The organism is Hydrococcus rivularis NIES-593 (assembly GCF_001904635.1).
GTDB lineage: Bacteria > Cyanobacteriota > Cyanobacteriia > Cyanobacteriales > Microcystaceae > Hydrococcus > Hydrococcus rivularis.
Genome location: NZ_MRCB01000002.1, coordinates 1 through 115,343 on the forward strand (window position 1 = coordinate 1; position 115,343 = coordinate 115,343).

The 115,343-nt window shown below is 45.2% G+C and carries 103 protein-coding genes, 1 tRNA gene and 3 pseudogenes (1 of these 107 running past the window's edge); 55 read left to right on the forward strand and 52 right to left on the reverse strand.

All coding sequences use genetic code 11. The features are described from left to right. The gene (locus tag NIES593_RS02340) at positions 1 to 264 is read right to left on the reverse strand and encodes a hypothetical protein (RefSeq protein WP_073598063.1); all 264 of its coding nucleotides are present in this window, start codon (positions 262 to 264) and stop codon (positions 1 to 3) included. 22 nt (positions 265 to 286) lie between these two features. Further along, a complete protein-coding gene (locus NIES593_RS02345; RefSeq protein ID WP_073598064.1) occupies positions 287 to 769 on the reverse strand; it encodes a PepSY domain-containing protein in 483 nt (160 codons plus the stop codon). A gap of 396 nt (positions 770 to 1,165) precedes the next feature. Here NIES593_RS02345 and NIES593_RS02350 point away from each other — a divergent pair, with 396 nt between their 5' ends. Then, complete coding sequence (locus tag NIES593_RS02350; RefSeq protein WP_073598065.1) at positions 1,166 to 1,534, forward strand: EamA family transporter; 369 nt, start codon at positions 1,166 to 1,168, stop codon at positions 1,532 to 1,534. Between the two features lie 9 nt (positions 1,535 to 1,543). On the opposite strand, the gene NIES593_RS02355 is transcribed toward NIES593_RS02350, so the two are convergent. From NIES593_RS02355 to petM, 4 genes are all read right to left on the reverse strand, one after another. Continuing rightward, positions 1,544 to 3,301, reverse strand: coding sequence for a DUF6798 domain-containing protein (locus tag NIES593_RS02355; RefSeq protein ID WP_073598066.1), 1,758 nt, complete (start codon positions 3,299 to 3,301; stop codon positions 1,544 to 1,546). A 60-nt stretch (positions 3,302 to 3,361) separates the two neighbouring features. After that, positions 3,362 to 4,285, reverse strand: a complete 924-nt coding sequence (gene thyD, locus NIES593_RS02360; protein ID WP_073598067.1) for a thylakoid membrane protein ThyD — start codon at positions 4,283 to 4,285, stop codon at positions 3,362 to 3,364. Positions 4,286 to 4,485: 200 nt separating this feature from the next. Next, a complete protein-coding gene (psb28, locus tag NIES593_RS02365) occupies positions 4,486 to 4,878 on the reverse strand; it encodes a photosystem II reaction center protein Psb28 (protein ID WP_073598068.1) in 393 nt (130 codons plus the stop codon). A gap of 98 nt (positions 4,879 to 4,976) precedes the next feature. Beyond that, entirely contained in the window at positions 4,977 to 5,090 is a 114-nt protein-coding gene (gene petM / locus NIES593_RS02370) for a cytochrome b6-f complex subunit PetM (RefSeq protein WP_015144379.1), read from the reverse strand. 151 nt (positions 5,091 to 5,241) lie between these two features. Here petM and pdxA point away from each other — a divergent pair, with 151 nt between their 5' ends. Both pdxA and NIES593_RS02380 read left to right on the forward strand, forming a co-directional pair. Further along, complete coding sequence (gene pdxA / locus NIES593_RS02375) at positions 5,242 to 6,327, forward strand: 4-hydroxythreonine-4-phosphate dehydrogenase PdxA (protein WP_073598069.1); 1,086 nt, start codon at positions 5,242 to 5,244, stop codon at positions 6,325 to 6,327. Between the two features lie 315 nt (positions 6,328 to 6,642). Further along, complete coding sequence (locus NIES593_RS02380; protein WP_015144377.1) at positions 6,643 to 6,954, forward strand: RNA recognition motif domain-containing protein; 312 nt, start codon at positions 6,643 to 6,645, stop codon at positions 6,952 to 6,954. Between the two features lie 166 nt (positions 6,955 to 7,120). Here NIES593_RS02380 and tadA read toward each other — a convergent pair whose 3' ends face one another. From tadA to NIES593_RS02395, 3 genes are all read right to left on the reverse strand, one after another. Then, entirely contained in the window at positions 7,121 to 7,621 is a 501-nt protein-coding gene (tadA, locus tag NIES593_RS02385; protein ID WP_073598334.1) for a tRNA adenosine(34) deaminase TadA, read from the reverse strand. A 10-nt stretch (positions 7,622 to 7,631) separates the two neighbouring features. Further along, complete coding sequence (grxC, locus tag NIES593_RS02390) at positions 7,632 to 7,946, reverse strand: glutaredoxin 3 (protein ID WP_073598070.1); 315 nt, start codon at positions 7,944 to 7,946, stop codon at positions 7,632 to 7,634. A 78-nt stretch (positions 7,947 to 8,024) separates the two neighbouring features. Next, the gene (locus tag NIES593_RS02395; RefSeq protein WP_073598071.1) at positions 8,025 to 10,037 is read right to left on the reverse strand and encodes an amylo-alpha-1,6-glucosidase; all 2,013 of its coding nucleotides are present in this window, start codon (positions 10,035 to 10,037) and stop codon (positions 8,025 to 8,027) included. A 54-nt stretch (positions 10,038 to 10,091) separates the two neighbouring features. Here NIES593_RS02395 and NIES593_RS25070 point away from each other — a divergent pair, with 54 nt between their 5' ends. Beyond that, positions 10,092 to 10,217, forward strand: a complete 126-nt coding sequence (locus NIES593_RS25070) for a hypothetical protein (RefSeq protein ID WP_281250696.1) — start codon at positions 10,092 to 10,094, stop codon at positions 10,215 to 10,217. A gap of 330 nt (positions 10,218 to 10,547) precedes the next feature. Further along, positions 10,548 to 12,059 (forward strand): phytoene desaturase family protein, encoded by a 1,512-nt coding sequence (locus NIES593_RS02400; RefSeq protein WP_281250699.1) that lies wholly within the window; start codon positions 10,548 to 10,550, stop codon positions 12,057 to 12,059. Between the two features lie 6 nt (positions 12,060 to 12,065). Here NIES593_RS02400 and NIES593_RS02405 read toward each other — a convergent pair whose 3' ends face one another. From NIES593_RS02405 to NIES593_RS02440, 8 genes are all read right to left on the reverse strand, one after another. After that, the gene (locus tag NIES593_RS02405) at positions 12,066 to 13,943 is read right to left on the reverse strand and encodes a serine/threonine-protein kinase (protein WP_073598073.1); all 1,878 of its coding nucleotides are present in this window, start codon (positions 13,941 to 13,943) and stop codon (positions 12,066 to 12,068) included. A 114-nt stretch (positions 13,944 to 14,057) separates the two neighbouring features. After that, positions 14,058 to 15,185, reverse strand: a complete 1,128-nt coding sequence (locus NIES593_RS02410; RefSeq protein WP_073598074.1) for a class I SAM-dependent methyltransferase — start codon at positions 15,183 to 15,185, stop codon at positions 14,058 to 14,060. Positions 15,186 to 15,322: 137 nt separating this feature from the next. Next, on the reverse strand, positions 15,323 to 17,167 hold the full coding sequence (gene thrS, locus NIES593_RS02415; protein ID WP_073598075.1) for a threonine--tRNA ligase: 1,845 nt from the start codon (positions 17,165 to 17,167) through the stop codon (positions 15,323 to 15,325). A 93-nt stretch (positions 17,168 to 17,260) separates the two neighbouring features. After that, positions 17,261 to 20,320: a plasmid replication protein, CyRepA1 family gene (locus NIES593_RS02420; RefSeq protein WP_073598076.1), complete on the reverse strand. Its 3,060-nt coding sequence runs from the start codon at positions 20,318 to 20,320 to the stop codon at positions 17,261 to 17,263. Between the two features lie 164 nt (positions 20,321 to 20,484). Continuing rightward, positions 20,485 to 21,819 carry a GTPase family protein gene (locus tag NIES593_RS02425; protein WP_073598077.1) on the reverse strand — a complete coding sequence of 445 codons (1,335 nt, stop codon included), beginning with the start codon at positions 21,817 to 21,819 and terminating at the stop codon, positions 20,485 to 20,487. Positions 21,820 to 21,969: 150 nt separating this feature from the next. After that, entirely contained in the window at positions 21,970 to 23,031 is a 1,062-nt protein-coding gene (locus NIES593_RS02430; protein WP_073598078.1) for a 3-deoxy-7-phosphoheptulonate synthase, read from the reverse strand. A 215-nt stretch (positions 23,032 to 23,246) separates the two neighbouring features. Continuing rightward, entirely contained in the window at positions 23,247 to 23,972 is a 726-nt protein-coding gene (locus NIES593_RS02435) for a WecB/TagA/CpsF family glycosyltransferase (RefSeq protein WP_073598079.1), read from the reverse strand. A 378-nt stretch (positions 23,973 to 24,350) separates the two neighbouring features. Next, positions 24,351 to 24,578, reverse strand: coding sequence for a hypothetical protein (locus NIES593_RS02440; RefSeq protein ID WP_073598080.1), 228 nt, complete (start codon positions 24,576 to 24,578; stop codon positions 24,351 to 24,353). 123 nt (positions 24,579 to 24,701) lie between these two features. Here NIES593_RS02440 and NIES593_RS02445 point away from each other — a divergent pair, with 123 nt between their 5' ends. From NIES593_RS02445 to NIES593_RS02460, 4 genes are all read left to right on the forward strand, one after another. After that, the gene (locus tag NIES593_RS02445) at positions 24,702 to 25,391 is read left to right on the forward strand and encodes a hypothetical protein (protein WP_073598081.1); all 690 of its coding nucleotides are present in this window, start codon (positions 24,702 to 24,704) and stop codon (positions 25,389 to 25,391) included. Between the two features lie 29 nt (positions 25,392 to 25,420). Then, positions 25,421 to 26,551, forward strand: a complete 1,131-nt coding sequence (locus tag NIES593_RS02450) for a DUF1822 family protein (RefSeq protein WP_073598082.1) — start codon at positions 25,421 to 25,423, stop codon at positions 26,549 to 26,551. 18 nt (positions 26,552 to 26,569) lie between these two features. Next, the gene (locus tag NIES593_RS02455; protein WP_073598083.1) at positions 26,570 to 27,070 is read left to right on the forward strand and encodes a hypothetical protein; all 501 of its coding nucleotides are present in this window, start codon (positions 26,570 to 26,572) and stop codon (positions 27,068 to 27,070) included. A gap of 105 nt (positions 27,071 to 27,175) precedes the next feature. Further along, positions 27,176 to 29,167, forward strand: coding sequence for an ABC transporter substrate-binding protein (locus tag NIES593_RS02460; protein ID WP_073598084.1), 1,992 nt, complete (start codon positions 27,176 to 27,178; stop codon positions 29,165 to 29,167). A gap of 6 nt (positions 29,168 to 29,173) precedes the next feature. Here the strand turns inward: NIES593_RS02460 and NIES593_RS02465 are convergent, their stop codons facing one another. Both NIES593_RS02465 and NIES593_RS02470 read right to left on the reverse strand, forming a co-directional pair. Next, on the reverse strand, positions 29,174 to 30,577 hold the full coding sequence (locus NIES593_RS02465; RefSeq protein ID WP_073598085.1) for an anthranilate synthase component I: 1,404 nt from the start codon (positions 30,575 to 30,577) through the stop codon (positions 29,174 to 29,176). A 74-nt stretch (positions 30,578 to 30,651) separates the two neighbouring features. Continuing rightward, positions 30,652 to 31,527: an energy-coupling factor transporter transmembrane component T family protein gene (locus NIES593_RS02470; RefSeq protein ID WP_073598086.1), complete on the reverse strand. Its 876-nt coding sequence runs from the start codon at positions 31,525 to 31,527 to the stop codon at positions 30,652 to 30,654. A 298-nt stretch (positions 31,528 to 31,825) separates the two neighbouring features. On the opposite strand from NIES593_RS02470, the gene NIES593_RS02475 reads away from it, so the two are divergent. From NIES593_RS02475 to NIES593_RS02490, 4 genes are read left to right on the forward strand one after another with little or no spacing between them, the layout of a single operon-like run. After that, positions 31,826 to 32,581, forward strand: coding sequence for a WecB/TagA/CpsF family glycosyltransferase (locus NIES593_RS02475; protein WP_073598087.1), 756 nt, complete (start codon positions 31,826 to 31,828; stop codon positions 32,579 to 32,581). A gap of 53 nt (positions 32,582 to 32,634) precedes the next feature. Continuing rightward, positions 32,635 to 33,537, forward strand: a complete 903-nt coding sequence (locus NIES593_RS02480; RefSeq protein WP_083602300.1) for an XrtA system polysaccharide deacetylase — start codon at positions 32,635 to 32,637, stop codon at positions 33,535 to 33,537. A 29-nt stretch (positions 33,538 to 33,566) separates the two neighbouring features. Continuing rightward, the gene (locus tag NIES593_RS02485; RefSeq protein ID WP_073598088.1) at positions 33,567 to 34,685 is read left to right on the forward strand and encodes a radical SAM protein; all 1,119 of its coding nucleotides are present in this window, start codon (positions 33,567 to 33,569) and stop codon (positions 34,683 to 34,685) included. A gap of 20 nt (positions 34,686 to 34,705) precedes the next feature. Further along, positions 34,706 to 35,338, forward strand: coding sequence for a class I SAM-dependent methyltransferase (locus NIES593_RS02490; RefSeq protein WP_175561015.1), 633 nt, complete (start codon positions 34,706 to 34,708; stop codon positions 35,336 to 35,338). A 62-nt stretch (positions 35,339 to 35,400) separates the two neighbouring features. Here NIES593_RS02490 and hpnH read toward each other — a convergent pair whose 3' ends face one another. After that, a complete protein-coding gene (gene hpnH, locus NIES593_RS02495) occupies positions 35,401 to 36,417 on the reverse strand; it encodes an adenosyl-hopene transferase HpnH (protein ID WP_073598090.1) in 1,017 nt (338 codons plus the stop codon). Positions 36,418 to 36,571: 154 nt separating this feature from the next. Here hpnH and NIES593_RS02500 point away from each other — a divergent pair. After that, a pseudogene (locus NIES593_RS02500) lies at positions 36,572 to 36,859 on the forward strand (response regulator); the annotation flags it as partial. 12 nt (positions 36,860 to 36,871) lie between these two features. On the opposite strand, the gene NIES593_RS02505 reads toward NIES593_RS02500, so the two are convergent. Both NIES593_RS02505 and NIES593_RS02510 read right to left on the reverse strand, forming a co-directional pair. Beyond that, the gene (locus NIES593_RS02505; RefSeq protein ID WP_073598091.1) at positions 36,872 to 37,264 is read right to left on the reverse strand and encodes a type II toxin-antitoxin system death-on-curing family toxin; all 393 of its coding nucleotides are present in this window, start codon (positions 37,262 to 37,264) and stop codon (positions 36,872 to 36,874) included. Positions 37,265 to 37,268: 4 nt separating this feature from the next. Then, complete coding sequence (locus tag NIES593_RS02510; protein WP_073598092.1) at positions 37,269 to 37,490, reverse strand: AbrB/MazE/SpoVT family DNA-binding domain-containing protein; 222 nt, start codon at positions 37,488 to 37,490, stop codon at positions 37,269 to 37,271. A gap of 256 nt (positions 37,491 to 37,746) precedes the next feature. On the opposite strand from NIES593_RS02510, the gene NIES593_RS02515 reads away from it, so the two are divergent. Next, entirely contained in the window at positions 37,747 to 37,998 is a 252-nt protein-coding gene (locus tag NIES593_RS02515; RefSeq protein ID WP_073598093.1) for a hypothetical protein, read from the forward strand. A gap of 52 nt (positions 37,999 to 38,050) precedes the next feature. On the opposite strand, the gene purM is transcribed toward NIES593_RS02515, so the two are convergent. Next, positions 38,051 to 39,079: a phosphoribosylformylglycinamidine cyclo-ligase gene (gene purM / locus NIES593_RS02520; RefSeq protein WP_073598094.1), complete on the reverse strand. Its 1,029-nt coding sequence runs from the start codon at positions 39,077 to 39,079 to the stop codon at positions 38,051 to 38,053. Between the two features lie 975 nt (positions 39,080 to 40,054). Between purM and NIES593_RS25425 the strand changes: the two are divergent. From NIES593_RS25425 to NIES593_RS02535, 3 genes and pseudogenes are all read left to right on the forward strand, one after another. Further along, positions 40,055 to 40,336 (forward strand): annotated as a pseudogene (locus NIES593_RS25425) (septal ring lytic transglycosylase RlpA family protein); the annotation flags it as partial. Positions 40,337 to 40,430: 94 nt separating this feature from the next. Then, the gene (locus NIES593_RS02530; protein WP_073598095.1) at positions 40,431 to 41,978 is read left to right on the forward strand and encodes a bifunctional pantoate--beta-alanine ligase/(d)CMP kinase; all 1,548 of its coding nucleotides are present in this window, start codon (positions 40,431 to 40,433) and stop codon (positions 41,976 to 41,978) included. 82 nt (positions 41,979 to 42,060) lie between these two features. Next, entirely contained in the window at positions 42,061 to 42,954 is an 894-nt protein-coding gene (locus tag NIES593_RS02535) for a tetratricopeptide repeat protein (RefSeq protein ID WP_083602304.1), read from the forward strand. Positions 42,955 to 43,039: 85 nt separating this feature from the next. Here the strand turns inward: NIES593_RS02535 and NIES593_RS02540 are convergent, their stop codons facing one another. Beyond that, on the reverse strand, positions 43,040 to 43,444 hold the full coding sequence (locus tag NIES593_RS02540; RefSeq protein ID WP_073598097.1) for a response regulator: 405 nt from the start codon (positions 43,442 to 43,444) through the stop codon (positions 43,040 to 43,042). Between the two features lie 86 nt (positions 43,445 to 43,530). On the opposite strand from NIES593_RS02540, the gene NIES593_RS02545 reads away from it, so the two are divergent. Continuing rightward, positions 43,531 to 46,014: a DNA gyrase/topoisomerase IV subunit A gene (locus NIES593_RS02545; protein WP_073598098.1), complete on the forward strand. Its 2,484-nt coding sequence runs from the start codon at positions 43,531 to 43,533 to the stop codon at positions 46,012 to 46,014. Between the two features lie 37 nt (positions 46,015 to 46,051). Here NIES593_RS02545 and clpB read toward each other — a convergent pair whose 3' ends face one another. Then, positions 46,052 to 48,709 (reverse strand): ATP-dependent chaperone ClpB, encoded by a 2,658-nt coding sequence (gene clpB, locus NIES593_RS02550; protein ID WP_073598099.1) that lies wholly within the window; start codon positions 48,707 to 48,709, stop codon positions 46,052 to 46,054. Between the two features lie 377 nt (positions 48,710 to 49,086). Here clpB and NIES593_RS02555 point away from each other — a divergent pair, with 377 nt between their 5' ends. The 3 genes and pseudogenes from NIES593_RS02555 to NIES593_RS02565 all read left to right on the forward strand — a co-directional run. Further along, positions 49,087 to 50,508: a cation:proton antiporter gene (locus NIES593_RS02555; RefSeq protein ID WP_073598100.1), complete on the forward strand. Its 1,422-nt coding sequence runs from the start codon at positions 49,087 to 49,089 to the stop codon at positions 50,506 to 50,508. Positions 50,509 to 50,677: 169 nt separating this feature from the next. Beyond that, the gene (locus NIES593_RS02560) at positions 50,678 to 52,489 is read left to right on the forward strand and encodes an N-acetylmuramoyl-L-alanine amidase (protein ID WP_073598101.1); all 1,812 of its coding nucleotides are present in this window, start codon (positions 50,678 to 50,680) and stop codon (positions 52,487 to 52,489) included. A 65-nt stretch (positions 52,490 to 52,554) separates the two neighbouring features. Next, a pseudogene (locus NIES593_RS02565) lies at positions 52,555 to 52,806 on the forward strand (tyrosine-type recombinase/integrase); the annotation flags it as partial. Positions 52,807 to 53,026: 220 nt separating this feature from the next. On the opposite strand, the gene NIES593_RS02570 reads toward NIES593_RS02565, so the two are convergent. From NIES593_RS02570 to shc, 3 genes are all read right to left on the reverse strand, one after another. After that, positions 53,027 to 53,836, reverse strand: coding sequence for an SDR family oxidoreductase (locus NIES593_RS02570; RefSeq protein WP_073598102.1), 810 nt, complete (start codon positions 53,834 to 53,836; stop codon positions 53,027 to 53,029). Between the two features lie 155 nt (positions 53,837 to 53,991). After that, positions 53,992 to 54,288 carry a DUF3288 family protein gene (locus tag NIES593_RS02575; RefSeq protein ID WP_073598103.1) on the reverse strand — a complete coding sequence of 99 codons (297 nt, stop codon included), beginning with the start codon at positions 54,286 to 54,288 and terminating at the stop codon, positions 53,992 to 53,994. A 129-nt stretch (positions 54,289 to 54,417) separates the two neighbouring features. Beyond that, a complete protein-coding gene (gene shc / locus NIES593_RS02580; protein WP_073598104.1) occupies positions 54,418 to 56,358 on the reverse strand; it encodes a squalene--hopene cyclase in 1,941 nt (646 codons plus the stop codon). 134 nt (positions 56,359 to 56,492) lie between these two features. On the opposite strand from shc, the gene NIES593_RS02585 reads away from it, so the two are divergent. The 4 genes from NIES593_RS02585 (at position 56,493) to NIES593_RS02600 (ending at position 62,683) form a co-directional block, all read left to right on the forward strand. After that, positions 56,493 to 58,073: a glycosyltransferase family 39 protein gene (locus tag NIES593_RS02585; protein ID WP_083602306.1), complete on the forward strand. Its 1,581-nt coding sequence runs from the start codon at positions 56,493 to 56,495 to the stop codon at positions 58,071 to 58,073. A 34-nt stretch (positions 58,074 to 58,107) separates the two neighbouring features. Beyond that, positions 58,108 to 59,295, forward strand: coding sequence for a glycosyltransferase (locus NIES593_RS02590; protein WP_073598105.1), 1,188 nt, complete (start codon positions 58,108 to 58,110; stop codon positions 59,293 to 59,295). 129 nt (positions 59,296 to 59,424) lie between these two features. Continuing rightward, positions 59,425 to 60,363 carry a glycosyltransferase family 2 protein gene (locus tag NIES593_RS02595; protein WP_073598106.1) on the forward strand — a complete coding sequence of 313 codons (939 nt, stop codon included), beginning with the start codon at positions 59,425 to 59,427 and terminating at the stop codon, positions 60,361 to 60,363. A gap of 205 nt (positions 60,364 to 60,568) precedes the next feature. Further along, positions 60,569 to 62,683: a hypothetical protein gene (locus NIES593_RS02600; protein ID WP_073598107.1), complete on the forward strand. Its 2,115-nt coding sequence runs from the start codon at positions 60,569 to 60,571 to the stop codon at positions 62,681 to 62,683. Between the two features lie 88 nt (positions 62,684 to 62,771). On the opposite strand, the gene NIES593_RS02605 is transcribed toward NIES593_RS02600, so the two are convergent. Next, positions 62,772 to 63,170, reverse strand: coding sequence for a 4a-hydroxytetrahydrobiopterin dehydratase (locus NIES593_RS02605; RefSeq protein WP_073598108.1), 399 nt, complete (start codon positions 63,168 to 63,170; stop codon positions 62,772 to 62,774). A 245-nt stretch (positions 63,171 to 63,415) separates the two neighbouring features. On the opposite strand from NIES593_RS02605, the gene NIES593_RS02610 reads away from it, so the two are divergent. The 8 genes from NIES593_RS02610 (at position 63,416) to NIES593_RS02645 (ending at position 71,958) form a co-directional block, all read left to right on the forward strand. Continuing rightward, positions 63,416 to 64,867 (forward strand): PP2C family protein-serine/threonine phosphatase, encoded by a 1,452-nt coding sequence (locus NIES593_RS02610; protein WP_073598109.1) that lies wholly within the window; start codon positions 63,416 to 63,418, stop codon positions 64,865 to 64,867. 25 nt (positions 64,868 to 64,892) lie between these two features. Next, a complete protein-coding gene (locus NIES593_RS02615; RefSeq protein WP_083602308.1) occupies positions 64,893 to 65,135 on the forward strand; it encodes a hypothetical protein in 243 nt (80 codons plus the stop codon). A 31-nt stretch (positions 65,136 to 65,166) separates the two neighbouring features. Next, positions 65,167 to 66,552 (forward strand): argininosuccinate lyase, encoded by a 1,386-nt coding sequence (argH, locus tag NIES593_RS02620; protein WP_073598110.1) that lies wholly within the window; start codon positions 65,167 to 65,169, stop codon positions 66,550 to 66,552. Between the two features lie 117 nt (positions 66,553 to 66,669). Beyond that, positions 66,670 to 67,125, forward strand: coding sequence for an NUDIX domain-containing protein (locus tag NIES593_RS02625; protein ID WP_015144289.1), 456 nt, complete (start codon positions 66,670 to 66,672; stop codon positions 67,123 to 67,125). Positions 67,126 to 67,498: 373 nt separating this feature from the next. Further along, positions 67,499 to 69,253 carry a hypothetical protein gene (locus NIES593_RS02630; RefSeq protein WP_083602310.1) on the forward strand — a complete coding sequence of 585 codons (1,755 nt, stop codon included), beginning with the start codon at positions 67,499 to 67,501 and terminating at the stop codon, positions 69,251 to 69,253. A gap of 397 nt (positions 69,254 to 69,650) precedes the next feature. Beyond that, on the forward strand, positions 69,651 to 70,526 hold the full coding sequence (locus NIES593_RS02635; RefSeq protein ID WP_083602312.1) for an alpha/beta hydrolase: 876 nt from the start codon (positions 69,651 to 69,653) through the stop codon (positions 70,524 to 70,526). A 135-nt stretch (positions 70,527 to 70,661) separates the two neighbouring features. Further along, complete coding sequence (locus NIES593_RS02640; protein WP_073598111.1) at positions 70,662 to 71,339, forward strand: HEAT repeat domain-containing protein; 678 nt, start codon at positions 70,662 to 70,664, stop codon at positions 71,337 to 71,339. An 88-nt stretch (positions 71,340 to 71,427) separates the two neighbouring features. After that, positions 71,428 to 71,958: a phycobiliprotein lyase gene (locus NIES593_RS02645; protein ID WP_073598112.1), complete on the forward strand. Its 531-nt coding sequence runs from the start codon at positions 71,428 to 71,430 to the stop codon at positions 71,956 to 71,958. 21 nt (positions 71,959 to 71,979) lie between these two features. Here NIES593_RS02645 and NIES593_RS02650 read toward each other — a convergent pair whose 3' ends face one another. After that, positions 71,980 to 73,602, reverse strand: coding sequence for a serine/threonine-protein kinase (locus NIES593_RS02650; protein ID WP_073598113.1), 1,623 nt, complete (start codon positions 73,600 to 73,602; stop codon positions 71,980 to 71,982). A gap of 425 nt (positions 73,603 to 74,027) precedes the next feature. Between NIES593_RS02650 and def the strand changes: the two genes are divergently transcribed. Both def and NIES593_RS02660 read left to right on the forward strand, forming a co-directional pair. Further along, positions 74,028 to 74,594 carry a peptide deformylase gene (gene def / locus NIES593_RS02655; protein ID WP_073598114.1) on the forward strand — a complete coding sequence of 189 codons (567 nt, stop codon included), beginning with the start codon at positions 74,028 to 74,030 and terminating at the stop codon, positions 74,592 to 74,594. An 11-nt stretch (positions 74,595 to 74,605) separates the two neighbouring features. Further along, a complete protein-coding gene (locus NIES593_RS02660; RefSeq protein WP_073598115.1) occupies positions 74,606 to 74,803 on the forward strand; it encodes a hypothetical protein in 198 nt (65 codons plus the stop codon). A 143-nt stretch (positions 74,804 to 74,946) separates the two neighbouring features. On the opposite strand, the gene pruA is transcribed toward NIES593_RS02660, so the two are convergent. Beyond that, on the reverse strand, positions 74,947 to 77,925 hold the full coding sequence (gene pruA, locus NIES593_RS02665; RefSeq protein ID WP_073598116.1) for an L-glutamate gamma-semialdehyde dehydrogenase: 2,979 nt from the start codon (positions 77,923 to 77,925) through the stop codon (positions 74,947 to 74,949). A 295-nt stretch (positions 77,926 to 78,220) separates the two neighbouring features. Here pruA and NIES593_RS25080 point away from each other — a divergent pair, with 295 nt between their 5' ends. After that, the gene (locus NIES593_RS25080) at positions 78,221 to 78,352 is read left to right on the forward strand and encodes a hypothetical protein (RefSeq protein WP_281250698.1); all 132 of its coding nucleotides are present in this window, start codon (positions 78,221 to 78,223) and stop codon (positions 78,350 to 78,352) included. A 216-nt stretch (positions 78,353 to 78,568) separates the two neighbouring features. Here the strand turns inward: NIES593_RS25080 and argF are convergent, their stop codons facing one another. Continuing rightward, positions 78,569 to 79,495, reverse strand: a complete 927-nt coding sequence (gene argF / locus NIES593_RS02670; protein ID WP_073598117.1) for an ornithine carbamoyltransferase — start codon at positions 79,493 to 79,495, stop codon at positions 78,569 to 78,571. A gap of 321 nt (positions 79,496 to 79,816) precedes the next feature. Here argF and NIES593_RS02675 point away from each other — a divergent pair, with 321 nt between their 5' ends. Next, positions 79,817 to 80,938 carry a site-2 protease family protein gene (locus NIES593_RS02675; RefSeq protein ID WP_073598118.1) on the forward strand — a complete coding sequence of 374 codons (1,122 nt, stop codon included), beginning with the start codon at positions 79,817 to 79,819 and terminating at the stop codon, positions 80,936 to 80,938. 51 nt (positions 80,939 to 80,989) lie between these two features. On the opposite strand, the gene NIES593_RS02680 is transcribed toward NIES593_RS02675, so the two are convergent. Further along, positions 80,990 to 81,769 (reverse strand): MBL fold metallo-hydrolase, encoded by a 780-nt coding sequence (locus NIES593_RS02680; RefSeq protein ID WP_073598119.1) that lies wholly within the window; start codon positions 81,767 to 81,769, stop codon positions 80,990 to 80,992. A gap of 170 nt (positions 81,770 to 81,939) precedes the next feature. Between NIES593_RS02680 and NIES593_RS02685 the strand changes: the two genes are divergently transcribed. Together NIES593_RS02685 and NIES593_RS02690 are read left to right on the forward strand one after the other, a co-directional pair. Further along, positions 81,940 to 82,149: a hypothetical protein gene (locus tag NIES593_RS02685; RefSeq protein ID WP_073598120.1), complete on the forward strand. Its 210-nt coding sequence runs from the start codon at positions 81,940 to 81,942 to the stop codon at positions 82,147 to 82,149. Between the two features lie 47 nt (positions 82,150 to 82,196). Beyond that, positions 82,197 to 83,150, forward strand: coding sequence for an NAD(P)-dependent alcohol dehydrogenase (locus tag NIES593_RS02690; protein ID WP_073598340.1), 954 nt, complete (start codon positions 82,197 to 82,199; stop codon positions 83,148 to 83,150). Positions 83,151 to 83,158: 8 nt separating this feature from the next. On the opposite strand, the gene NIES593_RS02695 is transcribed toward NIES593_RS02690, so the two are convergent. After that, a complete protein-coding gene (locus NIES593_RS02695; RefSeq protein WP_073598121.1) occupies positions 83,159 to 83,824 on the reverse strand; it encodes a DUF4335 domain-containing protein in 666 nt (221 codons plus the stop codon). Continuing rightward, a complete protein-coding gene (locus NIES593_RS02700; protein ID WP_175561016.1) occupies positions 83,821 to 84,450 on the reverse strand; it encodes a DUF3038 domain-containing protein in 630 nt (209 codons plus the stop codon). The genes NIES593_RS02695 and NIES593_RS02700 overlap by 4 nt, the downstream gene beginning before the upstream one ends. A 67-nt stretch (positions 84,451 to 84,517) precedes the next feature. Here NIES593_RS02700 and NIES593_RS02705 point away from each other — a divergent pair, with 67 nt between their 5' ends. The 3 genes from NIES593_RS02705 to NIES593_RS02715 all read left to right on the forward strand — a co-directional run bounded on the left by NIES593_RS02705 (position 84,518) and on the right by NIES593_RS02715 (position 86,502). Next, the gene (locus NIES593_RS02705) at positions 84,518 to 85,036 is read left to right on the forward strand and encodes an adenine phosphoribosyltransferase (RefSeq protein WP_015144273.1); all 519 of its coding nucleotides are present in this window, start codon (positions 84,518 to 84,520) and stop codon (positions 85,034 to 85,036) included. Between the two features lie 85 nt (positions 85,037 to 85,121). Continuing rightward, positions 85,122 to 86,180 carry an ABC transporter permease gene (locus tag NIES593_RS02710; RefSeq protein WP_073598123.1) on the forward strand — a complete coding sequence of 353 codons (1,059 nt, stop codon included), beginning with the start codon at positions 85,122 to 85,124 and terminating at the stop codon, positions 86,178 to 86,180. 28 nt (positions 86,181 to 86,208) lie between these two features. Further along, the gene (locus tag NIES593_RS02715) at positions 86,209 to 86,502 is read left to right on the forward strand and encodes a hypothetical protein (RefSeq protein WP_073598124.1); all 294 of its coding nucleotides are present in this window, start codon (positions 86,209 to 86,211) and stop codon (positions 86,500 to 86,502) included. Positions 86,503 to 86,634: 132 nt separating this feature from the next. On the opposite strand, the gene NIES593_RS02720 is transcribed toward NIES593_RS02715, so the two are convergent. From NIES593_RS02720 to NIES593_RS02750, 7 genes are all read right to left on the reverse strand, one after another. Next, entirely contained in the window at positions 86,635 to 88,059 is a 1,425-nt protein-coding gene (locus tag NIES593_RS02720; protein WP_073598125.1) for a Ni/Fe hydrogenase subunit alpha, read from the reverse strand. Between the two features lie 67 nt (positions 88,060 to 88,126). After that, the gene (locus NIES593_RS02725; protein ID WP_073598126.1) at positions 88,127 to 88,675 is read right to left on the reverse strand and encodes an NADH-quinone oxidoreductase subunit B family protein; all 549 of its coding nucleotides are present in this window, start codon (positions 88,673 to 88,675) and stop codon (positions 88,127 to 88,129) included. A 49-nt stretch (positions 88,676 to 88,724) separates the two neighbouring features. Then, positions 88,725 to 89,441: a bidirectional hydrogenase complex protein HoxU gene (gene hoxU / locus NIES593_RS02730; protein WP_073598127.1), complete on the reverse strand. Its 717-nt coding sequence runs from the start codon at positions 89,439 to 89,441 to the stop codon at positions 88,725 to 88,727. Positions 89,442 to 89,578: 137 nt separating this feature from the next. Beyond that, positions 89,579 to 91,198, reverse strand: a complete 1,620-nt coding sequence (gene nuoF / locus NIES593_RS02735; RefSeq protein ID WP_073598128.1) for an NADH-quinone oxidoreductase subunit NuoF — start codon at positions 91,196 to 91,198, stop codon at positions 89,579 to 89,581. Between the two features lie 48 nt (positions 91,199 to 91,246). After that, on the reverse strand, positions 91,247 to 91,795 hold the full coding sequence (hoxE, locus tag NIES593_RS02740) for a bidirectional hydrogenase complex protein HoxE (RefSeq protein ID WP_175561017.1): 549 nt from the start codon (positions 91,793 to 91,795) through the stop codon (positions 91,247 to 91,249). Between the two features lie 237 nt (positions 91,796 to 92,032). Next, a complete protein-coding gene (locus NIES593_RS02745) occupies positions 92,033 to 92,686 on the reverse strand; it encodes a phosphoenolpyruvate carboxykinase (ATP) (RefSeq protein ID WP_217651792.1) in 654 nt (217 codons plus the stop codon). Between the two features lie 802 nt (positions 92,687 to 93,488). Next, complete coding sequence (locus NIES593_RS02750) at positions 93,489 to 93,944, reverse strand: DUF2996 domain-containing protein (protein ID WP_073598130.1); 456 nt, start codon at positions 93,942 to 93,944, stop codon at positions 93,489 to 93,491. Positions 93,945 to 94,142: 198 nt separating this feature from the next. On the opposite strand from NIES593_RS02750, the gene NIES593_RS02755 reads away from it, so the two are divergent. Together NIES593_RS02755 and NIES593_RS02760 are read left to right on the forward strand one after the other, a co-directional pair. Then, positions 94,143 to 95,336, forward strand: coding sequence for a Coenzyme F420 hydrogenase/dehydrogenase, beta subunit C-terminal domain (locus tag NIES593_RS02755; RefSeq protein WP_073598131.1), 1,194 nt, complete (start codon positions 94,143 to 94,145; stop codon positions 95,334 to 95,336). Between the two features lie 55 nt (positions 95,337 to 95,391). Then, entirely contained in the window at positions 95,392 to 95,979 is a 588-nt protein-coding gene (locus NIES593_RS02760) for a ParA family protein (protein ID WP_015144258.1), read from the forward strand. 123 nt (positions 95,980 to 96,102) lie between these two features. Here the strand turns inward: NIES593_RS02760 and cbiB are convergent, their stop codons facing one another. From cbiB to NIES593_RS02775, 3 genes are read right to left on the reverse strand one after another with little or no spacing between them, the layout of a single operon-like run. Next, on the reverse strand, positions 96,103 to 97,083 hold the full coding sequence (cbiB, locus tag NIES593_RS02765) for an adenosylcobinamide-phosphate synthase CbiB (RefSeq protein WP_073598132.1): 981 nt from the start codon (positions 97,081 to 97,083) through the stop codon (positions 96,103 to 96,105). Between the two features lie 16 nt (positions 97,084 to 97,099). Next, complete coding sequence (locus tag NIES593_RS02770) at positions 97,100 to 97,498, reverse strand: GFA family protein (protein WP_073598133.1); 399 nt, start codon at positions 97,496 to 97,498, stop codon at positions 97,100 to 97,102. A gap of 14 nt (positions 97,499 to 97,512) precedes the next feature. Further along, positions 97,513 to 97,956: an Rrf2 family transcriptional regulator gene (locus NIES593_RS02775; protein ID WP_073598342.1), complete on the reverse strand. Its 444-nt coding sequence runs from the start codon at positions 97,954 to 97,956 to the stop codon at positions 97,513 to 97,515. A 322-nt stretch (positions 97,957 to 98,278) separates the two neighbouring features. Between NIES593_RS02775 and NIES593_RS02780 the strand changes: the two genes are divergently transcribed. Continuing rightward, positions 98,279 to 98,659, forward strand: a complete 381-nt coding sequence (locus NIES593_RS02780; RefSeq protein ID WP_073598134.1) for an AbrB family transcriptional regulator — start codon at positions 98,279 to 98,281, stop codon at positions 98,657 to 98,659. Between the two features lie 157 nt (positions 98,660 to 98,816). Here the strand turns inward: NIES593_RS02780 and NIES593_RS02785 are convergent, their stop codons facing one another. Then, the gene (locus tag NIES593_RS02785; RefSeq protein ID WP_073598135.1) at positions 98,817 to 100,154 is read right to left on the reverse strand and encodes an ArnT family glycosyltransferase; all 1,338 of its coding nucleotides are present in this window, start codon (positions 100,152 to 100,154) and stop codon (positions 98,817 to 98,819) included. 612 nt (positions 100,155 to 100,766) lie between these two features. On the opposite strand from NIES593_RS02785, the gene NIES593_RS02790 reads away from it, so the two are divergent. The 3 genes from NIES593_RS02790 to NIES593_RS02795 all read left to right on the forward strand — a co-directional run bounded on the left by NIES593_RS02790 (position 100,767) and on the right by NIES593_RS02795 (position 104,612). Then, positions 100,767 to 102,698, forward strand: a complete 1,932-nt coding sequence (locus tag NIES593_RS02790) for a cation:proton antiporter (protein WP_073598136.1) — start codon at positions 100,767 to 100,769, stop codon at positions 102,696 to 102,698. Between the two features lie 97 nt (positions 102,699 to 102,795). Then, complete coding sequence (locus tag NIES593_RS25085) at positions 102,796 to 102,918, forward strand: hypothetical protein (RefSeq protein WP_015144251.1); 123 nt, start codon at positions 102,796 to 102,798, stop codon at positions 102,916 to 102,918. Positions 102,919 to 102,971: 53 nt separating this feature from the next. Next, a complete protein-coding gene (locus NIES593_RS02795; RefSeq protein ID WP_073598137.1) occupies positions 102,972 to 104,612 on the forward strand; it encodes an MBL fold metallo-hydrolase in 1,641 nt (546 codons plus the stop codon). Positions 104,613 to 104,667: 55 nt separating this feature from the next. Here the strand turns inward: NIES593_RS02795 and NIES593_RS02800 are convergent, their stop codons facing one another. Both NIES593_RS02800 and NIES593_RS02805 read right to left on the reverse strand, forming a co-directional pair. Next, positions 104,668 to 104,976: a DUF6679 family protein gene (locus NIES593_RS02800; protein ID WP_015144249.1), complete on the reverse strand. Its 309-nt coding sequence runs from the start codon at positions 104,974 to 104,976 to the stop codon at positions 104,668 to 104,670. Between the two features lie 300 nt (positions 104,977 to 105,276). After that, positions 105,277 to 106,197, reverse strand: coding sequence for an alpha/beta fold hydrolase (locus NIES593_RS02805; RefSeq protein ID WP_073598138.1), 921 nt, complete (start codon positions 106,195 to 106,197; stop codon positions 105,277 to 105,279). Between the two features lie 159 nt (positions 106,198 to 106,356). On the opposite strand from NIES593_RS02805, the gene NIES593_RS02810 reads away from it, so the two are divergent. The 6 genes from NIES593_RS02810 (at position 106,357) to NIES593_RS02835 (ending at position 110,539) form a co-directional block, all read left to right on the forward strand. Beyond that, the gene (locus NIES593_RS02810; RefSeq protein WP_073598139.1) at positions 106,357 to 106,881 is read left to right on the forward strand and encodes a GNAT family N-acetyltransferase; all 525 of its coding nucleotides are present in this window, start codon (positions 106,357 to 106,359) and stop codon (positions 106,879 to 106,881) included. Positions 106,882 to 106,941: 60 nt separating this feature from the next. Then, positions 106,942 to 107,015: transfer RNA gene (locus NIES593_RS02815), tRNA-Pro, on the forward strand. A 335-nt stretch (positions 107,016 to 107,350) separates the two neighbouring features. Beyond that, entirely contained in the window at positions 107,351 to 108,160 is an 810-nt protein-coding gene (locus tag NIES593_RS02820) for a Tic22 family protein (RefSeq protein ID WP_073598140.1), read from the forward strand. A 1-nt stretch (position 108,161) separates the two neighbouring features. Then, positions 108,162 to 109,064: a peptide chain release factor N(5)-glutamine methyltransferase gene (prmC, locus tag NIES593_RS02825; RefSeq protein WP_073598141.1), complete on the forward strand. Its 903-nt coding sequence runs from the start codon at positions 108,162 to 108,164 to the stop codon at positions 109,062 to 109,064. Positions 109,065 to 109,092: 28 nt separating this feature from the next. Beyond that, positions 109,093 to 109,695, forward strand: coding sequence for an L-threonylcarbamoyladenylate synthase (locus NIES593_RS02830; protein ID WP_073598142.1), 603 nt, complete (start codon positions 109,093 to 109,095; stop codon positions 109,693 to 109,695). A 13-nt stretch (positions 109,696 to 109,708) separates the two neighbouring features. Further along, entirely contained in the window at positions 109,709 to 110,539 is an 831-nt protein-coding gene (locus tag NIES593_RS02835) for a sensor histidine kinase (RefSeq protein WP_073598143.1), read from the forward strand. Here NIES593_RS02835 and NIES593_RS02840 read toward each other — a convergent pair. From NIES593_RS02840 to fusA, 4 genes are all read right to left on the reverse strand, one after another. Next, entirely contained in the window at positions 110,487 to 110,957 is a 471-nt protein-coding gene (locus tag NIES593_RS02840; RefSeq protein WP_073598144.1) for a GNAT family N-acetyltransferase, read from the reverse strand. The genes NIES593_RS02835 and NIES593_RS02840 overlap by 53 nt on opposite strands. A gap of 542 nt (positions 110,958 to 111,499) precedes the next feature. After that, the gene (gene rpsJ / locus NIES593_RS02845) at positions 111,500 to 111,817 is read right to left on the reverse strand and encodes a 30S ribosomal protein S10 (RefSeq protein ID WP_015144241.1); all 318 of its coding nucleotides are present in this window, start codon (positions 111,815 to 111,817) and stop codon (positions 111,500 to 111,502) included. Between the two features lie 152 nt (positions 111,818 to 111,969). Then, entirely contained in the window at positions 111,970 to 113,199 is a 1,230-nt protein-coding gene (tuf, locus tag NIES593_RS02850) for an elongation factor Tu (RefSeq protein WP_015144240.1), read from the reverse strand. A 99-nt stretch (positions 113,200 to 113,298) separates the two neighbouring features. Next, positions 113,299 to 115,343, reverse strand: partial view of an elongation factor G gene (gene fusA, locus NIES593_RS02855; protein WP_073598145.1) — the 3' portion only. Its footprint extends 31 nt past the window's final position; only the last 2,045 of its 2,076 coding nucleotides appear in the window; its start codon lies off the right edge, out of view; its stop codon occupies positions 113,299 to 113,301.

The window sequence follows — 115,343 nt, forward strand, 5'->3', positions numbered from 1 at the left end:
TTAACTCCGTTCAAAACCAGGCTTAGAGCGTGTTGCCAATTTTCGGACGAGTCTATTGTCTCCAGTTAAAAGAACCAATGAAACAGGATTGACTTGTTGGTAGCAGTTCATCGCATTAGCTACTGCATATTGTTCTTTTTCTCCCGTTCCTGTATCGCCTAACGCCAGAAAATTTAATAAAGACTGTTGCGATCGCCCTTGGTGCTTACCTTTGGGCAATCGCGTAGCAGTGAGGCAAATTGCTAAAAAGATGGTCTTTAGCAATTCCCATCGAGTTTAGAAAGCGTTACCTTCCAGGATCGTCATTAGTTTTGCGATCGGTATCGGGAACCTGAATGCTACTGCGGGGACGATTGGTTTCATCTTCCTCGTTTTCTTGATTTGCTTGCTCGGTATAAAGGACTTTGCCATTGCCTGCATCGACCATAACTTCTGTTTGATCGATGACTACCTGATAAACTAGATTGCCATCTTCATCTTCTAGTTCGACTTTACTAGCCGTACCGCCTTGAGCAGTTTCTGCCGCCTGTTTAGCTTGCTGGGCAGTAATTTTAGCTAAAGATTGGAGTCGAGCAGCTTCCTGCTTTTCTTCTGCATCGTCTTCTTGGGATTCTTCCTGTTCGTTCTGCTCACCTTCCTCTCTAGCTTGTGAAGTTTGAACGTTATTAGTATCTTGAGATTCTGAGGCGATCGCCAGTCCACTCAATCCTAAAGTACCTAAAGTACTTACTAAAGTCGCCGTCAAAGCTATTTTTACTAGAGTTTTCATCACTATTAAGATCTTCTATCTGGGTTTGCGTTTCCAATTTAGAAAGCAAAGGTCAAGAACTTTACAAGATTTTGAAAAAAACATTCAAATTAGCCCAGCCATAATATTGATACTCAGTGCGAGAATAATTGTATTGAAAAAAAGGTTAACACTTCATGTCTTCCTTGTTTATTTGCGATCGCTGCGGAATCTCCTATTTGTTTTTCTCTTTTTAACCATAAATCCCAAGGATTGCGTAACCATAATGCGTAGTGCTATAGACGACTAATCGAGCCAACTTAGCTTGACAGAGGCAAGATCTGAGTTAGACGAATCGCGATCGCTAAAATTTTTACTGTTAATTCAAAAGTTGCTGTAAATTAGTAATCCGAGGCACTCCTATGAGGACTTGGCATAGTGACCCTAAAAGAATTTGCTCTATTACTGGTTTCTATTCTGACTAGCGTCGCCGGACAATTTTTCTTAAAAGCAGGAGCGTTAAAGTTAGGAAAAGTGAATGCTGGCAATGCCGTTAGTCATATTCTCAGCATTGTATTTACGCCAGAGTTAATCGTTGGTTTATTCTGCTACGGATTGGGCGCGATCGCATATATTCTCTTGCTAACTCGCGTTAATCTCAGCGTTGCCGGCCCCTCGGTCGCCCTAATTTACGTTTTCTCAGTCGTACTCGGCTACTTTATTTACAAAGAAGCCATTCCGATTAGTCGGATCGTCGGGTTGGGATTTATTACCTGCGGCGTTATTCTGGTCGTTTGGCAACGCTAGGCGATTTCCCTACCCCGTTTGTCGTTTGTTTAAATTCAATACCTTAAAGGCTTGATTTTCAAACGCAGTGGGGAATTGAGAAGCTTTTTCATTGGAGATGACCCAATAATCTAGCTTATAGCGAGATTTGAGTTTTGCGACATCTTCATCGCGGAGGTTTTTGTATAAGTCATCGAGCTTTTTCATCGACTTGTTTAAATTTAGCCCCTTTTCGGTAATATCAAAACCCACTGCTTTAAGGCGTTCTACCCAAGGCGTAACAAAGGTTCTATCCCAAAGTATTGCCGAACCGTCTTTCCAATTCATATAAACGGGACGTTTTGACTGCCCTCGGAATTGCTGCCAACCCAATCCAAACTCCACTAGGAATACAGAATCAGTAGAGGTATTCTTTTGCGCCCAATTAGCAATTTCCTCAATAGTTGCGGAAGGGCGGTAGATAATTGCTGATGCTAAACTTTGACCCTTGCCCCATCTCTCCTGTAAGCTCGTTATGCCGACAAAGACAACCCAAAGGGATAGCAGTAGGGCGATGCGGCTAGAACTTCCTCGACCGAGAATATAGTACCAAACGGGATGAATTGCGATCGCGATTAGTGCTACAGCTAAGATAAACGGTCCGACAATTGGATACCAAATGAGAAAGCTTGCGCTCAGCATAATTATCCAAAAGGCTCGTCGCGTCGTTCCTTTTGTGGTTTCCAGTTTGACGGCAAAAGCGCTAACCAAGGCAATGGCAGCGATTCCGTACCACAACGTTATCGCCCTCCCAGGATGCATGACGAGCATCGAAGGCGATTTAGTGACGTAGGCAGCGATAAAAGCATAAATCAGCCACAAAAAGCTAACGCCTGCCCAAATATTACAGAGTTTCGATAATTGTCTCAAGCGATCGCGTTTTTGATAAAGGAAGGCAAGTACTAAAGCTGCGATCGCGCCATACTTCCCAAATTCAATCTTATTCCAGGTCAATGGAAAAAGATGGTGGGGAAAACGAACCTTACTAACTAAATACCACAAATCTTTATCTGCCGCTTCTCGACCGAAGGCAGAGAGGGTAAGAAGAATTCCCGGAGATGCTAATAAAAGAAAGAGCAAAAAGCCCAATAGCCATTTTTTCCAGTTCCGCAGATAATTAAAATCCAATAAAAAGGCAGCTCCTAGATAAGATAGGGCATAGGCTCCATACATACTATTGCAATTAAAGCCAAGTGCCGTCCATAAAGCGACCAGCCAGGGATTTTGTTGATAAAAAGCGGCAAAAGCTAATAAGAAAAAAGGAATCGACAAACCCGTTTGCTCGAAGTAATTAATGACTAGCGCATTGCCACCTAAAGTCGGTCCTTCTAACCCTAACGCCATCAATGCCATCGCCCCAACAACTGCTATTTTGGACTGAGGAGCAAAGGTTTTAGCTGCGTAGCCTGCTGCAAAGATTACCAGCAATCTCTCTAAGACAAAAAGACTCAAAAGTAAGGGTTCTAGAGGAAAAATTCGATTGCCTAACGCGACGAGATACCAAACCGCCGAAGCGTAATAAGGTAAAGTTTGTCCAAAAGGATCGTTTGGATAGAGAGAGGGATCGTTAATATAATGAACTAGCGGAATTTGAAGGGCTTGGTTTTCGGTATAAACGCTGTAACCCGTAACTAGAATCGAGACGAGCGAGAAGATTAATCCATAAATAGATACATCGAAAGCGAATGGAAATTCATATTTAAATTTCAAGAAGCGATCGCTTTTTGCCCAATTCTGTAGATTACTCATCTTTAAACATTTAAAGATTTTCTAGCTTTATTTTGGTTGATTTAAGTCGCGATCGCTACTCTACATCTGGGAAATAATATCTACTAAAGCGGATTTTAGGGTTGGATATCGGTACTGAAAACCAATTGCCTCAGTTGCTTTGGGCAAAACTTGTTGACCTTCTAAAACGACTTTTGACCCTTCTCCGAGTAAAAGTTCTAGGGCAAAATCGGGCACGGGCAACCAAGAAGGACGATGAATCACTTCTCCTAAAGTCTGACTCAACTGACTCATGCGAACGGGATTGGGGGCGGTTGCATTAAATGTCCCTTCTATTTCCGGGCGTTTGAGAGCTTCTGAAATTAAATTAACCAGATCGTCTCGATGAATCCAAGAAAACCACTGACGACCGCTTCCTATTGGACCTCCCGCAAACAGTTTAAAGGGAGGAATCATTCTGGCTAAAGCTCCCCCATTGCCCAATACGATCCCAAACCGCAAAATAACCAAGCGAACACCTGCTTCTTTAACCTTGCTAGCTTCTGCCTCCCACGCTTGACAGACTTGAGCAAGAAAATCATTTCCCGGCGGGCTATGTTCATCAAAGGTTGCGGTTTCGCTCGTGCCATAATAGCCAATGGCGGAAGCATTTACCAGTACCTTTGGTTTTGGCTCGGCTTGAGCGATTGCCTCGACAATTTTTCGAGTTCCCAGTTGACGGCTTTCGAGAATTGCTTTTTTGTGTTCTGGAGACCAACGTTCTGAAATCGGTTCTCCTGCTAGATTGACGACGGCATCGCAGCCAGCTACTTTTTGTTGCCAATCTCCCGATTGTATGGGAGTATAAGCGGCAATTTCTAGATTAGGGAAAGCTGACGCGGGAAAAACTCGTCGAGCACGTTCTGGATTGCGAGTAAAGACTAGGATTTGATGACCTTCTGCGTTCAGTTTTTCAACTAAGCGAGTGCCGACAAATCCGGTTGCTCCTGTAATTACTATTTTCATAGTTATTAGTCATTGGATGAAAGGATTTTCGATTTTGGCGAAGCCGCCGCACGCTCCCGGAAACGCTTCAAAGAGAACGGCGGATTTTGGATTGATGACAGTTAATTGATGACAGTTAGTAGTTAGTGGTTAGTAGTGATTGGTTTCTAATTCCGAGTTCTGAGTTCCGACTTTTCCCTGTCTTCCTGTCTCCTTGTCACCTAATCCTCTGTCCCCTGTCCTGTGCCTTTCTCTTGATATCCCATTCCGTTGGCTTCGGCATAGCGGTGTAGGAAGCGCATAAGTCTTTCCCAATGATCTTCTCGATAAATTTCCAGCTTGCATTCTACTCGGATCAAATCGTCACCATCATCGCCGCCATAGATAATTTTCAGCGAAGCAGGCTCGATACTGATTTCTCCTTCCGAGTCAATTAACCGTAAATCTCCATAGGTTTTTTGGGTAAAACTTTGGAATTTCTCTAGTGCTTTTAGTGTCTTAAAAGTCATCAAAACGCTTCGCACGCCCGTATCTTTGTTTTGACGCAAACTAACGTTTTCTAACTCTTCAGAAAGACCGACGAAAAATTCTATAGACGGATTAGAAGAAGACATTGATATTTATAAAGGAATTTTCTCAAAAAAATTGCTATTAAAAATTTTGCGCTTGAAGCTTGCGAACGAATGTTCTTCAAGCTTCATCTTGGCTAGGGTTATTCTGGCTCGCCGCCTTGGATTTTCAGGAGAAGAAAGCCCCAGGCTACCCCGACTAGCGTTAGAACAATTAATAGTATTGCTCCGTTAAAAAGCATACTTTCAGCACTCATGTTTATCTCTCCTTTTTATTTAGCTAAAGTTGCTTCTAAGAAGATAGTTATCTTGAAGCTAAACGGACTTTAAGCCGACTTTAAGTCATTATAGGTATTGTAAGGCATCGCTCTTCTTCCGACTAACTAGAAATTAACCGATTCTTAAAAGATGTCCGCCAAAGCGAATAGAAATATACACCTACTTCCCCATTTAGCCATTACGATAGGCGATCCAGCAGGGATTGGACCAGAAGTTGTCTTGAAAGCCTTAGCCGATTCATCAATTCGGGAAACTTGCCGGATTACCGTCGTTGGCAGCCGATCGCTCCTGCAACAAACTTATCAGAAATTGCAACAAATCTTTACATCAAAAGAAAAAACTTTAGCCAATCCTGACGAATTCCCCATTCTAGATATACCGATCGATCGCGCGATCGCAACGCAAATTACTGTGGGAACAGGTAATGCAGCTAGCGGAGCAATGAGTTTCGCCTACCTCGAAGAAGCGATCGCCCGTACTAGAAAAGGAGAATTTCAAGGGATCGTCACTGCCCCGATTGCCAAATCTTGCTGGAAAGCGGCAGGACATCATTACCCCGGACAGACGGAAGTTTTAGCGCAAAAAGCCGGGGTGGAGAAATTTGGGATGTTATTCGTCGCGCGATCGCCTCATACAAGTTGGATATTGCGAACCCTGCTCGCAACCACCCACATTCCCTTAAATCAAGTTTCAACTGCCCTAACTCCCGAACTAATGTCTTTAAAACTCGATTTATTAATCGATTCTCTCAAAAAAGATTTTGGCATCGATGCGCCCCAAATTGTTATTGCCGGGTTAAATCCTCATAGCGGCGAACAAGGACAACTGGGAACCGAAGAACGAGACTGGTTAATTCCTTGGCTGGAAAAAGAACGAGAAAATCGCCCTCAAGTCGAGTTAATTGGACCTATTCCTCCCGATACGATGTGGGTTAAACCCGGTCAAGCTTGGTACGGCAACGATCCTAATGTAGATGCCGCCGATGCCTATCTTGCTCTGTATCACGATCAAGGTTTGATTCCAGTCAAATTAATGGCATTCGACAGGGCGATTAATACCACGATTGGATTGCCTTTCATTCGCACTTCTCCCGACCACGGCACGGCGTTTGATATTGCCGGAAAGGGAATCGCTAACGCAAGTAGCATGAAAGAGGCGATTAAGTTGGCGGCGCAGTTGACAAAAATTAAATTTTCTCGAAACGCGATCGCGTAATTTTTCTAAGGAGAGATAATGGTTGACTAAATAATTAATTTGCTTTTGGATTAAAAAATCATTAACCAGAAAAGAGATCATCAATTTTTGTTCCAGCTCGATAAGATTGCTAAGTTGACCGTACCGGGCATTTCAGCAATAACCCATTAAATTTATTCCAGAAAAAAATTGTGATAGAATATGATTATTGATTGAGAATTAGCATTCGGTAGAAGAGTTTGTTGTTTGTGTTAACAGGGTTTTCCGGTTTAGTCTCGGCAGGATTCTCTCCGAAATCTCAATACTTACACGCTATTTAAGTCTAGGAGACAATCCATGTCGATTTATGTAGGTAACTTGTCCTATGAAGTTACAGAAGCCGAACTGAATTCTGTATTTGCAGAATACGGTTCTGTCAAACGAGTTCATCTCCCCACCGATCGCGAAACGGGTCGGATGCGCGGCTTTGCTTTCGTAGAAATGGAAACCACAGCCCAAGAAGCAGCAGCTATTGAAGCTCTCGACGGAGCTGAGTGGTACGGTCGCGAACTCAAAGTCAATCAAGCCAAACCTCGCGAAAACCGCGATACCAGAGGCTCATTTGGCGGTGGCGGTCGGAGAAATAGTAATTACTCAAAGCGATTTTAAGCTGAAAAGCTGAACCTTCTGTAGACATCGCTGACTGTTTAATAAACATAGGGGTGGAGATATTTGTTATCTTCACCCTTTTAACGTTGAGACAATTTACAGCAATTTTCAAGTGGTATCAAACCCGCGTTCGAGCAGGAATGAAAAGCAAGCAAAGCGATCGACCCTAACTTTTCTTGCCCCTTTTCTGGGCAAACCAAGATTGCAGCTGCTCTCGACAAGCTGATTCCATGATTCCCGCCAGGACGGGCAATCGATGATTGGAGGCAGGGCTATCGGGAAGATTGGCAACGGTACGAATGCAACCCGTTTTTGGATCGTCTGCTCCATAAACTAGCAAACCAATCCGCGCTTGAATAATCGCCCCCGCACACATGGGACAGGGTTCTAGGGTGACGTAGAGAGTACAATCATTGAGATGCCAGGTTTGTAAGGCTTGACTAGCAGAGCGAAGGACGAGAATTTCTGCATGGGCGGTGGGATCTTTGTCTCTTTCTTTGCGATTGGAGGCTTCGGCAACGAGATTGCCAGCGCGATCGACAATGACGGCGCCGACGGGAACATCTCCCGCCTTTCCCGCTTCCTGGGCTAATTCTATGGCACGACTCATCCAATGCCTATGAGTTAGATAAGCAATTGGATCGATTTGCGTTAGAAATGGCTCAATTGTCAAGGATTTAACTGACAGGTTGGGCTAAGAGAGAATCTAATTGACCTTGCCCATCGAGACTATAGAGATCGTCGCACCCACCAATATGGCGATCGTTGATAAAAATCTGGGGAACGGTTCGCCTTCCGTTAGCGCGTTGCGCCATCGCGTTTCTGGCTGCTTCGTCGCCGTCGATTTTATATTCAATGAAATTAACGCCTTTCCACCACAGGAGTAACTTGGCACGAATGCAGTAAGGACAGGTTTGCCAGGTGTAAATCTCGACGTTAGCTTTAACCCGTTCTGGATGGCGACCTAAAAGGGAATTGAGAAGATCGAGCATTTTTCTCGCTGTATGATTTTAGTTTCATGATTAGAGAAACTACTCTCATTTTAAATATTGTCGGCGCAGCCCGTCCCCCTACTCACGAATAACCGATTCCGTTGCCAGCCAAGCCCTTAATACTTCTGCAACCGACCACGCTTGAGCTATACAACCTTTAGGCGCAAAGGGTGCATTGCCGTCAAAAATTTCGCTAATACTGCCTACGCCTGCCTCTAGAATATGATTTGCCATCGGTTCTAAAATTCTACGTGCTGCTAGGGGATCGTTAAAAACGCGCAGATGAGCCATAACATAAGCACCCAACAACCATCCCCAAACCGTTCCCTGATGGTAAGCACCGTCTCGTTGTATGCGATCGCCCTTATAGTAACCTTGATACTGAGGGTTGTCAGGTGTAAGGCTGCGCAAGCCGTAGGGCGTTAGCAAAAGGCGATCGCAGATTTCGACTATTTTTCGCTGTTGAATGGGGGTTAACGGACTTTCTGGCAGCGATACGGCGAAAATTTGATTGGGACGCAGGGAGGCATCGTTGCCTTCTGGCGTATCGAGAACGTCGAAACAATAGCCTAAATCCTCATTCCAAAACCGTTGGAAGCCAATCAGCGTTGCCTGCGCCATGTTGTCGTATTCCTGGTAAGGCTGTCCTAGTTGCTGGGCAAATTTAGACAGGGTTCTCAAGGCATTGTACCAAAGCGCGTTAATTTCTACGGGTTTGCCAATGCGAGGGGTAACTACCCAATCTTCCACTTTCGCATCCATCCAAGTCAGTTGTACTCCCGGCGTGCCTGCATAGAGAAGTCCGTCATGAGCATCTAAGTGAATGTTGTATCGCGTTCCTCGACGATGCCAATCGATAATTTCTGCTAATTTGGGAAAGATTTCTTGTAGTAATCCTTCATCTCCCTTCGCTTCATAGTAGCTGCGAATAGCTTCAAAATACCAAAGAGTAGCATCAACCGTATTGTAATCCCCATCGCTCAGGGGTTTGTTATCGTCTGGAAAGTGATTGGGTAGCATTCCCTGACTGATATATTGGGCGAAGGTGCGAATTATGGAACGGGCAATTTCCGATCGCCCTGTGGAGAGGGTAAGTCCTGGTAAGCTAATCATGGTATCCCTTCCCCAGTCGGTAAACCAATGATAACCTGCAATAATCGTCTTCCCATCGGGATTATCGGGTAAGGGGCGATTGACGATAAATCGATCTGCATCCAGTACCAGTTGCTTCACCCACTCAGGTGCATGTTTAGCTGCCGTCGGGTGACTCACTTGCCAAGTTTCTAACAATCTTTGCTCGTAGGCGCGACGAACTTCTAATTGAGCGATTCCATCCAAATCTGGGTTACTTTCTGTAGTGGCGACAACGGTTAAAGATTGGCCCGGTTCGAGGGCAGTGTCATAGGTGGCTATTTTAACTGCATAGAGGTTATCGTCGAAGTGGTCTAATCCGCGATCGCGTTCTCTCTCTAATTCAAATCCGTAGTACCATTCATTGACTGGGGAAACAGTAACGCGATCGGCAAGTATATAGTAAGGAACGGCATTGGGAAATGCATTTACTCGTACCCCCCGCGCGATCGATTCCAAGTGCATGCGCCAGTTTCCCGCCCTAGTTCTGCTGTGATAGTCGCGATAATTCACCAAGACTTTGAGCGAAAGGCTGAGGGGTTGCGCGGCTTCATACACCCTATAGTAAATATAAGTTGTATTCGAGCCGGGTTGCATCCAAATTCGTTTTTCTAATAACACATCTTCTATCCGATAGCGCCATAGCGGAATAGTTCCTTCTAAAGAGAAGCTGTCAAGATAGCGATACCCCTGCGGATCGACTGTTTCGTTAATCCAATTATTCGTAAACAGGGGATAAATCAAGCCATTATAGTAAGCCGTGTCGTCAATTTTCGACACTAATAAAGTGCGTTCCAAGGGAGGTTTTAAGGCAGCGACGAGTATGCCATGATAGCCTCTGGTAAGCCAATTGGCGAGAGTTCCCGACGCATAACCGCCAATTCCATTGGTCACTAACCATTCTCGCGTCTGTAGGGCGTTTAGATCGCTACAGATTTCTCGTCCAAAATCAATCCTCATAGCTTTTTTTGAATGCTTCTTTGAGCGTTCGATCCGACTGGCAAGCGCTTACCTATGCGATTGTTCTGGAGTATTAGGAACAGTAGCGATCGCAGTCGGAATATTCGCTATTTGTCGCGATCGCACTGCCAGGATTTGTTGTTCGATGGCAGACTAATCGCGATCGCTTTGAGCGTTTAAATCAATTCCACGTAATTATAGAACAAGGCAGACTTTCACCAGAAGCCCTTAATAACAAAGGTTATATCAATTCTGTCAATAATCAATTGCAGTTTTTGCTAAACAGTAATACAGTAATTAGGTTAGAAAACCAATAACTATTTAAGGTTTTTGTGAATCTGGATTGGCGGTTATAGAATTTATAGCCGTCATTTTTCTATGATAAATAGCTGTAGTAGCGCGTCTACTTTAAAATAGTGCCAATATGAAGAGTGTCTCGCGTGCCAACCAGATGCTCGCGCTAACGCACAAATTTAATATTGACAATGCTTACGGGAGTCAATTCGGCAGATAACACCAACATTAAGCAAGCGATCGCTTGACAAAATCATGAGTTTAGATGTCATTGTTATCGGGAGTGGAATTGGCGGATTAACAGCTGGCGCATTGTTAGCAAGATATGGCAAAAAAGTATTAATTTGTGAAAGTCATACCATTGCTGGCGGTGCCGCGCATAGTTTTTCTCGTCGTGGTTTTCATTTCGATTCAGGACCTTCTTTTTATTGTGGTTTGGGCAATAAATTTCCGAGTCTCAATCCTCTCAAACAAGTCTTAGACGTATTAGGAGAATCTTTAGAAGTCATTCCCTACGATCCCCTCGGACATTATCATTTTCCTGAAGGAACTTTTCCAGTTTATAGCAATCTGCAAAAATATCGCCAAGAGGTCGCTCAAGTTACCCCTCAAGGCGCACAAGAATTAGAAAGATTTGAGCAACGTCTATTATCTCTTTACGATTGTCTAAAAGATATTCCCACGATTGCTTTGCGAGCCGATTGGCAATTAATTCCTATTTTAATCTCGCGTTGTTTTCCTGCTTTATTAAAGTTATTACCTCAAATAAATATCATTAATTCTTCTGTGGGAGACGTTATGGATCGAGAAGTTAGCGATCCTTGGGTACGCAGATTAATTGACTTGGAATGTTTTCTGCTATCGGGATTAAAAGCGCATGGTACGATCGCGCCCGAAGTGGCTTTTATGTTAGGCGAAAGGACTCGCGTTGGCGTTGAATATCCGGTTGGCGGCAGCGGAGCAATTGTTGATGCCCTAATCAGAGGTTTTCAGCGGTGGGGAGGAGAGTTATGGGTAGGAACTCATGTCGAACAAATTTTAGTAAAATCTGGCAAAGTTATTGGAGTTAAATTACGTAAAGGAGAAATTATTAAAGCGCCAATCGTGATTTCTAATGCGACGATTTGGGATACTTATGGAAAACTATTAAAGCCAGAAGATTTACCCAGAACGTATCGAGAAGAAGCTCTAAAAACTCCAGCGATCGAGAGTTTTATGCACCTTCATTTAGGAATTAAAGCTGATGGTTTGGAAGAATTGACGGGACATCATGTCGTCGTTCATGACAGCAAACAAGATATTGCAAAACCAGGAAATACTTGTATGATTTCCATTCCTTCAGTATGGGATTGCAATCTTGCTCCAGAGGGATATCATGTCGTTCATGCTTATACCTTAGAAGCTTATGAAGGGTGGCAAAAAGATGAAAAATATGAAGATAAAAAACGAGAAAAAGCACAATTTTTATATTGTGCTTTAGAAAAAGTAATTCCAGATATTCGTCAACGAATTACTTTAGAATTGATTGGAACTCCCTTAACGCATTCTCATTTTCTTCGTCGTTTTCAAGGAACTTATGGTGCTGCGATCGCAGCAGGAAAAGGCATGTTTCCTGGCTGCCATACGCCGATTTCTGGTTTATATCGCGTCGGGGACAGCACTATGCCAGGAATTGGCGTTCCTGCCGTCGCTGCATCGGGGATTTTATGTGCAAATACCTTAAAATAAGTTCGTTTACCAAAGGTTTTTTTTGGACGATGATGGCGATCGCGATGAAGACGATGGCGATCGCTTCGGACTTCCTCCCCATAAAGATCTTCTTGAGGATGCACGGCGCACAGACGATTGCACCCGTCGCGAAGAAGGTCGGTTAGATTTCAAGGTTCTGGATGGTTTGGCCCTGCCGTAGGAGGAAACCTGTCGATTGAGGCTATTCTGTGTTGTTTTTCGAGGTAAGGTTGACGAGCGAGACGAATTTTTCCTGGCTTTAGGCTGTGCTTGTTGTTGTGCTTCCCGAACTTGTTGCTCGATTTTGGTTTGAATTTCTGCTATCTTGACATTAGCATGGGATAATTGCGTCTTTACCTTGCCAGCAACGACAGGATCGAAAGGAATAGCCTTTAGATGCTCTCGTACTCTATCCCATTGAGCTTTTGCTTGTCGGTACTGGGCAAGCGTTTTAGCAGCTTCTGTAGTTTTTGTAGCTTCAGTTATGAGCGTTTCTGCTTGCTGAAGTTTTTGTTGGGCTTTCCGTCCCCTTACGACTCTGACATTGATTTGCTCGAAGCGAGTTTGATAGTCTTTTAAAGTCTGTCGAGCTTGTAAAGAGACTTCGGCATCGTTGGGAATAGTTTTTAATTGGGTCAGGGTTTGCTTGAAGCGATCGCGTGCATTTTGCAATTCTTCCACGCTTTGCGCTCGACTGGCTTGAGAAATTGCCTCTTGTCCTCGTTCGACTTGTTCTTGATAAACCGTCTGATATCGTGCATCTGCCGAACAATTATCTAACTTCTTACATAAACCTGGGATGAAAGGAGAGCCAAAACCGATCGCTATGCTGCCCAGAAGCATACTAGCAGCCACTACTCCACCTGCTTTGATGAGTTTGCCACTTTTACTGGGGGTCTTATCTTCGCGAAAGATTTTATCTTGAGGCGGCGGACTGAGGTCTTGTTTTGGTGCTGCTCCAGAAACGAAAAGCGCACTCGGTCGAACAAACGACGACATAATAATGGGCGTGGATTTGCTCTCAGGTGCGGAGGCGGACAAAGCGGCGAGAACTTCTTTTGCTGATTGATAGCGCTCTTTAGGCTTTTCTGCCAGCATACGGCTGAAAATTTGCCTTAAACCGTCGCTAATTTCTACATAATTCTGCCACTGCCATTCCATTGTATGACTGTCAAATAGCTCGGTTGGCGCTCTTCCGGTCAATAAAACTAGAGCCGTGACAGCTAGCGAATAAAGATCGCTACTGGGATAGCACTGCCCCATCCGAATCTGTTCTGGAGGCGAGTAACCCCGTTTTCCTACTAAAGAAACTGCGCCTAACGGGGCATTGTGGCTAATCTGGCTGTAGTACCCATGAGTGACCGCTTCTTTGACAATGCCGAGATCGATGAGGATTGGCTTGCCACGCTGTCTGGAAAACATGATATTATCCGGTGCAACATCCCGATGAATGACATGGCAGCCATGAAGATAATCCAGCACCGGCAGCAGATCTTTGAGTAATCGAAGGACTTCAGCTTCACCAAAAACTTGACCTCGCTCTAAGCGTTGGTTGAGAAGTTCCCAGTAGGTTTTTCCATCAATATATTCCTGAATGATGCAGAATCGTTCTCGATCTTCAAACCAGTTGAGAAATTGAGGAATCTGGGGATGATCCAGTTTTTGTAAGACTCTTGCTTCTCTTTTAAAGAGTTCGAGAGCTTTTCGGAACGTCTTTTCTTGCTGTGTAATTGGAAAAAATTCTTTTAGGACGCACAAAGCGCCCAAACACCGTCGGTCGGAGACGAGATAAGTTCGACCGAATCCACCTCGTCCCAGGAGGGTTTCTATGCGGTAGCGATCGCCTATAAAAGTACCAGGAGATATCTCTAATAAGGCTGTCATATTCAATCGATCGATGATGGCTACAGATGGATTGGTGAATGGGAGACGGGAAACTAGGAGACTTCTGAGACAAGGAAAAGATTTACTTCCGAGTTCCGACTTCTAATAACTGATTTATAGCGTTCGTGCTATTGAAATGCAAGCCATGAGATCGGCATTGGTTTTAATCGCTTGGGCGTTAATATGAGTTATAGTTGCGCGATACCCTCTCTCTTGCAGTGCTTGAATCAGATGCGATCGCTTGGGAAGATCTAATTTTCCCCTTCGTCCGATCTCTGTGAGGGTATAAAAATAAGGAGGAAAATCTGTTTCTGCTTCCATCGTTGCCAGCAATTCTAAGCGTTTCGACCATTCTAACCGTTGGGCAAGAGATTGCATTCGCCTCAACTGTTCTCGGTGATGGAGTTGTCCTAACCACATGGGACCGCTGAGGATTAAAAGGGAGCCATCTCTTTGACAACAGGTTTTCCCTAACTTTCGCCAAGAAACCACTTGATAATCGCCGCATTGGTGGCAGTAGCCAAGAAAGCCATAGTTTTCAGGAGTTAAACAAGGTTTAGCGAGCAAACGCAGCATAACTCGATAGGTTTGACCCGTAAAAAGCGAAAAAATCGGCTCAATTCCCAGTTTTATACTGGCTGCTGCCTGTTGTGCGCTGCCGATGAGTAGCCTGAGGACTTGTTCTTGAGAGGCAGGATGACAGCGAGTGTATGCACCATAGATGCTGAGGCTATTTTCTGGCTGGTGTCCCGTCGCCGTGCGTCCGTCGGTACTGGTGAGATAAAGCAGTCCGCCGATTTTGGTTGCCCATAAAGCGGTATGAAGATAGGGAGCAGCCGAACCAAAACAGTCTACATCGACCAAATCGTAATAATCTCGTCGATTGTAGCAATCGAAAAAGATGCGATTGGCATCGGTGTGGGTTATTTGACATTGACCCGACGCGATCGCATCTTTTAAATTATTCTCTAATACCGGTCTTATTTCTGGATTGCTGTCATTTGCCCAAATCCAATCCGCACCGCTTTCTAACCAGTAGCGCAAAGTCCGCACCCCGCATCCGGTCATTGCATCTATCACTCGCAGGATTCCCCGATCGGATTTATAGATTGCCGCCGCTAAAACGCCTAAATCCCGCACGACTTGACTAGCAGAACGATAAAATGCATTGCCAACTTGAAATTTAGCTTTACCTTCGGTATAGAAAGTGGCACTGACAGAATCAGGAGTCGAATCTGACATTGAAGGTATTGGTTATTAGTTAGCGGTTAGTCGTTAGTCTTTAGGAAAAAATTGCTACTAGCTAGTAGATAGAAAATAAGTTCTCCGTCTAAGATGCTAAAATCCGTTTTAAACGGCAAGATAAGCATTAAATCGATTTAGAAATTAGCGCGATCGCGAATGGCTGCCATTAACTTGTCAATAACGGTCGCGACTGCTAGTTCCCCTAATTCTCCAGAGGCGCGAGTGCGAATATTCAAGGTATTGGATTCTACCTCTTTTGCCCCTACCACTGCCATAACAGGAATTTTTTGCTTCTCGGCATTGCGAATCATTTTTGCCAAGCGTTCGCCGCTGGTATCGGCTTCGGCGCGAATGCCTTGCGATCGCATTTGTGCTGCCACTTGTTTGGCATAATCCAATTGCAGGTCGCTGACGGGTAAAATTCGCACTTGTTCGGGAGCAAGCCACAAAGGAAAATCTCCCGCATATTGTTCGATCAAAATACCGATCAAACGCTCTAGCGAACCAAAGGGAGCGCGGTGAATCATCACAGGACGCTTGCGAGTTCCATCTTCAGCCACGTACTCTAACTCGAATCGTTCTGGCAGGTTGTAATCCACCTGTACCGTTCCCAGTTGCCACTCGCGCTCTAGGGCATCGCGAACGATAAAATCGAGTTTGGGACCATAAAAAGCCGCTTCCCCGATGCCTTCAAAGTGCTCCATCCCCAGAGTTTCGACGGCGTGACGGATCGCCTTTTCTGCTTTATTCCAAGCTTCGTCGGAACCGATATACTTATCGCTATCAGGATCGCGAAAACTCAGTCGCGCTTTAAAGTTCTTGTCGAGTTTGAGCGTTTTAATAACTGACAAGATCAAATCCACTACGTTGAGGAATTCACTCTCTAGTTGCTCTGGAGTGACAAATAGGTGGGCATCATCTTGAGTAAAGCCGCGTACCCGCGTCAGTCCTCCCAATTCTCCCGATTGCTCGTAGCGATAAACAGTACCGAATTCTGCCAAGCGCATCGGCAATTCTCGATAGGAACGCAACTCGCTCTTGTAAATCTGGATATGGAAAGGACAGTTCATCGCTTTGAGTACAAAACCTTGTTCGTGCGCCGCGGCTTCCTCGTTCTCTGCCATCATGGGAAACAGGTCTTCTTTGTATTTCTGCCAGTGTCCGGAGGTTTTGAATAATTCCACTCTGCCAATATGGGGGGTGACTACAGGCAAATAACCGCGTTTAATCTGTTCTTGCTTGAGGAAATCTTCCAGAAGGCTCCTCAATACGGTGCCTTTGGGAGTCCACAAGGGCAACCCCGGTCCTACGAGGTCGGAAAAGACAAATAAGCCTAATTCTTTACCCAGTTTGCGGTGATCGCGCTTAAGGGCTTCTTCTTTGCGTCGTTTGTATTCTTCGAGTTGTTCTGGGGTTTCCCATGCCGTTCCATAGATGCGCTGCAATTGCGCTTTGGTAGCATCTCCGCGCCAATAAGCCCCAGCGACATGTTCGAGTTCGATCGCTTTGGGGTTAATTTGTCCCGTACTTTCGAGATGGGGCCCCGCACAAAGATCCCACCATTGGTCGCCGAGATGGTAAATAGTAATCGGTTCTTGAATGCTTTCGAGAATTTCTAACTTGTAAGGTTCGTTAATTTCTTTGATGCGGCGTTCCGCTTCCTCGCGAGTCACTTCTTCTCGAATGACTGGTAGGTTACGATTGACGATTTTAATCATTTCCTTCTCGATCGCTTTGAGATCCTTTTCAGAAAAAGGTTCTGCGAGATCGAAGTCGTAATAAAATCCTGTTTCCGTCCAAGGTCCGATAGTCACCTGTGCTTTGGGAAATAGCTTCTGCACCGCCATTGCCATGATGTGAGAAGTGGTGTGCCGAATTTTTTTGAGATGTTCCGATTCGCTGGTGCGAGGAAGCCGAATGGGTTTTTGCTGTTCCTCTGAAGCAGCCGATTCGGCGATAGGCTTCGGACCGTTAACCATACCAGTAACTCTTTTTATCCTTTACATTTATTGACTTGCACGTACTATTACCATGATACTTGCAAAGACAAAGTGATTCTATCTCGAACAAGGTCAATTTACGCTTGGGGTAGATAAATCCAAACTCAATTGAATACATTGACGCGATCGCAATTCTTCACAACGATGATTATGGTAGGCTGCCACCAAGTTATTATCTAACCAAAATTCAGAACTCCCAGGATATTTTTGGTCTTTCAATAACCATTGTCTAAACACTTCTTCGCGACCGTCTTTAGACGCAACTATTTGATAGACTCTCACTCGTTTTTGACGATTTCCCTCACAACAGATATTAGTCAATCCATAGCCAATTTCTTCGAGAAATCGCCTAATTATGACTATTGGGCTAGCATTTTTAGCAATTCCCATGCCCATTACTGTTTTAATTTCTGTGCGGTTATTCTTAGCAATTTGAGCAATCTTTTGCAGATCGTCATCTGTATTGCGCAATTCTCTAGATGGATTGGCTAATAATCCTGGGATACCTAAGACTTCCATTGTGCCAATAATAGCTCCTAATTGGGAGCCATTAAAATCAGGGGAAAATAAACTTCCCTGACCTTTTTCGATTAGTTTTCTAGCAACTATTGCATCTCTATCTGCTAGATAAAAACGCCCGATAGTTAAAAAATAATGGAGGCGAATTTTTCGATACCAATTATCATCATCCAGAGCAACGATTTGAGGAGTAATAGGTATGCAATAGCGTTTTTTCAGAGTATATTTTCTTAAAGATCTCCGTTCTGTAATCGTTTTAACCAATCGTTTTTTTAGCTCATGATATTGTTCTTCAGTTAGGTCGTCAGCTAGCGCGATCGCTTCGCATTCTGCTTGATAGTTTTGCTCTCTAACTGCATTAATAGCTTCAGTTAATTGATTTTGACTTTTGACTCTTTCCCAAGCTTCAGCCAGTGAATATCGATCGGGAAAATGGGAAGAAGAAATTTTTCCTCCGTCCTTTATTTGATGTCCTTCTTCCCCTAGCAAGGCAAGCACGGAATCTCGATAATTAATCATTAAAGCATTGACGCGAACTGCCATTTTTGCCCAACAAAATAGCGATTCTGCTTGAAATCCCGTATCGATATCGTCGAGTGCCTCGAAATCGGATTGTTGTAGCAAGCGAATATTCAGTTCGGTTAAACGATGACCGGACGTGAGTAATGCAGGAATAGACGTAGAACCATTTCCGATTTGATTGAACCCATAGGAGGCAACCCAAATATAGCGGGGAATATTCTCTCGAATTCTTGCCAATGCTTGACAGATAGATGTTGCCGGTTGCACGCCTTGAGCAATACTCCAAACGGAAGTAAAGTGTCCTTTCAAATCGATACTGACACCGGTTTCAATGGACGGACTTGCTAGGACGATATCGTACTCAGATAAGACGCGATCGAGATTAGTAATACAGTTATAAGCAGGATGACTCGGTTCTGCTAGAGATTCAGAATCGATGCGAAGAATTTTGGTTCCTGGAAATTGTTTTTTAAAATAGGATTCAAGGGTACGAGTCCCCCATTGACTGGTTAATTTCTGTGCCGAGAGACAAACAAAAGGTTTGCCACCTTCTTTGATATGTTTGACTAAATCTCTTACCAGTCTTTTTGGGTCGCTTTCTGAATAGTTATAGACTTTCCAAGCTTCTTTTTCGGTAGGTTTCCAGTCATTTTGAATGATAAAAGGTTCTAGGGAAATTCCAGCCAGAGAAATTAAATAATCTAGGGAAATATCGCTTAAATCTGCATCGGCAACAAATACTTGTCCGCCACCGCCTAAAACATTTTGCATCAAAGTTTTGAGTGACTTGAGTATGGCAACGCGATTGCTTCTACAAGTATCAGAATTTAAGCCGTGCCAAAGTACTTGTTCGACTTCATCGATAATTACGATTCCATCCGACCAATGAGTAGCATTAAATTGTGCCTGGGAATTGGGGTGCAAAGAGTCGATACATAACCCATATCCCAATACTTGCTCTTGCGGACGATCTCGCACTTCAGTAATGTATTTCAGTCCAAAGCGCTGACAAAGTTCTTCAACCAGTCGAATTCGATGTCCGATAACTAACACCCATTGTTGGCGCTCCCTAGCTCGTGCGACGATCTTTTCTAGAAACTGAGTCTTTCCCGTGCCTTTGGGGGATTTAATGCCGACTAGCTTAGCCGTTGCGGGAATCTCTAAATCGGGAAGATAGCGATCGTTGACCTGAAGGTTGGGAGTATAAGTCAGACGCGCCCATCCCTGTGCTTTCCAGGTATCTAGGGGAATTGCTCTTTGATAAGCTTCATCAAGGGCAGGTTGACCCGCTTTAGCAATGAAGTCGTCAATGCCTTTTCCGAGTTCGGGTTTCCAGGTAATAATTTTGACACAACAGCCTATTTTAGTCAGCAGATACCCCATTTTTCCGATCGCTGCGTTGACCGCTTTGATGGTGTTGGGTTTCCTATCTTGGTCGAAAGCAATGTAAATTTCTCGTCCCGACGCGACTAATTTTTCTAATTGAGGAGTGAGATGGGATTTGCCGATGCGATTTCCTCGTTCGTCTCTGGGAGTGCGATAGCCGTTGTTAATTCCTGGAAGTCCAATCGCTGCATAACCTGCCGTGAGTAACGCGCCAGCTTTTTTCGCGCCTTCGGTAATGCACAATGGGATTGAAGGATGGTTCGCCAGCCATTGCCAAAAACCGAGATCGGGTTGCTTTTTGTCGATCTCTTGTGGTAGGATTTCCATCCCGCAGCGAGCGGCGATGCGCTGCCATACATGCAAAGGAACTCGTAAAGCGAAGATACCAGTGGGCGCGTAGGGCGGATGCTCGTATTTAATGGGTTTGTTGCGATCGCTACTCAGACGAGGGCGTTGTGGTTTAAAACATCCCCAGAGATCGTCGTCTCCGGTTAGTAGATCGATCCCAGAACACCACCATCCTCCTTCTTCCGTGTGTTCGTAGCGTTTGAGAACGCGATCGCTAACTCGCCCATCGTTGCGTCTGGGGATCTCGTCAGAGTAAAGTAGATACTCTGAGGGTGCAGAACCGTCTAATGCAGTTACGTTGAGGCGAATTAGCTGTTCGTCAACACAGCTTTTTTGCCACTCAAGTAGATGGTTCATCCCTTTTCCTCCTAAAACACCCAAGGCAAAACACTACCTATAGCGCTTTGTTTCATAATTTTAGAGCAAAAACACTATATGTGGAAAAAAAATCTCAAGTGCGAGGAGGAATATTATCTACAGTTAGTAGTGATGAATTGCGACTTTTACCTTCTGACTTTTTGTCAAGACTTGATTTCCTTAAACCGTTCTTTAGCTGCCCCAAACGCCTCTTGCATTGCAGATTGAATTTTCTTCGGATCGGGTTTCTTCCCGCCCATAAGATCGCCGAAATACACGCAAGCGCCTTCTCCTAGCGCCCAGGTGTAGGCAGCAGCCCAGGAAGCCGCGATCGCGCTGCCCAACCCTGGGATAAATTTAATCAACTCCCGTCCAATCGCTTTTGCTAGCAATCCCCCTGCGATCGTGCTAACTATGCCTCCTGCCTGGGATGGGGTCAGCGTCTGCCCGTACAATTTCCCCAACAGACCTACCATTGAGACTTGTAGGGCAGTTAATACTGGCATGGTAGCGAATGGTAGGGGTACGGCCGCTACCGTTGCTGCGATAACGGCAAATGCCAAAATATAACGCCGTCCCACATCTCGATAGAGATTGCCAATTTGCTCGCCAACATCTCCATCTAATAGCTGATGAATCGCACGGGCTTCCGCCTCTGGAAGTAAGTCTGACAGCGCATCTCTAAACGCTTCTAAGCCATAAAACACTGGATTGTAGCCATCTTCTTCTAAGGTAAAGTCGATGAGAACGGCGCGATCGCACAGTCCGGCAAAAGCTTGCTGCAATGCGGCAAACGCTCGGTTGACCTCCTCAAAGTCGGGGGGATAAGGAGGATGATCGGCAGTACTGGAAGGATAAACCTCATGCAAGCAAGTTACCGCCAGCAAACAGGGAATATCTGGATATTTCTGACGCAACTGCCGAGCAATTTGTCGCAGCGCCTCTGTTGCGAAATCATTGATTTTTACAGTTAAAATTAGGACTCTCGCCCCGCGACTTTCTTGGTTTAAATCGCCAATCAGTTCTCGAACAATTGTCTGAGTGTCCTGGTTCACGTCTCCCAATCCTACCGTATCGGTAAAAATGAGCAACGGCAGGTCACTCGATGGATAAATATAACGCTCGGTGTGTTGCGTGTGAGGACGAAATCCTTGACCGACAATCTCGGCGCAAACACCTGTCAGTCCCCGCACGATCGAACTTTTTCCAGCTTGAGGCTTACCGATTAGAAGGGCTTCCGTGGTCGGCAGTTGCGATCGAACCGTCTCCAAAATCTCAGCAACCCGATCTTCGCTAACGCTAAACCACTTCACGACTGTTTGTGCGACTTGCTCTAGGGGGAGGAATTGCATCAATTGCGTTGTTGCCTGGTTCCAGACTTCAGTCGCGTGGTTTGTCCAGGAATCTTTTCCCGACCCGGACATTTCATCGTTAGTCGGCACTTCGTTAGGTTGCTCAGAGCTTGCCGATCGCGAGTCAGCATCGCGTTGCTCAATCATTCGTTCCAAACGGCAAATAGGGTCAGACCAACTCTAGTCTAGCATTCAGAATTTTTCGCGGAGCTGGTCAAGCGGCTTTGCGGCAATTCGTAATTAGGGAGGACTCTGCGCGTCCAAACCGGATAACTATTGAAATCTTACTGCAACCAATTATTTAGTCATACCACTACTCAATTTTTCGTAGGCAGCCAGAATAATTTGCTCTGTCTCTTCCCAACCGATACATTTATCCGTCACAGAAACACCATATTTTAGATGCTCTAGTTGGTTGGGAATCGATTGGTTGCCTTCATAGAGGTTGGATTCCAACATCATGCCAACGATTGACGTATTCCCCGACGCTATTTGTCGAACGACATTTTCAAAAACAGAAGCTTGTAATCTGTGATCTTTATTAGAATTTCCATGGCTGCAATCGATAACGATTCGCGGGGGCAAATTTGCCTCTTTTAATTTTTCTTCTACCAGTTTTACGTTGGCTGGGTCGTAGTTGGGCTTGCCGTTACCGCCCCTTAAAATTACGTGACCGTAAGCATTTCCTTTCGTTTTAAAAACGCTTACCTGCCCTTTTTGATTGATTCCCAGAAAATGATGGGGGCTTCTGGCAGACTGTATAGCATTTAAAGCCACTTCAATATTGCCATCGGTGCCGTTTTTAAACCCTACAGGCATCGAAAGTCCGCTTGCCATTTCGCGATGAGTTTGCGATTCGGTCGTGCGCGCTCCGATGGCAGACCAGGAAATCAGTTCGCTCATGTACTGAGGGACGATGGGATCGAGGGCTTCTGTGGCGGCGGGCAATCCCAATTCAGCAATTTTTAAAAGCAGGCTGCGTGCCATTAATAAACCTTTTTCGATATGAAAAGAATCGTCCATATCGGGATCGTTAATTAATCCTTTCCACCCTACTGTCGTCCTCGGTTTTTCAAAGTAAACTCTCATAACGAGCAGCAGCTTATCTTTGACGCGATCGCTCAGAATTTTCAGTCTTTGTGAATATTCAATCGCTGCTTTTGGATCGTGGATGGAACACGGTCCGACTACGATAAATTTTCTACTATCTTTAAAATCTAAGATATTTTTTATTTCTTTTCTATATTTTAGAATAGTTTTTTCTGTCGAAGGCGTTAACGGCAATTTTGATTTTACTTCATGGGGAGTTAATAGTACATGAGAGTTTTGAATATGAGTGTTAAATAATTGATTTTTCATTAATTCTGCCGAATTTTTTTATACTAGCTTAATATGATATTGCAGTCCTAATTAAATTGCGAATGCGAGCATCCTGCTCGCGTGTAAGCCTGACTTGCGAACGGGATGTACCCGCTACGCAAAGGCAATACCTAAACGTACTCATAACTTATTTTTTAGATCGAGGCTACAAATTTCTCCTACTCCTCCCACATTCCGACAGCAACTGGGGCTAATTATCTAGCCAGTAAAGCTCGCCAGAAAAACTCAGGCAAAGCTAGCATGCGCTTCCAACGCCAGGGTTCTTGATAGAGTCGATAGAGCCACTCTAAATTATTTTCCCGCAACAAAACGGGCGCTCTTTCTTTGGTTCCAGACCAGATATCAAAACTCCCGCCTACGCCAATCCAAATGGCTTCGGGACAAAGAGAGCGGTTTTGGCGAATCCAAAATTCCTGACGCGGAACCCCCAATCCGACCAAAATGAGTTTTGGTTGGGTTACCTTGAGCGTTTCTTTCCAATTGTCTTCTTCTGCTGGCGAGAGATAGCCGTGATTGCTAATAATTGAGATTCCGGGCACTTTCTGCCGCCAAGTTTGGGCTGCTTTCTGCACAATTTCGGGTTTACCGCCATAGAAGGCAATGGGATAGGATTTGCCCAATCGTCCGACTTGTCGGAGTAACGACTCTGCTAGTTCGATTCCCGGACAGCGTTGCTGCCGCTGCCCTCGCAGGCGCAGATAGAGAACGATTCCAGCCCCATCGGGAATGACGAGATCGGCTTCTCGAATGATGCTGGCTACGTCGGGATTTTTTTCTGCAAGAATCGCCATTTCTGCGTTTAGCGTTACTACGTGAGTTCCTACTTTCTGGTGTAAGCGTTGTAGGAGCCAACTCGTATAGTCATTGAAGAGATGGACGGGCAACTTTAAGACAGAAAAGGTTTTAGGAGTCTTTAACATATCCAGATTTTTACGCGCTCTAAAATCTCCTCACATTAATTTACTGTACTTTACAAAGCGAGAACTAGAAAACCCACATTTTGCAGTACCCTCTTGGAATGAGAAGACAAAATTAGTTTTATTGATATAAAGACGAATTTTGCGATCGCAAAGTGGCAATCTCTACTGGATCGCCCTTTTGTGTAAAGTTTTGTAAATTCTTGAATAAATTCTCCTCTCAAACTCTAACAAACTGACAAAACAACACAAAATCTAAGCTTGAGAGGGGCGATGAGAAAAATAACGCTTAAAAAGTTTCTGTACTGGTTCATCGGCGAAAGGACTCGACGAAGCTTATACCATTTTTCATTCATTAATGACACAGATGGTCGATCGCCCTCACCCCAACTCCTCTCCCAAATTGGGAGAAGGGAGAAGGATGTCGATCGCGAAAACCTGAAAATTAGTATTAGTAGGAATTTGGAAATGGTTATGGGATTTACCTGGCGAACCTGGCGCAAAAGTTGCCCAAGAGGTAGCGAAAGAATCGCTTAAGTCAATTTCTTTTATGGGTGCAAACGGAGAAATGAAGTTTTTACCGACAGGCGATCGCGTGGGTAAAGCCATTTTAATTCAGGTACGACCTAGCGCGTCGGGATACGATTTTATACCAATTCAATAGAAAATTGTACCCGAATAACTAAGGCAAAAGCTATTCGAGATTACTTAAACTCGAACTAGATTATTATTATGGCGAATCCTTGGAACAATAACTTAGATGATTTCGATTGTCAAATCGGCAAACTTATTCAAGAAGCCCGTAGCTATCCAAGAGGCAGTTTAGAACGAAATAAAAGACTGAATCAAATCGTTAGCCTGATGCAAAAATCGGGAAAAATTATGAAAAGTTATGGAAATATTAATTTTCATGACTATCAAGAAGCACTTCAGAAAAGCTGGAAGTATTTCTGTGGCAACTTATGCGAAGCCACTACAGCAAAAGAAGCTTATAATCCAGATAAAGGAAGTGTATTTACCTGGTTTAATAGTTATCTCAAATTTGCCATCATAGAGATTCTGAAAAAAAATCAGCAAGAATACGACAATCGAATTTCCCCAGTCATTTCTCCAGAAACAGGAGAAATCATATATCCTTGGGAAAATTTAGCAGCCCCTTCAGAAAACTCTCATTCTTTGCTAAAAGAAATTAAAGAATGGCTAGAAGAAAATAGAGAGCGATTAAGCCAAATTCATGTAGACAAGCACCCCGACATTAATTGTTATGTTTTAATCCTCCGTCGCTTGCCTCCAGAAACAGCTTGGAAAATTCTTGCCAATGAATTTGGAGTTTCTATTCCTACCTTAAGTAGCTTTTATCAGCGCAAATGTTTGCCCAAACTCCAAGACTTTGGCAAAAGTCATTTTGCTGAAATTTTTTGAATCGATCGCACTTTAACTCCAGGCAAAAAATGATTGAATCAATCCTCTCTCAACCCCTGACAATTCCTCTGACTCAAGGCGATAGTAAGCTCGCCATTAAATTTGCTCAACAGCAACCGACAAAAGAAAAACAAAAGCAAGTTTATTTCAATACCTTAGCCGTACTGGCAGTCAATCGCTACTTAGAAATGCTAGGGATTTCAACCGATCTCCAATCCAGCTACAGTTGGAATCCAATTACTCGCCTGTGTGCTGATGTAGCCGACTTAAAAGTAACAGATTTAAAACTCAAAAAATTAGGACATTTAGAATGTCGCCCCGTTCGAGCAGGTCAAGAATTTGCTTGGATTCCACCGGATGTCTGGGACGAACGAATCGGCTATATTTTTGTTCGATTAGATATAGAATGCTATCAAGGAACTCTATTAGGATTTCTCCCCACAGTCTCGAAAGAAAAAATTCCAATTTCTTGTCTGCAATCTCTTGACGACTTCCTTGAATTTTTGTATAAACCTACCCTTAATTTTGTCTGTTTAAGTGACTGGTTTGATAATATATTTGCAACTGGTTGGGAGGCAATTGAAGAAGTTATCGTCAACAATCAACAAGCCAATCCTGCCCTAGCCTTTCGCCTTGGCAGAGTTCGTTTTGACAAAATGGAATGGTTGCGACAACAAATTAAACAGTTGTTTCCAACAGGAAAGCCATCCTCACCAATCCTTCCCCCTCCCGATCGAGATCCGATTCCTGCTCTAGTTCAAATCCTACAAGCAACTCAGGATGAGGAAACGCGCTGGAAAGCAGCCGAAATGCTGTGGGAGATCGAGCCAACCCATCCAGCAGCAGGAGTAAGACGAATTATCGATCTGGGAATGCAATTAGGAGGTCATCGAGTTGCCTTGATGGTAGCTCTTTTAGAAAAGCCCGACCAAAAAGTAGCCGTCCTCCTGCGAGTTTACCCAATGGGAAATCGGGATACTTTACCTCCTCTTTTGCAACTGAGTGTCTATGAATCGGACAATCCTGTTGCTCAAGTACAAGCCAGATCTCAGCCTTTAGATAACTATATTCAGCTAAAGTTAATTGCAGAAAATGGAGAAAAATTTAGTGTCAAGGTAGCGTTAGAGGAGACGAGTTTTATAGAATATTTTATCATTTAAAAAATAAGGACGATCGCTATGGGTAAGCTAGTTGTCCTCCAAATTGGCGATGGCAATTTGGAGCAGGGATTTCCTGTCATTGTGCAAATTGGCGAAGAGGGAAAACAGAGCGATCGCAACTTTCATGGAAAACTCCCGCGTCATCCCGAACTTCTCCAGTGCTATCGGGACTGGCAAGATGCCTATTACAACACTCCCACAATTCGCAATGCAGGGATTCGTCATCCTCGCCTTGAGATCCCCCCACAGATAACTAACCATAGCGAGCAAGATTTTAAAAAAGCGGCGCAAATCATTGAAAACGAGATGAAAGCGTGGCTAGATACCCCAGAAATTCGGGAATTGCGAGATTGCGTGCTAGATGCAATTAGACCAGAAGAGACGGCACGGATTATTATAGCAACCCAAAATCGGGATCTCTGGAAGCTACCTTGGCACTTGTGGGATTTATTTAAGCGTCGTCCCAACAGCGAACCTACCTTCAGTACGGCTAGTTATGCGAACCCCAACCTTTCCTGACCGAGCAATTTTAGATTTTAAATTAAAGAAGAAAGCTAAAATCTAAAATCGAGTAACTTCAGGCTCTTGTTAATCCAAAATCGTAAATCCAAAATCTAAAATCGAGTGACGATCGTCTCCTTAGCCTTCAAAAAGCCAGTCAAAATAGCCTTGAGAAACCCAGTCAAAATCTTAGTGATTTTTGGCAACAGTGAAAATATCGATTTAAAACCAGATGAGGAGTTACTTGCTAAGTTAGAAAAACGAGGAGCAAGAATTACTCCCCTCACTCAACCCACCCGTAGAGAACTTAGGTATAGATTATCGGAGCAACGGTGGGATCTGCTCTTTTTTGCGGGGCATAGTTATTCGGAGAAAGAGGGAGAGAGTGGATTTATTCAGCTAAAAGAAGACGATAGTATCTCCCTAAAAGAGTTAGAGAGCGACTTGAGCCAAGCCGTTAGAAATGGCTTAAAACTGGCGATTTTTAACTCCTGTGACGGTTTAGAAATAGCCCGGAATCTAGCAAATTTTCGGATTCCTTATGTCATTTTTATGCGAGAACCCGTCCCCGATCGCGTAGCACAGCGATTTTTAGAATATTTTCTCTTTCGCTTTTCTAGTGGGGAATCTCTCGATCTATCCGTGCGCTATGCCAGACAACGCTTGCAAGATGAAGAAAGGGAACACCAATTACCTTGTGCGAGTTGGCTGCCTGCCATCTATCAAAATCCAACCGCACCTACTTTAAAGTGGCTTCCCCCCACTCCTAGAATCGCAGTAGGAGTAGCGATCGCATTTCTTGTCAGCATAATTCCTCTAAGTCTAATAATCTACAAAAGAATCCATCCTTCTATCCCCCATCGCATCAGTATGGGAGAGGAAATTTTAGTCAAGGAGAATGTCACATCCGAGAAGAAAAAAGGCGTAAAAGCTTTTGAGGAAAAAGATTTTGCCCGTGCTGCCTCCGAGTTTCAAGCATCCCTTCAAAAACAGCGCAACGATCCAGAAACGCTGATTTACCTCAACAATGCTCGAAATGGCGACAAAAGCAGCTACAAAATTATTGTCAGCGTTCCCATCGGTAGCAACCTCGACGTAGCGCAAGAGATTTTGCGAGGCGTGGCGCAAGCGCAAAACGAGATCGATCGCAAGGGAGGGATTAACGGGAAACCTTTACAAGTAGCGATCGCCAATGATGAAAATAACCCCGACCTTGCTATACAACTTGCTAACACCTTTATAGAAGACCCTCAAACCTTAGCCGTTGTCGGACATAATTCCAGCGATGCCTCAGTTGCTGCCGCTCCGGTTTATAATCGGGGCGGTCTAGTCATGATTACCCCTACTAGCTTTTCTGACAAGTTATCCTCTAGCGGAGATTATATCTTCCGCATGGTTCCTACCATCCGCTTTTTAACCGATACCTTGTCCGATTACATTGTCCACACCGCCCACAAAACTAAAATTGCCGTTTGTTCGTCTAGAGCTGCGGTTGATAATGAATCGTTTCGCAATCAATTTATTAACAGCTTCCAAGCAGAAGGCAAACAGTATATTAATGTTAAATGCGATTTTGACGATCCCCAATACAATCCTGAAGAAAAAATCTTAGAAATCGTCAGTAGTGGTGCCGATAGCCTCCTGTTAGCCCCTCACGTCGATAGAATCGGCAAAGCAGTAGAGATGGCACAAGCCAATCAAGGACGCTTAACCCTTTTTGGCAGTCCCACTCTCTATACCTACAAAACTTTAAAAGAAGGTCAGCAAGCCGTCAACGGCATAGCTTTAGTTGCTCCTTGGCATCCCGATACACTGCCTTATAACGCTCCTTTCCGCAAGCAAGCGCGACAATTGTGGGGCGGAGAGGTGAATTGGCGCAGTGCGCAAGCTTACGACGCGACAATGGCAATTACTGCCGCCTTGCAACAAAGTCAAACCCGTGAAGGACTGAAAAACACTCTCACAGACAGAACTTTTTCGGTTGAGGGAGTCACGGGAACAATTAAGTTTTTGCCATCGGGCGATCGCCAATTTATCCCAGGAAGTGGTTTAATTGCAAAGGTTAAACCAAATCCTAAAACTTCAGGCTACAAATTTGTTCTTCTACCTCGTTGATAGGCTTCATGTTGGACAAGAACTAGCCAATTTCAGAGCAGCCAACTGAGCTTGTGCCTTGTTGAGCGATTCGTACCATTCCCTTTCTGGATCGCTGTCAGCCACGATACCCGCCCCAACTTGCCCCCAAACGGTTGCAGGAAGAGAAGGAGAGGATGAGCTATATAAAAGCGTGCGAATGAGGATATTTAAATCAAGATTGCCTCGTCGATCTAGATAGCCGCAAGATCCATAAAATAAATTGCGGCGGACGGGTTCGAGTTCTTCAATAATTTCCATACAGCGAACCTTCGGACATCCAGTAATCGTACCGCCAGGAAATAAGGCACCAATGAGATCGACGGTATCGCGATCGCGCTCTAAAATACCGCTCACATTACTAACGAGATGCATGACGTGGCTATAGCGTTCGACACTCAACAGTTCGTCAACGCGAACGGAACCCCATTGGCAAACTCGTCCGAGATCGTTACGCTCTAGATCGACGAGCATTACGTGTTCGGCTCTTTCTTTAACATTAGTCATTAATTCCCTAACTAACTGGCGATCGCGTTCGTCGTCAGTACCGCGAGGACGGGTTCCCGCGATCGGTCGCGTTTGCGCTTTGCGTCCTTGCAATTGAATCAATCGTTCGGGAGAGCAGCTAATAACTGCCCCCCAAGAAGTTTGCCAATAACTGGCAAAGGGAGATGGATTAATCGTTTGCAAGGTTCGATAAATCGTCCAACTATCAGCATTGGTAGACGTTTGAAACCGCAGAGAAAGATTCGCCTGAAAAATATCTCCTACTTGGATGTATTGCTTGGCTTTTCTAACGGCTTGCTCGTAATCTGTTTGGTCGGATAGGAATGAGAGAGGATAGGAAGACGAGGTGAGGAGGGGAGGGGGCAAGGGGGAGGGATTTGAGTCTAATTGATTTTGTAGGCGATCGAGGTCATCTAGATTGGTACTGGCTAGCCATAAGGTTTGTTCCCAATGGTCGAGAATGGCAAAGGAATCGGGTTCGTACCAATAGGCAACGGGAAAAGGCAGGGAATCGTCTTTGAGGTAGGGGAGTTTTTCGATTTCCCAGGCTAGATCGTATCCCAGCCAGCCCAACCAACCTCCTGTAAAAGGCAAATGTTCCGGTATTTCCCTTTCTCTTGTCTCTTTTTGCAGAAGACGGCGAAGAAAAGGCAGGATTTCACCAATGGGCGGCGTCCACAATTGTAGTTTACCCTCGACGAGACGGGGAGATCCCGCACAAATAGAATAGCGAGATAAAGGAGAGCGATCGCTAGAGGGTGTAGCTGGACTTTCTAAAAGCGTCGCAACTGCGCCCGGACGATAAAACAACCGCTCAAAAACCTCCGAACCCGTTCGCTTCCCTAATGGTAGCCTTCTCCAATACCAAGGTAATAACTGCTTCATCTGTCATTGGTCATTAGTCATTAGTCCTTTGTTTTAGGATTCAGGAGTTGGAAGATAACTGGTCACTGGAACTGTTACATTCCTCCCCACATCAATCGCGCCCACCAAAAGGGAATTAAAGCAAACAAAACAAACCAGTCAATTCGCCCCAAACGGAGTTGATGCCACTGAACGCGATGTTGGTTCGGACTGGTAAAACCTCGCACTTCCATTGCCACTGAAATTTGTTCGGCACGCAAGAGAAGATTTTCTAGCAGCCGTTCGACTACCACTAACCATACCTTTAAACTGCGCTTAACTCCCAGTTTTTTCCAATTAATTGCCCTAGTCCGAATCGATCGCGCCAAATTTTGCACTTCTTCCAATACCAGGGGAATAAATCGCAACGATAGCGTCAAGGTTAGCATTATCTCTGTTATGGGTAATTTGGTGCGGCGGGCGGGTTCTAGCAACTCTTCTAGTCCGGCTGTAATTTCTTCTGGTGCAGTAGTGAGTAGATAGAGATTGGTACTATATATCAGCGTAAAGATCAAGGTACTCGTCCGCACTGCTAATTCCAAAGAACGACGGGTAATAACAAACCGCCCTCTCTCAAACAAGACGTAGTGATAATCGGTAGGCTGAGGCAACTGGAGATTGCCATCGGGAAGTCGCGGCTGAGAGGTTACTCCCAATCCATCGGGCACAAAACAGGTAATGATAAATACCAAAATACATAGCGTCAGCAACCAGCCCATTTGCTGTCGCCAAACTCGCCGAGGAATCGCCGCTAAAAACGTTAATAACATCAGTAACCCTACGATTCCCAATCGCCACCAGGGATTGGCTAATAAAGGCGCAGCTAGAAACGTCATCAACCAGCCAAGTTTTACCCTTGGATCGAGTCGATGCATCCAGGTTAGGGGGGTTTCTAAATAAAGTCCTATGGGAAGCGAACGGAGTAAGTCCATTGGTTAAGTCGATCCGTTATTGTCGATCGCTCACTATTATCAAGTATCGAGAATCGCGATCGCACTGTGCGAATATCTTTCTAGTTTGGGTGAATTCGATTAGAAATTTAGACTAATTGCCAACTATAGTGACTACAAAACCTTGCATCTATAAATTTTTGTTAATTTTTATCTATTTATCGGTGAGTCTTATGTAAGTTTAACGCTACCTAGACTCAATTCGCAAACCTCAACCGTCTGTTTATCTATTTACTATTATTTTTCAAAAGCGATCGAAAACTAAACTTTTTCCCAAACAATGAGTAAAGTTAATATTCTCAATATTTTTCTTGACAATATCTCAATGACCGAACTTCTTAAAAAACTTAGTCTAGAAGGAGGTATAGTCTTTACTCCCAATGTAGACCACCTGATGAAACTACAAATCGACCGAGAATTTTATGAGGCTTATAATCAAGCTGATTATCGAGTATGTGACGGTCAAATTTTGAAGTGGTCTTTAGATTTTTTAGGAACCCCTATCCAAGAAAAAATTTCTGGTTCCGATCTTTTGCCTGCTTTTTATTTTTACAATAAACAAAATCAAAATATCAAAATTTTTTTACTGGGCGGAGCTGAAGGAGTGGCTCAAAAAGCCCAAGAAAAAATCAATCAAAAAGTTGGCAGAGAAATTGTAGTTGCCGCTCATTCTCCGTCTTTTTGCTTTGGAAAAAATGAAGAAGAATGTCTTGAGATAGTCAATGCGATCGCTCGCTCTGAAGCAACAGTTTTGGTTGTAGGAGTCGGGGCACCAAAGCAAGAAAAATGGATTATTAAATATAAAAATCAGCTCGACAAAATTAAAATATTTTTAGCAGTTGGTGCGGCAATTGATTTTGAAGCAGGTTACAAAAAAAGAGCGCCAAAGTGGATGAGTGAGGTAGGACTAGAAACTCCTTATAGATTATTCAGCGAACCTAAGAGACTTTGGAAAAGATATTTAGTAGAAGATCCTCCCTTTTTAGGTTTAGTTCTCAGACAAAAATTAAACCTTTATAAAAATCCTTTTACTTAGAGAAATTTTCAGATAGGATTTAAAAAAAACAAATCATTTGAATTCTAAAAAATATGAAAACCCAAGATATAAAAATCAAGTATCAGATAAAAAATAACATCGATAATATCCTGACAATAGATGTTGAAGACTGGTTTCATATTTTAGATATTCCTTCACTTCCTCCACTTAAAACCTGGGTAAAACTCGAAAGTCGAGTTGTATCTAATACAATTTTTATTTTAGATTTACTAGATAAATACAAAACCAAAGGAACATTTTTTGTTTTAGGATGGGTTGCCGAGCATTTTCCAGATTTAGTTCGGGAAATTGAAAAACGAGGTCATGAAATTGGCAGCCATGGTTATAGTCATGAACTGATTTATAATTTAACGCCCGATCGCTTTCGTCGCGATGTTAGCTTATCTTTAGAGCATCTTTCTCGAATTACTTCTCGACCAATTCTTGGCTATCGCGCTCCCGGTTTTTCTATCGTGCCTGAAACTCTATATGCTCTAGATATTTTAGTAGAATTGGGGTTTTATTACGATGCTTCAATTTTTCCAATGAAGAGAAATCATGGTGGTTTTCCAGGCTTTTCAGAAGCAGAAAATTGGATGACCACCCCTAGAGGAAATCGAATCCTAGAAATTCCAGTCACTCCTATCAATTGGTTAGGTAAAAAAATTTATCTTTTTGGGGGCGGATACTTTCGTCTAGCCCCCTATCTGCTGATCGAGCAAGCAATTACTTATCTCAACGCGCGAGGAAAACCCGCATTAGTCTATCTCCATCCGCGAGAATTTGATGTCAATCATCCTCGATTAACAATGAGTTTAGCTCGTTCTTTCACAACTTATGTCAATCTCAAACAAACTCGCTCGAAATTTGAGCATGCGATCGCGCAATTCCGATTCAGTAGTATTGAAACAATCTGGAATTTATTTTCCAGCGATTCCTATTTAATAGCCAGTTAATTGAAAAGAATTTTATTGAAACTAAAAAAATGCAATTAAAACATTTAATCAAGCTAGCAACACGCCATATCACTCACACAATTCCCGAAACGCTATATCTAAAAACAGGTTACGATCTGACTAAACCCTTAGCAATTCAAGGTATAGTTAACGAGCGATGTAACTATAAATGTCGCTACTGTAAATTCTGGCGTTTAGAGAATTACAAAGATGAAATGACCATCCCGGAATGGCAAACAGCGCTGTTGAGTCTAAAAAAATTTATTGGCTCTTATGTCATTCAATTTGGTGGCGGCGAACCGTTTATTAAAAAAGGATTTGTAGACTTATTAGAATTTTGCTACTCCCATAAAATCGACTGGGGAGTTATTACCAACGGCTCGACTTTCGATCGCCAGACGGCTACAAGAGTAGTAGCAGCGCGTCCGGTAAATTTAGATATCTCGGTTGATAGCGCAGACTCAGAAATTCACGATTTTGTGCGAGGAGTGCCAGGTTCTCTCGGTAAAATCGAGCAAGGAATCGTTTTTTTGCGACAAGAACGAGATAGACTGGGATTGAAGTTTCCCATCCGCATCAAACCCACAGTCCATCGCTACAACTTTCGCTACCTGCCGGAACTGGTAGAGTGGGCGCAGCGCATAGGGGCAACGACAATTGACTTTGCTCCCGTCCGTCCAGCTTTCGGTCTTGCCGAAATAGAAACGGAACTGTGGATACGGGAAGAGAGCGATCGCGAAGTCTTAAAACAAGTCATCGAGACTCTAATTGCCATGAAACAGCAAGGAGCCTTCATAGAAACCAACGATGCCAAACTTCGCTCCTTTATCGACCACTTTCAGGGCAACAAAGTCTATCATGGTGCTTCTCCTTGCCGCGTTAGCCTGCGAGACTATCACATCCGCACCAACGGCGACGTTATCTCGTGTTGGTTTTACCCACCGCTTGGCAACGTCAAAACCCATAGCGCCCGCGAGATTTGGTATGGCGAACAAGCTCAACGCTTGCGCGCTCAGATGGTTGCCTGTACCAAATTTGGCGAGGTGGATTGTGCTAACTCGTGTCTTTCTCACAGAACTCTCGCTCAGAAACTCGAACTAGGCATGCTATTTCTTCGTCGGGCAACGACAGCCCTTAAAGGGTCATGATAAAAGCGATAAAACCTCGAATGCAACGCCACTGGCGCAAACGTCGCATGGAGGCATTCATCGAGTTAATGTGCCTTAAACCAGGAAGCAGGATCGTCGATCTCGGCGGATTGCCGGAATTTTGGGAGACAATCGCGATCGATCTCGACATTACTGTGTTAAATTTACCGGGAGCATTTACAGGAAAGCGAGGATCGTTTACACGCCAATACCGATTCGTTGAAGCCGATGCCTGTGAGCTTTTAGACTTGGCAGACAACAGTTTTGACATCGCATTCAGTAATGGAGTCATCGAACACGTCGGTTCCCTAGCGCGACAAGAAGCCTTCGCCAAGACAGTGCGCCGATTGGCTCCTAGTTATTGGATTCAAACCCCTTCGATGTGGTTCCCGATTGAGGCGCATTGTAACCTTCCTTTTTGGTGGTTTTATCCACCAAGTCTCAAAAATGCATGGATTCGTCACTGGCAAAGGCAGGGACGGGAATTCAAGTGGAAGCAGATGAGTGAAACGCGGGTGTTAAGCCTGGGGAGACTAAAGACTTTATTTCCCGAAGCAAAAGTTTATACTGAATGCGTGGCAGGATTTCCTAAGTCCTATTCAATGTATGTTCCAATGTATGTTCCGATGCAAAAAGAGCAATCGCGCCAGTAGTGCGATCGTCTCCCTCGCTTTGGGTTATACCCGTGCGCGGGCAGAATGCCCGCACTACGGCTTTAACTTCCAAACACGCTACTAATCGCCCGTCCTATATTTTCTGGTTTCAGTGCATCCATGGCGGCGGTGGGTTCGTAACCGCAATGTACCATACAATCCGCACATTTAGGATTGCCGCTAGCGCGACCGTAATTTTCCCAGTTAGTTTCTTCTAAGAGTTCCTTAAACGTCTTATAGTGACCTTCATTAAGGAGATAGCAGGGTTTTTGCCACCCCAAAACGCTATAGCTAGGACTTCCCCAGGGGGTACACTCATAATCCTTCTCGCCCATAAGAAAATCCAAAAATAGGGGATTGTGATTGAAGTTCCACTGCTTTTTGCCTGTCTTCCAAGGGGAAAGAATTTCTCGAAAGAGTGCCTTCGTCCGTTCCCGCACCAGAAAATGCCCTTGGTCGGGGGCCCATTCATAACTGTAGCCTGGAGATATCATCATTCCATCAGTCCCCAGCGTTTCGAGAAAATCAAAAAATTCTTGCATTTTTTGGGGATCGGCACCTTCAAACACTGTCGTGTTAGTCGTGACGCGAAATCCTTTTGCTTTAGCTGCACGAATGGCACGAATAGCGGTATCGAAAACCCCCTTGCGATCGACGCATTTATCATGCTGTTCTTGCAAACCGTCTAAGTGAACGCTAAACGTGAGATAGGGAGAAGGCTGGAATTTATCGAGGCTTTTTTCTAGCAATAGGGCATTGGTACAGAGATAGACAAACTTTTTGCGATCGCACAACCCCTTGACAATTTCGTCAATCTGTGAGTGCAGTAGCGGTTCTCCTCCAGGAATGGAAACCACAGGTGCACCGCATTCTTCCGCCGCCGCAAAACATTCTTCGGGGGTTAGATTTCGTTTGAGAATTTCTGGTGGATGCTGAATTTTCCCGCAACCCGAACAAGCTAGATTGCATCGGAATAGAGGTTCCAACATTAAAACCAACGGAAAGCGCTTACGCCCTTTCAAACGCTGGGTAACGATATATTGCCCCACTGCTAAAGCTTGTTGCCATTGAACGGCCATAAGTCTCCTCTCACCTCTATATGCCGAGTCATTATATACGGTGGAACGAGAAAGAGGAGAAGAACTTATATAGGTTTTACTGTTGCTTATTTATTGCTAAAAGCGATCGATCTTTCGTCCTTCTCTGCGCTTGTGCAAGATACTTAGATGGTATTTTGAAGTTGCGATCGCCGTTGATGGATTAGAAGGTTTCAACAAACTGCGAGCGGACAATTTCGATGCCGTGGTTTCCGATGTTGAAATGCCCAATCTGAGCGGGTTGCAACTGACGGCGAAGATTCGCCAGGATCGAGAATATAGCGAACTGCCGATTATTCTCGTGACTACTCTGGCATCGGCTGAAGATAAGCGTCGCGGTGCAGAGGCAGGTGCTAATCCTTATCTGACGAAGGGAGATTTCGATCGAAAAATCTTGATTGAAACGCTCAAGCGATTGATTTAACTGTCTAATTAATCAAAGCGATCGCGGTTTTGAGTGTTTTTTCAGCCAAATCCCCAGATCGTCTTGAGTGAGAATGCTACTGGCAAGTTGTTCCATCGTCAAAACGACCTCTGTTTCTTGAGCATCAATAAAATAGCCATTTAAGCCCAAAAATACGTACATAACCATAAATGCTGTTCTTTTGTTGCCATCGATAAAAGGATGATTTTTGGTTAATCCGTATCCGTAAGCAGCAGCTAATTCAAACAAATCGGGATGAGCGTATGTCCATAAATGACGAGGTCTGGCTAAAGAGGCATCTAGAAGGTTGGCATCCCTTAATCCGTCTAATCCTCCATGAGTAACTATCTGATCCCAATGAATAGCCACGACTAATTTTTCTGAGAGCCAGATAGGTTCGTTCATTGAATTATTTGGCTAATTCTCTGAGTGCATTCTTGTATTTAATACTTCCTTCTCGATAAATTTCCATTGCTTTTTCAAATTCAGGATCGTAGGGAGTAAGCTGGATGCCTTCTCTAGTTTCAAATAAAGATAAACTGTCTCCTTCACCTAACTTGAATTTCTCTAAAACCTCTTTTGGTATCGTTATTCCTAGCGAATTGCCGATTTTACGAAGTTTTAATTTCATTGTTTTTCTCAAAAAGTTATTACTACTGTAATAACTCTATTTTACTTCAGATAGCTTTGCGATCGCTGAGGAATTTTGTCATAGTCTAATATTTTAAGCAACGACATGGGATTTGAGATAGTCAGACGCGATCGCACTCCTCTCAATACGACAGCCCCAAAACTTGCTGCCAGCGAGCCTATTCGTTAGGTTGATAGTAAGCTCATAGCTACTACAAGTAGACAATAGTAATTGCAGTAGAGCGCAGGGATATCAAATGTTGACTAGCGTTGAAGGAATTTATCGCCACGGTCGAATAGAGCTAACGGAATTGCCAAATAACATTCCAGATGAAACACGGGTTATTGTTACCTTCCTGCAACCCGGTGAGATCGATCTGAAGTCTCACGATATCGACCAAGCGCAAGCTGAGGTACTGCGTGCAAATTTAGCCACCTTTGCAGACGACTGGAACAGTCCAGAGATGAGTATTTACGACAACTATGACGCAGCCAAAACTGACCGTTAAGCGGGGTAATGTCGTTATGGGATTAAGATAGTAAGACGCGATCGCACTCCCCTTAATACGACAATCCCAGAACTTCTCCAGTTCCCTCAACAACCTCGCCTATGCGATAAGCAGCAATATCTTTTGACTCAAACCAGTTTAAAGTATCTTCAGCGCGATCGCGCGGCACGATAACGACAAAACCAATGCCCATATTAAACGTATCAAACATCGACCGAGCATTGACTTCCCCCACTTGCGCCAACCACCGAAAGATGGGCAAAATTTCCCAACTGTTGGAATACACCTGCACCGATTGACCTCCCTTCAAGCAACGGGGTAAGTTTTCCGGCAATCCTCCCCCCGTAATATGTGCCATCCCGTGAATCTCGATTCCGGTACGAATGGCTTCCAAAACCGGTTTTACGTATATTCGTGTAGGAGTTAACAAAACCTCTCCTAAACTTTGCCCTCCTAGCAAATCTGGACGGAAATCCCAATCCAATCCTTGAGTCTCAATAATTTTTCTCACTAAACTAAAACCATTGCTGTGAACCCCTTGACTTGCCAACGCGATCGCAACATCCCCGATGTTAACCTGAGAACCATCTAAAATCTGGCTTTTCTCTACAATTCCCACACAAAATCCGGCAAGATCGTATTCTCCTAGTTGATAAAAACCAGGCATTTCAGCCGTTTCTCCCCCCAAAAGGGCGCATCCACTCAAACGACATCCTTCTACGATCCCAGCGACGACTTCAGCAAGTTGTTGGGGATTGAGCTTGCCCGTTGCCAAATAGTCAAGAAAAAATAGAGGTTCTGCGCCAGAGGTAAGAACGTCATTGACGCACATGGCGACTAAATCGATGCCAATGGTGTCGTGACGGTTCATCGCTTGAGCGATTTTTAGTTTAGTTCCAACGCCATCGGTTCCCGAAACCAAGACGGGTTCTTTGTACCCAGAGGGCAATTGAAAAAATCCCCCAAATCCCCCCAATCCCCCTAATACTTCAGGACGATAAGTACTTTCAACGCCTTGACGAATTTTTTCGACGAAAGAGCGTCCTGCTTCTATATCTACGCCAGCTTCTCGATAATCCATAGAAACAGAAATCCTTAATGATAGATGATTCTCCATCATTTATGCTAAGGAGATTAGGTGCATAGCACAAGTGCTACCGATTGATAGAGCTAAAATATAAAATTTTTATAAAAAATTAAGAGCAAGCGAAATAAAAATCTTTCGAACCTACTCTTTTTTGTCAAAAAAGTCAATCACCTATTTTGATTTTTTATCTTAAAAATCACTAATGATTAGAATTTTTGTTCTTTTTGACAAGATTTTTACCTCTTAACTCCATTTTACCCCCGTAATTACACGGGCGATCTAAAACTTTTTGCAGCGAAGGCTAAAACCGCGATCGTCTTATCCGGCAATAGTTTTAGTAATTTTTTTGGGCTGCTTATTCTTACTAATGTCAAGGTCTGTTAACGATTTAAGTAATACGAAATCGACAAAACCCTAAAACATACCGCTTCCAATTTTAGTTTGTCAAGCTTTATTTAAAGTTTCAATTTAAAACATAATAAATGATTTAAATGATGGCGATCCCTGCCGAGAAATTCATGGTAATCTATATCAGCTTTAGATAATGCAAAGCAAATTTTGTGAGGAGCGATCGTTGGCAAATGAATAAATGTTCCCATGAATTTAATTTATTTAATTCGCCAACTTACTGAACAAATGGAGCTTATGAATCAGAAATTCTTGGGTAAGATTACCACGACGGCATTCGCAACAATCTTAGGAACAACTACGTTCCTAGGCAATTCGCAAATTGCGGCAGTAGCTTCAAATATAGATTCAACTGAGCGCGATCGAATTTCGGAAACAACTGAAAAGGCGGGCGCATCAAATGAGATAGCCAAACCCTTGTCGCAAGCTGTCACCCTTGGCGATCGCGCCACCGCAGTAATAACCTTTCTCGATTTTCCCGTGAAAGAGAAAGACAGCACTCAAGTCAAATCCAAGTCGAGTAAGACCGCATCCGTGCAAGCGGGAGTCAAGCAGATGCGAGGCATGGCATCTTGGTACGGGCCAGGCTTTCACGGACGGCAAACAGCCAATGGCGAACGCTTCAATCAAAATGATTTAACCGCAGCTCACCGCAGCCTGCCATTTGGGACGAAAGTTAGAGTAACCAACATGAACAATGGTCGCTCCGTTATCGTTCGCATTAACGATCGCGGTCCTTTTGTGGGCGGACGGGCAATCGACTTATCTGCTGCTGCCGCCAGGGCAATCGGACTCCACCGTAGCGGCGTAGGCCCAGTCAACCTCGAAATTCTCGGACAGTAATTGGGCGAGATCCAAATGAGTAGGGACTGGTAAGCTAAAAACTGGGGGTTCGTATCCCCAAGTTTGACCCCTACTCGCATGAGGAGAAAAGGCGGTGCATCTATATAAAACGGTGGCTGGATTGCGCTCTGCCCTGGCAAGTCGGCGAGACCGTCGCGCGATTGGCTTAGTTCCAACAATGGGGGCGCTGCACCTCGGTCATGCAAGTTTGATCCAGCGCGCAGTTGCCGAAAACGATATCGTCGTCGTCAGTATCTTTGTCAATCCGCTGCAATTTGGACCTAGCGAAGATTTACAAGAATATCCCCGTCAGCTAGAAAAAGATTGTCGGGTTTGCGAACAGTATGGAGTAGATATTGTTTTTGCTCCAACTGTTGAGGAGATGGGAACTCCGCCATCTCAAGAATCGCCTTCGTCAACCGTGACGGCAGTAGTGCCACCACCAGAGATGACATCGGTGCTGTGCGGACAGTTTAGACCGGGGCATTTTCAGGGAGTGGCAACGATAGTGACCAAGTTGTTCAACATTATCGCGCCCAACAATGCCTATTTTGGGGAAAAAGACGCGCAACAGCTAGCGATTCTGCGGCGGGTGGTTAAGGATTTAAATATCCCTGTCGAAGTCAAAGCTTGTCCGACAGTTAGAGAAGCGTCGGGACTAGCGCTCAGTTCTCGCAATCAGTATTTGAGCGAAACCGAACGAGAACAAGCCAAAGCTATTTATCGCAGCCTGCAAGCAGCCCGCAAAGCTTTCTGCACCGGAGAGCGGGAGGCATTTAAGCTAATCAATATCGTCAAGCAAGAATTGGCGCTGACTCCAGAAGTCAAGGTTCAGTATGTCGAGTTGGTGCATCCGCAAACCCTAACTCGTTTGGAGAAAATAGAGGAAGCCGGATTACTTGCGATCGCGGCATATGTTGGTTCGACGCGCTTAATCGATAATGTCATTTTGCGACACCGCCGACCAATTATCGCTATCGACGGTCCCGCTGGGGCTGGAAAATCTACCGTCACTCGTCGCGTTGCCCAGTCCTTGAATTTGCTGCATCTGGATACGGGAGCCATGTATCGGGCAGTTGCTTGGTTGGTCATGCGATCGGGAATTTCTCTGGACGATGAAGGCGCGATCGCAGAATTAGTGACTCAAGCGAACCTAGAACTAATTCCTGCCGAGCCGCCCAATCCAACCCGCGTCAAAATTAATGGAGAAGACGTAACCGAAACCATTCGGACTCCAGAAGTCACGGCGATCGTATCCCAAATTGCTGCCAAAGCTTCAGTTCGCCAGGCATTAGTCCAACAGCAGCAACGCTATGGCAAAACAGGGGGAATCGTTGCTGAGGGAAGAGACATTGGGACTGCCGTTTTTCCAGATGCCGAATTGAAAATTTTTCTCACGGCTTCGGTGGAGGAGAGAGCCAAGCGGCGCTGGCAAGATTTTAAGGAACAAGGACGAGAAGAAATCAGTCTGGAGCAATTAGAGCAAGATATCCAGGCGCGAGATTACTTCGACAGCCATCGGGAAATTGCTCCCCTGCAACAGGCGATCGATGCCATTAAGATCGACACGGATAAGTTGAGCATTGAAGAAGTGACCGAGCAAATTATTAATCTGTACGAGCAACTCGATTCTAAGGCTTGATAAATGTCTTCTCTTTGTTTGTTCCTCTTTTCGATAAGATGGATCGGGTAAGAACGAGTGAAAAATTCTTCGAGACAATATTGTGCCTAAGCTGAATTGGTTAATTTCTGTTCTCGCTTGTGCGGGCGTGTGGAGCGCTACCTTGCCCGCGATGGGACAAGCCTTGGTGCCCTATACGCCAGAACTCAACGCCGAACAATTAGAACAGCAAGGATTGGCGCTGGCGGAAGAGGCTATACAATTAGTACGCTTTCAACAGTACGAGCTGGCTTTACCCAGAGCCAAACTAGCGACTCAACTAGCGTCAGAACGCTATGAAACCTGGTTTATTTTGGGAAGCTTATACGTTCAACAGCAAGAGTTAGACGAAGGGATTAAAGTTCTCCAAAAAGCTCTTTCCCTCGCCCCAGAAGAAGCAGGAATTAAGTTTACGCTGGGCAATGCCTATTTCCAAAAAGGCGATTATGCGGCAGCCGCGACCGAGATCGAGCAAGGCTTAAAGATGAAGCCGGACGTTCCCGCCGCCTTATTCGATCTGGGCAATGCTTATCTGAAATTAGGAAAGTCATCCGAGGCGATTGAGTCCTATGAAAAAGCGATCGCGCAAGAAAAAACGTTTTGGCCCGCCCTCAATAATATCGGACTGATCGAATACGAACAGGGCAATGTAGATGGGGCGATTCAAAGATGGCAAGCCGCGATCGCAATTGACGATAAACAAGCCGAACCCAAGTTGGCAGTTGCCGTTGCTCTCTACGCTCAAGGCAAACAAGAGGAAGGCTTAAAGCTAGCAGAAGAAGCGCTCTCACTCGACGGTCGCTATGCCGATTTGGAGTTTCTCAAAGAAAATCTTTGGGGCGAGCGTCTAATTGCCGATACTAAAACCTTTTTAGCCACCCCCAAAATGCAAGCCGTCCTTGCCAACATCCAAACTCAACCCGCACAAACCGAAGGACAACAAGCACCAGCACCGTGATAAAAGATCGGGGTTAGTAGTTAGTAGTTAGTAGGATTATATCCACCAACAACTAACCACTATTCATTAACCACTAACCCAACTCCTAATTTTGATTTTTATTTGCCACTTCTAGAATCTGAGCGATAAACTGTTGATGATCCACAACGGGCTTGGAGATGTATCCATCAGCACCACTTTGTTTGAGAAAATTCTCTCGATCCCCTTCCATGGCGTGAGCCGTTACCAGAATGACGGGCAAAGAAGCAGTTTGAGGATTGGATTTCAACATCTGGGTAATTGCGATCCCATCTACCGCTTTACCTTGATAAACGCTATGAGCTAGAGAAACATCCATCAAAATCACGTCTGCTTCTCTGGAGCGAGCGATTCTCATCACTTCTTCTACATCTTCGGTTCCTTTTACCTCTAAGCCGCCGCGCTTTGTAAGAATTTTGGCAAAAACGCGGAAATTTATGGGATCGTCTTCTACAATCAAAACGGTTGTCATAGCGCTTACTTAAGGAAGTTATGGTAGGAGAAGGAAGCTATTAACCCCTTCGGTTGGCGTTTGTTGAACTCAGGAAAGAAAAACTCATGGCAAAACAGCTAAATCTATTAGCGACTGGTCAAATTATACCCACGGCTCTTCATGTGGAAATGGAACGGTCATATCTCGAATATGCCATGAGCGTGATTGTGGGGCGAGCGTTACCAGACGCGCGCGATGGGTTAAAACCCGTGCATCGGCGGATTCTATACGCCATGTACGAACTCGGACTAACCCCAGATCGACCTTACCGGAAATGTGCCCGCGTGGTTGGGGACGTGCTAGGAAAATATCACCCTCACGGAGATCAAGCGGTGTACGATGCTCTCGTGCGAATGGTGCAGGACTTTTCCAGTCGCTATCCCCTACTGGCAGGTCACGGGAACTTTGGCTCGGTGGACGACGATCCGCCAGCAGCCATGCGCTATACCGAAACCCGATTGGCTTCTATCGCTCACCAGGCAATGTTGAGCGAGATTAGCGAGGCGATCGTTGACTTTACGAGCAACTTTGATAACTCTCAACAAGAACCAGTCGTTTTACCCGCCCAACTCCCTCTATTATTACTCAACGGTTGTGCTGGGATCGCAGTCGGGATGGCAACGAATATTCCTCCCCACAATCTAGGGGAAATTGTCGATGGGTTAATTGCGCTGATTGACAATCCTCAGCTGAGCGATGAGAAACTTTGGCAAATGATTCCCGGTCCCGACTTTCCGACTGGGGGAGAAATTGTAGACAGGGCAGGAATTATTGAAGCGTATCGCACCGGACGAGGAATTATCCCAATTCGAGGCGTAGCCAAGGTAGAAACCGTCTACATCGGCAAACGGAGATACAGGGAAGGAAAAGCGATCGTCGTGACCGAATTGCCCTATCAGGTCAATAAGTCGGCTTGGATCGAAAAAGTCGCCGAATTGGTCAATCAGGGACGTTTAGAAGGCATTTCCGACCTGCGAGACGAAAGCGATCGCTCTGGCATGCGCGTTGTCATCGAACTGAAACGGGAAACCAACCCCAATACCGTTCTCGCAGAACTTTACCAGCACACCGCCCTCCAAACTAACTTTGGGGCGATTATGCTTGCCTTGGTGAATAACCAACCCCGTCAGCTATCTTTGCGCGAGCTATTAGAGGAGTTTTTGAAGTTCCGCGAGCAAACCCTGACGCGGCAATACTCCCACGAGTTGGAACAATCTCAAAAACGCCTGCACCTGCTGGCAGGTCTGTTGGTAGCCCTCAATAACCTGGATGCAGTTGTTGAAATTCTCAGAAATGCGCCCGATGGAACAACGGCTAAATTAAGCTTGCACGAACAACTCGACATTAGTGACGCTCAAGCGGATTCTATTTTAGCGATGCCCATGCGCCGCCTGACGGGATTGGAGCGACAAAAATTGCAAACGGAATATGACGAATTGCAGGCGCAGATCGAGCGATTACAAATCCTTCTGGGCGATCGCAACGAACTGATGAAAGCATTAAAAAAAGAATTGCGATCGCTCAAACGTCAATTCGGCGACGAACGCCGCACTCGTATCTTAGCTCATCCGTCAGTCCTTAATCCTCAACCTACCCCAAGTAACGATCCCCGGAGACTAGAAGAGAAGAACACTCCGTCATCCCCTCTCCCACTCTTCTCCCAAACGCCCACAGAAGATGCGGTTCTAGAAATTACCCAGCAAGGATATATCTATTGGCATCCTCAATCTTTAATCCAAAAAGGCAACGATTTGGTCATCTCGACTCAGACAATCGGGAAACAAGAACAATTACTGGTCATTACCGATAGCGGCAAAGCTTATCCGGTGGAGATAAAAGACATTCCTCCCGCACTAGGGCGAGAAAAAACTTTAATCAGTCTCTTGCCTAAAAGCGCTCAGAGGAATGCAGAAAAAACTGTCGCTCACTTTTTTCTTCCCCAACAGAAGAATATCGACTTAATTCTTCTCACCCAGAAAGGAAAGATTAAGCGATTGCCCGTTTCAGAATTAGATAACCTGGGCAATCGAGGACTGTCGCCGATTAAATTAAAAGAAGACGATCGCCTCAGATGCGTTTGTTTTGCTCGAGAAGGACAAGATTTAGCGATCGCGACGACAGGCGGGCGATTATTGCGCTTTGCGATCGATGACGAGCAAATTCCCGTTCTGGGACGTAGCGCTCAAGGAAACCAAATTCTTCGACTTCGTTTTGGAGAGAATATAGCAGGTTGCGTCGCGCTCAATGCAGACGAAAATTTATTATTGGTTTCCCAGCTAGGCTATGGCAAGCGCCTACCCATCAGTCTCTTGCGACTGGCTAAACTTGGCGATATCGGCACTCAGGCAATGCAGTTTACCAGCAAAACGGATAATTTAGCGGGAATAGTATTGGCTAAAGAGAAGACAAAGGTAGTTTTGGTAACCAGTAAAGATCGCGGCATTTCTTTGTCGGTAGATTCTGTTGCTGTATGGGGCAAAGATGGCATTGGCGATCGCGTTGCTAAACTTAAAGCGGATGAGGCGATCGTCTCGGTTATTGGTTGTTGAAACGCGATCGCCAATGGCGCGATCTTCTGGCTAAATTTTAAGGATGGACGACTTCGGGTTCTACTACCCGCATTGGCTCTTTTTTGCTAAAAATCAAGGCATTATTGACGCAGTCAATAACAATCGTGTCCCCTTCGCCAAAAGTCGTTTCTAGAATTTTAGTAGCGATTGGATTTTCGATTTCTCGTTGAATGGCTCGTTTGAGAGGACGCGCTCCATAAACCGGATCGTAACCGGTATTGACGATATAATCTAGCGCCCTTTCCGTCAGTTCCAAGCTAATTTTTTGTTCTGCCAATAACCGCTCGATTCGCTTAATTTGAATGACGACAATTTGACGCAATTCCTCGCGTTTGAGGGTGTGGAAAATAATCAAATCGTCAACGCGGTTGAGAAATTCGGGGCGAAAATGTTTTCTGAGGGCATCCGTCACCCGCTTGTGCATTTTATCGTAGTTGGCATCGTCTCCCGCAACATTGAGAATATGCTCGCTGCCGACGTTACTGGTCATGACGATAATGGCGTTGCGGAAGTCGACAACTCTTCCTTGAGAGTCAGTAATGCGTCCGTCGTCAAGTACTTGCAACAAAATGTTAAAAACGTCGGGGTGAGCTTTTTCGACCTCATCTAGCAAGACGACGGAATAGGGACGGCGGCGAACCGCTTCCGATAGCTGCCCTCCCTCCTCGTAACCGATATATCCTGGAGGTGCGCCAACCAAGCGCGAGACGGCATGTTTTTCCATATATTCGGACATATCGATCCGTACCATGGCATCTTCGCTATCGAAGAGGAATGCTGCTAGCGCCCTTGCCAGTTCGGTTTTTCCAACCCCCGTCGGTCCCATAAACAGGAACGAACCAATCGGTCGTCCGGGGTCTTTCATGCCTGCCCTAGCGCGACGAATGGCAGCGGCGACGGCAGCTACCGCTTCCTGTTGTCCGATGACTCTTTGATGCAAATGCCCTTCGAGTTGGAGCAATTTTTGGCGTTCTGACTCTAGCAAACGATTGATCGGTATCCCCGTCCAACGGGCGACAATTTCTGCAATATCGCCTTCGGTAACTTGTTCGCGCAGTAGGGCAGTGCCTTCGGATTGAATTTCTATGAGTTTGGTTTCTTTGGCTTCCAGTTCGCGCTGCAAGACTTCTAACTTACCATACTTCAGTTGAGCAGCTTTGTTGAGATCGTAAGCCCGTTCTGCTTGTTCGACTTGCAGGCGCAATTGTTCTTCCTCTTCCTTGAGGGCATTAATTTCTTCAAGCATTTGCTTTTCAGATTGCCACTGGGAAGAGAGTTCCTTTTGCTTGACTTCTAATTCTTCAATTTCCTGTTGGATGCGTTCTAGACGGTCTTTGGAAGCGCGATCGACTAATAACATACCCGGACGCTTTTCCTCGCCTTCTAGGGATAATTTTTCCATTTGCAGTTGCATCAAGCGGCGATCGATCGCTTCTAGTTCTACAGGTTTAGACGTAATCTCCATTTTTAGCGTAGCGGCAGCTTCGTCTACGAGGTCGATCGCTTTATCGGGCAAAAACCTGTCGCTGATGTAACGATGGGACAGCGTAGCCGCAGCGACTAAGGCAGAATCGGTAATTTTTACGCCGTGATGAACTTCATAGCGTTCTTTGAGTCCTCGCAGAATGGAGATTGTATCTTCAACGCTGGGTTGCTTGACATAAACCTGTTGAAAGCGACGTTCTAGGGCAGGATCTTTCTCGATATGCTTGCGATATTCATCTAGCGTCGTCGCGCCGATACAGCGCAATTCTCCCCGCGCTAGCATGGGTTTGAGCAAGTTGCCCGCATCCATCGAACCTTCCCGCGAACCCGCGCCGACGACAGTATGAACTTCGTCGATAAATAAAATAATGCGTCCGTCAGAGTTAGTGACTTCTCTCAATACCGTTCGCAAGCGTTCTTCAAATTCTCCTCGATATTTCGCCCCCGCAATCAAACTCCCCATATCGAGGGAAATTAGTTGACGGTTTTTGAGAGATTCGGGAACGTCGCCATTGACGATGCGCTGTGCCAATCCTTCCGCGATCGCGGTTTTTCCAACGCCTGGTTCTCCAATTAGGACGGGATTATTCTTCGATCGCCGGGATAAAACTTGAATAACGCGGCGAATCTCTTCATCTCTTCCTATTACTGGGTCTAACTTACCTGCTCTTGCTTGTTCGGTGAGATCGCGCCCGTACTTAACTAGCGCTTCGTATTTATCTTCTTGATTGGGTTCGGTGACTTTTTGCGTTCCGCGAACCGCTTTGATGTTGGCTTCTAGGTCTTGCGGATCTAGATTAAAAATACGCAAGCATCGCCGTCCGATTCGTTCGTCCTCCGCAAAACCCATCAACACGTGTTCGACAGAAATATATTTATCCTGCCAACTTTCTCTAGAAGCCTCGGCGCGATCTAACATGACATCAAGTCCTCGACCGAGGTAGAGTTGATCGACAACGCTAACTTTTGCCTGTCGGTTGGCAAAAGCTTCTAGCTGTTGCTGCAAGCGGGGGATATCGATGTTAGCACGCCCAAAAATGCGCGTAGCTAGCCCTTCTTTTTCTAAAAGCGCTAAAACAACATGTTCTACTTCTAGGGTCTGATTTCTAAAACGGCGAGCAATATCTTGAGATTTAACGATCGCGTCCCAGGCTTGTTCGGTAAATTTATTGGGGTCGGTTGGCTGCATTATTGGCTAAAAACGAATCCCTCTGAGATCGGTGGTTTCAGTGCTTAGTATAGCAAGGAGAGCGGGAACAATGACCTTTATGGCATACGGAAGGCAAGCGATCGTCCCGTCAACTCCAATAAATCTTGCTTCTATTTTATTTTCCAAAAATAATTATTGCTAATTTAAATGCAACCCGATAGATGAAAAACCTATGGCGATCGAAATCTCTAGCTTCTGGGTTCCTTGGGCGCTACTGGGATTGATTATCCTAGCAGCGATTTTCTTTAGTCGCATCAAATAAATAATCTCTTTCAAAGAAAGTCAGATTTTTTTGAGATGCTTGTACAGTAGATAAAGCAATCTCTGGCGAACCCATAGTCGATACAACTATTTGGATGAACTTACTACCTTCAACCTTGTCTTTTTCTTCTGTGCGGACTCATCTGCCCATCCTAGCAGCAGCGACAGATGCAGGAACAGCAGATGATGCCCTAGTTCTCGCTGGCGTGTTACTCAGTTTAGCGGTCATCTACTTTACAAGCAAACTGGGGGGCGAAATTTGCTTGCGCCTAAACTTACCCCCCGTTTTAGGAGAATTGATAGGCGGCGTAGCGATTGGAGTTTCTGCCTTGAAGTTACTGGTGTTTCCCGAAGGCAGTGCCGATGCTGGCGACTCGCTATTGATGCAGTTTTTGCAAGCGACCTCTGCTCTAACTCCCGAAGGATCCCAGTCCGTTTTTGCCGTGCAAAGCGAGGTAATTTCTCTGTTATCGGAACTTGGGGTAGTCATCCTCTTATTTGAGATTGGTTTGGAATCCGACCTCAAAGAGTTAATTCGCGTTGGTCCCCAAGCTGCATTGGTAGCAGTCGTTGGCGTCGTGACTCCCTTTGCCTTGGGAACAGCAGGATTAGTTTATCTATTCCACGTTCCCGTTATTCCCTCTGTCTTTGCTGGGGCAGCCCTCACGGCAACGAGTATCGGCATTACCGCTAAAGTCCTCTCGGAAATCGATCGCCTCAATTCAACCGAAGGTCAAATTATTATCGGTGCGGCGGTTCTCGACGACGTTTTAGGCATTATCGTACTTGCCGTGGTTGCCAGTTTGGTAAAAACGGGTGAAATCGAAATCAGCAACGTCATTTACTTGATTATCAGTGCCGGAGTTTTTCTCATCGGTGCTATTTTGCTGGGGCGTTTTTTGATTCCCTTTTTTATCCGACTGGTCGATACCATGAAAACTCGCGGTCAGTTGTTGCTGGCTTCGCTTGTCTTTGCCTATATTCTGTCTTACACCGCTCAAGTCATTCAACTAGAAGCGATTTTAGGAGCTTTTGCAGCTGGTTTGGTTCTTGCCGAAACAGAAAAGCGAGAAGAACTCGCCGAACAAATTATTCCAGTGGCAGACATTCTCGTCCCCATTTTCTTCGTTTGCGTGGGGGCAAAAACCGACCTCAGCGTTCTCAATCCGACCGTTCCCAGCAATCGCGAGGGCTTAATCCTTGCTGTATTTTTGATGGTTGTGGCGATTATCGGCAAAGTGGTGACTGGCTGGTCGGTATTCGGTCAACCCGGAATAAATCGCTTGGCGATTGGCATCGGCATGATTCCCAGAGGCGAAGTTGGCTTGGTGTTCCTCGGTGTCGGTTCGGCTAGCGGCGCTCTCTCCAAACCGACAGAAGCAGCCATTATTATGATGGTCATCTTGACGACTTTTCTCGCGCCGCCTTTGTTACGGATAGTATTTGGCACCGCAGAAACAGTCCCAACCGTTGAGGAAGCAGCGACAGAAGCTGTAGAAGCAACTCGAAAACAATAACCAAAAGAGATGAGAATTGGCGATTGGGAAAATTTTTCCCGGTCGCCAGTTCCCTTAAATTTGAAACCTAAGCATTTCTGGATACGTCCCTTCTTGTTAATGCGTTTGGGAGTTAGGACAAAGATTCAATCTAGATAGAGTCGCAGCCGTTTCAGGAGGAGTAACAATCGTGAAAGTTTACTGGCTACTGCCGAGTTTTATAAGCCTTTTTCTATTTGCCTCTCCAGCAGAAGCAGGCAGACTCTTATCTTGGCGATTTGAGACGAATCAAAGCCGATTAATTTTTACCACAGATAGCGGAGTCCAACCCAAAGCGCAACTGATCTCCGATCCCACTCGCGTACTTATCGACTTGCCAGGAATTATTTTAGGTCGTCCTAGCGTCAGACAAGCCTATGGCGGAACTGTCAGCAGCGTGCGAGTCGGTCAGTTTGACGAGCAAACGACTCGCTTAGTTATTGAATTGGCACCAGGATACACGCTCGACCCTCAACAAGTCAGAATTCGAGGTTTATCCCCAACTCAGTGGACGTTAGACTTACCGACGCCTTCAAATTCCCCAGATACGATCCCTTCTCGGTCTATTAGTACTCCAGTTTTGGTAGCTTCTCGAAAACCAACTGATACTACAGATTTTCAAGTGACGCGCAACGGCTTCTTTATTCGTCTCGATCGCGACGGCGACAACAGCAAGATTAGAATTAAACGCAGCCGCGATCGCTCCTCGATTGAAATCAGTCTAGATGGCGCTACTCTACCTGCTACTTTGGCATCGCGAACCCTACCCGTTAACAGCTACGGGGTAAAAGACATTCAGTTTTCCCAGACCTCTACCGCTCCTCCTTCCGCTAAAATTACCCTGAACGTAGACAAAGAGAGCCAGGATTGGCAAGCTATCTACAGCCGATTTGGGGGATTGGTTCTGATGCCGAGAGGCGGAGTGAGTGCTTGGGAGCGCGACCGAGTTTCTCAAATCCAGATGGAGGAAGCAAACGATGATTCTGACTCCGATATCGCCATCATCAAGTCACTGGAACTAGATAGCGATATGAATCGTTTACTCATTCGCTCTGATGGACAAATTAACGGAACGGCTAACTGGAATCGTCTAGAGGATCGCTATGAAATCCACATTCCCAATGCTCGACTCTCCGACTCCTTTCCGGAACTTGTGCTGGATAGAAATAGTCCGATCTACGAGGTAACGCTTCGGCAAGAAGATGACCGAACGGTAGTCATTTTCATTAAGCCAGCGATCGGCGTTCGAGTCGGACAACTTCAACCCCTCGAAGATGAACTGCTGGGGTTAGAATTGCGATCGCTTAAAGCTTCTAACCCTCCGCCGACAACGACTAACTCTGACTCCGAACCTATCCCCATCCCAGTTCCCCCACCAGCAGAAACCTCTCCCTCAACTTCCCTACCCAACACGCCTCAAACGGATATTTTAGTTTTCATCGATCCGGGACATGGAGGGCAAGATCCGGGCGCGATCGGTCTTGGCGGCTTGCGCGAGAAAGATGTTATTCTTTCTATTTCTCAAGAAGTCGCTCGCTTGTTAGAGCAGCAAGGGGTACGCGTGATGATGGCTCGAAACAGCGACTATTTCGTTAGTCTTCAAGGACGAACGGATATGGCAAATCGCGCTGGGGCTGACTTATTTGTTAGCATTCACGCCAATTCAATGGGCGAAGGTCGTCCCGATGTAAGCGGGTTAGAGGTCTATTACTTCGGCAATCGCACGCTAGCTGACACGATTCACAGAAGCATTCTCAGGACTGTCAACGTAAGCGATCGCGGTGTGAGGAAAGCCAGATTTTATGTGCTGAGAAAATCTAGCATGCCAGCGACGTTGGTCGAAGTTGGTTTCGTTACCGGATATCGGGATGCCGCTAATTTGAAAAACCCAACTTATCGCCGTCAAATGGCTCTTGCGATCGCTCGCGGTGTTATCGAGTATATTCAGCAAAATAAACAATAATTACTTTTTGATTGAAACCTGTCTGTCTATACTTGTTTTAACTTCCCAATGTCGCTCAAGTGCGCTGGCAATTTGTTTTTCCTGCTAATAATCGTTCCAAAGACCTACGTTCGGGTATAGTTCGTCGATATCATATCTACCCAGATTCGCTACAGAGGGTAGTAAAGACAGCTATTCGCCAAGCAGGAATTACCAAACACGCCAGTTGTCATACCTTTGGCCACAGCTTTGCTACACATTTACTTGAGGATGGATATGATATCCGCACGGTACAGGAATTATTAGGACATAAAGATGTTCGCACGACGCGGTTCTAGAGCTAATATTTATCGAGTTCGAGCTGTTGGGTCGATCCCGATTGCATTCTCTAAATCGGCTCCTTGTAAGTTGGCTTCATTAACGTCTCAGTTCTGTAGATGCCTCTGGTGCCGTCGATTGAGCGATCGCCTTGGGTATCGCGATCGCCATACTTTCCCGGTGAGATAGGATTTTTAAAAAATTCGGTCTATTCATGATTTTTTCTGCTTATTTAGGGAATCAAGCCGACCAAGCTTCTCGAAAATCCGCATATAGCGTCAATCCGCCATCGATAAACAAGGTTTGTCCGGTGATATATGTCGCTTCGGAAGAAGCCAAAAAAGCAACGGCGGTAGCCATTTCTTCAGGAGTCCCCGCACGACCCATTGGGATGTGACTTTCTACAACCGCTTTCTTTTCGGGGTCTTTTGTCCAGTCTTCGTTAATCGGTGTGATAGTCGCACCTGGCGCGATCGCATTAACCCGAATTCCTCGATTAGCATACTCTAGTGCTAGAGTTTTGGTCATGTTTTCCATGCCGCCTTTGCTGATGGAGTAGCTGACATACATCGGCCTGGGAATAATTTCGTGAACGCTAGAAATGTTGATAATTGTCCCAGGATGGTTTCGTGTCAGGAAATGTTTAATCGCTTCGCGAGCGCATAGATAAGCACCCCGAAGATTTACACCAAGAACGCGATCGAACGCTTCTGTTTTGACTTCGTGAGAGGGACATTCGATTTGAATTCCGGCATTGTTGACGAGGATATCGAGACTGCCAAATTTCTCTACCACAGTAGAGACTATCTCCACAATGTCTTGCTCGGAAGAGAGATCGCCTTGCACTAGCAGGGATTGAACGCCGCAGTTTTCAATATTGCCGCAGGCTTTCTGCAATGCCATTTCTTCGGTATCTTCTGCCGCTTCTGGACTTTTACGGTAGTTAATGGCGATATTGCAACCCTCTTGAGCGAGACGAATCGCGATCGCTTGCCCTATCCCCGAAGTTGCCCCTGTAATTAGAGCATTTTTGTCTTTTAATCCTTTCATCGTCTTTTCCCTTTCTCAACAAATACCAGAGCGATCGCGTCCCTTATCTATAGGTTTCACAATAAAAATGACCAGAAAATGACAATAGCGATCGCTTCTCTTCATCTGTAGCTAGAAAAAGTTTATCTAAACTGCGATCGCAGATCGCACCCCCATTAACTCCAATCTTGTTGCTCTTCGCTTTGGCGACGCTGATAAATTCGCTCCGTCAGATGAAGTTGGCGCGTTTTCTCAAAAAGTTGTTCTTCGGTTATTTGCCACCGTCTCAGGATTACATCCAAGTCTCGTTGAATATCCCTCGCCCCCGGAAAATTTCGGTAACGAATCCGCAGTCGGGCAAGTTCTGCCAAGTTTAAGGGATCGGGATTTCCTTGCAAAAGACGATTGACAATTTCCCGATCCTGCTTTTCTAGAGGATGTTGTTGATCTCGAGAATTTCCTGCCGAAGCCATTTCAATTTTGGATTTTAGATTTTGGATTTTGGCGAAGCCGCCGCACGCTCCCGGAAGCGGTTCCGGGAGAACGGCGGATTTTGGATTATTGAGGACTTATGATTATTTTTAGATTTTGGTCATCTTAAGTTAACCAATATAAGATTGCAATCGTTGGTAGCGGCTTAGAGCAATCAGTGGAAAATATTGCTGATAAAGATGATATTTGAGATAGAAATGACCGGGAAAACCCGTTCCCGTAAACTCAGATTCGTCCCAAGTGCCGTCGGAACGTTGAGTGGCTAAGAGATAGTTAACGCCGCTTTCGATCGCCTTTTGCTCAAATTTACCCGTTGCTTGACCTGCTGCTAGCAAACCTATCAACGCCCAAGCCGTTTGCGAGGCAGTACTGACCCCTTTTCCTTTTAGGGTGGGATCGTCGTAGCTGCGGCAGGTTTCCCCCCAGCCGCCATCGGGATTTTGACAGCCGACTAGCCAAGCGGCACCGCCTTGGATCTGGCGTTGGTGAGTCCGAGGTGCAATAACGGCTAGGGCAGAGATCGCCCCACTCGTTCCGTATATATAATTCACGCCCCAACGACCAAACCAACTGCCATCTGCTTCTTGTTGCTTTTCTAGAAACGCGATCGCCCATTCTATGCGATCGCCATCCATCCTTAAATTCCCAGAACCGAGCATCTCTAGTACTCTAGCCGTCACATCTGCCGTATTGGGGTCTATCATGGCTTTGAGATCGGCGTAGGGCAAATAATTGAGCCAGTTTTGGTCGTTATCGACATCGAAAGCCGCCCACCCCCCCGATCGACACTGCATCGTTGCCATCCAAACAACACATCGCTTGATGGCAGCTTGTTTGAGTGATTCGTTGGGCAGTTTTAGCCCGTTTAATGCCATAACGACGACGGCAGAATCGTCTAAATCGGGATAGAAGCGGTTTTCAAACTCAAATGCCCACCCTCCAGGCTTGCCTTGTTTATTTTTGACTGTCCAGTCTCCATAACTCAAAATTTGCTTGCCTAGCAGCCATTCTCCACCGCGAACGAGAGCGGGATTATCGGGCGCGATCCCCGATTCTACCAAAGCGCGTAGCGTCCAAGCCGTATCCCAAACCGGAGAAACGCACGGCTGTACTCGATAAGTTTCTTCTGTTGCGATCGCAAAGTTATCGATCGCTTTCAGCCCCCGTTCTACAACGGGATCGGCTGCGTCGTAGCCCAGAACTCGCAATGCTAGCAGGGAATTCAGCATTGCCGGGATAATTCCGCCCCAATCTCCGGTGACTTCTTGTCTTTCCAATATCCATTTTTCAGCCGCATTGAGACTTGCTTGTCGCAAGGGAACTAAATGCAAATCTTCTGCTAATTTAAAGGCTTTATCCAGCCAGACAAAGGCATCCGTCCAGTCGCCCCGAAGGGGTAATTCATATCGCACATTCTCAATGCCTTCGGCATACAATTCGTCTAGGGTAATGGCGGGTTCGGTTACAAAAACGGGTTTCCTGTCGAAAACAATCAGGAGGGGAACGGTGCTACTCCTTGCCCAACTCGACATTTCGTAAATCGTGAAGGGGAAGTTTTCGGGAAATAGCATAATCCAGGGCGGAATCGAAGGAACGCCCCGCCAGTCATAACAACCAATCAAAGCCAGATGAATCTTAGTGAAAATGCGGGTTTTACCGATCCCGCCTCGCTTAAGGATAAAATCTTTAGCGCGAAGCAATGCAGGATCGCTTTGGGGAACTCCCAACAACCTCAGTGCCATATAAGCTTCTACCGAGGTACTGAGATCGCCGTCATCGCCGTAAAAGAGTTCCCAACCGCCATGTTCTCGTTGCTCGGCGCGTAGATAAGCTTCTACTTTGTATAAGGGTCGATCGCGATCGGTTCCCCAAATTTTATGCAGTAGGATGACTTCTGAGGTTATCGTTACGTTAGATTCTAGTTCCGCCCACCAGTACCCTTGTGGATCTTGAATTGAAAGTAGATAATTTTGGCTGGCTGCAATGGCTTCGCTGACCTTAGAAAAGGCTTTTGAATCCCCGTCGCGAGTCACTCTGTCTTGCGTCTGCATATATTCCCAATCGACATGACTTACTTGCTATAAGGTAGCAGGTTGTCTGGTTTTGTTCCTGCCTTCTAGGAAAGCTTTACTAAATCTTCACCGAGTCTGCTTATAGAATTTAGTAAGTCGCGAGCGAGTAAATTATGCAGACAACGAGCGTCAAGCGATCGCGCTTAGAAAAACCGGGGCGAATTGGGGTCTCTAATTGGCGTTGGCTATACGCGCTTTTGGCTATCGTGCTAGCGATCGGGATTTTTTTTCGCTTTGCTAACTTAGACAGAAAAGTTTACTGGAATGACGAAGCTATAACCTCTCTAAGAATAAGCGGCTATACCGAAGCCGAGATAATCCAGCAGGTCTATGATGGCAGAACGATCGATGTCTCTGAAATAATGAAGTATCAACGCCCCAATCCCGAAAAAGGATTAGATGGCGTTATTAACTCTCTGGCAACCGAAGACGCTCATCTTTCGCTTCTCTATCACGTCCTGGCTAGAGTTTGGGTAGATTGGTTTGGCAGTTCGATCGCTGCTATTAGAAGTTTATCTGCTCTCTTGAGTTTGCTAGCTTTACCTTGTCTCTATTGGCTGTGCCGAGAATTGTTTAATTTGCCTCTAACTGGCTGGATTGCTATGGTTTTGATAGCTGTTTCGCCATTTCACATCCTCTACGCGCAAGAGGCAAGACAGTATAGCCTGTGGACGGTTACCATATTACTGTCGAGCGCCGCACTGCTGAGGGCATTGCGAGTCCAGACCAAGATAAGTTGGGTCGTATATGCGGCAACAGTAGCCTTGGCACTTTATTCTCATACCCTATCTATCCTGGTTGTCGCCGGACATGGTATTTATGTTTTGTTCGTCGAACGCTTTCGACTGAGTAAACGTTTTTTGGTCTATCTTTTGTCGATCATAGGAGGATTTCTTGCTTTTGTTCCCTGGTTAATCGTTGCGATCGCTCAATCATCTAAAATTAGTAGCAATGTCTCTAGAACTAATATCAACATAGGTTTGCCAGCTTTAATCAAAAGCTGGTGTCAAAGTCTTTACCGAATTTTTGTAGATATTCCTAATCTCGGCGATTATTTTTTTCCGATTATTTTCTTGCTAACAATCTATGCTCTTTATCACCTTGTTCGTAAGCGTTCAAAAGAGACTTATTTATTTATTATAATTTTAATCGGAACAGCCCTAGCCTTAGCGATCCCCGATATTCTTTTAGGAGGAAAACGGTCTAGTGACAGTCGTTATTTAATTCCTAGCTATATTGGTATTGAGCTAGCTATAGCCTATCTATTTTCGACTCAACTCGTCGCCTTAAAATCCAGGTGGAAGTCATTCTGGAGCTTTTTTCTCGTCGCACTTATGTCAGTGGGAATTATTTCTTGTGCGATTAGTTCTCAAGCACAAGCGTGGTGGAATAAATCCAGCGGTTATTATAATCCTCAAATCGCCGAAATTATCAATCAAACCAACAATTCTCTTGTCATTAGCGATAATACGCCGGGAAGAATTTTATCTCTCAGTCATTTACTCAATAGGAGGGTTAAACTCTTGTTAATATCTCAGCCCTATTCTCTAAAAATTCCTGGGAATTTTGACAATATTTTTGTCTATCAACCTTCTTCTAAATTAGAAAAGCAGCTCGAACGAGAAAAAAAATATCATCCAAAAGATATGTTAAAAAGTTGGCTGTTGAAGTTGGAGAAGATTGGAGAGCAATGATTGAAATATCTAATAACATAGCTCAAAAAAAGAAATGAGCGATTGCATTTTTTTATCATTAATAATTATCTCCGCAATTATCTGGATATATTTATTGGGATTTCGCGGGCAATTTTGGCGATCGAATCAACGCTTTAAATCACAGACAGTCGAACTAGAATCTTATCCTTCAGTCACGGCAATAATTCCTGCTCGTAACGAAGCTGACTTACTGCCAATTACATTGCAATCGGTTTTGAATCAAGACTACCCTGGCTCTTTTTCTGTCATTTTAGTAGACGATCGCAGTACGGATGGAACGGCAAACCTAGCTAAAGAAGTCGCCGAAAAATTAAACAAAACTCAGCAATTAAAACTCATTGAGTCCCAACCTTTACCGCCGGGTTGGACGGGGAAACTTTGGGCAATAGAACAAGGAATTAGTCAGGCTCAAAAAATAACGCTATTGCCCGATTATTTTTGGCTTACGGATGCCGATATCGAGCATGACCTTACCAATCTTCGTCAGCTAGTTATTAAGGCTCAAAGAGACAATCTAAACTTAGTTTCTTTAATGGTGTTGTTAAAATGTCAGACTTTTTGGGAAAAACTTCTGATTCCGGCATTGGTTTTTTTCTTTCAAAAACTTTATCCCTTTGCTTGGGTAAATGACCCTAAGAATCCTACTGCTGCCGCTGCTGGAGGATGCATTTTAATCCAGCGTCAGGCGTTAGAGTGTATTGGTGGCATTCTAGCAGTCCGACAAGCTTTGATCGATGATTGTACTCTAGCCCAAGCAGTAAAATTTAGCAGTCAATCAGATCGAACAAAATCAATCTGGTTAGGATTGACAACCACTACTCATAGCTTGCGAACCTATCCTTCCTTGTCTAGTATCTGGGATACGATCGCACGGACAGCTTTTACACAGCTTAACTATTCGGCTTGGTTGTTACTCGCTACATTGCTCGGTATGGTTTTAACCTATTTAGCTTCTCCGATAGGATTGGTAATAAGCATATTGACGAGAGATTGGATAGCCGCTATAACTAGCTTATTTACTTGGTCGCTTATGACTGTTGCATATTTGCCAACTATTAAACTGTACAAAATCTCCCCCTTATGGGCATTTTATTTGCCGGCGATCGCTTTTCTTTATATACTGATGACAATTGATTCTGCCGTTCGTTATTGGCGAGGACAAGGCGGAGCCTGGAAAGGTCGAGTTTATCCTCAAATGTAGTCGAGCCAGTGTATGTTAAACTTTGACTTTTTTCCAACTTTTTCCGCCACAATTTTCTTCGATTGTGCAAATTTGATTGATAATTAAAAAAAATTAAGACAGTCTCATTATCAGATTATCAGATTAATCGTGTTTTTCAGCATTGTTATCCCCACCTATAACCGGAAGCTTATTTTAGAAAAATGCTTAGCAGCTTTAGAAAATCAGCAATTGACCGATACTAAAGTTAGCAGCTATGAAGTTGTACTGGTCGATGACGGTTCTACCGATGGAACATTAGAATGGTTAGCAACTCGTGCAGATAAATTTCCTCACGTTCGTTGTTTCTCTCAAGTTCGTCAAGGAGCTGCGGCAGCTCGAAATTTAGGCGTAGAAAAAGCCAAAGGAGATATAATTATCTTTATTGATAGCGACTTAATTGTCACCGAGCAATTTCTTCAGGCACACGCTGATGCCTTGGTGAAAGGAGAAAAACAACTAGGCAGCGATCGCCTTTTTACCTACGGCTGGGTCATCAATACCTGTAATTTCGACAATCCTACTGCCGAACCCTATAAACTAACTGACTTTTCAACCGCCTATTTTGCTACTGGCAATGTTGCGATCGCCCGGAAATGGCTCGAACAAGCCGGACTTTTCGACACCCGCTTTCAACTTTACGGTTGGGAAGATTTAGAATTAGGCATTCGTCTCAAAAAACTAGGACTCAAATTGATCAAATGTCCGGCTGCTGTAGGCTATCATTGGCATCCTCCCTTTAGCCTAGACCAAATTCCCAAACTGATCGAAAAAGAAATTCATCGCGGACGCATGGGAGTTCTTTTTTACCAAAAGCATCCTACTTGGGAAGTACGAATGATGATCCAGATGACTTGGCTTCATCGCCTTCTGTGGGGGATTCTCTCCCTCGGAGGTAGATTTAACGAGCATAGCATGGCTCCATTATTGCAATGGTTAATCGATCGCGGTAAATCTCAACTTGCTCTAGAAATTGCGCGAATTTTTTTAAATTGGCACAATGTTAGGGGCGTTTATGCCGCTTACGAAGAAATACAGCAGAGTTCTTAAGTTATAAAATTTTGACGGTCAAATCTAAAGATTTTCTTTATATTTGTAAGCCTTATATCGACAATTGCATAGATATAGAAGTGACTTGTGACGTATTCAAATATCTTAGATAAGAAAACCGTCAATAGATAAAGTTCTGTAATTCGATCGAGAATATTGGGCATATTACCTAATAAAGAATAACTTACTCATTTTGGAGGCACTTATGGAATTGGTATTTGTTGGTATTATTGGTTTTCTGTTAGGAGCAGGCTTATTATATTGGTTACAAAAGCGCCAGTTAGAAAATACGCAACATAGATTAGAGCAAGCCCGTGCAGCCCTAGAGCAAACTGAAGCTCAACTTCGGGAACTTCAGCAATCTCAAGGCAAACCGTCAGAAGAAATCGAAAAATCTTATCAAAATCGAATTCAAGCATTAGAGCAAGCCCATCAGTCTAAACTTGAGGAAATCGAAGCAGCTTATCAAGCTCGAATTGAAGAATTACGAGCTAATTATGAAACGCAAATTCAAGAACTGCAACAAGCTCGTCAGGCTGTTGTGCCAGAGAATTCTAATCTGGCAGTAGCCCAGGAAGAACATCCTCCTTCACCAACAGAATCGATAGCAGGAATGGCTGCCATTGCTGGAGCCGCCGCAGTAGCCGGAGCCGCTGCTGCTGCTTTTGGGTCATCAGCGTCCGAAGAGACAGAAGAACCTGTAGCAGAATCAGTTGCTGAAGTTGTACCGGAGTCCGAGCAAAGTGTTGCAGCCTTCGACAGCTTTGTCTCAGAACCCCAAGCACAAGAAGCCGAAACAGCTAGCTTCGAGAGCTTGGAACCCGAATCCCTAGACCCGTTTGCCCAATCAACAAGCGAAGTTCCTCAAGACACCTTCTCAGCCGAAGCCGCACCACAAACAGCGAGCTTCGAGAATTTGGAACCCGAATCCCTAAATCCCTTTGCTACCGAATCAGCAGCCGAAACAGCTAACTTGGAGAGCTTTACTCCAGAAGCCCCACAACCAACCGATGAAGCCACCTCAGCAGACGACTCGGATTGGGGAGATTTATTTTCCGACTCGACTGCTGAAGCCGCACCAGAAATGGCTAACTTCGAGAATTTTGAATCTGAATCCCTAGACTCCTTTACCGAACCAGTAGCTGAAGCCCCCCAAGACACCTTCTCAGCCGAAGCTGTCCCACAAACAGCTAGCTTCGAGAATTTGGAACCCGAATCCCCAGACCCCTTTGCTACCGAATCAGCAGGCGAAGCCGTCTCAGCAGACGACTCGGATTGGGGAGATTTATTCTCTGAGGCAAGCGTCGAAGCGCCGCAAGAAATAGCTAGCTTGGAGAACTTTACCCCAGAAGCCCCACAACCAACCGATGAAGCCACCTCAGCAGACGACTCGGATTGGGGAGATTTATTTTCCGACTCGACTGCTGAAGCCGCACCAGAAATGGCTAACTTCGAGAATTTTGAATCTGAATCCCTAGACTCCTTTACCGAACCAGTAGCTGAAGCCCCCCAAGACACCTTCTCAGCCGAAGCTGTCCCACAAACAGCTAGCTTCGAGAATTTGGAACCCGAATCCCTAGACCCCTTTGCTACCGAATCAGCAGGCGAAGCCGTCTCAGCAGACGACTCGGATTGGGGAGATTTATTCTCTGAGGCAAGCGTCGAAGCGCCGCAAGAAATAGCTAGCTTGGAGAACTTTACCCCAGAAGCCCCACAACCAACCGATGAAGCCACCTCAGCAGACGACTCGGATTGGGGAGATTTATTCTCTGACGCAAGCGCCGAAGTTCTGCAAGAAACAGCTAACTTCGAGAATTTTGAATCCGAATCTCTAGACCCTTTTACTGCCGAATCAGCAGCCGAAACAGCTAGCTTCGAGAACTTTACCCCAGAAGCCCCACAACCAACCGATGAAGCCACCTCAGCAGACGACTCGGATTGGGGAGATTTATTCTCTGACTCGACCGCTGAAGCCGCACCAGAAATGGCTAGCTTTGAGAGCTTGGAAGCCGAATCCCTAGATCCCTTTGCTACCGAATCAGCAGGCGAAGCCGCCTCAGCAGACGACTCGGATTGGGGCGACTTATTCTCTGACTCGCAAGTTGATTCGGGTCAGAATGAACAATTAGACCAATTGGATAACTTCTTCCAGGAAAATGCTGGTGGCTCCGAAAAGGAATTATTAGATATGTTCCAAACTGAAGAAACAGAGGCTCACTCTTCAGAGACTTCTTCAAATGGACATCTCGATCTCGATGGATTTGACGAACTGTTTGGCGAAGAAATCTCGAATAAAAGTCACAAAGAAGAAAAAATATGATGAAGTCTTGTTAAGAAACCAACTTGTAAAACACCTTTTTAGGCGATCGCATTTGCGAACGAGCGATCGCCCGTTCGTTTGCCTAGATTCATTCCGATTGAGTCTGAGAAAATAGTTGAGAAATAATTTGGGCTAGCTCGAAGTCTTTTTGGGTTAGTCCGCCTGCATCGTGGGTAGTCAGACTGACAGTAACTCGATTGTAAGAAATCGATAAGTCTGGATGGTGTCCTGCTGTCTCGGCAGGTGCTACCAAGCGATTGACAAAAGCGATCGCCTCGACAAAATTGCTGAAAGAATAGGTACGACGAAGCTGCCCATCTTCAATCGTCCAGCCAGGTAAGTTTTTTATCCGTTGGGATATCTCTGCTTGGGTCAGTCTAGTTGAATTGTTAGGCGGTTCGTTGGCTAGAGTATAGCTAGCATGAACTAGGAGAAGACAGGCGATCGCTATACCTAATGTCAGATTTTTTTTCAGATTAGAAAGCATGGCGAATAGAACAAACAACTAAGTCAAACATAAATTTATCCCGATCGAGATAAATTTTCAGATTTTTGTCTAGGGGCATTGGCAGGAGTACCAATGAGCGCTATTATGTATCAACTCTAGTTTGGTTAGATTTAGTGTCGTATCTACTATAGTGGTAGTCTGAACTGGGCAAGCATGACTTATACGCCTAGTTTGCCTGACTGATAAATTTTTACTGTAAGCCTAATTAATGCTTTCTAAGTGCAATGACTGCTGTGCCTATTCCCCGCCAGCCCTCTTCAACCGATAAGAATGCAAACCCTAGTGGTGTCAGAACTGAAACTACGCCGGTATTGGCACTGAAGGAACTGGTAGCTAGTTTGTACCGAGAACAAAACAAAATTCAAAATTTGTTGAGTTCTCTAGGCTTTGCTTTGCGTAGCTTTAATAACCTCAATCAATTTTTGGAGTTAACGCCATTAATGGCGGCACGAGTCACCGATGCTGATGGCAGCGCTCTGATTTTGTTGAAATCCAACGGGCAGGTATCCCTAGAACAGTTACATTGTCAGGAACATCAGGCGACTCAAGAACTTCGTCGTCTGCTCGATGGCGTGATTCGTCAGGCCAATACTTCAGAAAACCAAAGAAACAAAAATTCAAACAATTCGCCTGTCTTGCTATTACCATCGTTGCTTGACGAGCAAATCAGGCAGGCTTTGGGTTCCCAAGTACGACTCTACAGCACGCCAGTTTTGGTCAAAAATGTCGAGAGAGGGCGTTTTTATATCTTTAGTAACGATCCAGACTACGTTTGGACTCAAACTCGGCGAAAGTTGCTTCAGCTAGTTGCCGATCAAACAGCCGTAGCGATCGCCAATAACGAATTGACCGTCGAATTGCGCTCTAAAGAACGTCAGGATCGAGAACTAGAAATTGCCTCAGAAATTCAGCTACGCCTGCTACCCAGGAAATGCCCAAAAATACAAGGGGTCGAACTGGCTGCTAGGTGCAGAAATGCCGATCGCGTCGGCGGAGACTACTACGACTTCATTCCCACTAACTACGACCAACTGAGGCAAACCCAAGAAGGCAAGATTGACAAGCAAACTGCCTGCTGCGTTCCCTGGAGTATCGTCATCGGCGACGTGATGGGCAAAGGAGTTCCGGCAGGTCTAATCATGACCATGACCAGAGGAATGCTGAGGGCAGAAGTTCTCAACCGTCATTCTCCCGCTCAAATTTTGCAACACTTAAATCGGGTCATGTATGCCGATTTAGACAAGTCTCATCGCTTTGTCACCCTATTTTATTCAGAATACGACCCTCAAAGTCAGATTCTCTCTTACAGTAATGCTGCTCACAATCCCCCGCTCATGTGGCGAGCTTCTAGCCAAGAAATCGAACGCTTGGATACTAATGGAATGTTGATTGGCGTGGATGCCGATTCTCAATACGAAGATGCCAAGGTTCAGCTAAAGCCAGGAGATACCATTATTTACTATACAGATGGGTTTACCGATGCGGTAAATCCCAACGGCGATCGCTTTGAAGAAAAAGGCTTGATAGAAGCTTTTCGGCGAGCCTGCCAGCAATGTCACAGCCCTCAAGAAATTCTCGACTATCTATTCGAGCAAGTCGATCGCTTCGTTGGCGGAGAAAATAGTAATGGGGATGATATGACCTTAGTGGTGATGCGGGTACAATCTTCGGAGTAAGCTATATTTAGAGGAACAAATCTCCATGGAGAATTTGAAAGGACAGAGCCTGAGAAGCCAATTTATCACTTTTCTCCCGGCAAAAGAAACATCAACCGCATCGAGCGTTCAATACGCAGTGACGGTAATCGCCAAAATCGATAAAGATGTCGATGTTTTGGCTCAGATGCAAGATGCTTTCAATAACTTTATTGAATCGGGTCAAGTCTGGGCATTGCTGATCGGGTTCGTCCTGGGCTATATTTTTCGGAGTTTTACCGCATATTAATTTCCCATTGGGAGCGATATAGTAGTTTGCCGTGACAGAAAAAAAGACTTGGAGCGATCGCTTTGAAGGGACGCTGCATCCCGCGATCGCCCGTTTCAATGCCAGCATCGGTTTCGATCTCGAACTGATCGAATACGACATAACGGGTTCGATTGCCCATGCGAAAATGCTTGCCCATACGGGAATTATCGAGCAATCGGAAGCTGGACAGTTAGTCGCCGGATTGGAACAGATTTGCCAAGAATATCGAGAAGGCAAATTTAATCCCGGCATCGAACAAGAAGACGTTCACTTTGCCGTCGAACGACGATTGATAGAAATCGTCGGCGATGTAGGCAAAAAATTACACACGGCGCGATCGCGCAACGACCAAGTAGGCACCGACATCCGCCTCTATCTGCGCGATCGCATCGACGAGATCCGGCATCGATTGCGGCAGTTTCAACGGGTTCTCCTGCGCCATGCCGAAGCTCGCGTAGAAACCCTCATCCCCGGCTATACTCACCTACAACGAGCGCAACCGATAAGTTTAGCCCATCACTTGCTAGCGTATTTTCAAATGGCGCAGCGAGACTGGGAACGCCTGGGAGAGATTCGCTCTAGAACGAATATTTCGCCCTTGGGATGCGGTGCCCTAGCTGGAACGACTTTTCCCATCGATCGCCAATACAGCGCCAATCTATTAGGCTTTGAGGGCGTTTATAGCAATAGTTTGGATGGCGTGAGCGATCGCGATTTTGCGATCGAATTTTTGGGTGCTGCTAGCTTGATTATGGTTCACCTGAGTCGCCTAAGCGAAGAAATTATCCTCTGGGCATCTCAGGAATTCAATTTCGTTACCCTCAAAGATAGCTGTGCCACGGGGTCGAGTATTATGCCGCAAAAGAAAAACCCCGACGTACCCGAACTGGTACGCGGGAAAAGCGGGCGCGTCTTTGGACACTTGCAAGGAATGCTAGTTTTGATGAAAGGTTTGCCATTGGCGTATAACAAAGACTTGCAAGAAGATAAAGAAGCCCTTTTTGATGCCGTTAAAACCGTGCAAGCTTGCCTGGAGGCAATGACGATTTTATTGGATGAGGGATTGGAATTCCGAGACGAACGACTGGCGGAGGCAGTCTCTGAGGATTTCTCCAACGCGACGGATGTTGCTGATTATTTAGCAGCGCGAGGAGTTCCTTTCCGGGAAGCTTATAATTTAGTAGGGAAAGTCGTCAAGACCAGTCTCGTTGCGGGTAAATTGCTCAAAGACTTAACTTTAGAGGAATGGAAGCAATTGCATCCAGCCTTTGAAGCAGATATTTACGAAGCGATCGCTCCCAAACAAGTGGTTGCAGCTCGCAACAGTTATGGCGGGACGGGTTTCGAGCAAGTTCGTCAAGCTCTGGCTAAAGCTAAGTCTTTAGTTGAAAACTAGCTTCTGGAAACCTATTCGGCGTATCAAAATGCGGATTTGCCACCTAGGGGCAAATCATTCGAGCGTTCGTCGCGATAAGAATACATCCCTACCGATCGCAATACCGATAACTCATATATGCTTCGTGCTTGGCGATTTATTTCAACCGTAATCGGCATCATCTTCCGCCATCCAGTCACGGGAACGACAATTATCCCGATCCTGCCAGATGGGCGAATTATCTTAATTCGTCGGCGCGATACGGGTCAATGGTCTTTGCCAGGAGGAATCGTGGATTGGGGAGAAGATATTGCAACGACTGCACGTCGAGAGTTGGCAGAGGAAACCGGATTAGAACTGGTCAAGATTCGGCGATTAGTTGGCGTATACTCTTCACCAGACCGCGATCCCAGAATTCATTCGATTACAGTTTCTATCGAAGCAGAAGTTCGGGGGGCTTTAGCTATTGGAGATACTTTGGAAGTCTCGGATGCTAAAGCATTTTTGCCAGAGGATTTGCCTCTGGGCAACCTCTCCCACGATCACGATCGACAGTTGCAAGACTATTTTAAAGGCTCAACTATCCTTGCGTAAGTTTCCAGTAACCTTTTTACTGCAAGGGCTTGCTATTGCCAAGCCTTTACAAGAATATTCTCTTTCTACTTAAGACTTTTTTGCCTGAAGTCCCTTCGCCCTTTGTGGGAGAAGGGATTTAGGGGTGAGGGGACAAAGATTTGTCAGTCAACCAGCAATTTGCTCTAGTATGGGTAACTTTTTTCAATTTTGCTCGTCTAATTAGCGGTTATATTGCTTGATTTTTTTGCTGTATCTAATTTTCGCATTTCTTTCCCTGTTGAAGAAAGCTGCGATCGCGATCGCATGAGAAATTGGATTTATATAAGCTTAAAACGGATAGATGATACAGTAATTTGTCAAATCTCTCTAAATTTTTCCTCGACGAACTCAAATGTCCTCGATTACTTCTCTAAAACAACTATGGGTGCCGATCAAGTCTTCAAAATTATTCAGCCATCCCAATACTTTGTTTTGGTTTAGTTTAAGTCTTAGCGTTAACCTATATTTCGGACTCGTATCCATAGGTCATGGATTCAGTCAAGATTACATCATTCAGGATGATGTTCGACAACATGTCGTCTGGTTGCAAAGATTTGTCGATCCTCAACTGTTTCCTAACGATCTCATTGCTGACTACTTTCAGACTCTTGCTCCAGTTGGCTATAAATTTTTCTATTGGAGCATGGCAAAGCTTGGGATCGAGTCAATCTTACTCGCTAAAATCTTACCGCTAGTTTTAGGATCGATCGCAACTGTCTATCTTTTCTTTTTCTCTCTTAAAATCTTTCCCATTCCTAGCGGTGCTTTTCTAATTAGCCTACTTTTTAATCAAGTCATCTGGAATAATGACGATCTAATTTCAGCTACGCCTAGAGCGTTTGTCTATCCATTTTTTGCAGCTTTCTTATACTACTTAGTTCAGCGATCGCTAATTCCAGTTTTAATTTCTATTGCTCTACAAGGTTTATTTTATCCACAATTATTATTAGTAGAAGTTACCATTCTCACAGTACGATTATTTCGCTGGCAAAGAGGATTGCCTCAGCTTTCTCAAGATCGAAAGGATTATTTTTTTTTGCTCTCTGGATTAGGAGTTGCTTTTGTCGTTTTGCTCCCTTTTATTCTAGATCGCTCGGAATTTTCAACGGTTGTCACTTTGGCGCAAATGAAAGCCATGCCTGAATTTGGATTTAGGGGAAGAAATCAATATTTTGGAGTCAATCCAATTTGGTTTATTTTTATGGGTTCTAGCGGCATAAAAATCCCCTTATTTCCCTCGATTGTCTGGTTTGCTTTTGCCTTGCCATTTTGGCATAAGTCACAACTCTCGCTAGCCAAGTTTGTCACAGAAGATGCGAAGATTCTCTGGCAAATTGTTATTGCTTCTTTGGGAATGTTTTTTCTAGCTCATTTGTTGCTGCCACAACTCCATCTCCCTAGTCGCTATACCCATCACAGCATTCGATTTGTGATGCCAATAGCAGCAGGGATTGTCTTACTCGTTCTTTTAGAATCTGGATGGCGTTGGCTATCTAAGAAAAAGTTAACCCAAGCAAAATTTACCAGCAAAGAATCATTTTTATTAGGACTGATTGCCTTGTTTGCCGCAATAGTAATAATCGTTCCGGCAATTCCTTCTGGAGTTCTATTTTTATTTCAAACCTGGGTGGTTGGAGATGCACCAGCAGTCTATGAATTTTTATCCAAGCAGCCTAAAGATACCTTAGTTGCTTCGATAGCACAAGAGTCCGATAATATCCCTGCTTTTTCCCAGCGATCGATCTTGGCGAGTAGAGAATTTGCTCTCGCCTATCATCCAGCTTATTACAATCGAATCGAGCAAAGAACGATTGATACGATTCGTGCCCAATATAGCTCTGATTTATCGGTGACTAAAAGCATTATTAAAAAATATGGTATTGACTTTTTGCTGATAGAACGCAATTCTTTTGAGCCAGATTATCTTTTCAAACAAGAATGGCTGATCCGGAGTTCCTTTAGAGATAGTGTATTTGCAACAATTAATCGACTAGAGAAAGGAGAAAAGCCAGCCTTGGAAAAATTGAGCGATCACTGTTCTGTTGTCTCAACAGAAAAATTCATTTTATTAGAGGCAGCTTGTATTACAAAAGTAGAAGAAAATTAGTTGAACTAATTAGATTAAATAACCATGAAATTGATAGTAGGATCGGATTTAGTTAGCACCTTGCGGCTAGGATAATAACTTAATTAATTGCAAAACTTGTCCCCTGGAAATATTGTGGTAGTGCGAGCATCTTGCTCGCGCACGAGCGAGACGTGAGGTGCTACGCATCCGCTGAGAGCCTCCGGCTCCGCTACGCGAATGCGAACACATTAGGCTATATGAAATAGAGTTGTTGCGAAATAGCTTTTTCTGAAAATTCGAGCCTTATCTGATAAGATAAGGGTTTCAGCAACGCACCTATTTAATTCGCAACAAGTCTAATAATTATGTTTACCTACTTATCTTATAAAAAGTATGAAGTAACGCAATTAAGAAAGACACTCCTAGTTTGACAACCGTGAGTAAAATTACTGATTTAGCTTTGGTCAAAGGAATTTTAGTTATAGGAGGAATCTTAGTAACTGTCTACATCGGAGTCTGCTTGTTTTTAAAATTCTGGCAGACACGAATGATTTTTTTTCCGCCTGCCGCGATCGCAACAACGCCAGCAGACGTCAATCTCAACTATGAGGAAGTTTGGTTGCCCGTCTCAACAGGGAAAATACATGGTTGGTGGATACGATCCCCAAAAGCCGAAGCTCCCGTCTTGCTCTATTTTCATGGTAACGGAAGCAACATCGGCGATAACGTCCATCGCGCTTCTCGCTTTCACCAGTTAGGACTGTCCGTATTGCTTATTGACTATCGCGGTTATGGCAAAAGTTCGGGACCATTTCCCAATGAGTCCCTTGTTTACGAAGATGCAGAAGCAGCCTGGACTTATTTAACTCAACAACGAAGGATTGCGCCCAAAAATATTTTTCTTTACGGTCATTCATTAGGTGGCGCGATCGCCATTGAAATGGCGGTACGACATCCCGACATCGCGGGCATCATCGTAGAAGGGGCTTTCACATCCGTAAGAGCAATGGTAGACGAGGTTAGCTTATATCGGCTTTTCCCCGTAGATTTGATTCTGACTCAGCGATTCGATTCTCTTGCCAAAGTGCGATCGCTGCAAATGCCAATCCTCTTCATTCACGGGACTGCTGACGAGATAATCCCTGTCAAAATGAGCCAGGAACTCTACCAGGCTGCACCGGAACCCAAACAACTGCTGTTAGTGCCTCATGCAGGACACAACGATACGGCTGAACTAGGAGGGATGCAGTATCTTCAAACAATTCGGGAATTTATCGAGCAAACGCGCAAGAGAAACCCATCCCTAAGATAGGATGCAAGGTTTTCCGGGGAGAGGAGACGATGAAGTCCTGGATTCATAGTGAAAACCAATCACTGACACTCGCACTCTCCCTATTGATAGCGATATAGTTAGTAACATCGGTGTAGCTGGACAAAAAATAAATTGATGAATCAGCCGAGTTTAGAACAAATCGCCGTCCAACTCGAAAGTCCCAATTCTCGCGATCGCCTGTTGGCACTCGCCTCGTTGCGACAATTCCCAGCCGCAGATGCAGTCCCTTTGATCAAAAAAGTTCTCTACGACGAAATCTTGCCAGTGCGTTCCATGGCAGTCTTTGCCTTGGGAGTCAAGCAGACGGAAGAATGCTATGAGATTTTGGTGAAGCTTCTAGAGACCGATCCCGACTACGGCATTCGAGCCGATGCGGCAGGCGCTTTGGGCTATTTAGAAGACGGACGCGCCTTTGAACCGCTAGTGCGTGCCTTTTACGAAGATACGGAATGGTTAGTGCGTTTTAGTGCGGCGGTTTCCTTGGGAAATCTCAAAGATATTCGCGCTAAGGAAGTTTTACTAAAAGCGCTAGAAAGTGAGGAAGCCGTCTTACAACAGGCCGCGATCGCGGCTTTGGGAGAAATTGAAGCAGTAGATACCGTCGATCGCCTTCTTCAGTTTGCTCCTTCAGAGGATTGGCTGATTCGCCAGCGTCTGGCGGAAGCTTTGGGCAACCTCAAAACGGAAAAAAGCATTTCTGCGCTCAAATTTTTAGCCAAAGATCCCCATCCTCAAGTCAGTCAAGCGGCGACCCTATCCCTAGAGCGACTCGAAGAAGGGTCAACGGAATAATAAAGGATAACAACAGCGGTAGAATTGATAAAGTCAATTCTGACGATTCATTGAGTCAACTGATAAGAACAGCGTTTGCGAATCATTCATGGAAATTGAGGAATTTCTCGAACTGTGTGCGGGTAAATGGTTTTCTCAGCGCACGAGTTATCATTTAAATGAAACAAAAGTTGAAAATCACAAAGCAGACCTGACTGTAGAAAGACTATCCCAAGATCGACCGGAAATAATAACTCTTTGTCAGCAACATAAAATTGACCCCAGCCATACCTTGGGAGGAACGAAAACGTTGTGGGATAACTCGGTAGATTGGGGAAAACCCAAGCAAAGCGGTTCTTCAGTCACGATCCTAGTTCCCGATCGCGATAATTCTCAAACTGGCAAACTTTTGTTTGCGACAGGAATGCCTCTGACAACGATAAGCTTGGGTAGCTTTGTCTTGGGCAATGACCAAGCTTTGACTTTAATGATTGAAAAAGACAAAACGTATTTAGAAGAACGCCTCTGGTTTGCCAGTCCCAATTTACGGTTGAGAACTAGCTTGGTGAAAAATGCTCATGGCTTCAGTCGAACCGCTTTTTATTCAGAAATTCGCAAAATTCCCCCTAAATCGACATAATTATATCGATCGCCGAGAAGTTTACCAAAATCCTTTTCTTCCCGTTGGCATAATAGTCGAGCGATTCGTTTTTGCATAAACGAGTTGCTCCTCGGTTACTTTGGCATTAGTAAGATTTGCCCCGCATAAGTTTGCCCCTTTCAAATTGGCATAAGTCAGATGGGCAAAACTCAGATCGGCTCCTCGCAAATCGGCACCTTCGAGATCGGCATAACTTAAATAAGCCCGACTCAAATTCGCATTTCGCAAATCGGCGTGAGTTAAATTGGCATGACCAAAATCCGCGTTCGCCAAATTTGCCCTTTGAAAATTGGCTTGGTTCAACTGGGATTGATGAAAAATCGCACCGGGCAAGCTAGCTCTGCTTAAATTCAAGTTATTCAGCTCTTGCTGAGCAAAATCTCGCCTGCCATTTTTATAACCCTCTACAATGCTGTTAGCATCTAATTTAGGTACGGGTTTCTTAGGGGCTGGTGATTTTGATGGACTAGTCAATCGATTTTTGTCGATGGCATAATTGCTAGACATTTGATAGTTGAGAGCGGCAGAGAAATTCGAGCCAGCCGTAGCTTTATTAGGGACATTAGGGGCAGGTGGATTGGCACTCGTCCGAGTAGCGCGATCGATGCGAGTGCGATTGCCCGTTCCTATTTTTGAGATGGGTGTAGTGGACAGAATAGCAGAATTGCCCGTTCCTTTCTCTAAATTGGGTGCATTAATCATGCTCTGCGCCAAACTTTCGCTATAGGGAACCAGTTCGAGCGCTTGTAGCACTTCGTTAGCAGTTTTATAGCGGTGACGAACAGACACCTCCAGCATTGTTTTCAATACCTTAGCAAACGACTCGCTTACCGTTACCCATCTTTCCCAGGTAATTTCTCCGGTAGTCGGATCGGTGCCTAAATCTTTAGGAGATTTGCCAATGAGTAAATAAAGACAAGTCACGCCAACCGCATAAATGTCGCTGGCAAAAACGGGACGCATTGCCATCTGTTCTGGCGGGGCAAAACCTGCCGTTCCTACTGCAAATGCCGTGAAAGCCGTCTGAGTAGACGCACTGTTAGCCACTGAATTGACTTGATTAGTCACTGCCCCAAAATCGATCAAGACGAGTTGGCGATCTTCTTCGCGGCGAATGATGTTAGCGGGTTTAATATCCCGATGAATCACTCGTTGGGTATGGATATATTGTAGGATGGGTAGGACTTCGCTCAAAAACTGTCTAACTCCTACCTCGCTGAAGGGACCGTTCTTTTTGACTTCTTGATGAAGGTTGTGTCCCTTAACGTATTCTTGGACTAAATAAAACTGCTGCCTGTCTTCAAAATAGTCTAGCAATCTGGGAACCTGCGGGTGATTGCCAATTCTGCCCAAGGTTTCCGCTTCTCGCTCGAAAAGCTCCTTTGCCATTTTGAATAAGGCGGGGTCGTCAGTCGAGGGGCGCAGTTGTTTGACGACGCACCAGGGTTTGCCGGGAAGCGAGAGATCGACTGCGACAAAGGTTGCTCCAAATCCCCCTTTGCCTAAGATCCCTAAAACTCGGTAACGTCCGCGTAAGATCAGACTAGAGCCACAAGCTTGACAAACTTCAGCATTTTTGGGGTTTTTCGGTTGAGAACAAGAGGGATTTACACAGTAGCTCATTCTGGATCGCCGTTATCGCATCGAGTGCCGAATTTCAGTCGTTGCTTGCAACTGACAAGGTTAAGATACTCTCTCTTTATCAAGAGTTCCCCGAAATTTACTTAAACTAACAATTCAAACGTCAAAATTATCATTTGACGCATTTGGCGAACTCAGTCAAGTCACTGCCAATGACTTGCTAAGGGTTGTCGAGTTTTTGCAATAAATAATCTTATTTTATTACATCGAGTGTTTTTTCTCGATGCTTTTGCCCAATTCATGAAAATCTAAATCGATCGTTCACCAGTTTTTAGCCACAGATAGCCATTTTTGTCAATGCTAAACCTTGCGATCGCTAATCCCCAAAACCGGAAGCGCCAATCCCTGTTAATATTAGTTAAAATTGAAAAAAGTATAGCCATAACTATTGCTCGATAGGTCAGTCCATGACTTCAGGAATCGCTGTAGAGAAAAAAAAGTTAGAAAAACCCCCTTTAAAAATTCATTATTTGGGCGATCGCGTCCTGCGCCAGCCCGCCAAGCGCATTGCTAAGGTAGACGACAGCGTGCGGCAACTCGCCAAAGAAATGCTGCAAACCATGTATAGCTCTAACGGGGTCGGTTTGGCAGCTCCTCAAGTCGGCATCCACAAACAATTAATCGTCATCGACTGCGAACCAGATAATCCCGCCAATCCCCCTCTAGTTTTAATTAACCCGCAAATCACTAGCTATGGAAGCGAATTGTGCGACTTTGAAGAAGGGTGTTTGAGCATTCCCGGCGTGTATATGGATGTCACTCGTCCAGAAACGGTTGAAGTCTCGTTTAAGGACGAACAGGGACGACCTCGCAAGCTTAAAGCATCGGGATTCCTCGCTCGCGTCATCCAACACGAAATGGATCACCTCGAAGGGGTTCTGTTTGTCGATCGCGTTGAAAATAGTTTAGCACTGACAGAAGAATTGAAGAAGAAAGGCTTTTCGCTTGGGGCGGTTAAGTCTATTTCGCACTAGGAGTAATAACAGTGACACCGAAAAGCGGCGTATTTTTATTGGGTTCTTGTATTGCAGCGATCGCTGGAGTGGGTTCGGTCTTTGAACTGTCCTCAGGAACGCCAGAACTAGGAAATGTCGCGACTGGAATTATTCTAGCGGCGAGCATTCCTTTAACCGGATTGTTCTTTTGGGTGGCTGTTCGAGACACGAGAGCTAATCTGAAATAAAAGTTACCGAAAAGCGTTGTTGAATGCCCCTATCTTTTCAGCCGGGGAGAGGGCGCTTAAAGTGCCGGATTTACCTCGGCACCTAGTCCCTCAGAAAAACGAGCAAGCGTTCAGTTCGTTACCCACTTATTATTCGGTTCAACTTATTCCGCTCCCTCAATTGGCGCAAATCCCTGACGTTGGATATTCTCGGTGATATGGCGAGGTTCGAGGAATTGCAGTAAGTAATCGGGTCCTCCGGCTTTAGAACCGACTCCAGAGAGTTTAAACCCGCCAAAGGGCTGTCTGGCAACGATCGCGCCCGTAATCGTTCGGTTGATATATAAGTTGCCGACTTCAAATTCCTCGCCAGCCCGTTTAATATGGTCGGGAGTGCGAGAATATAGACCACCTGTGAGGGCGTAATCGGTTCCGTTAGCAACCTTTAATGCCTCATTGAAATCTTTTACCCGTATTAGTGCGACTACGGGCCCAAAAATCTCTTCTTGGGCAATAATTGCCGTGGGAGAAACATGGGTAAAGATCGTGGGACCGACGAAATAGCCGTTTTCGGGGGAATCCATTTCTAGGACAACTTCGGCTTCCTGTTTGCCTTTGGCAATGTAGTCCCGAATGCGATCGCGTGCAGTTGCGTCGATAACCGGACCGACTTGCGTACTGGGTAAATCTGCCGCACCGATATTGAGCGATCGCGTGGCTTCAACAAACCGTTCCACAAAGGCATCGTATACGGAATCGAGAACGATAACCCGCGAACAAGCCGAACATTTTTGCCCGCTATAGCCAAACGCCGATTGCACCACGCCAGCTACTGCTTGGTCGAGATCGGCACTTTCATCGACGATAATGGCGTTTTTTCCGCCCATCTCGGCTATGACTCGTTTGAGATGTTTTTGTCCGGGTTGCAGTATAGATGCGTCGGCATAGATACGACAGCCTACCTCCCGCGATCCTGTAAAGGCGATTAAATGAATGTCGGGATGCTTCACCATGTAAGCGCCTACTTGAGAACCTTTGCCAGGGACAAATTGAAACACTCCTTTAGGAATTCCTGCTTCTACGAGGATTTCGGCTATTTTGGCAGCAATGACGGAGGAAGTTTCGGCGGGTTTGAGTAAGGTACAATTGCCAGCGACTAATGCAGCTACCGTCATTCCCGTAGCAATGGCGATGGGGAAATTCCAAGGAGAAATGACCACGGCAACGCCTCGCGGTTGATAGCGGTAGCGATTGGTTTCTCCGGCAACGTCAAAATTATGCCCGCCATCCAACCGTTCCATTTCTTTGGCATAGTAGCGGCAGAAATCGATCGCTTCCGAGACTTCCGCATCGGCTTGTTGCAAGACTTTTCCCACTTCTAGGCAGATCCAAGCGCTCAATTCGTGGCGGCGTTGTTCCATTATTTGAGCAGCTTTGCGCAAAATTCCTGCCCGCACTTTAACAGGAGTCTTTTTCCAGGCGGGGAAAGCAGCTTTTGCCGCCTCTATCGCTCTTTCGGCTTGTTCGACAGAAATTAAGCCAATTTTGCCGACAATCTCGCTAGGATTCGACGGATTGACCGAATCGATCGCTGTCTCAGTTTGGACATATTCCCCATTAATCAAAGGTAAATAGGTTTTCCCCAAGGAATTGCGAACTTTAACTAAAGCTTGTTTGGCTGCCTCGCGCAATTCGGCGTTAGCATAATCCGTATCGGGCGCACCAGGGAAAGTCTCTCTGTCTCCTCGTCTCCTTGTCTCCCCGTCTCTAACGACGGGTGGGGCGATCAACTCCTCGACGGGGCGTTCTTCCAGACTTTGTTTGAGGAAAGAACTGTTTGCCGTATTCTCCAGCAGGCGGCGAATTAAGTATGCCATGCCAGGAAGAAGTTTTCCGTAGGGTGCATAGACTCGTACTCGATGACCGCGTTTGATTAAAGCTTGTGCCAAGCGATCGCCCATTCCATAGAGGACTTGCATCTCGAAGCGGCGGCGAGGAATGTTGAGAGTTTCGGCAATGGCACAGGCTAATGCCTGCGATCGCACGTTATGGCTGCCGATCGCCGCATACAAATATTCGTGATTTTCCAGCAATAACTGGGTTAAACGCTCAAAATTTGCATCAGTAGCCGCTTTCTCGTTATATACTGGCTGCTGCCAATGACGCTGGAGGGATTTAATCGTTTCTTGATCCCAGTATGCCCCTTTGACCAAGCGAACCGTTACCGGATTGCCCCGTTTTTTTGCCCATTCGATGACATCTTTTAAATCTCGTTCCGAGTCGCGTAAATAGGCTTGGATGGTAATTCCGATATCGGTACGGGTGCGAAACTCCTCTTCGAGTAACAATTCTTTGAGGATAGCGAAGGTCAAATCTTTGTAGACATATTGTTCCATGTCGAAGTGAACCGCTACTCCTAATTCCTTAGCGCGACGGAGAAGGATGCGAATGCGATCGCAGACTTTTTCCTGACTTCCCTGTGGATCGATCGGATCGAATTGGGAGTAAAAAGCTGTTAATTTCACCGAAACTTGAACTTTTGGGAGCGGTTCTCCATCTGCTTCGTCAATTTCTGGCACTTTCGACCATCTTTGCGCTTCCTGGGCTAGCTGTTCCATCAAATCCAGATAGCCTTGCAGATAGGCTTTCGCTTCTGCCTCTGTAATGACGGCTTCTCCGAGTAAGTCGATGGTAAATGCCATCTTTTCTCTACGCAGGCGATCGATAGTCTTAATAACCTGTGGAACAGTCTCCCCAGCAATATACTTAAAGGCTAGTGCTTCTACTGCTTTGCTAATCGTTGCAGCTGCTAATTGAGCCGGAGCAGAATTGGGATCGGTAAAATTGAGTATGCTTTTCAGTGCCGACGGAAGTTCTACCGATTCTTCTCCTAAGTACTGTTGCATGTGGCGGGCGATTTCGGCATTGCTGCGCAAAGCCGGCAAACAGTCGATGAAGCGAAATAATTGAACCCGCAAGCCAGGATTGCTCATTGCCCAGTCGAGAAGTTTATCGTCCCAGCGCATTTGGTCGCGTACCTGTGCCCAGAGAGAACGCCTCTCCCGCGTCGATGCTAAAAGCTGTCTGGCGATCTCTTGAGTTTTCGCTTCATAAGCTTGATTAGAATTTACTTGGATAACCACAGTTAATTAACTCCAATTCGAGCGAGGCTTTTTAGTAAGACTGACTAGGTTATTAGAATGCTCGATCTTTGATGTTTTAATCTAATAAGCTCAAATATATTAATTCTAGCATTTGGAGCTATCGAAAAATTGACAATTTTAAATGGACAATTCCTAAGAAATTATATTTATTTACGGGATTGACTTTATTATTAGTGCCGTTCGTTAATTAAAGTAAATTTTTTTCATAAGAAATTTTATTGTCAATAACAATTTATTCTATTTTGATTAAAGTTATATCATTTTTCATTCATTAATGACAGAGATAGTCGATCGCCCTCACCCCAAAACCCTCTCGCTATTTGGGAGAGGGGTGAAGAATGTCGATCGCGAAACTATGAAAATTGGTATTAGAAATAGAACCAGAATAAGCGTTCTAATCGAGTAGTGAGTGCAAAAGAGCTGTTACTCTTTTGGGCGCTTCGCGTCTTGAAAAGCAATAGTTGTGAGCTTCGTATTGCTATAGAAGAACAATTAAAATTAAAGCGATCGCGTTTCTCGTCCTAAATCTAAAAAAATCTGCCTGAAGTCTCTTCGCCCCCTGTGGGAGAAGGGATTTCAGGGGTGCATCGCGATTCGTCCTTGCCAATAATTCCAAATAGTATTATTCAATTCCCAACAAACTAACTAACAAAGCTTTTTGGACGTGCATGCGGTTTTCTGCCTCATCCCATACTCGCGATTGCTTGCCTTCAATGACAGCTTCAGTAATTTCCTCTCCTCGATGAGCAGGCAAACAGTGCAGTACGATCGCATCCGAATCCGCATGAGCGAGAATTTCTTCGTTGACTTGGTAAGGTTGAAACATGGGAATTCTCGACTCAGCTGAAGCTTCTTGTCCCATACTTGCCCAAACGTCAGTATAGACCACTTGCGATCCTTTTACTGCCTCAACAGGGTCTTCAGTAATGATAATTTCCGCCCCGTCTACTGCCAATTGCCTTGCCTTTTCTACAATAGCGGGTTCTGGTTGATGTGCCTCTGGGGTAGCTACGCGAATTTTCATGCCCATTAAGGCACCGCCGAGAATGAAGGAATGAGCGACATTATTGCCATCGCCGAGAAAAGTGGCGGTAACGCCCGAAACCTTACCAAAACACTCTTGAATCGTCAATAAATCCGCCAAAATTTGACAGGGATGCTCTAGATCGCTCAAGGCGTTGATAATAGGAATCTGGGCATAGCGAGCAAACTCTTCCAAATCGGTTTGCTTGAAGGTTCGCACTGCCAAAATATCGATATAGCGATCTAAAACCCTTGCCGTGTCTGAGATGGGTTCGCCCCTGCCGACTTGAGTGACGTTGGGATTGAGATCGATGACTTGACCACCAAGTTGGTGCATGGCAACGGTAAAAGACACGCGAGTGCGAGTAGAAGCTTTGTAAAATAATAATCCTAAGATTTTGTTACAAACAGGCGATCGCTTTCCACTTTTCAAATCGGCGGCGAGTTGCAACAAATCTTTAATTTCTGCCGCGCTCAAGTCTGCTATACCTAAAATATCTCTGCTTTTTAAGTCTTTAATCCCCATCTCTTTTCTCTCAACCCTTTTTCTTGGCAATAGAGTAGTAGAAACTCTTAATTATACAAGCATTAAATCTCGATTCGAGAGAACTGCTCGAAATAATTAAGCTTGGATTTACAATCTTGCCTTTTAATCTTTTTAAATTAAATCAATAACTTTCTTCTCCTACCTAACCGAACTTTTTTGGACGGTTTTTACTAAAATAGCTAAGATTAATTGCTTTTAACACTTCGTTACAATTGAAACAGAAGCTAATAACTAATTCAGCCGTCTTCGGAATTCATCCTGCGGGCGGGTTTAAAATTCAAAAGTTTCAGAGGTTATCTCATGAATGGCAACATTCGCGTCGGCAATTTATTTGGGATTCCTTTTTATGTGAATCCTTCCTGGTTTTTTGTCCTAGGCTTAGTAACTTTGAGTTACGGGGGACAACTAACATCATTTCCTCAACTCACAGGAATAACGCCCTGGATTCTGGGATTTGTTGCCGCACTGTTATTATTTGCTTCTGTGGTATTCCACGAACTAGGACATAGTTTCGTTGCGATCGCTCAAGGAATTAAAGTTAGATCGATTACTTTATTTCTCTTTGGCGGATTGGCAACCTTAGAGAAGGAATCGAATAGTCCCCTGCAAGCATTCTTAGTCGCGATCGCGGGACCAGTTGTTAGTTTACTGCTGTTCGGTCTATTTACAGTTATTGGCAATAACTTATCTTTGCCATCTCCTGTAGAAGCGATCGTTTACTTACTCGCTTCAATTAATTTAATCTTGGGATTATTTAACCTAATTCCTGGCTTACCCCTAGATGGAGGCAACGTTCTTAAAGCGATCGTTTGGCAGATTACAGGAAACCCTAATCAAGGTATTATCTTTGCCAGTAGAGTCGGTCAATTCTTTGGTTGGCTAGCTGTAATTTTAGGCGGACTATCTATCTTAGGACTGAGCCAATTTGGTAGTTTTTGGACGCTATTAATTGGTTTATTTCTATTACAAAATGCTGGTTTCTCCGCTCAATCGGCTAGAATTCAAGAAACTTTAAGTCAATACACGGCTCAAGATGCTGTCATTCCTAATAGTCCAACTGTTCCTGCTATCTTAACACTGCGGGACTTTGCCAATGATTATGTCATTGGACAGAACCAGTGGAAAAAGTTTTTAGTGACTAACGAAGCCGGACAATTATTAGGAGAAATTGCCGTCGATGACCTGAAAAAAGTTCCAACTTCTAAATGGACAGAAGTTCGAGTTAGCAAACTCATTCAACCATCACAAGCCATGGAAATGATTAGCGCCGATCGCTCTCTATTAGAAGTCGTTAAACTACTAGAACAAAAAAATCTACAACAGCTAACGGTTGTCGGTGAAAATGGCGTTGTTGTTGGACTTTTGGAGAAAACATCAATTGTTAATTTCCTGCAACAACAAGCCCAAGCTAAAGCAGCTTGACGAACTGGGTGGTAGTGGGTTGCGTTTCGCAAACCCCAACCCACCCAACGATCAGAGGCTAACAGCTCTTTTTTCTAACTCTACTTCAAATGCTTCGCCCGGTTTTGGTTCGATCGCCCGCGTCGAGAGGTGATTTTTGGCAAGCAAAGCACGAAATGTTTCGACGCTTCCTTCAGCACGAAGCACGGACATCAGCAATCCTTCAAAGGTTATGTCACCTCCTGCTGCTGTTGGCACGATGACTTGAGGTTGCAACCATTTACATACTTCCAAGGCACTCTGTTGTCCCTTAATGACCGAACCTAGAAGCGGGATTTTTAGATCGATAATCGGGGTAATAACGACATCGACAGGTGCATTCGCTTTAAGAGCAGGAGAATGATAGCCGTGAGGTTCGTAATAGATTGTTTGACCGTTTTCTAGATCTTTTAGCAAATAGCCATTTTCAACTAACTGCGGTCCGATAGGAGAACCGGGAACGGCTTTGATTTCTATTTGGTGAGCCAAGGTAAAAGTTTCTCCGTGGGCTAAAGCCGTTACCTGTAGGTATCCTAGCTCTCGAACTACCCTAGCTGCATTGGGAGAAGCAACGACGGGAATATTGCGATCGAGTTGTTTGAGTGTCGGAGGGTGAGCGTGGTCTTCTAATCCTTGGGACAGTAGAATCAAATCGATCTTTTCGGGAATGGGACGAGAAGCGTTTTTTTCCCCTTTGAACAGCCACGAGAGATTGCCAAAGACTAGAGAACCAACTAACCAGGGGTCGAGGAGGATGCGTTTTCCTGCCAGTTCGATCAGCCAAGAATTACTGTCAAGCCAAGTTAACTTCATAATCTTCGCCTGTAAATGTCTACATTTATTCTAAAGATTGAGCGGAAATCTTTTTCTCTAAGCAATCGAGAAAAAATAAGTATAAATGCTTACAGAAGCTAGCTAGCTATTTGTCAAAATGTAAAAAACTCTTAAGACATGGTTGTAAGATTGAATATAAGGAGATTTTTATGGGCGATCGCACTCCAGGTCAAATGACTTGGAAACCTGACGGCGCAACCGATGCGGGAATGCTACATCTACGGCACGATCCCTCAGAAAAATGGCGTCCCTATACGGAGTTTCCCGAATATCTCGTTCCCGATCCGCCCAAATTCGAGTTTTCGGCAGGCTACGCCACTTTTTTAGCGCTGCTCAAGAAACAATGGCAACTTGTATAGAAAAGCCCCCAGGAAAACTTGAGGGAGCGATCGCAACAGGTGAAAGTATGAAAGCAATCATCATTAATCGGTACGGTTCTGCTAATGTCCTACAATACGCAGATGTCGAAAAGCCTTCTCTAAAAAGCGATCGACTGCTAATCAAAATTTATGCCAGCAGCGTCAATCCCATCGATTGGAAAATCAGACAGGGTATGCTTCAATTCCTGACAGGCTATAAATTTCCATTAATTTTAGGGTTTGACGTTTCGGGAGAAGTGGTAGAAGTTGGCGATCGAGTGACTAAATTCAAGCCCGGAGATGCAGTCTATGCCTATCTCAGTTCTATTCCTGGCGGGGCTTATGCTGAATATGTAGCCGTCGCAGAACAGTTTGTTTGCCTCAAACCAAATAACATGACTCACGAACAAGCGGCTGCCGTTCCCCTTGCTGCTACAACTGCCCTACAAGCCCTGCGAGATGCAGGAGAGATAAAAAGAGGTCAAAAAGTTCTCATTAACGGTGCATCGGGCGGTGTAGGGACATTTGCGGTGCAAATTGCTAAAGCATGGGAAACAGAAGTCACGGCAGTTTGCAGCACAAAAAACGTGGAATTGGTAAAAAGCTTAGGCGCAGATCGAGTCATTGATTACACGCAACAAGACTTTACGAAAGAAACTGAAAAATACGACATTATTTTTGATGTTGTGAGCAAACGCTCTTTTTCTGAATGTAAAAATAATTTACTTTCTCAAGGGATTTATATCGCTCTTTTGCCAAGCCCTGACGTTCTTGTGAATAGTTTTTTGACTTCTTTAATTCCAGGAAAAAAAGCAAAATTATTTTTTGCCAAAGCAAGTGGCAAGGACTTGGCTGAATTAAAAAAATTAATTGAAGCCGATAAAATTCGCTCTGTTATCGATCGCACTTATCCCTTATCAGAAATAGCTGAGGCTCATCGCTATAGTGAAAGCGGTCGCGCAGTTGGCAAGATTGTCATTACTTTAGAAAGCAATCACTAATAGCCGAACTATGGCGTTGGAGGATTACCAGGAGGAGACGGCTGAGAATTCGGAGTCGTTTGTGTCGGACTTGCTTGGGGTTTGGGTTCGGGTTTGCGAACTTCGGGAATGGGGAGCAAGAAAGCGATAAACCCAGTCAACGCTAAACCCACGACTCCCAATGTGGCAGGAATGGCTCTTTGTGCGATAGGTTCGTCGGGTTTGCGGTAGCGACGAGATACGGGTTTTAACTCGATCGAGATATCGGGTAAGGTACGAGTGTCGGCAACAAATTGATCGACGGCTTCTACGAGATCGAATAACTGCACTGTCGTTAATTCAATTTCGACGGGTTGTTCGTTGGCATCTTCTGCAGGTTGCCAGGTGAGGCGATGCAGATTGGTTCCTTCAATTTTCTCTAAATGAATGCGATCGCCATTTTCCTGAGAGTCCTGGGGGTGGCGAACTCCGCTGAGACACTCCTGGGCATAGGCACTGACCGCTTTGACTAAATTTTCCAAAAACGTCCGTCCGCCGTGCAGCTTTTTGTTAATGCCAACAAACTGACATTCTGCATTGACCAAAATGGATAGCATTGGTCGTGCATCTGTTGCGTCGGCAGGTGCTGCCTCGTTGCTCAATCCTTCTAAAATTAATGTACAGTTAGGCAAACTATACTGTCGTCGAATGGTCATGCTACCTCTCCGTCAAACAAACTAATCCAAAATCGCTGCATGCCCATCGTACCCGTAAAAAATATTAGCTGATGAAGTAGGGATAGGGCGAGTTCGTTCAATTCGTCTTCCCAACCAAGATAAACGGCTACCTTCGCGCGACGGGGATTCATGCGACTGCGAAAGTGCGAACGAAACTGTTCTAGATACTCCGATAAGAGAAAATGGTTATCTAGGGGCAATCCTTTATCTCGCATTTGTTGTTCGGCAAGCAGTAGGTTGCGGATGGGAACGATGAGTTGTTTGGCTCGATAGCTAGCGATAATGACAAGTGCTTTTGCTTGCTCCAAGGTAAGGCTATTGCGCAGGTAAGAACGCCGCCAAGGATTCGTGCAACGCAAGCGCCACAGGACGATCCGATTTTTAATAATCCCCTGAAGATCTAACTGTTTAGCCGTTGCTAAAAACTGCTCTGACGCTCCTAATTCCAAAGCTTCGATCGCCAAGAGGAGCAGGTCAATTTTTTGCTGAATGCGAATAGCAGATTGCTGCCCTATGATAGGAAAGTCGGGCAGAATATTTAAAATGTGCGGTTTGGCATCAACAGGAGAATTAGAATCGGACATTATAGTTGTAGAAGGACTCATCCTAGAATAGCTTATTGGGAAAATTGTATTTTAGTCATTAGCGATTAATTCGTGAATTAGTGAAATTATGGATCTCAAATCTCTCATTCGAGATATTCCTGACTTTCCGAAGCCGGGAATTACTTTTCGCGATATTACGACCCTGCTTAGCAATCCGGAGGGGTTGCGCTACGCGATCGATACATTAACTCAGAAGTGCAAAGACGCTGGTTTGGTTCCCGATTACATCGTCGGCATGGAATCTCGCGGTTTTATCTTTGGAACGCCGCTAGCCTATACCCTCAATGCTGGATTCGTTCCAGTCCGCAAACCGGGAAAGCTTCCAGCAGCGGTTCATGCCGTTGAATACGAGCTAGAGTATGGAACCGATCGCTTGGAAATCCATCAAGATGCTATAGACGGTCGAAGTCGAGTGCTGATCGTTGACGATCTCATTGCCACTGGCGGAACGGCTAAAGCAACAGCCGATTTACTAGAACAAATTGGCTGTCAAGTCTTGGGATTTAGTTTTATCATCGAGTTAACCGAATTAGAAGGGCGCAAAAAATTGCCAGATGTTCCTATTATTACGTTAGTTCAATATTAGTAATTAGTAGTTAGTGGTTAGCGGTTAGTATGGTAGCGCCAAATAAGCAACAAACTAACCAATAACCAATACCAGAATAATTTTTATGGCTTCTACTAAAGTTTCTTCATTCAAAAATGGATTTAATCATGGATTGTTGAGATTGCGATCGCAATTAACTAGCGAAACCTCGTGCTATGTTTTCAAAAGATTATTGCAGGGACTTTTGACCTTATTTTTAGCTTCTGTTCTCAGTTTTGCGATTATGCAACTCGCCCCTGGCAATTTTCTTGAAACCTTGCAGCTCAATCCGAAAATTTCCCAAGAAACTATTGAGGAATACAAAAGACAGTTTGGTTTAGATAAGCCAGCGATCGTTCAATATTGGCTATGGCTGTTTCGGGTTTTTACGGGCAACTTTGGCACGAGCTTTGTCTATCTTCGCCCCGTATCTTCTCTTCTTCTAGAACGCATTCCAGCTACTTTGTTGCTCGCAATAGCATCGATTATCGTGACTTGGATGGTTGCTATTCCCCTAGGAATTATTGGTGCTGTCAAACAAAACAGTTGGGTAGATAAAATTTTACGAGTAATTAGCTATTTAGGTCAGGGCTTTCCCAGCTTTATCACAGCTTTGTTATTTTTAATTTTGGCACAAAATCTTTCTCCTTTGTTGCCCGTTGGGGATATGACCAGCCTTTACCACGCCGAGCTAACCCCTTTTGGCAAAGTCGTCGATATCGCTTGGCACATGCTTCTGCCAACGCTTGCCCTCAGCATCACTAGCTTTGCAGGATTACAGCGTCTGATGCGAGGACAGTTGCTCGATGTCTTGCGACAGGATTATATTCAAACAGCACGCGCTAAAGGATTGCCAGAAAATCGAGTCATCTACGTTCATGCCTTACGTAATGCGATCAATCCCCTGATCACTTTACTCGGATTTGAATTTGCTAGTTTGCTAAGCGGCGCATTTATTGCAGAATTTTTCTTTAATTGGCCCGGTTTAGGACGTTTAATATTACAAGCCGTAACGGCAAGAGATCCCTATTTAGTTATGGGCAGTTTGATGATGGGCGCAGCCATGCTAATCATTGGCAATTTGTTAGCTGACTTATTACTAAAAGCAGTCGATCCTCGAATTAAATTAGAAGACCTGAAATAAGCTCTAATGACCAATCCAAAATCCCAATATGTTATCTCAAACTCACTACCTGATTCGCTCTAGAATTGACGGTCAATATCTTGTAGCTCGTTTGAGAGCAGGCGAGAGTCCTACTGAGGCTAACTATTTATTATTGTTTAAAGAACATTACGACGCGCTCAGTTATCTTAACACTCACGCTGCGGGCGTTAGCGATCGCTTTTCAGTAGAATCAATCCCGGCTACCCAGTTAAAAAGCATCATGCAGCGTTGGGGTTTTAAAGGACTCGGACTCGTTCAAGATCCCCTCGAACCCCAGATTCAGTTTTTAGTTTACGAGTAATCGATAGAATTCTTACATCGTTCGCTTTCTAACGTACACTCCAACAAAAGTTGCATCGTCGCCAATTTGTCGATCGTGATTTTTTCTCCTCTTTATTGTTAGTTAGTAGTTTTTTCTACTAACTACTAACTCTTAATCTCGATAAACTTCTTTTAATACCCTTCCATCAGATCCAATCAATTGAATCTGTAACGGCATTTGACCTACTGCGTGGGTAGAACAACTCAAACAAGGATCGAAGGCACGAATTCCCGCTTCGACTCGATTGAGCATCCCTTCAGGAATTTCTGTGCCATGGATGTAATGCTTAGCAATTTGAGTTACGGTTTTGTTCATTGCCAGGTTGTTTTGTCCGGTGGCAATAATCAGGTTGACTTTTTTAATCAAACCGTTCTCGTCGATTTGATAATGGTGGAACAGCGTTCCTCTGGGCGCTTCGCTAACACCAATACCTTCGAGTTGGTTAATTCCAGCTGTAGCACGGGTGCGATTGGAAGTAATATCGGGATCGTCGATGAGTTGAGAAATTCGTTCCAAACAGCCCAAGATTTCAACTAGGCGGGCATAGTGATATAAGAATGAGGAAGTGGCAACGCCGCCAGCGCGATCGCGATACTCTATCAATTCCTTATCCGCTTCTGGCGTACCGAAATGGGAGCAAACGTTGAGTCGTGCCAAAGGACCAACTCGATAGATGCCGTCGGGATAACCTAATGGCTTGTAGTAGGGGAATTTCAGATACGACCAGTTTTCCACGGCTTCCCCTAAAAAGTCTTTATAGTCATCTTCGCTAAGACCATCGGCGACGATATTCCCTTCGCTGTCGGTAAAGCGCAGATGACCGCCATAGTGATCCCATTCGCCGTTTTTGCCGACCAATCCCATATACAGGGAAGGGAATTTGCCAAATGCTTCGACTTCGGTCACAAAGCGATCGAGTAGGTTTTTAAACAAATCGAGTGCCATCCTGATGGTAGTAAAGGACTCCGGCAAGCGATCGCGTATCCATTCCCGTCCTTCTTGTGAAAGGGGAGTACGCACCCCGCCAGGAACCGCCCAAGCGGCATGAATTTTCCTCGCCCCCAACAACTCGATTACCGTCTGTCCGAACTGGCGCAAGCGAATCCCTGCCCTTGCCAACTCCGGATCGGAGCCAATTAAACCAAATATATTACGTTTTGCCGGATCGCTATCCCATCCCAGCAGAAAATCGGGACTGCTGAGATGGAAAAAAGAAAGGGCATGAGATTGGGTAATTTGTCCCAAATTCATCAATCGCCGCAGCTTTTCTCCAGCAGGGGGAACTTTAACCGCCAGCAGTTTATCGCCTGTTTTTGCCGAAGCGAGTAAGTGACTCACCGGACAGATGCCGCAAATGCGGGCAGTAATGCCAGCCATTTCGGGGAAAGGTCTTCCCTCGCAGAATTTCTCAAATCCCCGATATTCAACGACATGAAAGCGGGCATCGTCTACTTCGCCTGCATCGTTTAAGTAGATAGAAATCTTCGCGTGACCTTCTATGCGCGTGACTGGATCGATGACTACTGTTTTAGACATGATTTCCTCCAGAGTTAGTTGTTAGTTGTTATTAGTTATTGGGAAATGTCCTACCAACTACTAACCATTAACCAAACTTAATCATTTCTCGTCCCTCCATTTTGGGTTTTTCTCCTCGCAATAAGGGTTCGATGGTTGCTTTGATGCGAGGGGCATCGGGCGGACATCCCGGCATAAAAATATCTACGGGGACGACTTCGTGAACGGGTAAAACTTTATCTAACAATTCGGGAACGATTCCCGGTTCGTGGGGGAGTTGGGGCTTGAGGTCGGCTAGTTCTATGTAGCCTCTTTGAAGTACGGGATCGGCTCCCTTCAAGATATTGCGCATTGCTGGAACGTTAGCAGTAACGGCGCAATCGCCAAAGGAAACGAGGGTTTTTGTCCGCGCCCTAACTTTGCGAATCAGTTCCAAATTGTCTTCGTTTGCCACGCCTCCCTCAACTAAGCAAATATCCACGCCTTCGGGATATTCTTTGAGGTCGCAACCGACGGGACTGTAGACAACATCGACGTAGTTAGCGAGTTCGAGCAACCATTCATCCAAGTCGAGAAACGACATATGACAGCCCGAACACCCCGCTAGCCAAACTGTAGCAAATTTAATTTTAGTCATTGGTCATTTGTCCTTTGTTCTTGGTTGCTAGTTACTGATAAGTTAAGTATCATCGCGTCCATTCGTGTTTTTCTCTGGCATTGACCAGAAATTCGAGTTTGGCGCGATCGCGTTCTTTTTCTGCCGTGGTGGTTCCTTTGCGGAAGATTGCCCCCGTCGGACAAGCATCGACGCACTTGCCGCAAGAGGTACAAGCGCTTACCTCGCCCCAGGGCTGATTTAGCCCGGAAATAATGTAAGCAGCTGCACCGCGTTGTCCTACATCCCAAACGTGTGCCCCTTCGATTTCGTCGCAGACGCGAACGCAGCGGGTGCAGAGGATGCAACGGTTGTGGTCGATGCCAAACTGCGGGTGAGAGATGTCAACGCCGCGATTGGGAAAGCGATAGGGAAAGCGCGTATGATCCATTCCCACTTGAATAGCAACGTCCTGAAGTTCGCAATTGCCATTAGCGATACAAATAGAGCAAACGTGATTGCCTTCGGCAAAGAGCAATTCCACTGCCATGCGCCGATATTCTTGCAGTTTGGGGGTATTGGTACGCACTACCATCTCTTCTGCTACTTTCGTAACGCAAGATGGCAAGAGTTTATTGGTGCCTTCTATTTCTACCAGACACAACCGACAAGCCCCCACATCGGAAACCCCGTCTAAATGGCAAAGGGTAGGAATGGGAATGCCCGCCTCTTTTGCTGCTTCTAAAATGGTAGCTCCATCTTCTATAGCGACGGGTCGATCGTCGATGGTTAAGGTTCTGACCGCCATAAATGTTCTCCTTTTTTATTTGTCATTGTCGAGTCGCGCAACCCGCCCGGAAATTAATTTCCGGGCTAATAACCCAAGTCAGTTTAAACGGACTGAAAACTTCTGATTATCAGACAAGGAATTTATTCCTTGGCGGACTAATGACTTACTAATACTTTTCCGTTCGGACTTTCTTGACTCAGCAACGCTAAATACTCTTCCTTGAAATAGCGCAGCGTACTCAAGACTGGATTGGGGGCACTGATCCCCAAACCGCACAGACTGGTATCCCTGACCATGTAACAGAGGTCTTCTAGTTTTTCCAAATCGGCCATGGTTGCCTGTCCCTTGAGAATTTTGTCGAGGAGTTCGTATAGTTGTACCGTACCCGCCCGACAGGGAATGCACTTGCCACAGGATTCTTCTCGACAGAATTCCATATAAAATTGGGCGACTTCTACCATGCTGGTGCTTTTATCCATGACCACCATGCCGCCCGAACCCATCATCGAACCGACTTTGGTTAGGGAGTCGTAGTCTACAGGCGTATCGAGTAAGGAGGCGGGAATACAGCCGCCAGAAGGACCGCCCGTTTGCACGGCTTTGACTTCGCCATCGGGAACGCCGCCGCCCATGTCTTCGACGATTTCCCGCAGGGTAATCCCCATGGGGACTTCGATCAGACCGTTGTTGCGAATTTTCCCGGTGAGGGCAAAGATTTTGGTGCCTTTGCTTTTTTCGGTACCGATACTGGCATACCAGTCTGCCCCTTCTCGGATGATGGCGCTAATGTTAGCGAAGGTTTCGACGTTATTAATGAGAGTAGGACAGCCCCACAAACCGGATTCAGCGGGATAGGGCGGACGGGGAATTGGGTTGCCTCGCTTACCTTCTACAGATTGGATCAGGGCAGTTTCTTCGCCGCAGACAAACGCGCCCGCCCCGATGCGAATGTCGATCTTGAAATCAAAGGGAGAATCGAAGACTTGACTGCCGAGAATTCCGTATTTTCTGGCTTGCTGGATGGCTTTTTGCAGTCTTTGGATGGCGAGGGGATATTCGGCGCGAACGTAGATAAAGCCATGGTTGGCACCGACGGCATATCCTGCGATCGCCATTCCCTCTAATACCAAGTGGGGATCGCTTTCCAAGACGCTGCGATCCATAAAAGCACCAGGATCGCCTTCGTCTCCGTTGCAGATGACGTATTTTTGCTCCCCAGGCATTTTTGCTACGGTTGCCCACTTCAAGCCCGTAGGATAGCCGCCGCCGCCGCGCCCGCGCAGCCCGCTTTTACTAATTTCTTCTACCACTTGAGGGGGGGACATTTCGTAGAGCGCTTTGTAGAGAGATTGATAGCCTCCAACCGCTATATATTCTTCGATGCGTTCGGGATCGATCTTGCCGCTATGTTTCCTGACGATCCGCATTTGGCGGGCAAAAAAGGGATGTTGGAAGTCGCCTTTAACTGCTTTTCCCTCTCCCTCGTTGAGAGCGGCAACGATGCTAGAGGCATCTTCTGGGGTGACTTCTTCGTAGAGGGTGTCTTCTGGATCGATTTGCACCAAAGGTCCGCGGCCGCAAAATCCCATACAGCCTACACCGATGACTTCAACGCGATCGCTCAACCCCGTTTCTTCTACCGCATTTTCAAGATTCCGCTTCACTGTCAGGGAATTAGCGGCTTGACAACCCGTCGAAGTACAGCAATGTACTCGAATGCTTTTTTGTCTTTCCCGTTCTGCTTTGGCTACTTCTAATAGTTCGCTCAAATCCATAATTAATGTTCTCCTCTGATAGCGTCAGACAGTCGCGATCGCAAGAATTTAAGAAGCTTTAGACCGCCAAGCTTTGATTTTGTCGAGTACCATTTCTGGCTCTTGTTTCCCGGCAACAGCGCCATCAAACACGACTGCCGGAGCGATGCCGCATGCCCCAATACAGCGCGCTGCCATCAGAGAGACTTCTCCGTCTGGCGTGGTCTCGCCAATGCTAATGCCGAGTTCTTTCTCCAGTGCTGCCACGATCTTGCCGCTCCCTTTGACGTAGCAAGCCGTTCCCAGGCAGACGACGCAGCTATGAGCGCCGCTGGGTTTGAGCGAGAAGAGATGGTAAAAGGTTGCCACGCCATAAACGCGACTCAACGGCAATTTCAACTGTCGCGCCACGTACTCCAGCACCTCTGGTTCTAGGTAGCCAAAGGATTCCTGCGCCTTATGCAACACTTCAATTAAGGAATCCTGGCGATAATGGTGGCGCTTCATGGTGATGTCTAGCGCTTTTAAGCGTTTGTCTGCCTGTTTATCGCTCTTAGGATTGGCTTTTTTTTCACTTGACAATTCTTTAACTTTTTGTTCGGTCGTAACGGTTTGCATCGTTGTTAATCCCTTTTGCCTTTTTTATGGGTGCCAAGCTTTGCTCTCCCAGGAAGGACGGTTCGCGAACCGCCTCACTGCATTTATTGAACCTTCGGATTTGCTTGGACAATTTCTGGACTGGCGGTAGTAAACTTTTGGAAATTCTCGACAAACCTTTTAGCTAATTCTCGCGCTTGTTGCTCGTAAGCTTCTGGATCGTTCCAAGTATTTTAAGTATTTTTAGGATTGAGAATTTTACTGGGTACTTCCGGTACGGTTTCTGGGAGAGAAAAAACACTGACCAAAACATGCGGAGAAAGTCACTTGAGGTGTGGTAATTCCTCGCTCTGTTCCCGCTAGCTTGCTCGTGTAACCAGAGATGACAAACCCTTCGCTGCGGATGCCATCTTCTTCTGGGTCGCCTTGGAATCCCGGTACGGCAATAACGGTAAAATCTGCTTGATGCTCTGCTAGCTCGTCTGTCGTCGGTCGCAAGAACAGTTGATGAACAAAGAGGTTTTGGAAGGCAAATTCGTTGACGACGCGAACGCCAAACCGATACCTGGGATCGGCACCGACAAAATCATCAAAAATATAGAGATCGCGCCCCTGAACGTAGGCGAGAACTCGCCGATACAAGCGATCGAAAGTCTCTTCGTACAGGGGAACATTGAGGTTATTCCAGTGAATCTCGTCGCGAGTGCTGGGTTCGTCAACGATATATCTGTCCTGTGGCGATCGCCCGGTATATTTTCCCGTCTCGACAACGAAAGCGCCATTGCTGGCTAGCCGTCCTTCGCCACGCGCGAGGGCGTGTTGAATCAACTGCGCAACGGGGATATTGCGATAGACCCAACCCGGATTTTTGATACCCAGCGTCTCCAATCCGTAAGTTTCAGGATGATACAACTTATCAAAAGAAAAGAGTTCTTTGCTCGAAACATTGCTTCTATTCCGTTCTAGAAGATATTGAGTTAACCCTGAGTTGAGCAAACTCCGGTAATCGTTACTCTCTAAACTTTTAAGCTCGATCGTGACTTAACCTTGCCTAATGCAGCCTTAATTAAATTATTAAAAAAGCGTGACTTTTAGGTCTTCTTAAAAATTGGCAAGGTTCGGTTACAGTCTTGAAATACTTTGTTGTTTTTTCTATCAATTCAAGTCTAGATCGAATCTTTTATTCAAGTAAAAATTTTAAGAAAAAGGAAATAATCTGGAAAACAATTAGACGCGATCGTTAAAAGCTCGCGATATCTTTGACTTGTATTTGAGTACATTCTTCCCGAACCCGATTCAGCAATAAATCAGGTTTTTAGTACTGCGATCGCATCAATAACCATCAAGATCGATCGCATAATTTACAATTATAGCTGGGTTAGTATTAAATAAATCAGAAGGTATTGGTTTGATAGAAAGTAATATGTTGAGCCTGATTAAGATTGTTAATTTTATCTGCTAGCCTATAGCATATAACTTGCTTTTTTTTAGTATAACGTGCCGATTTTGTACTCAAACAAATGAATTCTGTAAATAAAATTGTCCTGGAATTTTCGGTGCAACTACACGCAAAATTATCCGAATAGTTACGACCGCAGCGATTGAGCGCCAAGAATTCACTCAATTCCTCTTGTATCAAGCAATGCTGGCAACAATGAAAAAACACCCCAATCCCAGAGACTGGGCGGGGTTAACTTTACATTAGCAAATCCGATTAATTTCTAGTGAGCCACTTTTGACCGTTAAGACGCTGCAAAGTATACATGATCAGTAAATCCAAGCTCGCTTTGCGCTCGTCTATCATAAACGACTCGATAATGCTGGGGCGAGCGCCATTGGTGCTGCAAGAAAAGGCTTTTTTGCCGTTGATATTTTCGTCTAAAAAGTAAAGATTAAACTGACGCTTTCCGTTTTGCCATTTGCCGATGACTTGCCAGCACTGCTCGTTTGCTCCCGCTATAGGCAGCGGTTCCTTAGCAAACTTTAACTCCGCATCCTCAAGTCCTAGCTTAGCCAAGGTTTCTTTGAGAGCAGGAACGAAGTGCTGCTCCATAAATTCGGTAAAGGGTTTATCCTCAATGGCGGGTTCTTTCGGCTTTTTCGCTGCTGCTGGTTTTGTTGCGGCAGCAGGCTTTTTGGTTTCTGGAGTGGGTGTGGTTTCTTCTGCCATAATCTTTAAGATGCGATCGCTATTTAATTCCCTCTAGAATATATCCTACAAGCTGAAGCTTTGCGCTGTTGGAGATATTGGCTTTTCTCATAACTAATACAACCTCGTTACATTCCTTTAAACTCCTTAGCTTTGTGTCTCGATTCTGCTTTAATCTGAAAAATTGTTACATAAAATTCGTTAACAAACGCTATATAGATGACCTCGGTTGCACCTCACAAAAAAGCCAAAGCGCTCAAACCCAACAGTCGCCGCCCCGCTAAGGAACTCTGTAGCGAATGCGGACTGTGCGATACCTACTACATTCATTACGTTAAAGAAGCCTGCGCCTTTCTCAACCAACAAATCGCCGAACTCGAAGCAGAAGCCCACGGACGCAGCCGTAATTTAGATAGCCAAGACGACTGGTACTTCGGCGTGCATCAAGACATGATGGCAGCCAGGAAAAAGCAACCCATCGAAGGGGCGCAATGGACGGGGATTGTCAGTACCATCGCCTGCGAAATGCTAAATCGCGGCATCGTAGAAGGGGTAGTCTGCATTCAAAATACCAAAGAAGACCGATTTCAACCCAAGCCAGTCCTCGCCAAAACTCCAGAAGAAGTTCTTGCTGCCAAAGTTAATAAACCAACCCTTTCCCCCAATCTTTCCGTCCTCGAAGAAATAGAAAAATCGGGCATGAAGCGGTTGCTAGTCATCGGAGTCGGTTGCCAAATTCAAGCATTGCGGACGGTTGAAAAAGAATTGGGACTAGAAAAACTCTTCGTTTTGGGAACGCCCTGCGTCGATAACGTAACCCGTGCTGGCTTGCAAAAATTTCTCGATACGACGAGTAAATCTCCCAATACCGTCGTGCATTACGAATTTATGCAAGACTTTAAAGTGCATTTTAAACACGAAGATGGCTCGATCGAAAAAGTTCCTTTTTTTGGACTCAAAACCAATCAATTGAAAGACGTTTTTGCCCCTTCTTGCATGAGTTGCTTTGATTATGTCAACTCGTTAGCCGACTTAGTTGTAGGCTATATGGGCGCACCTTTTGGCTGGCAATGGATTGTCGTGCGCAACGAAAAAGGACAAGAAATGTTGGAGTTAGTGCGAGAGCAACTCGATACCCAACCCGTCATGTCAAAAGGAGATAGAAAACAGGCAGTACAACAGAGCATTCCCGCTTATGATAAAGGAGTAACGCTGCCGATGTGGGCGGCAAAATTAATGGGAGTTGTTATCGAAAAAATTGGTCCCAAAGGATTAGAATATGCCCGCTTTTCCATCGATTCCCATTTCACTCGCAATTATCTGTATGTAAAGCGGAACTATCGAGAAAAATTGGAGTCTCACGTACCAGAATTTGCCAAGCGCATTGTCGGACAGTATAAGTTACCTGAGTAAATTTTAGAGCATTACTAATTTCGACTTCTATCTTCTAAATTCTTACTTTCTTGCCATGATTATCGCAATTACTGCCCTTAAAGGTGGGGTAGGCAAAACAACAACTGCTATACATTTAGCTGCCTACTTTCAGCAAAAAGCCCCGACTTTATTAATCGATGCCGATCGCAACCGTTCGGCGTTAGTTTGGTCAAAAGAAGATAAATTGCCATTCTACGTCGCTTCTCAAGCAGGTTCTACCAGCTTAGTCAAAAAATATACTCACATCGTCATCGATACGCAAGCCAGACCGGAAATTGAAGATCTAAAAGACTTAGCATCGGCAAGCGATTTGCTAATTATTCCCACGACTCCCAATCATTTAGATTTAGATACCACGGTCAAAACCGTCGAGGTCCTAGAATCTCTACAGGCTAATTTTAAGGTGCTTCTAACCCAGGTAGACTCTCGCACCAAAAGCGGACGCGAAGCTAGAGAATTTATTAAAGAACATCACCTGCCCGCATTTAAGACTGATATTCCTCATCTGGTTGCCTTTGAAAGAGCGCCTGAGAGGGGGGTTATTATTAAAGACTATCCCGATCCGCGATCGCAAGTGGGTTGGTCTAGCTATGTCGCTGTCGCACGGGAAATCCTATCATAAATTGTCTATAAAAATGGCAAAAGAAAAAATTCTTTGTCTAGGAAGACCTTGCATCATTCTCAACAACTACTGTTGTCATTAATTTCCTGTCCGAGCGAAACAGAAAGTAGCGAGGTCAATATGTCAATGTAGTAAATCGATCGCGACCAGAAAAAACAGCGCGATCGCTAACCAAATGAGAAAGCAATAGCGAGTTAATCGCAAGGCTTGGTAAATTTTTTCAGAAGTAATAGGATAGGTGGGGTCGCCCAATAACGGTTTATATTTAACGACCCCGCCGTAGACATTATTCCCCCCTAATTGCACTCCCAAAATCGCCGCATAAGCGCATTCACTCCAACCAGAATTAGGACTGGGATCTTTAACTGCATCGCGACGACACATTCGCAAAACCGGGCCGGGTTTGCCCGAAAGCAGTGCCAGCGTCAACACGGTTAAGCGGCAGGGAAGCCATGTCAGCCGATCCTCTAATTGGGCGCTAAACCAGCCGATATCTATATAGGGTTCTTGGCGATAGCCCAGCATCGAATCGAGAGTACTAACGGCTTTATAGGCTAAGGCGAGGGGAACGCTACCCAAACTGGGGACAAACGCACCGATAATGGCATAAAATAGCGGAGCTGTCACGCCATCTGGGGTATTTTCTGCGACGGTTTCTAATATCGCCCGTAAAATTTCTGATTGACAAAGATGTGCCGTATCTCGACCGACATATCGACCCAATTTAGAACGAGCTAGTTTAATATCGCCAGAACTTAATGGTTGCAAAACATCGATCGCTGCTTTTCTCAAACTACGACCGGCAAAACAACTTGCTAATAAGATTATTTCGATTACAATTCCTAAGGCGGGATGAATCCAAGTTGCTCCCCAGACAATTAACCATCCCACCAGTCCGCTGCCAATAATTAATCCTGTGCTTAAGATAATTCCAGCTACGCGACGCTGCCATCGGTCTTGGAAATAGTTAATCGCTAACTGGGTGAAATGAGAAATAATCCATCCCATGACTTGTACGGGATGAAGCCATCTCCAAGGATCTGCGACTAAAAAATCTAAAATGGCAGCCAACAGTAAGACAACGACAGCGATATTGACCCTCACAATCTTCTAGCTAAATTCAGACCTCAGAATTCTGAATTTTATCAATATTTTCTTCCCAATTAGCCCCGTCAAAAAGCTGGAGTTTAAATTTCGCTAGGACATCTTCATCGAGACAGCGAACGTTGACATCAATCCAGTTAGGATGGGAGCGGGGGCGATAGAAAGGATGAATGCCACAAATCCGGCAAAAAGTATGTTTAGCTGTATGAGTACCAAAGGTGTAAGTCTCTAAAACTTCAGACCCTTTGAGTAAGGTAAATTTTTCCGGCGGCACGATTAGATGAAGAAAGCCTTTTTTGCGGCAGATCGAGCAATTACACTCGATAGCTTCCCAACGATCGACAATCACTTGAAAGCGAACTGCACCGCAGTGACAACCCCCTTCAAAAGTGACGGATTCGTTAACTATTGTCATGAGAATTAAATAATCTAAACAACAAAGCTAGTTTCCTCTCCAACAGCGGCTTGCCAGCTACGAGCATCGTAATAGAGATCCGCAAGAGTGATACTATAAAGTGCCTCTTTCAATTTCTGATGGAGTCGCTTCCACAAACTAAATGTTACCCAATCTTCAGCTTGTTCTGCGTCTGGACGATAGCGAGGTAAAGGCTCAATTGTTTCTCCTACAGCTTCTAAAATTTGACCGAGAGAAATTTGACTTGGTTGACGAGCTAATTGATACCCACCTTGGGAACCTCTTACTGATATAACTAAGCCAGCACGACGCATTTCGATCAACAATTTTTCCAAATAAGGAGCGGGTAAATCTTGTCTGTGTGCGATCGCTTTTACCGAGGTCGGACCGTAACCGGGCTGTAAACTTAGATCTAGTAAGGCTTTAACGCTATAATGACCGCGAGTTGTGAGCTTCATTAATAAATTTTTTTGTTGAGCTTTTGTCAAAATGTAACCTGCCTTTTATACAGAGGCAGCAGCTCGCCTCTCTACTTTCTAACATTTACTTAACCTCCAGAACCAGGCAAAGTCAAACATTTGTAAATTCCGAGCAGATTTTTGTCTAAAGATTGAGTGCGATCGATTAATATTAACTCAATGAAACTTGAATTAATTTTACTTTTTGCGTGTAATATAGTCTTATAGAGAGATAACAATCAAATCTATTTATTGCCTTTGCTAAAATTACAGTAGGCAGTAAACCTGTAAACCTATAAGTAAATAGTTGGCTTAGAAGTTGATGGCTAAAACTACACAACCAGAACCTTTAACTGGCGAAGACTTACTCCAGAAAGTTAAATCCTTAGGCAACCTCTCTAAAGAGGAAAAAGCGAAACAGTGTGGCTATTATACCGTTACTAAAAACGGTATAGTACGAGTTAATATGATGAAGTTCCTTAATGCTCTAATTGATGCAGAAGGGATCGAGTTAGACAGTACTTCCAACGGTCAAGGACGTGGCGGTCGGACGGCAAGCCATCGCATTAGAGTACAGTCTAATGGCAACCTCCTCATTGGCTCGGCTTATACGAAGAAGATGGGATTGCGAGAGGGAGATGAGTTTGAAATTACCCTGGGGCGAAAGCACATTCATCTCAAACAGATCGAGCCATCTGAGTAATAAGCTGGCGACCAAAAAGAAGGCTAGAGACTTGCTAGCCAAAAAGTCTAATAAACTTCAAAAATAAGAGCAGAGTATATTCCTTATTGAGGAAAACTCAACTTGGGAAAAATTCTGCTCTTGAAGAGGCTTAATTATTTGATTTATGGGTTGCTTCCTAGTTAAGGAACACCATCCAATGAGAAGAGCAGACAAGAAGCAGCCAAGAGATATACATTCCCCAAAACAAGACTAAAATAAACTGCTCGGATCGTTGAGCCATTAGTGCTGCACTTACTGCCCAAGTCAATGAAAGGGAACCCATAAATAAGAACGCTAAGTAATCGATCGCGGCAAACGATCCAAAGTCAACGTCAAAATAAAAACCAATACAAACAACAATCGGAACCAGGGCTAACAAACTCAGAACTATCGTCCAAAGGCGAGGGTAAACGCGATCGACAGGCCGTCCGCTCGCCTCAGCTAACGCTGCACCCCCGGCTAGTGCCAACGCTGGATAAATCGGAACGATCGCGCCAACGTATCGCGTGGAAAACAACGAAACGATTGCTAACAAAACACCGCTCCAAACTAAGAGCAGCTTAGCCCATCCCCAGTTTCGTTCTTGCCAAGCCAATCTCAGTCCGTAAAGCGCAAAAATTAGCCAAGGCCAAGAAGATTTTAAAATCTCCAGCAAGGGGTACCAAGACAGCCCGATTGCATATCCGTCGCTCGCCTGAAAATCTTGACCGAACATCGCCGCGACAAACGGTTTGCCGTGAAGTAAAAATTGAGATGCATGCCAAGTAAGAGCTGGCGCGCCTCCCAGCAGAGCGCCAATGACAAAAAAGCCGGAACTCAGAAGTCTTGGCGTATCCCAAGCCAGAAACCAAAGAGCGATTGCCGCGACAATAACCCCCATTATTCCTTGCGATAAACCCAGCAAGCTTAAACCGACTCCAACCCCCAACGCCCAGCGCAAATCGCGCCGCGATCGCACGATACAGACCATTGTCAAAATTTCAAAACAAAGCACGGCTCCATCGAGCATGGCTAACCGCCCATAACGCACCACTGGCAATAGCGTCAAGTAGATTGCTGCCGAAAAAAGAGATGGCATACGAGCGACAAAAATCTCTCGACCTAAACTGTAGAGCAGCGGAACCGAACAAGCTGCTAAAAATGCTCCTGGCAGGCGAGTCGTCCATTCATTGCTTCCGGCAAGCGAATAAGCTAGAGCAATCAGTCCGTGAACTAAGGGGGGTCGTTCCAGATAGGGTTGTTCTTGGAGGGTTGGAAACAGCCAACGCAAGGAATCGAATGAAGCAGAGGCAATTTCTTTCGCTACCTGCGAGACGATTTGTTCGTCTGCCTGTAGCGGCAAATTTCCCAAATTAATGCTAAACAGCCCTAAAGCCGCAAAAAATAACCCTGCTTTCGACAGGAACTCAATCCAACGAATTTCTTGGCGAAGTTTATTTCTCGAACGGTTCCAAGCAAAGGTTTGACGATTCATAGAGTAGCCAATCTTTCCAGATTACTTACGTTTTGCCCTAACTCGCGCAAATGGCGGCGGTGACAGTTACGATTTGGAAAGTCACCTAGAGCGATCGCGCTCAGACTTTAGGAAAATCAGAGCGACTCCCCTCATTGGACTTTTCTTTCTTCTAGCGTGTCCTAAATTCATTGTTACAGCAACCTGCTCTAGGGCATTCGGTAAAATGGGAAAAAATATATTTTTAGGCGCGACAGTTTGAGACAATCGACTACGAAACTCTCTAAATCGATTGTTGCAACAGAAAGCCCGACTATCCTCAACTCTTTTGAGGATATAAGAACATCAATGTTAAAATACCCAAAATGAATAAAAAATTTCCATTTCAAACAGTCGATCTTTTTTTAAATTCAAACCAATAACCGAGTTAATTGCAGACATATTATTGCTTGAGAACTAAATCTATATCCTAAATTCAGCTAAAGGCGATCTTTGATGGTTCGGAAGATCTGCTTCGGGCAATCTTACTAGAGCTTGATGTTATGAAAATCATTTTTGGGAATATTGAAACTAAGCCTCTTGCTAACGCCCAGAATCTAAACTGTCACAGATGCGCCTGCGATCGATACGCCTATGGAAGGATCGTTTGAATTAACCCTGCAAATCGCGATCGCGGTTCTTGCAGGCATCAGCGCTCAAGTCGTTGCCGAATATCTGAAAGTTCCTAGCATTATTTTCTTGCTCTTATTTGGCATCTTGCTTGGACCAGACGGATTGAGCCTGCTGCATCCCCACCATTTAGGGATGGGCTTAGAAGTTATCGTTGCTCTCTCAGTTGCCATTATTTTGTTTGAGGGAGGATTAAATCTCTCCTGGCGCGATTTGGGGCGCGTCTCCGGCAGTCTGCGCAATCTCGTCACTATCGGCACGCTCATCACCCTAATTGGCGGCGGAATGGCAGCTCATTGGCTGGCAGAATTTCCTTGGTCGATCGCGTTTCTCTATGCCTCGCTCGTCGTCGTAACGGGTCCGACAGTCATTAGTCCCCTGCTCAAACACGTGGAAGTAGATCGGCGAGTTGCCACCTTACTCGAAGGAGAAGGAGTACTCATCGATCCGGTGGGAGCCATTTTAGCCGTCGTCGTCCTCAACACGATCCTCAACAGCAACGCTACTCCGGTAGAAATCTTCAGCGGTCTGCTGATGCGCTTGGGCATCGGAGCGGCAATTGGAGCCGCTAGCGGGTGGCTGCTCGGTCTATGCCTCAAGCGAGCCAGCTTTCTCTCGGAAGACCTGAAAAACTTGGTCGTGCTGGCAGGGGTTTGGAGTCTATTTTGTCTGGCGCAAATGAGTCGCAGCGAATCGGGACTGATGGCAACGGTAATCGCGGGCATGGTTGTAAGAGCATCTTCCCTTCCCGAAGAGCGATTGCTCAGACGGTTTAAAGGACAGCTAACCGTCCTGTGCGTTTCCGTCTTATTTATTCTCCTAGCAGCCGACCTGTCGATCGCGAGTATCTTTGCCTTGGGATGGGGCAGCGTTCTGACCGTCCTTGCTCTGATGTTCGTCGTTCGACCGATCGCGATCGCTGTTTGTACCATCAACAGCGGTCTGAACTGGCGACATAAGCTATTTTTGGCATGGGTGGCTCCTAGAGGCATCGTCGCTGCCTCAGTCGCATCCCTGTTTGCCATTCTCTTGACCCAGCAAGGAATTAATGGTGGCGATGCCATCAAAGCCTTAGTTTTTCTCACCATCGTGATAACCGTTTTCGTAGGCGGATTGACGGCTCGTTGGGTTGCCAGTTGGTTAAAAATTACCTCCTCCGAAGCAACGGGAGCGGTCATCGTTGGCTGTAACCCCCTAAGCCGCCTGATTGCACGCCTGTTTCAGGAATCGGGCGAATCCGTCGTGCTCATCGACACCGATCCCGAAGCTTGTCAAAAAGCCGCAGCAGAAAACTTACCCGTTTTTCAGAGTAGCGCTCTCGACCCCGAAGTATTAGAAGAAGCCGGGGTTCACTCGATGGGAACCTTTATGGCGCTCACCAGCAATGGGGAAGTCAACTTAGTCCTAGCGCAGCGAGCCGTCGAAGAATTTCAGCCGCCTCGCGTCTTGGCAGTCTTTCCCAGCAATAGCCAGAGCGGCGCGACTAATAAAGCAAAAGTGAATCAAGCTTTCATCGAGCAACTGTCAATCAAAACCTGGAATCAGTATCTTAACGACGGTCAAGTGAAGCTAGGCACGACGATTCTCAAAGAGCCGGGATTGGAGCTACAACAAGCTCACTTACAAACCCTAATTCGTGCTGGAGAACTGCTGCCGCTACTCGTTAAAAGGGACAGAAGCCTCCAAGTGGTCAAAGCGACCGAAGAATGGCTCTGTGGCGATGAAATTATTTATCTGCTCTACGATCCCAGACCTCAATTGTTAAAACGCCTTTCTGGAGAAACGCCATCTTCCCGCTTGGCGCTAGAAAAGCTGCCGAAAGTGGAGGAAGTACCAGTCGTCGTTACTGTCTCCGAAACGGCTCTAGAAAACATTGCCGAACCCGTCAAGTCTTAAATTTTTCTGTCAATTGGGACTCAAGAGCGATAACCTAAGAAAAAATACCGAAAGCTATCATAGATAGTGGGAGTTTCGCAACAGGAAGAAAGTAATTATGGAAGTAAAAATGGTCATGGCGATTCTGACAGGGCTTTTTATTGTTAGTTCTCTGTTTTTCGGCACTAAGAATGGGTTTTACGATTCCGATAATTATGACGGTAATGGCTCGGCTCACTAGCGAGTGACTGGCGAATTGAACGCTTGCTCCAGTTCCCTTCCGTCAACGACAACATGAGTAAACGTCGCTCAGATCCCGCCGATCTCCAAGATGGTTTGTCCTGCTTTCCCTATGGAGTAGGGCACGGTAATGAGGGAGTGTGTTTGTTAGTGACGATGGGGGCGCATCGCATCCTCCTCGACTGCGGTTTAGCCGATATCCAACCGCTTCAAACCGCAGCCAAATCACCCGCTGACCTTGTTTTGTGCAGTCACGCCCACGCCGACCATGCGCGGGGATTGCTAGCGCTTCACGAGGCTTTCCCCGAACTGCCCATCTACGCTAGCGAAGTCACCGTTAGGCTTTTGCCGCTCAACTGGCAAGATCGTCCTCCTCAAGAAATTCGTCAATTTTGTCAAGCTCTTAAATGGCGATCGCCAGTTGAATTATTCGACGACTTGACGGTGGAGTTGTTTCCGGCGGGACATTTACCGGGTGCTGCTGCTATTTTCCTGACTTATAAAACTCCCAAGCGCGCCTACAAGCTTTTCTACACGGGAGATTTTTCGCTCTCGAACTTTCAACTGGTTGAGGGCTTATCTATCGAAGCGTTGCGAGGATTAGCGCCAGACGTGCTAATTATCGAAGGCAGTTACGGAACAACCCGACACCCCCATCGCCGCCAGCAGGAAAAGCACCTAATGGAGCGCATTTATCAAGCTCTCGTCAGCGGACAGAACGTTCTCTTGCCAGTGCCAACTCTGGGGTTAGGGCAGGAAATCCTTAAACTGTTGCGCTCCCATCACCAGTTTACGGGTCGCGATCTCGACATTTGGGTCGATGGCAGCGTCGCGCAAGCGTGCGATATCTATCTGGAACTACTGCCTCAGTTTCCCATCGCCGTCCAAAATTTTGCCAAACACCAACCTTTGTTTTGGGACGACAGAATTTGTCCCCGAATGCGCCGATTTCCCAGCCAAAAACCTCCGATTTTCGGTCAAGCTCCCTGTATCGTGTTAACGGATGACGCAGCTAATTTAGAAGACTATTGTTATTCTGGCTCCGGTTCTTGGTTAATTTTGGTACCCGAACGTCCTGGCAGTCCCTCGGCAACTGATGCCCCACAGATTGCGGCTCTCAAAAAGTCCCGCCAGATCGCTGTTGAAAGTTATTTTTTAGCCGAACACAGCGATGGTCGCAACACCACGCAACTCGTTCACAATCTGCGACCCCAGCACGTTATTTTTATTCACGGTTCCCCTCTTTATCTGGCTGACTTGACTTCTCTAGAAGAGCTACAAAATCGCTATCAACTCCATTCTCCAGCTGCTGGAACTTTCGTCGAACTTCCTATCGGCGATAAGTTTATGCAGCCTGCTGCTCCCTCGCCAACTGTTTATGAAGGCGAGCTAAACGAAACGGGAACTAGCGTTACGATTACCCTCCCCGACGCAATTACTGAAGATCCGCGCTGGAGTAATTTTTCCGATACGGGGTTGGTAGAAGCTCGCTGGCAGGGCGAAGAGTTAGTGTTGAGAGGGTTATCCCAGCGCGAGCTTTTGAGTCAAAGTAGCGAAGTCAGACGACTAGAAGATGTCGATTGCTGCGGCGCGTGCCGCTATTGGAGAAGCCAGCGCTGTTGGAATCAAGCCTCTCCCCTATATGGATTTAAGGTCACGCCAGAGGGCTATTGTCCGGTTTTTGAACCACTTTAGCGATCGAATCGATAGTTGGTAGGGGCGATTCGAGAATTACCCCTACACTCACCGTTCACTGTTCTGAGTCGGGATAGCGAGGATAAATTTGCTCGGCTTCAGGGCATTCGTCTGAAACTGCGATTTCAGAACTCACTCGCGAGACAGAAGCTAGCTTTTGACTGATAGCACCAATACTTTCTAGACGAATCATTTCTTCCCACGAACAAATTTCATCGTCTTCTTCTGTTTCATAGCGAATCGTTACCAAATCGCCTTCTAAACCGACAATGCGAGCGCTTTCAATCCAGCGTTGTTGATCCCGCAAGAAAATACAAACTTCGCGTCCTTCGGTACAGAGTTGATAAATCTTGCGGTGTAGCATAGGCTTCTCCTTAGCAGGTAACTCGTCACTAAAATTAATAAATTAGTCTAGGTTGTTCCAACTTAACATCTGGAACGGCGATCGGATCGCTTCTGGTTATGAGAATTTTTGGCTTTATCTTGACATGAGATGCGATCGCGCCAATCATACGAGCTAAATCACTTTGATGCAAGTGTATCGCGCGCTAGCCATACTTGAGTCAGTAATTTTGCAGAACTTATAAGCATCTAACCGCTTGCTGCCTCAGTGTTAATATCAACCCTCTCCTAGCTGGCTTTGGATTGCCATCACCCAAACCCCCTACTTTGAACTATGTTCTATTAGGATCTTAACAATTTTTGCCCCGACAATTTCAGGTTGCTCTATCATAGACAAATGTCCGCAATTTGGAATCTCAATCACATTGCCCTCATTAGCGGTAAAGAGTTGGTGAAAGCTGGCTAAATGCCGAACGTATTTTGGTTCCATCACATTATCTTTGTTCCCAGCCAAAAAATAGACGGGCTGTTGAAGACGAGAAACCAATTGGGGAAGTAAGTGTACTTCGGCTTCTGTTGTCGTATCTAGTAACGAGCCGATCGCCGCTTCTCCATCTGCCCGGACGAAATCGATAACTCGCTGTCTCCCCCAATGGCGAGCAAGCGGACGCGCTACCATCATGCGAGCAAATAAAAGGTCAATCAAAGGCAGAGAAGATAACCAACGCGGTCTCAGTTGAATCAATTGTTGTCCAGCCGTGCGAAATCGTTCAAATTCTTCTTTAATATAAATCCCTCCGCCGGAATTGAGGCAGATCGCGCCTTTGACGATTTCCGGACACAGGTCTGCCGCCCACAGCGCAATGCTACCCCCAAGAGAATGCCCTATCAGCCAAGCTTTCTTTATCGCTAATTTTTCTAACAAAATGCTCAAATCTTGAGCATAAGCGGCTAATGAATAACAGGAATAGCCTTTGCTGTCTCCCTCCTCCAACTTACTCCACTGAGGATTCGAGCAACTTTTTTGATGAGCTTCAACTGCTGCAGGCTGAGAATCTCCAAATCCTCTAAGATCGTAAGTCAAACATTGATAGTCCGGCGATAGCCGCTCGACGAGCGGTTTCCAATAGTTGCGACTTAATAACCAGCCATGAATGAAGACTAGGACAGGATTATCTGAACTAGAAGTGGGAGGCGTTAGCTCGTATGCGTGCGGTACTCCCCATATGTCTATAATTGGCATATTTTCATCCTATCCCAACAGAGAGCCATTTGCTCGGTAGAGGTAGAATAGACTAAGCTAGAAAATTTTATTCTCCTTACGAGTCTCAGAAAAATTTTTCCGGCTAAATTCAGTATAAATTAAAGAAAATTCTCAAGCAAAAGCAACAGCCGCATTGGCATGGTTTTTTGGAAACGATTGTTTAGCAATTCTGAAACGGTTACGACTTCTGGAACAACTCAGTTTGATGGAGAATTGTTGGAGTTGACGGATGATTCTCTCACTCAGTCTCGTATTGTATTTAGCACCGAACGAGATCTCGATCTTTACGAACTCGAAGAACTTTGCGATGCCGTCGGTTGGGCTAGACGACCTCTACGAAAAGTCAAAAAAGCCCTTGAATGCAGTTATCTAGTCGTCTCTATGTGGGAAGTTAGGAACAATAGGCGGCGTTTGATTGGTTTTGCTCGCGCTACGTCAGACCACGCTTTTAATGCCACGATTTGGGATGTCGTCGTCCATCCGACCGTTCAAAAACAGGGATTGGGCAAAGCTTTGATGAAATATACCATCAAAAAGCTCAGAAGTGATGATATCAGCAATATCACTTTGTTTGCCGATCCCCACGTGGTTGACTTTTATCGCCGACTAGGATTTGTTCTCGATCCGGAAGGGATTAAAGGAATGTTTTGGTATCCTAACTAATTTCTGATTTTTAAATCCTTTTGAATTTGGGGCGATTTAGTCTATACTGGATAAAGTGACCGGGATGTAGCGCAGCTTGGTAGCGCGCCTGCTTTGGGAGCAGGATGTCGCAGGTTCAAATCCTGTCATCCCGATTACGGCTCGGAAAAATTGGTAAAAGAAACTTTCCGAGCTAGCGTCGATCGAACATCTGTAAAACATGGAAATCTAAACTTCCAGCTGTTTACTATTTTTTTACAATTTTGTCATAGGATCCCCTAAGATCGGAGGGGAACTTTAGCTAGTCCCTCAAAGTCAAAAAAGGGAAAGAAAAGTTGGTATTAAAAAATGCCTGAATGAATTCGCGATAATAATTTATGACGATGAAATTCTAAAAGAGTTAATAGGCTAGAGAGAACTTAGGGCTAAGTTAGTCAAAATTTTTCCGATAAATCATCTATATTTAAGCAAAAAATTTGAGGTAAAACCCATGAAATCATTAATCCGTTGGAGTGCTACCCTGGGATTGGTCGGAAGTGCTATTTTAGGGGTTGGCTTTGGTCAAGCCGCCAAGGTATTGGCTCTTCCCCAAGACCAAATTGTCAAAACTCTACAGCCAGTTCCAGTATTTACAATTGTGGACGCGCAAGGCGCTCCTATAGTGAGACAGCATGAAAATAAACAGGTAACGGGAGTATTTATCAGCCAACAAGATGCCCAGAAATTTTTTCAACAACTGCAACAGCAAAATCCAGAACTGGCGAAGAAAGTTAAGGTTCAACCCGTATCTCTGGGAGAAGTTTATAAGTTCTCTCAGTCGATGGAAGGCAAACCCGACGGATTAAATATTGACTATGTGCCAATGAATGATGAAGTCGAGTTGGCAAAGCAAGTCATGAATCAAAACGGACAACAGTATCCAGAAGGGGTAGTGCCGTTATTTGTCGCTAGAGTTGGCAAAGAACAGGGGTATCTAATGATCGAACGAAATAACGAGTCAAGAATTCCCTTCTTTTTTGAGAAAGCACAACTGCAACAGTTGTTAGAGCGCTTCAAAAAGGAAAAACCCGATCTGGCTTCAACTGTGAAGATTGAAGTTATTCCTCTGGAGATTATGATTGCGACGATGAAGGAAAAGAATGACGAAATGCTAACTAAAATCGAGTTAGTTCCTTCTCAAGAGTCGCTACAATTTATTCAATCTACTATCCAAAACCGAGGTCAAAGTAATCCTCAAGGTCAATCAGCCCCTCAAAATCAACCCGCTCAATCCAATCCTCAAAATCAACAAAAGAAATAAATTGGAATTGCCAACGGTATCGGGCCAAGAACTCGCTCTCTGGCGCGACCGAGCCAAGCAAGATGCGATCGCTGCTGGGGTTTCTCCCGATGAAGTCGATTGGTTGCTAGAGGAAGTAGCAGATCTAGACAAACTATCACTTCGTTTGGAGTCTTTTAAGGAGCGATCGCAAATTCCGCTGAAGCAACCTTTATCAGTCTTAACCGAACTATGGCAGCAGCGCCTGCAAGATCGCATGCCCGTCCAGTATTTAGCAGGTGTTGCTCCTTGGCGACATTTCTCTCTAAAAGTAGCGACCGGAGTACTGATTCCTCGTCCGGAGACGGAATTGCTCGTCGATCTTGCCGTTCGTGCCATCCAAGCTAGTCCAACGCCAGATTTGGCTTCGGGATATTGGGTCGATTTGGGTACGGGCAGCGGGGCAATTGCCCTCGGACTTGTCGAAGCTTTGCCCAATGCCACGATTTATGCTACAGATACGAGTGCAGAGGCTTTAGCAATTGCCAGACAAAACGCGATCGCGCTGGGCTTCGGCGAGCGAATTAAATTCTGCCAGGGGTCTTGGTGGTCGCCACTAGAAGCGCTTAAAGGTCGAGTTAGCGGCATGGTATCCAATCCGCCCTACATTCCGACTTCTGAGATAGCTCGTCTGCAACCGGAAGTCGCTCGACACGAACCTCTCCTAGCGCTCGATGGAGGTAGTGACGGTCTCGATTGCATTCGTCACTTAGTCGAAACAGCTCCCGATTATTTGTGCCCTGGCGGCATCTGGTTAATCGAAATGATGGCAGGTCAAGCCAAGCAAGTCGTGCAACTTCTCCAAAAGCGTGGCTGCTACGACAAAATTCAGATTTTCTGTGACTTAGCAAATATAGAACGTTTTGCTTTAGCGTATCGTTGTTAGTAGTTATTAGTTCAACAACTAACAACCAATGCCTAAAGTTTCTCAAGTCGAACTGGTTCGAGGGGCGCTTGCGGGTCGAGTTGTCAGTTTTCCCACAGATACCGTACCCGCTCTTGCTGCGCTGCCAGAAAATGCGGCGCTGATTTTTGTTGCAAAAAAGCGCTCTCAAGATAAGCCGTTGATCCTGATGGGGGCTTCTGAGGAGGATTTATGGCCTTACGTAATGGGGACGCCTGAAGAATTTGTCATTTGGCAACAAGTCGTCGATCGCTGCTGGCCGGGAGCATTAACATTAGTCTTGCCTGCTTCCGAGCGCGTCCCCACGGCAATGAATCCCACCGATCCAACAACGATTGGCATCCGCGTTCCCGATAGCAGTATCGCTCGCGCCATTCTAGCCCAAACCGGACCGCTAGCAACGACCAGCGCTAATTTTTCAGGGGAGCCGCCTTTAGAAACGATGAGTGCCATAGAAAATGCTTTTCCTGACGTTTTAACCCTCGATTGTGCCGAGTTAAACGACAAAAAACAGGGAAGCGGTCTTCCGTCTACAGTGGCAAAATGGACAAGAAAGGAGTGGCAAATTTTACGTCAGGGAAGCGTACAAATTCTAGATCTAGAAGAATTGTGAATAGCAGCAATTTATGAATGAGATAGAGGCACTCAAAGAAGAATTAAAGCAAACTAAGTTAGCTTACCTCATGGCAACCCAGCTCGGTCAATTTAAAAGTGGTTTTTTGGCGCGAACGGCGCACGAGTTGCGATCGCCTCTAAGCAGTTTGATTGGTTTGCATCAGATAATTTTGTCTAATTTGTGCGATAATCCTCAAGAAGAGAGAGATTTTCTCGCGCAGTCTTATCAATCTGCCCAACAATTTCTCAAACTTCTCGACGAACTGATCGAAGTTTCTAAGATAGACTGTGGCGCGATCGAGCTAGAAATTCAACCCGTTTACTTAACTCAAGTCTTTTCAGAGTTACATCAGTTCACCTACCTACAAGCTAAGAATCGCAGACTCGATCTAGAAATTGTCTCGCCGTCGCCAAATCTTCGCGTAATGGCAGACTACCAGCGCCTTGTACAAATACTTGTTAATCTCGTAGATACCAGCATTAGCTACCTCAAAGAAGGTAGGATTCGAGTTGTAGCGATTGCCGAGCGCGCGTCCACAGAAAAACTTGCAGGTTGTGTCGATCTCGATTGTCCCGTCAATATTTGGTGCGAACCAATCGATTTATTCCAATCTACACCAGAAACCCCATCGATGCCAAAACCTACTTTGGAAGAAACTAGCTTCTTGGCTCAAAATCTTCAAATGTCCTCAGGCATGAAATTGTGGGTTGCTCAAACCTTATTAGAGGCAATGGGAGGAAAGTTAGAGGTTTTAGAGATATCTTCTTCACAAGCAACTGCTCAAAAGATTACACGGTTACGGTGTCGGCTTCCCCTAGTTCTGGAATGGGTAGAGGACTAGCGCTTGGAAAGTTGTGTAACACCATAGTGGTTGTTCTATTTTCCTGAAAGCCTATCCGTTCGTAGAAGCTTTGTTGATGAGTGGTCATCAAATAAACTTTCTCGACGCGATTAAGCAAAGGATGACTTAATACGGTTTCTACCAGCTTGCGTCCCAATCCTAATCCCCGATAATCTGGGTGAATGACGACATCCCAAACCGTAGCGCGATAGATGCCATCGGATGTAGCTCTGGCAAAACCAATGATGCGATTTGCGTCCCAAACGGTGACAACTGGATTGCTATTGTTAATTGCGATTTCTAGATCTTCTATTTTTCGTTCGCGCGCCCAAAATGCGGCTAGGTTAAATAATTCTTGTAACTGATAAAGATCGATCGCCGATCTTTGAGCGCAAAATCGAATGTAGCGGCAATCCATTGTTGATAATCCCTACGATCTGTGTCCGATTAATGATTCTGTTGGAATCTAATTAAGCTAACCTATTCAGAAATTATTGGTAGATAATTGTGGTTGTATTTTCCTTAACTATTGTTTTAGTTTAGCTAGTTTTAGGATGGCTATTTAACCATCTTATCCTACTAATATTCTAGGTAAATTGTAGCGATTTTGACAGACAAATCAAGCGAATCTAATTTGAACTATCTAGATTTCTTGACTTTTAATACCAATTTTCAGGTTTTCGCGATCGACATCTTTTTCCCCTCTCCCAAACTGGGAGAGGGGTTGGGGGGGGTGAGGGCAATCGACCATCTCTGTCATTAATGAATGAAAAATGGTAAAACTTATCGTACTGACAAATAATACCAACTAGATCCGCAGCTCTAGCAACCGGACACCATTCGCGTATTAAAACAGGGTCTGATGTAATCATGCCGAGCTAGCAAACAGTTAGTAGCTATTAGTTATGGTTGGTAAGAACTAACTAACATCTACTAACTACTTGCTACTAACTTAACTTCTTACAATTTCACTTCAATATCAACTCCCGCAGGCAAATCCAGCTTCATCAAAGCATCGATCGTTTTTGAAGAAGGCTGATAAATATCGATGATTCGGCGATGAGTACGAGTTTCAAAATGTTCGCGCGAGTCTTTATCGACGTGAGGCGATCGCAGGACGCAATAGATTCTGCGCTTGGTTGGCAAAGGAATTGGACCGATTGCCGTGGCGTTAGTTCTATTTGCCGTGTCTACTATTTTTTCGCAGGAAGTATCGAGCAGACGACGGTCAAAAGCTTTCAAACGAATGCGAATTTTTTGTTGTTGAAGGGTTGCCATTTTCTTTCTTTAAATTGTCAAGGTTCTGTTAATGATGTGTCATTTGTCATTTGTTTATTTGCGACAAATAACCGTTTCAAGATAGTAAAGGAGCAGACAAAGCATTTGACTTTTCGACACTTATCTGCTCCGACTGCTTTATGTAAGTTGTTCTACTTAAGGATTTTCGATACGACTCCAGCACCGATGGTGCGTCCGCCTTCGCGAATAGCAAAACGCATTCCTTGTTCGATCGCGATCGGGTTGATCAGTTCGACTGTCATTTTGATGCGATCGCCAGGCATGACCATTTCTACTGCGCTGCCATCATCTGCGGTGTAGTCTTTAATCGTTCCGGTTACGTCGGTCGTGCGCACGTAGAACTGAGGGCGATAGTTCTTGAAGAATGGGGTGTGACGACCGCCTTCTTCCTTAGTCAGAACGTAAACTTCTCCCTCAAATTGCGTGTGAGGGGTAATCGAACCTGGTTTGGCGAGTACCATTCCCCGTTCGACTTCTTCTTTCTTAAGACCGCGAAGTAGCAGACCAACGTTGTCTCCAGCTATACCTTCATCGAGAGTTTTCTGGAACATTTCTACCCCAGTCACCGTAGTGCTGCGAGTATCCTTAATCCCCACTAATTCGACGGTTTCACCGACCTTAATCCTGCCGCGCTCGATTCTTCCGGTTGCTACGGTACCGCGACCAGAGATTGAGAACACGTCTTCTACTGCCATCAAGAAGGGTTTATCGACTTCGCGTTCTGGCGTGGGAATATAATTGTCTACTGCTTCCATGAGTTTATAGATTTGGTCAACCCACTCATTTTCCCCCTTCTGAATTTTGGGATTAGCAACCATGGCTTCGAGTGCCTGGAGGGCAGAACCAGCTACGATTGGAATTTCATCCCCATTAAAACCATATTGGCTCAGAAGCTCTCTTACCTCAAGCTCGACGAGTTCCAACAGTTCCTCGTCATCGACCATATCTTTCTTGTTTAGGAAAACAACGAGGTTAGGTACGCCTACCTGTCTTGCCAGGAGGATATGCTCGCGAGTTTGGGGCATAGGACCATCAGCCGCAGACACGACTAGAATAGCACCATCCATCTGAGCGGCCCCTGTGATCATGTTCTTCACATAGTCAGCGTGTCCGGGGCAATCTACGTGAGCGTAGTGACGATTTTCGGTTTCGTACTCTACGTGAGCGGTATTGATCGTGATGCCCCGTGCTTTTTCTTCGGGAGCCGCATCAATTTCGTCGTATTTTCTGGCTTTTGCCTTACCCTGTGCAGCTAAAGTCATTGTAATCGCTGCCGTTAGGGTCGTCTTACCGTGGTCTACGTGACCGATAGTACCAATGTTTACGTGGGGTTTAGTTCGTTCAAATTTTGCGCGTGCCATGAATTATCGTTCCTTTTTTTGATTCCGCTTCACATTATCAGTTATCAGTTTTACCAGTGACCCGCAAAAAAGCAACTGGTCACTGGTTACTGGTCACTGTTAGGCGTTCCCTTTGTTTTTCGCAATAATCGTCTCAGCGACGTTGCGAGGTACTTCTTCGTAATGACTGAACTCCATTGAGAAGATACCTCGACCTTGAGTTTTTGACCGGATATCGGTCGCGTAGCCAAACATTTCTGCCAGAGGAACTTTAGCAGTAACCTTGGCTAAGCCAGCTTCGGAGTTCATACCTTCGATGTTGCCGCGACGAGAGTTGAGATCGCCCATAACATCTCCTAAAAAGTCTTCTGGTACTTCTACCTCGACCTTCATCATCGGCTCTAAAATTACTGGAGATGATTTCATGACTGCATCTCGAATTGCCATCGAACCGGCAATCTTAAATGCCATTTCATTGGAGTCAACTTCGTGATAGGAGCCATCTACTAAAGTAACTTTAATGTCAATTAGAGGATAGCCAGCAACAATTCCCGATTCACAAGCTTCTCTGACTCCGTTCTCAACAGCTGGTATGTATTCTTTGGGGATTGCCCCCCCAACGATCTTGGAGACAAACTCGAATCCGCTCGCCGGTTCGCCTGGTTCGACTTCGATTACAGCGTGACCGTATTGACCTTTACCGCCGCTCTGCTTGATGTATTTACCTTCGGCTTTGGCAGGCTTGCGGATAGTCTCGCGGTAAGCTACTTGCGGTTGACCCACATTCGCTTCTACTTTGTACTCCCGCAGCATTCTGTCAACAAGAATCTCTAAGTGCAACTCGCCCATTCCAGCAATAATGGTTTGGTTCGTCTCTCGATCGACGCTGACGCGGAAAGTCGGATCTTCGTCAGCTAGTGCCTGAAGAGCCTTAGAGAGCTTATCCATGTCTTGCTTGGTTTTTGGCTCTACTGCTACCGAGATAACAGGTTCGGGAATGAAGAGCGATTCTAAAATGATGGGATTTGCCTCGTCGCAGAGGGTATCTCCCGTGGTCGTGTTCTTCAAACCAATAGCCGCACCGAGATCGCCTGCTCGTAGCTCTTCAACTTCAATCCGCTCGTTGGATTTGAGGACGACTAGACGAGAAATTCGCTCTTTTTGTTGCTTGGTGGAGTTGTAGACGTAACTGCCTTTTTGCAAGACTCCAGAATATACTCGCAAAAAGGTTAAACGTCCGAAGGGGTCGGCAGCGATCTTGAAAGCCAGTGCTGAGAAAGGTTCGTTATCGTCAGCCTTTCTGACTGCTTCGGTTCCGTCTGGCACAACGCCCTTAATAGCAGCAACTTCTGTAGGAGATGGCAGATAATCGACTACTGCGTCAAGTAGCAACTGAACGCCTTTGTTTTTAAAGGCAGAACCGCATAACATCGGGACGATCGATCCGGCAATCGTACCTTGGCGCAACCCTCTCTTGATTTCTTCGACGGTTAGTTCTTCGCCTTCTAAATACTTTTCAATCAACGCTTCGTCGGTTTCAGCTACCGCTTCGATCAGCTTAGTGCGATATTCTTCTGCCAGCTCTTTCATATTTTCAGGAATCTCGGTATCTTCATAGTTCTTACCGAGGTCGTCTTTGTAGATTCTGGCATTCATCTGCACGAGATCGACAATTCCCTGGAAATCGCTTTCTGCGCCGATGGGAATTTGAATGGGTACGGCGTTTGCCCTCAGGCGATCGCGCATCTGCTCGTATACTTTAAAGAAGTTCGCTCCGGTGCGATCCATTTTGTTGACGAATGCAATCCGAGGCACTTGATAGCGGTCTGCTTGCCGCCATACAGTTTCAGATTGGGGCTGGACACCTCCCACCGAACAGAATACGGCAATTACACCGTCTAACACTCGCATAGAGCGTTCGACTTCGATAGTAAAGTCCACGTGACCGGGCGTATCGATAATATTAACCCGGTGGTCTTTCCAGCTCGTACTGATGGCGGCAGCCGTGATGGTGATACCGCGCTCCCGTTCCTGCTCCATCCAGTCAGTAATAGCGGTCCCTTCGTGGACTTCGCCCAATTTATGAGCGACTCCCGTATAAAAGAGAATTCGTTCAGTTGTCGTTGTCTTGCCCGCATCTATATGCGCTGCGATACCTATATTGC

Excerpts from the sequence above, each read along its gene's own strand:
- NIES593_RS02480 (WP_083602300.1), top strand. The coding sequence starts at position 32,635 with ATGAAAACCCAAGATATAAAAATCAAGTATCAGATAAAAAATAACATC.
- NIES593_RS02515 (WP_073598093.1), top strand. The coding sequence starts at position 37,747 with ATGTTGACTAGCGTTGAAGGAATTTATCGCCACGGTCGAATAGAGCTA.
- NIES593_RS02395 (WP_073598071.1), bottom strand. The coding sequence starts at position 10,037 with ATGAGGATTGATTTTGGACGAGAAATCTGTAGCGATCTAAACGCCCTA.
- NIES593_RS02545 (WP_073598098.1), top strand. The coding sequence starts at position 43,531 with ATGGCAAAACAGCTAAATCTATTAGCGACTGGTCAAATTATACCCACG.
- NIES593_RS02785 (WP_073598135.1), bottom strand. The coding sequence starts at position 100,154 with ATGAATCGTCAAACCTTTGCTTGGAACCGTTCGAGAAATAAACTTCGC.
- NIES593_RS02780 (WP_073598134.1), top strand. The coding sequence starts at position 98,279 with ATGGCTAAAACTACACAACCAGAACCTTTAACTGGCGAAGACTTACTC.
- hoxE (WP_175561017.1), bottom strand. The coding sequence starts at position 91,795 with ATGCAAACCGTTACGACCGAACAAAAAGTTAAAGAATTGTCAAGTGAA.
- NIES593_RS02795 (WP_073598137.1), top strand. The coding sequence starts at position 102,972 with ATGAGTAAACGTCGCTCAGATCCCGCCGATCTCCAAGATGGTTTGTCC.
- petM (WP_015144379.1), bottom strand. The coding sequence starts at position 5,090 with ATGAGTGCTGAAAGTATGCTTTTTAACGGAGCAATACTATTAATTGTT.
- NIES593_RS02725 (WP_073598126.1), bottom strand. The coding sequence starts at position 88,675 with ATGACTAAAATTAAATTTGCTACAGTTTGGCTAGCGGGGTGTTCGGGC.
- NIES593_RS02505 (WP_073598091.1), bottom strand. The coding sequence starts at position 37,264 with ATGAACGAACCTATCTGGCTCTCAGAAAAATTAGTCGTGGCTATTCAT.
- NIES593_RS02700 (WP_175561016.1), bottom strand. The coding sequence starts at position 84,450 with ATGAGTCCTTCTACAACTATAATGTCCGATTCTAATTCTCCTGTTGAT.
- NIES593_RS02435 (WP_073598079.1), bottom strand. The coding sequence starts at position 23,972 with ATGTTAAAGACTCCTAAAACCTTTTCTGTCTTAAAGTTGCCCGTCCAT.
- psb28 (WP_073598068.1), bottom strand. The coding sequence starts at position 4,878 with ATGTCTTCTTCTAATCCGTCTATAGAATTTTTCGTCGGTCTTTCTGAA.
- tuf (WP_015144240.1), bottom strand. The coding sequence starts at position 113,199 with ATGGCACGCGCAAAATTTGAACGAACTAAACCCCACGTAAACATTGGT.
- NIES593_RS02690 (WP_073598340.1), top strand. The coding sequence starts at position 82,197 with ATGAAAGCAATCATCATTAATCGGTACGGTTCTGCTAATGTCCTACAA.
- NIES593_RS02445 (WP_073598081.1), top strand. The coding sequence starts at position 24,702 with ATGGCGAATCCTTGGAACAATAACTTAGATGATTTCGATTGTCAAATC.
- NIES593_RS02615 (WP_083602308.1), top strand. The coding sequence starts at position 64,893 with ATGGAGAATTTGAAAGGACAGAGCCTGAGAAGCCAATTTATCACTTTT.
- NIES593_RS02465 (WP_073598085.1), bottom strand. The coding sequence starts at position 30,577 with ATGAAGCAGTTATTACCTTGGTATTGGAGAAGGCTACCATTAGGGAAG.
- shc (WP_073598104.1), bottom strand. The coding sequence starts at position 56,358 with ATGCAGACGCAAGACAGAGTGACTCGCGACGGGGATTCAAAAGCCTTT.
- NIES593_RS02645 (WP_073598112.1), top strand. The coding sequence starts at position 71,428 with ATGGAAATTGAGGAATTTCTCGAACTGTGTGCGGGTAAATGGTTTTCT.
- NIES593_RS02425 (WP_073598077.1), bottom strand. The coding sequence starts at position 21,819 with ATGATTGAGCAACGCGATGCTGACTCGCGATCGGCAAGCTCTGAGCAA.
- purM (WP_073598094.1), bottom strand. The coding sequence starts at position 39,079 with ATGGATTATCGAGAAGCTGGCGTAGATATAGAAGCAGGACGCTCTTTC.
- NIES593_RS02705 (WP_015144273.1), top strand. The coding sequence starts at position 84,518 with ATGGATCTCAAATCTCTCATTCGAGATATTCCTGACTTTCCGAAGCCG.
- NIES593_RS02820 (WP_073598140.1), top strand. The coding sequence starts at position 107,351 with ATGAAATCATTAATCCGTTGGAGTGCTACCCTGGGATTGGTCGGAAGT.
- NIES593_RS02430 (WP_073598078.1), bottom strand. The coding sequence starts at position 23,031 with ATGAAAAATCAATTATTTAACACTCATATTCAAAACTCTCATGTACTA.
- NIES593_RS02715 (WP_073598124.1), top strand. The coding sequence starts at position 86,209 with ATGTTATCTCAAACTCACTACCTGATTCGCTCTAGAATTGACGGTCAA.
- NIES593_RS02585 (WP_083602306.1), top strand. The coding sequence starts at position 56,493 with ATGCAGACAACGAGCGTCAAGCGATCGCGCTTAGAAAAACCGGGGCGA.
- NIES593_RS02610 (WP_073598109.1), top strand. The coding sequence starts at position 63,416 with ATGACTGCTGTGCCTATTCCCCGCCAGCCCTCTTCAACCGATAAGAAT.
- NIES593_RS02640 (WP_073598111.1), top strand. The coding sequence starts at position 70,662 with ATGAATCAGCCGAGTTTAGAACAAATCGCCGTCCAACTCGAAAGTCCC.
- NIES593_RS02810 (WP_073598139.1), top strand. The coding sequence starts at position 106,357 with ATGGTTTTTTGGAAACGATTGTTTAGCAATTCTGAAACGGTTACGACT.
- NIES593_RS25085 (WP_015144251.1), top strand. The coding sequence starts at position 102,796 with ATGGAAGTAAAAATGGTCATGGCGATTCTGACAGGGCTTTTTATTGTT.
- NIES593_RS02555 (WP_073598100.1), top strand. The coding sequence starts at position 49,087 with ATGAACTTACTACCTTCAACCTTGTCTTTTTCTTCTGTGCGGACTCAT.
- NIES593_RS02540 (WP_073598097.1), bottom strand. The coding sequence starts at position 43,444 with ATGACAACCGTTTTGATTGTAGAAGACGATCCCATAAATTTCCGCGTT.
- NIES593_RS02840 (WP_073598144.1), bottom strand. The coding sequence starts at position 110,957 with ATGGATTGCCGCTACATTCGATTTTGCGCTCAAAGATCGGCGATCGAT.
- NIES593_RS25080 (WP_281250698.1), top strand. The coding sequence starts at position 78,221 with ATGACAGAGATAGTCGATCGCCCTCACCCCAAAACCCTCTCGCTATTT.
- NIES593_RS02720 (WP_073598125.1), bottom strand. The coding sequence starts at position 88,059 with ATGTCTAAAACAGTAGTCATCGATCCAGTCACGCGCATAGAAGGTCAC.
- NIES593_RS02770 (WP_073598133.1), bottom strand. The coding sequence starts at position 97,498 with ATGACAATAGTTAACGAATCCGTCACTTTTGAAGGGGGTTGTCACTGC.
- NIES593_RS02630 (WP_083602310.1), top strand. The coding sequence starts at position 67,499 with ATGTCCTCGATTACTTCTCTAAAACAACTATGGGTGCCGATCAAGTCT.
- NIES593_RS02450 (WP_073598082.1), top strand. The coding sequence starts at position 25,421 with ATGATTGAATCAATCCTCTCTCAACCCCTGACAATTCCTCTGACTCAA.
- NIES593_RS02485 (WP_073598088.1), top strand. The coding sequence starts at position 33,567 with ATGCAATTAAAACATTTAATCAAGCTAGCAACACGCCATATCACTCAC.
- clpB (WP_073598099.1), bottom strand. The coding sequence starts at position 48,709 with ATGCAGCCAACCGACCCCAATAAATTTACCGAACAAGCCTGGGACGCG.
- NIES593_RS02695 (WP_073598121.1), bottom strand. The coding sequence starts at position 83,824 with ATGACCATTCGACGACAGTATAGTTTGCCTAACTGTACATTAATTTTA.
- NIES593_RS02455 (WP_073598083.1), top strand. The coding sequence starts at position 26,570 with ATGGGTAAGCTAGTTGTCCTCCAAATTGGCGATGGCAATTTGGAGCAG.
- NIES593_RS02410 (WP_073598074.1), bottom strand. The coding sequence starts at position 15,185 with ATGTCAGATTCGACTCCTGATTCTGTCAGTGCCACTTTCTATACCGAA.
- NIES593_RS02600 (WP_073598107.1), top strand. The coding sequence starts at position 60,569 with ATGGAATTGGTATTTGTTGGTATTATTGGTTTTCTGTTAGGAGCAGGC.
- NIES593_RS02790 (WP_073598136.1), top strand. The coding sequence starts at position 100,767 with ATGGAAGGATCGTTTGAATTAACCCTGCAAATCGCGATCGCGGTTCTT.
- hpnH (WP_073598090.1), bottom strand. The coding sequence starts at position 36,417 with ATGGCCGTTCAATGGCAACAAGCTTTAGCAGTGGGGCAATATATCGTT.
- NIES593_RS25070 (WP_281250696.1), top strand. The coding sequence starts at position 10,092 with ATGCGATTGTTCTGGAGTATTAGGAACAGTAGCGATCGCAGTCGGAAT.
- NIES593_RS02575 (WP_073598103.1), bottom strand. The coding sequence starts at position 54,288 with ATGGCTTCGGCAGGAAATTCTCGAGATCAACAACATCCTCTAGAAAAG.
- NIES593_RS02440 (WP_073598080.1), bottom strand. The coding sequence starts at position 24,578 with ATGGCTTTACCCACGCGATCGCCTGTCGGTAAAAACTTCATTTCTCCG.
- rpsJ (WP_015144241.1), bottom strand. The coding sequence starts at position 111,817 with ATGGCAACCCTTCAACAACAAAAAATTCGCATTCGTTTGAAAGCTTTT.
- NIES593_RS02590 (WP_073598105.1), top strand. The coding sequence starts at position 58,108 with ATGAGCGATTGCATTTTTTTATCATTAATAATTATCTCCGCAATTATC.
- NIES593_RS02760 (WP_015144258.1), top strand. The coding sequence starts at position 95,392 with ATGATTATCGCAATTACTGCCCTTAAAGGTGGGGTAGGCAAAACAACA.
- NIES593_RS02710 (WP_073598123.1), top strand. The coding sequence starts at position 85,122 with ATGGCTTCTACTAAAGTTTCTTCATTCAAAAATGGATTTAATCATGGA.
- hoxU (WP_073598127.1), bottom strand. The coding sequence starts at position 89,441 with ATGGCGGTCAGAACCTTAACCATCGACGATCGACCCGTCGCTATAGAA.
- NIES593_RS02625 (WP_015144289.1), top strand. The coding sequence starts at position 66,670 with ATGCTTCGTGCTTGGCGATTTATTTCAACCGTAATCGGCATCATCTTC.
- NIES593_RS02675 (WP_073598118.1), top strand. The coding sequence starts at position 79,817 with ATGAATGGCAACATTCGCGTCGGCAATTTATTTGGGATTCCTTTTTAT.
- NIES593_RS02420 (WP_073598076.1), bottom strand. The coding sequence starts at position 20,320 with ATGAACCATCTACTTGAGTGGCAAAAAAGCTGTGTTGACGAACAGCTA.
- NIES593_RS02470 (WP_073598086.1), bottom strand. The coding sequence starts at position 31,527 with ATGGACTTACTCCGTTCGCTTCCCATAGGACTTTATTTAGAAACCCCC.
- NIES593_RS02605 (WP_073598108.1), bottom strand. The coding sequence starts at position 63,170 with ATGCTTTCTAATCTGAAAAAAAATCTGACATTAGGTATAGCGATCGCC.
- NIES593_RS02680 (WP_073598119.1), bottom strand. The coding sequence starts at position 81,769 with ATGAAGTTAACTTGGCTTGACAGTAATTCTTGGCTGATCGAACTGGCA.
- NIES593_RS02755 (WP_073598131.1), top strand. The coding sequence starts at position 94,143 with ATGACCTCGGTTGCACCTCACAAAAAAGCCAAAGCGCTCAAACCCAAC.
- NIES593_RS02750 (WP_073598130.1), bottom strand. The coding sequence starts at position 93,944 with ATGGCAGAAGAAACCACACCCACTCCAGAAACCAAAAAGCCTGCTGCC.
- NIES593_RS02405 (WP_073598073.1), bottom strand. The coding sequence starts at position 13,943 with ATGACAGCCTTATTAGAGATATCTCCTGGTACTTTTATAGGCGATCGC.
- NIES593_RS02830 (WP_073598142.1), top strand. The coding sequence starts at position 109,093 with ATGCCTAAAGTTTCTCAAGTCGAACTGGTTCGAGGGGCGCTTGCGGGT.
- thrS (WP_073598075.1), bottom strand. The coding sequence starts at position 17,167 with ATGGTTAACGGTCCGAAGCCTATCGCCGAATCGGCTGCTTCAGAGGAA.
- NIES593_RS02805 (WP_073598138.1), bottom strand. The coding sequence starts at position 106,197 with ATGCCAATTATAGACATATGGGGAGTACCGCACGCATACGAGCTAACG.
- NIES593_RS02475 (WP_073598087.1), top strand. The coding sequence starts at position 31,826 with ATGAGTAAAGTTAATATTCTCAATATTTTTCTTGACAATATCTCAATG.
- NIES593_RS02570 (WP_073598102.1), bottom strand. The coding sequence starts at position 53,836 with ATGAAAGGATTAAAAGACAAAAATGCTCTAATTACAGGGGCAACTTCG.
- NIES593_RS02835 (WP_073598143.1), top strand. The coding sequence starts at position 109,709 with ATGAATGAGATAGAGGCACTCAAAGAAGAATTAAAGCAAACTAAGTTA.
- def (WP_073598114.1), top strand. The coding sequence starts at position 74,028 with ATGACTTCAGGAATCGCTGTAGAGAAAAAAAAGTTAGAAAAACCCCCT.
- NIES593_RS02355 (WP_073598066.1), bottom strand. The coding sequence starts at position 3,301 with ATGAGTAATCTACAGAATTGGGCAAAAAGCGATCGCTTCTTGAAATTT.
- NIES593_RS02345 (WP_073598064.1), bottom strand. The coding sequence starts at position 769 with ATGAAAACTCTAGTAAAAATAGCTTTGACGGCGACTTTAGTAAGTACT.
- NIES593_RS02510 (WP_073598092.1), bottom strand. The coding sequence starts at position 37,490 with ATGAAATTAAAACTTCGTAAAATCGGCAATTCGCTAGGAATAACGATA.
- pdxA (WP_073598069.1), top strand. The coding sequence starts at position 5,242 with ATGTCCGCCAAAGCGAATAGAAATATACACCTACTTCCCCATTTAGCC.
- NIES593_RS02380 (WP_015144377.1), top strand. The coding sequence starts at position 6,643 with ATGTCGATTTATGTAGGTAACTTGTCCTATGAAGTTACAGAAGCCGAA.
- NIES593_RS02775 (WP_073598342.1), bottom strand. The coding sequence starts at position 97,956 with ATGAAGCTCACAACTCGCGGTCATTATAGCGTTAAAGCCTTACTAGAT.
- thyD (WP_073598067.1), bottom strand. The coding sequence starts at position 4,285 with ATGAAAATAGTAATTACAGGAGCAACCGGATTTGTCGGCACTCGCTTA.
- grxC (WP_073598070.1), bottom strand. The coding sequence starts at position 7,946 with ATGCTCGATCTTCTCAATTCCCTTTTAGGTCGCCATCCAGAACGGGTT.
- NIES593_RS02490 (WP_175561015.1), top strand. The coding sequence starts at position 34,706 with ATGCAACGCCACTGGCGCAAACGTCGCATGGAGGCATTCATCGAGTTA.
- nuoF (WP_073598128.1), bottom strand. The coding sequence starts at position 91,198 with ATGGATTTGAGCGAACTATTAGAAGTAGCCAAAGCAGAACGGGAAAGA.
- argF (WP_073598117.1), bottom strand. The coding sequence starts at position 79,495 with ATGGGGATTAAAGACTTAAAAAGCAGAGATATTTTAGGTATAGCAGAC.
- NIES593_RS02800 (WP_015144249.1), bottom strand. The coding sequence starts at position 104,976 with ATGCTACACCGCAAGATTTATCAACTCTGTACCGAAGGACGCGAAGTT.
- NIES593_RS02650 (WP_073598113.1), bottom strand. The coding sequence starts at position 73,602 with ATGAGCTACTGTGTAAATCCCTCTTGTTCTCAACCGAAAAACCCCAAA.
- NIES593_RS02685 (WP_073598120.1), top strand. The coding sequence starts at position 81,940 with ATGGGCGATCGCACTCCAGGTCAAATGACTTGGAAACCTGACGGCGCA.